Origin of the sequence: Chromohalobacter sp. 48-RD10, from assembly GCF_029889785.1 — a bacterium.
Taxonomy (GTDB): Bacteria; Pseudomonadota; Gammaproteobacteria; order Pseudomonadales; family Halomonadaceae; genus Chromohalobacter.
The window spans coordinates 115,343-228,913 of the sequence record NZ_JARANX010000006.1; the positions used below are offsets into that span (position 1 = coordinate 115,343).

Below are 113,571 nucleotides of genomic sequence, written 5' to 3' on the forward strand. Positions count from 1 at the left end.
CCTTGTAACGCATCTGACCGCCCATTTACCCGGCATGACGCTGCTGCATCGCGAGGAAGACCTTCGCCCCTTCGAGTGCGATGGCCTCTCTGCGTACCGCGTGCTGCCCATGCTCGTGGCGCTTCCCGACACGTTGGAGCAGGTGGAAGCCCTGCTCGGCATTTGCCACGCCCAAGGGGTGCCGGTGGTCACGCGAGGCGCGGGCACCGGCCTCTCTGGAGGCGCCCTCCCCCTCGAGAAGGGAGTGCTGCTGGTGATGTCCCGTTTCAGCCGCATTCTCGACATCGACCCCGAGGCACGTACCGCACGCCTGCAACCCGGCGTGCGCAATCTGGCGATTTCCGAAGCGGCGGCACCTTACGGGCTCTATTACGCGCCCGACCCTTCCTCGCAAATCGCCTGCTCGATCGGCGGCAACGTCGCCGAGAATGCCGGCGGCGTGCACTGCCTGAAATACGGCCTGACCGTGCACAACGTGCTCGCAGTGAACATTCTGACCATCGAAGGGGAGTACATCACGCTCGGCAGCGAGGCCCTGGATGCCCCAGGCTTCGACCTGCTAGCGCTGTTCACCGGGTCCGAAGGCATGCTCGGAGTCATTACCGAGATCACCGTCAAGCTGCTACCCAAGCCCGAGGTTGCCAAGGTGCTGATGGCCAGCTTCGACGACGTCGAGAAGGCCGGCAAGGCAGTGGGTGACATCATTGCTGCGGGGATCATCCCCGGCGGCCTGGAGATGATGGACAAGCTGGCCATCCAGGCTGCCGAGGACTTCGTCAAGGCCGGCTATCCGGTGGACGCCGACGCCATCCTGCTGTGCGAACTGGATGGCGTGGAAGCCGACGTTCACGATGACTGCGAAACGGTGCGCAGTGTCCTCGAAGCGGCTGGTGCTACCGATATCCGCCTCGCGCGAGACGACGCCGAACGCGCCACGTTCTGGGCCGGGCGCAAGGCCGCCTTCCCCGCGGTAGGACGCATGGCACCCGACTACTATTGCATGGACGGCACCCTTCCCCGACGCGAGCTTCCGCGCGTACTCAAGGGCATCGCCGACCTCTCGGCGACCCACGGCCTGCGCGTCGCCAATGTCTTCCATGCCGGCGACGGCAACATGCACCCACTGATCCTTTTCGACGCCAATGCCCCAGGCGAGCTGGCACTGGCCGAGGAAGTCGGCGGCAAGATCCTCGAACTCTGCGTCGAGGTCGGCGGCAGCATTACCGGCGAACACGGCGTGGGCCGTGAGAAGATCAACCAGATGTGCGCCCAGTTCAATCCCGACGAGATCACGGTCTTTCATGCCGTCAAGACCGCCTTCGACCCACATGGGCTGCTCAATCCCGGCAAGAATATTCCGACGCTGGCGCGCTGCGCCGAATTCGGTGCCATGCACGTTCACCAGGGGCAATTGCCACACCCCGAATTGCCGCGCTTCTAACGATGCGGGAAGAAAGGTAAAACCGTATGACTCATCTCCATAATCAACAGCCGGCCCCCGCGCCGGGAAGTCAGCCGGTCGCCGATCACGATCTCAGCGACGCTCTGCTCGAACGCGTGCGGCAAGCGGTGCAAGACAATACGCCCTTACGCCTGGTCGGCGGCGGTAGCAAAGGGTTCTATGGTCGACCGGTGGTCGGAGAAACGTTCTCGCTCGCCGCGCACACGGGGATCGTCCATTACGACCCGGTCGAACTGGTGGTCACGGTACGCGCCGGCACTCGTCTGGCCGATCTTCAGCAGACGCTGGCCGAAGCGGGACAGCAACTGGCCTTCGAGCCGCCGCACTTCGCCGACACCGCCACGGTGGGTGGCATGGTGGCTTGCGGGATTTCCGGCCCGCGCCGCCCTTGGGGGGGAAGCGTGCGCGACTTCGTCCTCGGAACACGCCTTATTACCCACGACGGTAAACGGCTGCATTTTGGTGGCGAGGTCATGAAGAATGTCGCCGGCTACGACCTCTCGCGGCTAATGGTCGGCGCACAGGGCACGCTGGGGGTGATCGACGAGGTCTCGTTCAAGGTCCTGCCGCTTCCCGCCGCCAGCGCTACGCTGCGTCTGGAAATGTCCCGCGACACGGCCATGGCGCGCCTCGCCGAATGGGGGCGCGAGCCACTGCCCATCACCGGCGCTGCCCATGACGGCGAGGCGCTACACATTCGTCTCGAAGGCGGCCCCGGCTCGGTGGCCGATACCCAAGCGCGCCTCGGCGGCGAACCGGATGACGTCGATTTCTGGCAACGACTGCGCGAGCTCGATCTGGCTTTCTTCTCGCGCCGCCACGATAGTCGTCCGCTCTGGCGGCTATCGCTGCCGCATCGCGCCCCCGCAGTGCCGCTCGACGGCGACGAGCTCGTCGATTGGGCGGGCGCGCAACGCTGGTGGCGTAGCGATACGCCGGCCGAGACGGTGCGCCGACATGCCGCCCGTGTCGGCGGACACGCGACGCGTATCGACCTCGACCAATCTCACGGCATCGAGACGCCTTTCACGCCGCTCTCGCCGGTGCTCGCCAAGTATCACCACCGACTCAAGGCCGAGCTCGACCCACACGGTATCTTCAACCCCGGGCGACTCTACGAGGGGCTATAGCCATGCAGACGAATTTCACCGACGAAGCCCTGCGCCAACCGCACATACGTGAGGCCGACCGCGTCCTGCGATCGTGCGTGCATTGTGGCTTCTGCAACGCCACCTGCCCGACCTATCAACTGCTGGGCGACGAACGCGATGGCCCGCGCGGACGCATCTATCTGATGAAGGAGCTGCTGGAAAGCCGCGACGATGACGACCAAGTCACGCAAGAAACGCAGACGCATCTCGACCGCTGCCTGAGCTGCCGCAACTGCGAAACCACCTGCCCCTCGGGCGTCGAATACCACAAGCTACTGGATATCGGGCGCGCCGAGGTCGAACGTCGCGTCGGGCGTTCCTACAAGGAACGCGCCCTGCGTTATGGCCTGCGCAAGGCACTGGTCGAGCCGCGTCGCTTCCAGGCACTGCTGGCGCTGGGGCAAACCTTTCGCCCACTGGCACCGAGACCGCTCAAGGGCAAGATCCCGCCCCGCACGGTCGACAGTGCCCAGCATACAGAGCGCGTCACGCCCGCGCCCCACGCCCGCCATATGCTGGTGCTCGAGGGTTGCGTGCAGCCGGGGCTTTCGCCCAACACCAATGCCGCCGCGACACGCGTTCTCGACCGTCTGGGGATCGCCCTGAGTTCAGCCCCGGAGGCCGGCTGTTGCGGTGCCATCGACTATCACCTCGATGCTCAGGAGGCCGGGCGCGAGCGTATGCGGGCCAATATCGATGCCTGGTGGCCGCACGTCGAAGCAGGCACCGAGGCCATCGTCCAGACCGCCAGCGGCTGTGGTGCCTTCGTCAAGGAATATGGCGAGATGCTCGCCGACGACCCACGCTATGCTGAGAAAGCACGCCATATCAGCGCACTCGCCAAGGACCTGGTGGAGATCCTTCGCGACGAGGACATCGAGACGCTGGTACCTCGCCACGACAAGCGCCTCGCCTTCCATTGCCCTTGCACACTGCAACATGCCCAGAAACTCGGCGGCGCCGTGGAAAGCGCGTTGACGCGTCTCGGATTCACGCTATCCCCGGTGCGCGATCCGCATCTATGCTGTGGGTCGGCCGGGACCTATTCCATCACCCAGCCGGCCTTGGCGACACAATTGCGCGACGACAAGCTCGACGCGCTCGAATCGGGCCACCCCGAGGAAATCGTCACCGCCAACATTGGCTGCCAGACTCACTTGGCAGGCGCAGGCCGCACCCCCGTCCGACACTGGATCGAAATCGTCGACGAGGCCCTGCCCCCGGCTACGGGCGACGCGCCTCGAGCGGCTCGTAGCTCGTAGCTCGTAGCTCACATTTCCCACAGGAGATCTGCATGAAAACTCAAGCCGTACTCGAACTCAGTGACGTCAACCAGTTGCTCGACGCCGCTCAGAAAGAAGCCGACGCTAATGGCTGGTCAGTCACCATCGCGGTTGCCGACGATGGCGGCCATCTGCTTGGACTGCGCCGCCTGGATGGCGCGGCCCCGTTCAGCGCCGGCATTGCCACCGAAAAGGCACGCAATGCCGCCATCGGCCGCAAGGAGACCCAAGCCTTCGAGGACATGATCAATAACGGCCGTACCGCCTTCGTCAGCGCACCGATGCAAGCCTTGCTCGCCGGTGGCGTGCCGCTGATCGTCGAGGGCAACGTCATCGCCAGCGTCGGCGTTTCCGGCGTCAAGCCCGATCAGGATGTCCAGGTCGCCAAGGCCGGCGTCGCCGCGCTGGCCTGATTTTCGCTTGCCTCGAGACACGCCGCTGGCGTGTCTCCTCTTCCCGCCCCTTTTCTCCACTTCTCTCTGCAAGATCGTATTTTCGTTGCCATACTCGCTAGTCCACACCATGAGCACAGCATGCCGAGGAGGCGACATGGCAGGAGGATGGTCGAAGGACGGTGCGGTACAGGATCAAATCGATAGCACCGTCGAAGACGCTGTGCAACGCTCGCGCCAGCAGCTACCCAATGGCGAGAGTCTGAGCCACTGCGAGGAATGCGGTGATTTTATCCCCCAAGCGCGGCGCGATGCCGTCCCCGGGGTACGCCTGTGCATTGTCTGCCAGGACGAGCGTGACCGGCATGAACGCTTTGATGCCAGCGGCTACAATCGTCGAGGCAGCAAGGATAGCCAGCTGCGTTGAGTCGTTCCGCCGTCGATGAATCGCCTTGCGACCGACGGTGGAACGCTCGTTTTCATCGGCACAAGGTATGTTCCTGCCACGCATCGTGTGATTTTTCTAATCTGCCTTTAATTTTATTTTTAAAACAAATTTTCGATTCTTTTCATTAAATTCATGACATACTAAAACCAATATAACCATCATTGACATAAATACCTGAGCACTCTTCAATAAACACATAATTAATACTAGGGAGCAAGGGTGATGCGCAGCCTGAAAAAACAAAAAACAGACAATGTTTTCATATTGCTCGAGAACACCCGTCGCGCGAGCGACCACCGCGCTTCATTGTTGTTCGAAAACCCTGAGTACGAAGTGATCTGTTACCGCAACGATGCATTGCGGGGCGCATTGCGCGAGCTCGATGAGTTGCGTGAGCAAGGCTATTACGTGTCCGGTTACCTTGCCTATGAGGCGGGCTACGCACTTTCCGACAAGCCGGATTTCAAGTTTTGCAAACGCGCCAAGAGCGATGCCCCACTCGTGCATTTCTATGCGTTTCGCGATATGCGCCGTTTGTCGCAGCATCAAGCCGGTCAGTTTCTCGAAGCACATATTCCTGACACGAACCCCACAGCCATTCGCCACTTGGCACTCAACGCGCGACGCGAAGAGTATCTCGCTAATATCGAGAAAATAAAATCCTATATTCGAGAAGGCGACACTTATCAAGTCAACTACACATTAAAATACCGCTTCGAATATCAAGGTGCGCCCGTCGCCCTGTATCGCAAACTCCGCAATCGCCAGAAAGTCGAGTTCGGGGGATTGCTCAACTTTCCGGAGTATGCAGTGCTGTCATTATCGCCAGAACTCTTCCTGCGCAAGCAGGGCACGGCGCTGGAATCCAAGCCCATGAAGGGCACCTTTCCGCGTGGAACGTCAGCCGAGGAGGATGCCGGTATTCTCGACACGATGCGTCACGATACGAAGACACGCTCCGAGAACGTGATGATCGTCGACTTGCTGCGCAACGATGTCAGTCGCGTCGCCTCGCCGGGCTCCGTGGCGGTCAAGAATCTGTTCGAGATACAGACCTTCGAGACGCTGCATCAGATGATTTCCACCGTGATCGGCAAGATCGACACCAACGCCAGGATCGAGCAGGTGTTCCGCGAGCTATTCCCCTGCGGCTCGATCACCGGTGCCCCCAAGATACGCACGATGCAGATCATCGAAGAACTGGAGCGCGAACCGCGCGGCGTCTATACCGGCGCGATCGGCTACCTGACGCCTCACAACGATTTCTGTTTCAACGTCCCTATCCGCACCTGCATCGCGCATGCCGACGGCCATGCGGAGATGGGCATCGGCGGCGGTGTGCTCCATGAATCCGACCCCGAGGCGGAATACGAGGAATGCCTGCTCAAGGCGCGTTTCTTGAGTGGGCTCAATCAGGACCTACAACTCATCGAGACCATGCGTTACCGGGCGGATGGCGCTCACATCGTACATCTCGAGAAACACCTGCAACGGCTGTCACGAGCAGCACGTGACCTGCACTTCTCCTATGAGGTGGCCAGCGTCCGACTGGCCCTCGCCGAGGCCATCGATGGACTCGATTACGACACACGGGTGCGCCTATCCATGGCTCACGACGGCCAGTTCGAGATCACCACCACGTCGCTGGGGGCCGAGGACGAAGCACCATCTGAAGCGCGACTGGGCATCAGTGCCCGCTCCATCGACCAGCACGCCTTCCTGCTGCATTACAAGACCACCGCACGCGATATCTACGATAGCGAATATCGGCAACACCAGGCTCAGGGTGATTACGACGTGGCTTTCCTCAACCATGAAGGCCGCGTGACAGAGGCCAGCCGCCACAACCTCTTCATCAAGAAGGACGGCTTGCTGCTGACACCGCCTCTCGATGAAGGCGTGTTGCCCGGCATCGCCCGTGACACGCTCATCGAAGCGAGTTGCGAGCGCTGTTGCGAACGCCCGATCACGCCGCAGGATCTACTCGACGCCGACGCCATATGGCTAACCAACGCCGTGCGCGGCGCCGTTCCAGTCATGCTCAGCGAGCAGGCCATACAAACGCTTTCCGCCTGGGCGGGTCAGGAGGCTACCTATGCTGTGTCTCATTGATAACTACGATTCGTTCACCTACAACATCGTGTCCTGCCTCAACCAACTCGGCGTCCAGCCGTGGATCGTCAAGAGCGATGCGATGACGCTTGACCAGCTGGCGAGCCACGACATCGAGGGTATCCTGATCTCCCCGGGGCCCTGCACGCCATCGCAGTCCGGCATCACGCTCGAGGTCATCAAGGCCTACGCGGGCAAGGTCCCGATTCTGGGCATCTGCCTGGGCCACGAAGCGATCGCCGAGGCCTTCGGTGGGTATATCGAGCACGCTCGCGAGGTCATGCACGGCAAGGTATCGCACGTTGATCACGATGGACGTGGTGTGTTCACCGGCGTCATTCAGCCGGTGCGCGTGACCCGCTACCACTCACTGACCGTCACCCGACAGCGCATGCCCGCCGATTTCGAGATCAGCGCCTGGACTTGTGACACACAGGGCAATATCGAGGACGTCATGGGCATCCGGCATCGCGACCTGGACATCGAAGGCGTGCAGTTCCATCCCGAGTCCATCCTCACCGAGCATGGTCATCTCATGCTGGCGAACTTTCTCCGCAAACTCGACCAACATCGCCCATTGCCAGGGAAAGTAGCCGGCTTCTAGTAGGTATTTCAGGGAAGGATCCACATGTACACCGGCACCGACAGCCCCACGACGGCGCGTGAAAGCGAGATACTCGCGCGTCTCACCGAGAACTGGAACCAGCGAGTCGCAGTACGCAAGGAGCGACTCGACCTGAATGACTATTACGACACCACGGCGCCGGATTTCCCGCCATCGATGGTGCCCTTCTGGGACGATCCGCGTTGCCAGGCCATCGACGAAGCAGACAAACGCCGCGTCCTCGCCGGCGCCTGGATCAACTACAACGAGAAGACGATCTTCGTCGAAGACAAGGTCATCAATCCCATGTGCTCGCTGCTGCTGCGGGATACTCTGCCCGGCGTCGGCGACACCGTCTCCAAGAAGGCCATCGCGCAGACCCAGGTGGACGAGCAGTTCCATATTCTGATGTGCCTGGAGGTCTGCGAGTGCGCGCGCCGCCAGCATCGGCTCCGGGACTTGCACATTCCCACGCCCCTGCTCGAGCAGCGCATGGAGACAGCGCTTTCCAAGGCAGACAACGAGCGCGAGTTCGCCTTGATTCGGATGGCCTATGCCACCGTGGCCGAGATGACCATCAACGTGTTCTTGAAACGTCTCTCGCAGGACCGCAGCATCCAGCCGCTCAATCGCCTGAACACCGAGCTCCACCGCCAGGACGAAGCCTCGCATGCCGCCATCTTCGGCGAGATCGCCCGCGCCGTTTACGAACGTCTCAGTGCCGGACAGCAAGCCATCTTTCGCGCCCACCTAATGCGCGCCATCGACGACTTCTTCGAACTCGACGTAGGATTCTGGCGCGCCATTCTCGACTATCTGGCGATTCCCGAACGCGAGAGCATACTGCAAGACATGGCCTCGAAGAGCCGCACGAATCGCTCACTTCGCGATTACAGCGCGTTGGTCGAACTGTTGCAGCAGATCGGCATTCACGAGGGATCGAGCTTCGTTTTCCGATAACACGACAGCGCGCGAATAGAGGCAACGCCTTGGCGCCCCTTGTAGGCGCCAAGGTAGTGGTGACAAACGACATAGTGGCGACAAGGTTGGACGCAGGCTCAGCGTGCGTGAAATTCGCGGCCAGCCAGGGTCGGCGCGATCACGCCCGCACGCACCACGAAGTCGCCGAATGCCTCGCCCGCTTCGCGCTCGGCGGCGTAGCGCTGAATCAGCGGCGTGAGCTCCTCGAGAATGGTCGCCTCGTCGATGTTCTCGCGGTAGAGCTTGTTGAGGCGCTCGCCGGCGAAACCGCCCCCCAGGTAAAGGTTGTAACGTCCCAAGGTCTTGCCCACGAAGCCGATTTCCGCCAGATAGGGCCGCGCGCAGCCATTCGGGCAGCCCGTCATGCGCACGATGATGGCGTCATCGTCCAAGCCTGCGTCATGCATGATCGCTTCTAGACGGTCGATGAGTGACGGCAGATAGCGCTCGCTTTCGGCCATCGCCAAGCCACAAGTGGGGAATGCCACGCAGGCCATCGCGTGACGGCGCAGCGGCGTCGTCTCGAACGTCATCGCGTAATCCGCCAGTAGCGTGTCGATGGCCTCGCGGCGCGTCTCGGGCACCTGGGTGATGATCAGATTCTGGTTGGTGGTTAGCACAATATCGCCGTCGTGCGCCTTGGCGATCTCGCGCATGCCCGTCATGAGCTGTGGCCCGTCCTCGACATCCGCCAGGCGGCCATTTTGAACGAACAGGCCGTAGTGCCAGAGGCCATCCTCACCCTGATACCAACCGAGCCGGTCGCCGTTGTGGGTGAGCGGCAGCTCGATTGGCGGCGCCAACGACTCGCCCAGGTACTCCTCGACGCGCTCGCGGAAGCCTTCGACGCCCAGCGCCTCGACGGTGTACTTGAGGCGCGCCTGCTTGCGGTCGTGGCGATTGCCGTTATCGCGCTGCACGAGCATGATCGCTTCCGACACGGCCGCCGCGCGATCCGGCGTACAGTAACCGACGATGTCGGAAAGCCGCGGGAAGGTCGCGGTCTCACCGTGCGTCATGCCCATGCCGCCACCGATGCACACATTGAAGCCCTGCAACTCGCCCGCCTGTACGTCGGCGATGAAGCCGATATCGTGGGCGAACACATCGACATCGTTCTCGGGCGGGATCGCCAGCGCCACCTTGAACTTGCGCGGCAGATAATGCCGTGTGTAGAGCGGCTCGACCTCATCGTCGGTTTCCTGAGGCCCGCCTGCCACGCGCTCCTCGCCGAGGAATATCTCGTGAAAGGCGCGAGTGCTCGGCAACAGACGAGTGCTGATCGCGTGCGCGAGGTCGTAGACCTGACGGTGCACCGGCGAGCGGTACGGATTGGCGGTGCAGATCACGTTGCGGTTGACATCACCACAGGCGGCGATGGTGTCCATCATCGCCTTGTCCAGCGCCTGCAAATGGCCGCGCAGGTTTTCCTTGAACACCCCGTGATACTGAAAGGTCTGACGCGTCGTGATGCGCAGCGTGCCGTTGGCATAGCGCCTGGCGTTGTCATCCAGCGTCAGCCACTGCTCGGGCGATACCCGCCCGCCGGGCAAACGCAGGCGCACCATGAACGAATACAGCGGCTCCAGCTTGCGATGGCGACGGTCGTCACGCACATCGCGGTCATCCTGCTGATAGAAGCCGTGAAACTTGGTCAGCTGGGTATCCGCCTCATTGACCGCGCCGGTGGCCCGGTCGGCCAGGCTCTCTTCAAGGGTGCCATAAAGATAGTGGCTCTCGACCTTGAGCCGTTCATTGGGGTGCAGCTCGTCGAGCGACACGTCACGCATCTTGGCGATGATATCCATGTCGGTCTCCTCAATAGACGTCGCGCTGATAGCGCTTTTGCTGCTGCAGGTCACGCAGGTACTCGGCAGCGGCTTCCTCGTCGTATCTCCCCTGCTCGCGAATCACATCGAGCAAGGCCTGGTGGACGTCCGGCGCCATGCGTTCTGCGTCGCCGCACACGAAGACATAGGCCCCGGCCTGCAGCCAATCATAAAGTGTGGCAGCCTGTTCGCGCAGGCGGTCCTGCACGTAGACCTTGTCCTGTTGATCGCGAGAAAACGCCACGTCGAGCCGCGACAGGAGTCCCGTCTTGCGCCATTGCAGCCATTCGGCCTGATACAGGAAGTCGCTACGCCGCCGCCGGTCGCCGAAAAACAGCCAGTTATCGCCGCTCGCCCCACGCGCTTCGCGCTCCTGGAGAAAGGCCCTGAACGGCGCCACCCCAGTCCCCGGCCCGATCATCACGATGGGCACCGCGTCATCGTCGGGCAGCTTGAAATGCTTGTTGTGATCGATGTAGATCGGCACTTGATCGCCAGGGCTGACGCGGTCGGCGAGGTAGGTCGTCGCCACGCCACCGCGCGCGCGACCGTGGGTTTCATAGCGCACCACGGCAACGGTGAGATGCACTTCATCGGGGGCCGCGGCCTGGCTCGAGGCAATCGAATACAAGCGTGGCGGCAGCTTGCGCAACGCGCGGATGAAAGTGTCCGCCTCCAGCCCCTCGACCGGAAAATGCTCCAGCACGTCGATGATATGCCGCCCCTGTAACCACTCGCGCAGCTCGTCGCGTGACTCTTCGTCGAGCAGGCGACGCAATTCGGCATCGTCGCTGATCTCGGCCCAGTGATTGAGGAAGGGACGCGTCAGGGTGGTGACTTCGAAATCGTTGAGCAAGGCATCACGCAGTTGACGCCCTTCCTCGTACGGCGTCTCGCCATCCAGTCGCAGAGCGGTCAAAAGCTCGTCGACATAGGTGGGATCGTTCTGCGGCACGATCCCCACGGCGTCGCCGGGGCGATATTCCAGACCCGATTCCTCCAACGAGAGCTCGACATGCAGCGTCTGCTTGTCGGAATCCTCGGTATTGAGCGGCTGCATCTCCAGCACTTCCGCCTGGAAAGGATGCGAACGCGAGTAGGTGGCGACCGCGCCGCCGTTCACATCGGACGCCGGTCCCGGCGCAGCATTTCCCGAGAGCGCGGCGAAGGCGTCAAGCGTCGCGTCGACCCATTGCGTGGCGGTCTCTTCGTAGTCGACATCGGCGTCGACCCGCGCACACAGGCGCTGCGCCCCCAAGGCCTCGAGCCGCGAATCGAGCACCTTGCCGGACTCGCAGAAATATTCGTAGCTGGCATCGCCCAGTCCCAGCACGGCGAAGCGATGGTCGTCACTCAAACGTGGCGCTTTACGTCCCGCCAGCAGCTCGTAAAAGCCCAGAGCGCTGTCCGGTGGATCACCGTCGCCCTGGGTGCTGACCACCGCCATCAACCGGGTGGCCTGCTTGAGGTCTTGCTTGCCGAAGGACGCCATGTCCTTCAGTTCGACGTCGAGCCCCCAGGCACGCGCTCGCTCGGCCGCCTGTTCGGCCACGCCCTCGGCATTGCCGGTCTGGCTGCCGAACAGTACGGTCAGCGGCTCACCGGGGGCCGAGGCCGGCGATTCGACGGCCGCCGGCGCATCATGCGCATCCAGACCGGCCAGATAGCCCTGCAGCCAGGCACGTTGCCGGGCGTCCAGATCGGCCAGCGCATCATTTAGCCGCCGTGCCTGATTGGCACTGAGGGGGCTGTTCGATTCGGACAAGCGTCCTTGCGACATTGGACCTCTCATCGTTGCCGTGGTGATCTTGAGACTAGGGTGTCTAGGCTAGGCAAGTCTTAAAAGAATTAAAAATTCTAAAAAGAAATTTTTATATTCACTTAAAGACTATAACACCCAGCTACTCGACTGGGCCATCGTTCGCTTGCAAACTTCCTAGCCTTCATGATGTCAGCTCTCTAGACTAGAGCCATATCTCGAACGCTTCATCCATCGAAGGAGGCACCATGAGCGACTCCGCCGTCACCCCTCAGTGGATCGACATCACGTCCCACGACGATCAGACCTTCAAGGGCTACCTGGCCCTGCCACCCGCTGGCAAGGGCCCCGGCATCGTCTTGATTCAGGAAATTTTCGGCGTCAATGCCCACATGCGAAGCGTCGCCGAGCAATACGCTCAGGACGGCTACGTAGTGCTCGCGCCGGATGTCTTCTGGCGTCAGGAGCCGGGCGTCGAGCTCGCCTATGAAGGTGCCGACATGGACAAGGCCTTCAAGCTCGTCGGCGATATCGACTTCACGGTAGCCGTCAAGGACCTGGCCAGCACCGCCCAGGCCTTGCGTCATCGCAGCGAATGCGATGGCGATGTCACCGCCATCGGTTACTGCATGGGCGGCATCCTTGCCTATCTGGCCGCCATCGAAGCCGGCGTCGACCGTGCCGCGAGTTTCTACCCAGGCGGCATTCACAAGCATCTGGACAAGGCCTCACGGCTCGACGTGCCGGTGCAGTTCCATTTCGCCGGTAACGACGGGCATATCCCCGCCGAGACCGTCGATCAGGTCCGCGAGACCTTTGCCGACCGCGACGACGTCACCATCAATGTCTACGACGGCGCCGATCACGGCTTCAATTGCTGGGCCCGCAGCGCCTACCACCGTCACGCAGCGGCGCTCTCCCACGGCCGCACCCTGGTCTTCATCGAAGACCGCGCCTGACACTCAGCCACGCGCACCTTGCCAGCGAGAGCCTCAGTCAAGATGAGGTTCTCCCCCGCCGATAGCTGTTGCGATCACTCGCGTCCAAAAAGGAGAAGCCCATGCCGTATCAACTGTTTATCGCCAACAAGAACTACTCTTCCTGGTCAATGCGCGCGTGGGTCGCCCTGGAAGCACTCGGAATTCCCTTCGAGGAAGAACTTACGCCTTTCAAGGGCGCCGGTCCGCAAACCGACTTCATGTCGTTCTCACCCTCAGCCAAGGTGCCTTGTCTACATGAGGGTGACAACGTGGTTTGGGACTCATTGGCGATTATCGAGTATGTCGCCGAAGCCTACCCAGACCTCTGGCCTCAGTCACGAGCTGCCCGGGCCTGGGCACGTTGCGCCACCGCCGAAATGCATTCCGGATTCCCGGCCTTGCGTGACGAATGCTCCATGAACTGCGCGTTGCGTATCGCGTTGGGTACGCCGAGCGAGGCATTGCAAGAGGACTTGGCCCGACTGGACGCACTATGGTGTGAAGGCTTGAAACGCTTCGGTGGGCCTTGGTTGGCGGGTGACCGTTTTACCGCCGTCGATGCCTTTTTCGCCCCGGTAGCGGTGCGTATTCATGGCTATGGCTTACCACTCGGTGAGACAGCACTTCTCTATGCTCAACGCCTGCTCAAGCATCCCAGCGTCGCTGACTGGATAACGCAGGGTATCGCCGAGCCGTGGATCGACGAGCCTCACGAACAAGATTGCCTACGCGGTCGGCGCGTCTTGGAAGATCGCCGCGCGTAGCCTTCCTCGTTTGCACCGCTCAACTTCAGCAAGGAACATATCATGCGTGACGGATTTCACTTCTACGAGCCGCACCAAGGCCACGGCTTGCCCCACGACCCCTTCAACGCCATCGTCGGGCCTCGCCCGATCGGCTGGGTTTCCTCTCAGGATCGCGACGGCCACCTGAACCTGGCACCTTACAGCTTCTTCAACGCTTTCAATTACACGCCGCCGATCGTGGGCTTCTCCAGCATCGGCTACAAGGACAGCGTGCGTAACATCGCCGCCACCGGCGAGTTTTGCTGGCACTTGGCGACCCGCCCGCTCGCCGAGCAGATGAATGCCAGCTGTGCCAGCGTGGCACCCGAGGTCGACGAATTCGCGTTGGCCAGCCTCACACCGCGCGCTTCCCAGGTCGTCGGCGTACCGCACGTCGCCGAAGCGCGCGTCGCCTTCGAGTGTCGGCTGAGTCAGCTGATTCAGCTCCACTCCGCCGCTGGTGAGTCTCTCGAGACGTGGTTGGTACTGGGCGAGGTCGTCGGTGTACACATCGACCAGTCACTGCTGCATGACGGCGTCTATCAGACCGCCGAGGCACACCCCATTCTGCGCGGCGGCGGCCCGGCCGATTACTTCGAAGTCAGCGCCGAGCAGAACTTCAAGATGTACCGGCCAGGATAGAGACATCCCCAGCATCATCAGTGCTTTCGAATGTGCAGCCGTCTGTCATTGTCCATACTGTGAGCGCGCCGATGTTCCATGAGCGACAATAACGCAGCGAAGGCTGCAACATTCTTCGAGATGCCCGTTAACCGTGGAGGAAATAGCACATGGCAGGTGGATGGTCGAAAGACGGTGCCGTTCAAGAGCAGATCGACAGCACGATCGAGGACGCCCTGGAACGCGCGCGAAGCGAACTGCCTAGTGGTGAAAGCCTGAATGACTGCGAAGAATGTGGCGAGCCGATTCCACAGGCACGGCGCGAAGCAATAAAGGGCGTGCGCCTGTGCATCGCGTGCCAGAGCGAGCGCGATAAGCAGCGTACCGCCGTCAGCGGCTACAATCGACGCGGCAGCAAGGACAGCCAGCTACGTTAGGAACCATCGGACGAAGCGGCAACTCCCCACTTGTCCGGGACTTCCTGCCAAGCCGTTACGCCATGAGCCATGCACCCTGCGTGATACACTAGTGCTCACTTTCGTATCCGCAAGGCAGGACGCCCGCATGTCTCTCGACGATCTTCACCTCAATCTTCGCAATCTGACACCCGAGGATTATCCGCAGCTCAAGACGCTGATGGACCGGGTTTATCACGATATCGGCGGTTCCTGGCCCAAGCGCACCATCGAGCGCTTGATCAGCGAGTTTCCCGACGGCCAGATCGTCATCGAGGACGACGAGACACTGGTCGGCGTGGCCCTGACCGCCCGCGTCGACTACGAGGAATTTTCCAACCCTCACCGCTACGACGACCTGATGGATCAGCGGGAGATCATCCTCAACGCCCCCGAAGGCGACGCCATGTATGGCCTGGACGTGCTGATCGATCCGGCTTATCGCGGCTACCGGCTCGGCAGACGCCTCTACGAAGCCCGCAAGGATCTGTGTAAATCACTGAATATGCGCGCCATCCTGGCCGGAGGGAGGATTCCCAACTATCACCAGCACGCCAGCGAAATGTCACCGGCCGAGTACCTGGATCAAGTCTCGCGCAAGGAGATCCACGACCCCATCCTGTCGTTCCAGTTGGCCAATGACTTCCAGGTCAAGCGGCTGTTGCGCAAGTATCTGCCGGAAGATGAAAAGTCCCAGGGCTACGCGACTCTGCTGGAGTGGAACAACATCCTCTTCGAGCCCGCCGAGTCGGTGCTCGATACCCGCAAGACGCAGGTGCGAGTGGGCGCGGTACAATGGCAGATGCGCGAGTTCTCCTCGGTGGAGGCGGTACTGCAACAGGCCGAATACTTCATCGATGCACTATCGGACTACCAGAGCGACTTCGCGATCTTTCCGGAGCTTTTCAACGCCCCGCTGATGGGCCTGCAGGATCGCGCCGCCCAGCAGGATCAAATCGCGGCCATCCGCTTCCTGGCCGGCTTCACCGAGCACTTCAAGACCGAGCTGTCACGCATGGCGGTGTCCTACAATATCAACATCATCGCCGGTTCGATGATCGAGGAACACGACGACGGGCATCTCTACAACATCTCCTATCTCTTCCACCGCGACGGCGACATCGAGGCGCAGGCCAAACTGCACATCACACCACAGGAGCGCCGCGACTGGATCATCGAAGGCGGCGACGATCTGCGCGTCTTCGATACCGATGCCGGGCGGATCGGCATCCTGATCTGCTACGACGTCGAGTTCCCGGAGCTCTCGCGCCTGCTCGCGGATCAGGACATGGATATCCTCTTCGTGCCGTTCTGGACCGATACCAAAAACGGTTATCTGCGAGTGCGCCACTGCTCTCAGGCGCGCGCCATCGAAAACGAATGCTACGTGGTACTGTGTGGCAGCGTCGGTAACGTGCCGTCGATCGAGAACATGGAGATTCAGTACGCGCAGTCCTCGGTGTTCTCACCCTCGGACTTCGCCTTTCCCCACGATGCGGTGCTGGCCGAAACCACTCCCAATACCGAGATGATCATGTTCTCGGATCTCGACCTGACCCGTCTCACGGTGGTGCGCAACGAAGGCTCGGTCACCAACTTGAAGGACCGCCGCCAGGATCTTTTCGACCTGCGCTGGCGCGACTGGTCGTGGAAATCCGGATCGCGCCAGGAAGACACCTGAGGCGCTACGCTCACGGAAGAAGGTGGAAAGGAGTTCGACGATGAAATGGTGGAACGCCTGGCGTGGCGGGCGCCATTCCTTCCCCGTCGAGGCTTGGGCCGAGGGCCAGGCTCGGGTACCGCTGTTGATGGCTCTTCCCGAGAGCGATGCCCGACGCCTCGGGGAGCGCGCCTGGGCCTTTCTGCGCCGCAAGCGGCTTTCGCTGTTCGACGACGAGCTGTTCGATCTGCCCGCACGCCTGGCGCTGGTCGCACAGGCCTGTCTGATGACGCTCTACTGGTCGGAGAGCGACGCCCACGAAGCCTTCGCCAATGTCCATGAGATCCTCGTGCTGCCGGAGGCCTTTCGCCGCAAAGTCGAGGAGATGGACGAAGCCGGTGTGGTCCACGAATACGAGGACGATCGTGTCGGCGAGACCTGGCACCAAGGCCCCATCGTCCTCGCCTTGTCGGATATTCAGGAAAGTGGTGGTTGGGGCGGTTTCAATGTCGTCATCCACGAATTCGCACACAAGCTGGACATGGGCAACTCACTGGACGCCGACGGCTTTCCGCCCCTGCCGCGCGATATCGACCCGCGCGATTGGCACCGCGTCTTCACCGACGTATGGAACGATCTACAGGCGCATCTCGAACGCGGCGAGGCCACGCCCATCGACGACTACGCCGCCACGCACCCGGGTGAATGCTTCGCGGTCTGCTGCGAAACATTTTTCACCGCCCCCGATGTCCTCAACAGCGCCTACCCCGAGCTCTACGCACTACTGGGACGCTACTTCCGGCAGGAGCCGTTAACGCGCCTACATGCAGCCTCCGACTCCATGTCATCACAATAAGCGGTCAGCAAGTCTGCCGAGAGCTCTCAATGCCATGTCCGACATCGCCAAAGCTATCGGAGAGCAGGTGATCGTGGTACTTACCTTATGGAACGATAACCTCCAGTGCAGCGGGCCCTGCCAGCGAGCCCACCGAGATGTCACTGATGGGAGTCTCCCATTCGCGCTTTGCGCTTTCTCAGGTACTTGATCAGTGGAACGATGATCGCCAGCGTCACTACGGTGATGGCTATGTACAGCAAGGTTGCGCTGATCGGCCGCGAGAAAAAGATCGACGGATCGCCCTGCGACATGCCCAGTGACCGGCGGAATTCGCTCTCAGCGATAGGCCCCAGCACAACACCAAGAATAATAGCGACCAATGGGAAATTGATTTTCTCAAGCAAGAAACCCATCACCCCGAAGCCCAGCATGAGCCAGACATCGAACATCGAGTTCTGTACCGAATACGTACCCACCACACAGCAGATGATGATGATCGGCCCCAAGGCCGAATAGGGAATATTCAACATCCGTGATAGCACGGCGACGAATGGCTTGGAGAATGCCAGGATAAGCAAGTTGACGATAAGGAGACCAACGAATACAGCATAGATTAGATCGCCGTTGTTGATCATGAAGGACGGACCGGGCTGCAGACCATGCATGATGAAAGCCCCCAGGATGACGGCCGTCGTACCACTGCCGGGGATGCCCAAGGCGAAAAGTGGTACGAGAGCGCCCATTGCTGCGGCGTTGTTGGCCGCTTCAGGGGCCGCGATTCCTTCCGGTACGCCCTTACCGAATTCCTTAGGGTGCCGGGACCAACGCATCGCCTCACTATAGCTCACCATGGCTGCTGTGCTTGCGCCGATGCCCGGCAGAATTCCGATGGCAACTCCGAGAATCGATGACCGGGCCAGGGTCAGCCGAATCCGCCGGATGACAGGCATGTCGAATATTCGGATCTTGACTTTCTTGATCGGCGTGTGCGGAGCGTTGCCCTGGGCACGCTTCAACACTTCGGAGATGGCGAACATTCCCACAATGATCGGGATCAGTTGAATCCCGCCAGCCAAGTTGAGGTTGCCGAAGGTATAGCGCAAGGTGCCGGTCATCGGATCGATACCTATCGAGGCCACGAACAGCCCGATCATGGCGCCGATCAGACCGAGCAGCAAGCTACCGCCCAGCGACGCCACCACGGTCAGACCGAGCACTGCCAGAGCGAAGAATTCCGGTGACGAGAACTTCAACGCTACCGACGCCAACATCGGAGCGAAGACGATAAGCGCAATGGTGCCTACGAGCCCTCCAATCGCTGAGCCCAATATCCCGATACCCAGAGCCTTCCCGGCCTCACCCCGTTGGGTCATGGGATAGCCGTCAAAGGAGGTCATGACGGCTTCCGGTGTTCCGGGCGCCCGGTAGAGGATGGCGGTAATCAGTCCCGAGAAAACTGTAGAAGCATAAATCGCCGTCAACAGCATGAAAGCCGTCGTCGAATCCATGCCATAAGTTACCGGTAGCAGGATAACGACCAGAATAACGCCGCTAATGCCCGGCAAGGCGCCACCAATGAACCCGATGAACACGGCGGATAACAGAATCAGGAAATTCATCGGCTGTAGGACAACCGAAAAGCCGTTCATAAGACCGTCTAGCATTGTCTGTCTTCCTCAGTTACACCTGTGGCGTGTACATCGACCGTCGCGATCACGGCAAGGGAATGTTCAGCAGGGTGTCGAAGACGAGCAGCACCAGAACCACCCCCGCCAGCGTGGTCATGCCAATCGTCATTTTGCGTGTCGCGCCCAGGGTCAGGCTGCAAAGTAGAGAGAAGCCGATCGTCGCCCACAAGAAACCCACGAGGCTCATCGATACTGTATACAGCACCACCAGCACGAGAAGAACCCAGTGGCGATTCCGGGCGAAGATGCCACCGCTTACGGTCTCCTCGGCGGCGGCTTCTTCGGGGCCGTCGTCCTCTTTAGTCGCAAGATTGCTGCTCTTCGACTTGCTCGATTCGACATGGGTCGTAACAGCCAGCATCGTCGCTAGAACGAGCATCGCCACCAGCACCAACAATGGCCAGGTGCGCGGCCCGATAAGCGTGGAGACCTCCTCGGAACTCGGCAATTGCCAGGTCTTCGTCAGGAAGACGAGCCCCCCGACGAAGACACAAGCAATAAAGGCATACAGCTTTCTAGTCATGACTGACACCGAAGATGTAGGGGCGGCGCCGAGTTCTCCGGCGCCGAAGGAAGAAAAAGGGGCAGCATGTTCCTGACGTCACTCACTCCATTGCCTTCCGAGAAATGCTGCCCCTACCTATAGAACTTTCCGAGTCACTCGTTTTTGAGCAGTCGCTTGTACTGCTTGAGATCAGCCTTGAGTTCCTTTCTATAGGCATCACTACCCATCCAGCCTTCGCGGTAATCCAGATGGACTTTGCTGGCGTAATCCTGGTACTTGTCGGACTCGTAGATGTCCTTGAGCGCACTTTCGATAGCGGCCACCGTCTTCTCCGGCGTGTCGGCGTTAACGAACACTCCCCGCTCGTTGCCGTCCGTCAGATCCCATCCCTTTTCGACGGTTGTCGGTATATCTGGGAAGTCCTCGAGACGCTTATCGGCAAAGACCAGAATGGGCTTCATTTTACCGGACTCCATGTAGCCCAGAATTGAGCTTATCTCGCCAAACATGCCGTCGATGTTGCCACTCAGCACATTGGATGAAACGCTGCCTTCCTCGTCGTAGGGAATGAAATTCATCTCCAGACCACTGGCATCCTTGAAGCCAAGAAATGCCATTTTGTCGGGACTTGCAGCAGCGGTCCCACCGATCACGACCTCGCCGGGATTATTCTTGGCATAGTCATAGAATTCCTGGAAATTTTCGTACTTGTCAGGATTCACGATCAGCGTCATGACGTCTGACTGCATGCGCGCCACCGGCGTCAGTTGGTCGAGCCCAGTCGGATTCTGGCCAGCGGCTAGCGAGGTGATGAGGGTCGACGACGCAAAGTCCAGGGTCTGGCCGTCGGGTGCATTGTTGGCAGTGCGCTGATGGGCGATGGCACCGGATGCCGTGGGCAGGTCGATGACAGTCACCGTGGTATCCAGGCGCTTCTCCAGCATTGGCTGGACCTGTCTGGTGAAATTGTCAGTACCGCCACCTGCGCCGGCAGCGACCAGCGCCTTGATGTTGCCAGATGGGTAGTCCGAGGCTTCGGAACTGGCTAGGGTGGTGCCGCTGACGGCGGCTACACTCACGCCCAGAATACCAATCGCCGCGAGTTTGTATTTATCGAGCATTTGACTGGCTCCCTCTCAAATAAAGAAATATTGTCGTTGATAGACGGAGCGGCGCATGCGTCCCGTCCGGTCCATCGGAACCGTGATTTGATGTCCAACGATGCGCGGCTTTGTCAGTCACGCATTTTTCGATAACGTTGCTGCAGGTGTTCACCTCCTTGCCGTTGAGAATTCTTGGGTTCGTGAACGTCTATAGGAATGCCCGCATAACCCCGCGCTAATATCTCGATGACAGACCTCAGACTGCCGTAGACCGTAGTACCGTACCTCCAGGCACGAAGCGGTCTCACGTCTCATGCTTGCTCCTGAAAGAAGTTCCTGTCCTGCTCGCGCCGCAATCTCAGCAACGCGGAATCGGGGACATTATCCAGTGCATCGAAAGGAATCGGCTCATCCGCCGTGACGTCTCGCAACAAACGCGCTCCCGGCAGCAGATAGAATGGAGCCGCGCCCCCTCCATCGATAGGCCGGGCCGGGTGCGCCTCCGGACGCAGTCCATCGATGACACGGTGGTGACCGTTCATCTCGAAACGATGCCCGGCCGGAAGATCGCGGATGGCCCTTGCGACCAGATCAACTCTCGGCTGGGTCGCACCTCCACCGCCCGATGGCAGGCCATGCAGTACGGCATCGAGCAGCGAGATCGGCGCCTCAAGGCCCAGTAGATGACGTGGAAGGTACACCATCGCACTTGCCCCATTACGGCTGACCACGTGTCCCTTGCCGCGCAACAGTTCCCAGGATGCGGGGTCTTCGCAGCGCAGGACGACAAACACTCCGCCAGCGAAGCTGACCTCATCCGGCCTGCGCAGGCAGTTGAAGACCTCCAGCCGACCGCCATGCTTGAGGATGCCGCCCTGCTCGTGGGTATCCAGTACCGTCGGCACTTCGGGGATTCTCAATAACGGTGCGTGGAATTCCGGGCGATCGGGGAATAGCCCCGTTGCATTGGCGACATTGGTCATCTCGCAAAGATCCGGTACCGAGATCAGCTGCATATCGCTGGCGGTTTCGATTCGCGCGCCCGCCATCTCGGCTTCCCGACTATCCGCCAGCGTCCACAGGTCGGCCATGGACGGCAGCGGATAACGTGCATCGTTGCAGTGTATTTCCTGGTTCGCCTCGTCCCAGACGAAATCGTATTCACTGCTCTTGCCAGCGGCGATGATTTCGAAGCCCAACGTCCTGGCCCAAGTCACCATACCGATCAAGAGACTGGGCTGATCACCATCCAGTGGGGTAAAGACCAACCCCTTTTCTAAAGCCTGGTGGGTCAAGTAAGGACCAATCACCGACTCCGTTTCCTTGGTGGCAATGCCAACATGCTTGCCAGCCGCAATAGCGCTCTCGGCGTGCAACGCTCCAGCTTCTGGTATACCAGTTGCTTCAACAAGAATATCGAATGGCAAATCGACGACGGTGCTCAGGTCGCCGCTGGCGATATAGCATCCGGCGTCCCAAGCCGTGCGAGCCTGATCTACCCCATGGCACTCGACGATGGCCGCTATATCGACTCCAGCACGCTCGAGGGCCAGGCGTGCACTCCGGGCATCGACATCGACCGCGATTCTCGCAGAAAACGCATTCATATTAAGAGCTTGACGTAATACACCAGTACCGAAATCGCCGACACCTGCAACGCAAGCCTCGACAATCCGGTCACTTTCGAAATAGTTCAGATAGTTCATTCGAGAATCGCCAATTCCTGAAGCGGGAAAACGACCATGCCCCCACTCACGTTGTCCATATTGTCCGGCATGTCGTCGTACCGAATAGTGAGTGAAGGCTAGTGGTATACCATTTTCACCGTCAAAGGAACGACAGTTAGACTTTAGTGGCTTCTGCGCGCTTTAACCTAGTAACTACCTGATAGGAATGGACAAAAAAATTACCATGTCGACATAGTAAAGTTGATTTATAAAAGGATGGTATGCCATATTTGCTGTAAATTGGCAGGCAGTTTTCCATGACTTCACTCGACGATATCGCCCAGACATCCCAACAGGGCCTAGTCACCAAGGTGGCCAGCTATCTTCGCGAGCATATCGTGATGGATCACTTTCAACCGGGACAGCGACTACCCGAGCGCACTCTGGCCGAAGAGCTACAGGTCTCCCGGACCCCTCTACGAGAGGCATTGAAGATACTCGCCTCTGAAGGGCTGGTAGAGATCCTGCCAAACCGAGGTGCAGTGGTTTCCGATGTCAGTCCCTTGGACGTTAAAGAGAAAGCCTACGTATTGAGCGTACTTGAGCAGGCCGCAGCAGAGCTTGTCTGCGAAAAAGCAACCGACCGCGACATTACCGAGTTACAGGCGCTGCACTACGAGATGAAAGCGGCATTCATCCGCGGCGATCGGCAGAACTATTTCCGCATCAACCAAGAGATTCACGACCGCATTGTCGCCCTCTCGGGTAACAGATCGCTGAGAGAGATGCATGGCTATCTGTGTCGCCAGTTGTATCGCGTACGCTATCTATCTAACGAGAAAAGTGAGAAGTGGACGACCGCCATGGCCGAGCATGAAGCAATCATGGCGGCACTTGAGGCGCGAGACGCAACGAGAATGGGACAAGAACTACGCAATCATCTTGGCAAGACGTGGTTCAAATTTGCCGCCAACGAAAATCCTGATGCACAACCGTCAGACCAGACGGACGCAAAGCCGACCAAGCAAACGAAAGAGTCCCCGCCCGCCGACGAGCAATGATTATCTATGCGGCGATACACCGGCAGGAGCCGCTGCGGCATTGCCCGCCGCACTGAGTTCTCATGCCGCCTCGGCCCCATCACCTAGAAACTCTCGATGCCGCCAATGCAGACCGGCGATGGCGGGACCAGATGAGCCGACACGCTTACTGGCGAGTGTCGGCATGCTCGTAGATCGCTGAGGCGTCCTCGCCATCCTTGTCACCCGTGCCACCCTCGTTGCTCTCGCCATCGGCAGCCAATTCGGCATCGTCCAAGTGATTGGCACCACCGTCACCGACCACCTCGGAGAGAGTGTCGAGTGGCGATGACACCAGATTCTCGAGCGCCTCGCGGATCGCCTGACCGGCAACACTGCCAAAGTCCACCGATCCGAGATCGTCGAGTGGCAAGCGCATGGGGATATCGAGCTCAATGGTGCCGTCGTCACTCTTCAGGACACCGACCAGCGTCTTGAGCGGCAGCTCGGTGGCCGAGGTATCGACCTCCTCGCCTAACTTGAGCCGATGCAGAACGAGATGATTCTGCGCTTGCAGGCGGCCCTGATCGAGCCGGTAGTCGAGATCCAGCGTGGCCTGCCCACGCTCGACGGCATAGCCACCGAACTCGCGCAAGTAGGGCGCCAAGGTCTCGAGATCGAGGCGCTCGAAGTGCAAGTTCAGGTTGCCGTTCATGACGTCACCGAGCGGATCGAAAGCGCCCTCGATACGCAGCGGCGAGCCATCGGCCACCTGCCCTTCGAGCGACAACTGGCCATCTCCCGGCTGGTCGGAGTCGAGTTGCCGCCACTCGCCATTCAGCGCCGAAAAGTCCAGCTCGAACGGTCGCGGCAGGTGACGGTCGTTGAAGGCTACTGCGCCGCGCTCGATGGACAGGGCATCGAGCGCGTAGTGCATGCCTTGGCCCGCGGAACTCTCATCCTCAGAACTACCACTCTCAGAACCATCATCCTCAGAACCGCCGCTCGATGCCGGCGGGCGCCAGGCGGTGAGATTGGTGTCGAGTTGTTCATCGATCGTGACATCGAGCCAGGGTGCCGCGAGCGACACCCGCGCGGCGGTCAATTCAGGCTGCGCACTTGCGAACGTCAGCCCTTCCACGGCGAAGCGTTCGGCGCGGGCAATGGTCTGATCCTTCTTGGGATCACGCATCACGAGTGCTTCGATCACGCCCTGGCCGTTGACCTGTGTACCGGCATCGCTGGCGCGGCCCGCACGCAAACGAATCTGCGCACCAAGCGACCCCGCCGCCGGTTCGGCGCGAACGACATGTGTCAGATAGCCCGACAGCGTAGTCAGCGGCACTTGGTCCGCGTCGAGATCGACATCCACCGTCCACGGCGAAAAGCCCATCTCGCCCTCTCCTTTCAGAGTGCCGCCATTCCAATCCGCCTGACCTTGCAGAGAGAAGGGCCGATCATCGCTATTGTCATAATGACGCGCCTCTAGAGCGAGGTTTGTCAGGCTCAGCGTCAGCGGCTTATCGGGGCGCCGGTTGATCCAGTCCAGTCGGCCATCGCTGACGTTGAGTTGAGCAATACGCAATGGTGCCGATTCACCCCCACCGTCACTGCCGAAGAGCTGGGCCAGGTTCCACGCGCCCCCGGAGCGCCAAATCAGTTGCAGACGCGGCGCTTCTAGATCGATTCGCTCGAAACGCCAACCCGATTCAAACAACGAGTGCCAATCGAGGATCGCCACGACCCGTTGGCTCGAAAAAACCGGCGTGTCGGCCTGACCAGCGATACGTAGCCCGTCGAGCGTCACTTGGTGGCGCCACGGGGGGAGAGTGACGTCTTCGATCGTTACCTGACGGCCGCTGCGCTCGGCCAGCGTCTGGCTGAGGCGCTGGTCGATATACGCCGGCAACGCCCACAGCCAAGTGACCAGCAAAAGCAGCACCAGAGTCGTCAGCACACTCAACCCTATGCCGAGGCGACGCTTGCGCGTCGGCCTCGACATGCTGCGATGGGAATGCGGCATGTCAATTTTCCGTATCGTCAGATCATGGATGAATACTTATCAGCGTGACATCGTCAGCATGGAGCCGCGAGTCGCAGGCCAGGCTAGCCGCAACACCGGCTTACCGTTACAGTCGCTTTCGAGCACCGCGCGGCATGGGTACTGCAAGAAGCCACAAGGTATTGACCATTCTGCGACTCATAGGATGAATCAACCATCCTGTCTCCATGTCGAATGTCTATGTCGATCAGTAGCAATAGCTAACCCATCTCCCAGGAGTGTTTCGTGGTCGATTTTACGCCCTCACCCTTATTCTCCACCGAACGCCTGTCTCGATTGCATAGGGCTTTGGACGATATCAACAACGATGTCGTTCATCTCACCGCGCTTCCGGACACTGGCCTGGCGCATGACCATGTCTGGATCTCTCGCGAGACGGGTCCCGATTGGGTAGCAAGACTTCCCAAGCAGAGCCAGATGCAGCTCGACCCGGAAACCAATCTAGACTATCAGGCGGCCTGTTTTCGACGCGCCGCGCAGAGCGGCCATACGCCAGATCTCCACGGTATCCTGCCGATCAGCGCCGACTTCCCCAGGGGCGGCTTGCTGGTCAGTGCGATAGAGGGGCGGTCGGCGCAATTGCCGGATGATTTGCCGGCGATCGGCGAGGCGCTGGCACATCTTCATGCGATCACTGTGCCCCCGGTCGATGAGCGTCTCCCCTTGGCCAGCCCGCGCTCTCCCTGGACGGCCATGCGCGACGAAGTACTGGAGCAGGCTGGCTATCTCGATAAAGCGCCGATTTCCGATTCAGCAAGACGTCGCATCGACACGGAGCTTTCCCTATTCGACGATGATCATGAACTCGCCAAGCGTGTCGATTCCCAACGCTGCCTGATCAGTTTCGATGCACATCCAGGTAACTTCCTGATCACCTCCGAAGGAAAGGCGGTACTGGTCGACCTGGAGAAGTGCCGTTACGGCCACCCCGGGCTGGATCTTGCCCATGCCTCGCTTTATACCTCCACGACATGGGATCCAGCGAGTCACGCCGTCCTGGATACCGCCACCGTGGTGGACTTTTATCGCCACTGGTGGGCATCCCGGTATACCACCGATGACGTGATGGATGTCGAGGCCTTGGTGGCCACGCGTCGAGCCATGTGGCTATGGTCGACGACCTGGTGCGCCAAGTGGCTGTCACTTCACCACCAGGAACGGGATTCACTGGCACAAGGCGAGGACTGGTCCGCTGCATTGAGCGAGGACCGATTGATTGCCCATGTAGAAGATCGGGCTCGACACTATCTTTCTGCATCCGTCATCAAGCGGGTCGGTGACGACAACCATCGGCTCGCCCACGAGCTGGCACTGACGTAAAAGCTGGCGTAAAAACGATTGCCGGCTCGTGGATGCCCTTGCGATGGCGTGTCATGAACACTCATTCGCAAGAGCACAATGCAAGGAACATCACCGCGTGGCGACAAAGGCACGGGAACGCAAAGGGAAGGGAGTGCACATCGCATGCGAGATATTCGACGCTGGCTGATAGCCGCCATGTTGTTGCCGCCGACGGTGGGTCACGCCTACGAGCTGTCCGACTGGGAATCTGTGACCGAGGCCGCCCGGGGGCAGACCGTGTACTGGAATGCCTGGGGCGGCGACTCACGCACCAATGCCTATGTCGACTGGGTGGCCGACCGGGTCGAACAGCGTTATGGCATCGATCTCGAGCATGTCAAAGTGGGCGATACGGCCGAGGCCGTGACCCGCGTGGTGGCGGAGAAGGCGGCCGGCAATGAGGATCAGGGTGCGGTCGATCTCATCTGGCTCAACGGCGAGAATTTCGCTGCAATGAAAGGCAATGAGTTGCTCTATGGTCCCTGGGCCGAGCAACTGCCCAATTTCTCGCTGACCGCACCCGAGCAGAACCCCGAGGTGCGCGAGGATTTCACGCTGCCGGTCAATGGCTATGAAGCGCCCTGGGGGCGAGCGCAGATCACCTTCTACTATGACAGCGCGCGCCTCGAGAAGCCGCCGCGCAACATGCCCGCACTGCTCGACTGGGCCAAGACGCATCCAGGTCGCTTTACCTATCCCCAACCCCCGGCTTTTCTGGGTACGACTTTTCTCAAGCAGGCGCTGCTGGCCTTGACCGAGCAACCCGAGGCCCTCTACGCCCCGGTCGATCGAGCCGATTTCGAGGCCGTCACTGCGCCGTTGTGGGACTACCTGGATCGCTTGCATCCTCATCTATGGCATGAGGGCGACAACTTTCCCTCCGGCGGCCCCCAAATGCGCCAACTCATGGGCGACGGCGCATTGAGCCTGGCGTTTACCTTCACGCCCTCGGTACCGGCCGCCGCCGTGCTCGACTATCAACTGCCGCCGACCACGCGCAGCTATATTTTCGACAACGGTACTCTGGGCAACGTGCATTTCGTCGCCATTCCCTACAATGCCCAGCACAAGGCCGGCGCGTTGACGGTCGCCAATTTCCTGCTGTCGCCCAAGGCGCAGGCCCGCAAGCAGGACCTCTCGATGTGGGGCGATGCCACGGTGCTGGACATGTCACGCCTGAGTCCAACACAGCGCGAGTCGTTCACGACCGAGAGTCGGGCTGCCGCGAGCCTGCCACCGCAGTCGCTGGGCGAGACGTTGCGCGAACCCCACCCGTCCTGGATTGAACCGCTCGAGCAGGCCTGGCGACAGCGTTACGGCGCCCAATGAGTCGAGCCACGAGTTATCGGTCTATCGTCGGCGTCTTGCCCTGGCTGACCATCGCGTTGCTCAGCCTGCCCGTGGCTAGCGGAGTGCTCGGTGCCATGGCGCCCGCTTTCGGTTACTTGCCGGTCCTGGGCGGCGATAGCCTGACATTGGCGCCCTGGCGACAGCTTCTCGAGATGCCGGGCCTTGCTGACATGACGCGACTCAGCGTCGTCACCGGCTTGGCCAGCGCGGCAATCTCGCTGGGTGTCGTCGTGCTCTTCCTGGGAAGCTTCTTGCATACGCCGCTGTATCGGCGCATCCAACGATGGCTATCGCCGCTGCTGGCCGTGCCCCATGCAGCGGCGGCGATCGGCTTGGCTTTCCTGCTGGCACCGTCGGGATGGGTGGCACGGGGACTCTCCCCGTGGGCAACCGGTTGGCAGTATCCAGCGGATTTTGCATTTCCCGGCGACCCCTGGGGGCTGTCGCTGATTTTGGGCCTGGTCATCAAGGAAGTGCCTTTCTTGTTGCTGATGAGTCTGGCGGCCCTGGTGCAATGCCAGGCTCGTGAGCGGCTGACGGTTGCGCGAAGCCTGGGTTATCGCCCTCTGACGGCGTTTCTCAAAGTCGTCATGCCGGGGCTCTACCCCTTGCTGCGTTTGCCCATCTACGCGGTAATCGCCTTCGCTACCTCGACGGTAGATGTCGCCATGATCCTGGGACCGACGACCCCGAATACACTGGCGGTCTCGGTGGTCAGTTGGCTCAATGATCCTTCGCTATCGATGCGCTTCATGGCCTCGGCAGGGGCAATCTTGCAAATGCTGCTGACGCTGATGGCGCTGGGGATCTGGTATGCTCTGGAGCGGCTGGTGGCATCCCTGAGCCGGCACTGGTGTCAGGATGGGCGCCGCCAATGTGGCGAGCGATGGCTAGGCGGCATGGCGCTGATGGCGATACGTCTAGTGTTGGGCCTGATGCTAGCAGGGCTGGCCGGGCTGACGCTGTGGTCGGTGGCGGCTTACTGGCCGTTTCCGGAGTTTCTGCCATGGCCACCGACCGTGCAAAACTGGCAGGCGGCGGCGGACGACCTGATCGTGCCGGTCGGGCAGTCGCTGCTGGTGGCGACTGCCGCGACCCTGCTGTCACTGGTGCTGGTACTAGGCTCGCTGGAAGCGGAAACCCTGAAGCGGCGACCTCTACGGCCCTGGGCGCAAGTGATTCTGTATCTGCCGCTGCTGGTGCCCTCAGTGGCCTTCCTGTTCGGCCTGGTCATGATGCAGGCGCAAGTGGGTATTCGGCCCGGCCTGGGCGCAGTCATCGTAGGGCATGCGGTGTTCGTGCTGCCGTATGTCTTTCTCTCGCTGGCAGAAAGCTATCGTCGCCTGGACCCGCGCTGGAGCCAGCAGGCGCGTAGCCTCGGTGCCGGGCCATGGCGGGTTTTTCTGCGCGTGCGTATACCGCTGCTGTTGGCGCCAATTTTGACCGCAGCGGCGGTAGGCTTCGCGGTAAGCATCGGCCAGTATTTGCCCACCGTACTGATGGGGGCCGGGCGCGTGGTAACGGTTACCACCGAGGCGGTCAGCCTGGCCAGTGGTGGCGACCGGCGATTGACCGCCATCTTCGCCCTGGCGCAATTGCTGTTGCCAGCGCTGGGATTTCTGCTGGCGATGTTCGTGCCGCGATACCTGTTTCGACGGCGGCAGGGTTTGCTGCCACGTTCCGATTGAAGGAAGGACCAACGCCATGGCGTCATTGATTCTCGACGACATTGTCATTGAACAGGACCAACACCCCTTGCTGAGCCTGGATACCACGATCGCGCCGGGAGAAGTGATCACCGTCATGGGTCCCTCAGGCGTCGGCAAGTCTACCTTGCTGGCCTTCATCGCAGGCTTCTTGAGCCCCGCTTTCACGCCCCGAGGGCGCGTTTTGCTCGACGAGACCCGCATCGATACCTTGCCTGCGGAGCAGCGTCACGTCGGGCTGCTATTTCAAGACCCGCTCCTGTTCCCGCATCTCGACGTCGAGGGCAATCTCGCCTTCGGCATGGTGCGTGAAGGCACGCGACGACAACGCCGCGAGCGAATTCACGAGGCGCTGGCGTCGGTAGGACTCGATGCCTTCGCCAAGCGTGACCCCGCAACGCTCTCCGGCGGCCAAAAAGCACGTATTGCCCTATTGCGGGTACTGCTGTCCCAGCCACGCGCCATTCTGCTCGACGAGCCATTCTCCAAATTGGATGCCGAACGTCGGGACGAGATTCGTCACTGGGTCTTCGAACGTGTGCGTCACTACCATCTACCCACGCTAATGGTGACACACGACGAGGCAGATGCCAGGGCAGCCGGCGGGCGTATCCTGAGGCTGACCGAACGAGGCACCGCCGGGTCCATCGATCAGGAGGCACGCACATGACGACATGGGCCAACGTATTACGACTGAGCTTCTCCGCGCTATCGCGAGGGATGAGCCAATGAGCGTGCATTGGTCAGAACCGCTTGCCAACGCACCGCGGCTGAGCATCATCGTGCCAGTATTGAACGAGGCATCGACGATACAGGAATGCTTGACCGCCCTGCTGCCGCTATGGAGATGTGGCGTCGAGATCGTCATCGTCGATGGCGGCAGCGAGGATGATACCGTCGCTCTGGCGCTTCCCCTGGCGGATCGGGTGCTGGCAAGTGAGCGCGATCGCGCTAGACAGATGAATCATGGCGCACGGGAAAGTCGCGGGGAACATCTAGTCTTTCTGCATGCCGATACGCGCCTGCCGAATCGCGCGGACCTAGCGATCGAAGGAGCCTTGAAAGATACCGGTGGCTGGGGTCGCTTCGATGTGGATATCGAACGAGGGTTCGCGCTGGCCGGTCTGGTCGGCTGGAGCATGAACCGACGCTCGCGCATGACCGGCATTGCCACCGGCGATCAGGCGATGTTCATGACGCGCGAGGCCTTCGAGATCGTCGGCGGCTTTCCCGACCAGCCGCTGATGGAAGACATCGCCATGAGCCGGCATCTGCACCGTCTATCCGCGCCGACTTGCCTTGCCCAGCGGGTGACGACGTCCGCGCGCCGCTGGCAGCAGAACGGCCCTTTGCGCACCATCGCCAAGATGTGGTGGTTGCGCCTGCGTTACGGGTTCGGCGCCTCGCCCGGGACCTTGGCAGGAGACTACACCGATGTCCGCTGAATCGAATGCGGTCGCCCCCAGCACGACACTGCTGATCTTCGCCAAGGCACCGATCCCCGGCAAGGTAAAGACCCGGTTGATGCCGTCGCTCGATGCCGAGCAGGCGCGTGATGTCCATGTAGCACTGCTTGAACGCACGCTAGAGATTGCCTGCCGGGCCTTTCCTGCCACGCACGTGCAGCTATGGGCCGGGCTCGAACCGGCACACCCGACCCTAGAGGCGCTGACGGAAAGACACGGCATCATGCACCATGCTCAGCCGCCGGGCGATCTCGGCCAGCGCATGCACACCGCCCTGGCCGCTCAATCGGGTCCTGCGCTTCTGATCGGCAGCGACTGCCCGGTACTGACGCCGATGCTGCTGGATCGCTGTGCGCAGGCGCTGGATGATCACGATCTGGTGCTACTCCCGGCCGAGGATGGCGGCTATGGCTTGATCGGGGGCCATAGGCTTCCCCAGCGGTTGTTCGCGGATATTCCTTGGGGCGGTAGTGAGGTGGCCGCGCGGACCCTCGCTCGAGCTAAAGGACTAAGGCTGCGCGTGGCGTGTCCCGACACGGTCTGGGATGTCGATACGCCACACGATCTCGAGCGCTGGCGTGCTCTGGACGCTACGACATGATGGCCGGCCTCCTGATCGAGTGGTGGGCGACACGTTTTATTGCCATGATGGACGCGGGTTACCGGCTTGGAGGTGCACCAAGGCGTTACTGTCTTCGTTCGCGCCCACATGAACGATGCCGCCAACGCCATAATGGCCGCATGAAAGCCTGCTGAAGGGGAAAAGGATTGAAACATTACCGCATACTGATTCTGGCGGTTGTACTGGTTGCCATCGTGGCCTTCTTCGTGGGCGGCGTTGACGATTACCTGACTCTGGAATCCATTCAATCGCTACAAACACGGTTCGACCAGTGGTTCACCGAGTCTCCTTGGCTGGTCGCGGGTGGCTTCTTTCTCATCTATGTTCTGATGGCCGCCCTCTCGTTGCCCGGCGCGGCTCTGCTCACGTTGTTGGGGGGTGCGTTATTCGGCCTGGGCTGGGGGCTATTGATCATCTCCTTTGCGAGCACCATTGGCGCTACGCTAGCGTTTCTGGTCTCCCGCACGCTCTTCCGGGAACTGATCGAACGCCGCTTTGCACGGCAAATCGAGACCATCAACCGGGGGATCGAGCGCGATGGCGCGTTGTATCTGTTCAGCCTGCGACTGGTGCCGATCTTCCCGTTCTTCGTCGTCAACCTGGCGATGGGCCTGACCCGGCTGCGCATCTGGGTCTTCTATATCGCCAGCCAGATCGGCATGATTCCCGGCACGCTGGTCTACGTGAACGCCGGCCAGCAGCTCGGCGAGTTACGTTCGGTCAGCGGTGTCGTCTCGCCTTCTTTGCTGTTGTCTTTCGCCCTGCTCGGCGTCTTCCCGCTGATCGCACGTTGGGGCGTCGACTGGCTTCAACGCCGCAAGCGCTATCGTGGATACGACAAACCTCGGCGCTTCGATTACGACATCCTGGTGATCGGCGGCGGCTCGGCGGGTCTGGTCACCAGCTACATCGCCAGTGCGGTGCGGTCGCGGGTCGCGCTCGTCGAGAGTGGCGCCATGGGCGGCGACTGTCTCAATACCGGCTGCGTACCCTCCAAGGCACTGATTCGCGCCGCACGGTCCGCCCAGAATATCCGCGACGCCGGGCATCTGGGCGTTCATGCCGGAGAGCCGCGCGTTGAGTTCAGCGAGGTCATGGGCCATGTGCGTCGCGTCATCGACGAGGTGGCTCCCCACGATAGCGAGGCGCGTTATACCGGGCTAGGCGTCGAGGTCCAGCGTGGCACGGCGCGGCTGACGTCCCCCTGGGCTGTCGAAGTCGACGGCAAGCAACTCACGGCGCGGCACATCGTCATCGCCACCGGCGCCATCCCCAAGGTGCCGCCGATACCGGGTATCGAGCAGATCGACGTGCTGACCTCCGAGAATCTGTGGACGCTGACCGAGCAGCCACACCGCCTGATAGTGCTGGGTGGCGGCGCCATCGGCTGCGAGCTCGGCCAGAGCTTCACCCGTCTAGGGACTCAGGTCACGCTTATCGAGGGAACCAAGCGATTGCTAGGGCGCGAGGATGAAGAGGTCGGCGAACTCGTCGCCGGCCTACTCGACGACGAAGGCCTCGATGTCATGACAAGCACGCGGGCTATCGCGGTAAGCGTCGAGGGCGGCGAACAACATCTCCTCGTCGAGAAGGCCGACGGTCGGCAAATACACCTCCCCTTCGACCGCCTGCTGGTCAGCGTCGGTCGCCAGGCCAACGTCGATGGGCTCGGGCTGGAAGCGCTGGGAATCACCACCCGCGACAACGGAACCCTGGAGGTCAACGAGCAGCTACAGACCAAGTTGCCCAACATCTGGGCCTGCGGCGACGTCGCCGGTCCATACCAGTTGACCCACGCCGCCGCGCACCAGGCCTGGCATGTCGCCGTCAACGCCTTGTTCGGCGAATTCAAGCGCTTCAAGGTCGACTACCGCATCATGCCCGCGGTGACCTATCTACAGCCCGAAGTCGCCCGGGTGGGGCTCAACGAGCGCGAGGCCAAGGCTCAGGGTATCGCTTACGAGATCACCCGCTACGAGATGGCCGAGAGCGACCGGGCGATCGCCGAGCGCGCCACTAACGGTTTCGTCAAGATCCTCACCGTGCCCGGCAAGGATCGTATCCTGGGGGCAACCCTGGTCGGCGAGCACGCAGGCGAGTGGCTAGCAGAACTGACGCTGGCCATGAAGCACAATATCGGGCTCAACAAGTTGCTGGGCACGGTGCATCCTTACCCGACGCTATCGGAAGCCACCAAGGGCACCGCCGGCGCCTGGAAAAACGCCCACAAGCCGGAGCGGGTGCTCCACTGGCTAGCGCGTTACTTCCGCTGGCGACGCGGCGGCTGAGTACCTCTCGTCGAGCTCATCCCACCAGGCGGTCAGCGAGTTCGTCGAGGTCGCTCACCGTCATATCGGGCTCATCGCCCCAGGGATCGAAGGGCGCTTCAGCGCTGCGACGCACCCAGGCCGCGTGCAAGCCGGCATATTTGGCCCCGATGATGTCGAAGGGATTGCTGGAAATCAGCCAGGTGTCCGCAGCGCTCGACTCGGTGCACTGGCGCAGATAGGAATACACAGCGGGGTCGGGCTTGAAGCGCTTGATGTCGTCGACGCTGACGATGGCGTCGAACCGCTCACGAATGCCCGCCTGGGCCAGCAACCCCGTCACCGCTTCCTGGGTGCCGTTGGAAAACGCCACGCAATGCATGCCGGCATCGCTCAAGCGTGCCACCCCCTCGGCGACATCGGAAAATGCCGGCAGACGCCCATAAAGGGACATCAGCCGATCCTTGGCCACTTCGGAGAGTTGGCTGCCCATGGCCCGGTCGGTGAACTCCAGCGCATCGCGCGTACAACCGGCAAAGCTCGAATACGCCCCCATCAGCGAGCGACGGAAGGCAAATTCCAGTTGCTTGTCCCGCCAACGCTGCGAAAAGGCCAACGCCTTTTCAGCATCGCCCAGATCCGTGTGCAATGCTTCCACTACACCGTGGGTGTCGATCAAGGTGCCATAGACATCGAAAGCCAATACACGCTTATTCATATGTCGTCCTTATCACGCTTACCTGAGTTGATGGAGAACCTCCAAGTTCTCTCAGATTGGTCGTTTTTGTGAATCACGACAAGCGGATTCAGGCCCGTAAACATGACAGCGCGGCCGCATCGACGCACAATGGAAGACAATACGCTGACAGGCGCTGTCAGCACGCATGGAACCGGTCAACGAGGCGACGAATTTCCCATGGCATTCAAGGTATACGTAGACGGTCAGGAAGGCACCACTGGGCTGCGGCTGATGGATTATCTCGAGGCACGCAATGATATCGAACTGTTGCGCATCGACAGCGACAAGCGCAAGGAGACCGCCGAACGTGCGCGCCTGCTCAATACCGCCGACGTGGTCTTTCTATGCCTGCCCGATACCGCTTCTCGCGAGGCCGTGGCGTTGCTCGACAATCCCCGGACTTGCCTGATCGACGCCAGCACGGCCTTCCGCACCGATACCGAATGGACCTATGGCTTGCCCGAACTAGTACCGGGACAACGCGACGCCATCCGCACCAGCAAGCGCATCGCCAATCCGGGCTGCCATGCCAGCGCCTTCATCATGCTCACGCGGCCGCTGGTCGACGCCGGCCTGTTGCCCGCCGACACACCGCTGACAGCGCATTCGATCACCGGCTATAGCGGCGGTGGCAAGAAGCTGATCGCCGAGTACGAAGGCGAGCATGACGGTCGTCTGAGCGCGCCACGTCCCTATGCCATGGGATTGACCCACAAGCACATGCCGGAGATGCGCACGCACGGCGGGCTCGCGCGAGCTCCCGTCTTCCAACCGATCGTCGGCCCCTTCCTCAAGGGCCTCTCGGTGACGATTCCCCTGCACGTCGATCAGCTTAGTCCCGGGGCCACGGCCGAAACGCTTCGCGAGGCCTACTCCAACCACTATGAAGGCGAGACCTTCGTTCGCGTCATGCCCCTCGAGGACCCGGCCAACCTGGATGACGGCTTCTTCGAGGTGCAGGGCTGCAACGACACCAATCGAGTCGACCTATTCGTGTTCGGCAACCATGAGCAGGTCTCCCTCGTCGCCCGGCTGGATAACCTCGGCAAAGGCGCGGCAGGTGCCGCCGTGCAGAGCATGAACCTACATCTCGGCGTAGACGAGGCCAGCGGCCTCTCGGCATGAGCGCGGCAGCTCCCGCGATCAGCGCACGCCGAACCGTGCGCTGATCGCGCTGCCTTACATCGCGTGCTTGATGCCTCGGCTGATCAATATCCAATTGGCCGGATAGGACGTAGCGAATCCGATCAGCATGGCGATCTGCATCATGAACCAGAACGTCACCGAGAAGGCGTTCATCTCGCCCATCCAGCCATGGATGGCGATCAGCATCCAGACGTACATGCCGGCCTGAAAGGCTATCAGCGAGAGCGTGTCTGCCTTGATGGCATCGATCAAGGCCTGGCGTGGGCCGCTATCGCTCATGCCGCGAATCGGCAAGTATTGAAACAATATGCCGAAGAGGTACGCCCCGATGAAGGCCAGCACGAAGTGTCCTAATACTGCCGAACCTAGCAGTGCAAACCCGGTCAGGGTCGCCAGCGGCGCGGTGACGACATCGCCTGCGGTGCAACCGCCCCCACAATGCGTGGCGGAGACGAAAACGCCCTGCCACTTGGGCTTATCACCATGATGATGATGCACATGATCGTGCTCATAGCCTTCACTATGTCCATTGCTCTCTTCATTGCCTACCGAGGCCGTGGCGCGGCCCATGCGTGCATACGCCCACCAGCCCAGCACTGGCATATAAAGCCCGGTGATCGGCCAAGTCACGTTCATGATCGCCATGGGTTGCGGGCGCTTGGCCACATCCAGCGCAATGACCAATGCCGTGGCCACGCCCAAGGCGATGAATAGCCAGGAAACGAGCGTCAACATGCGACAACTCCTTGTCCGTGTTGAAATGGAAACGCGTCTCTAGATATAGGGAATGATCGCGCCTGACTCAACCTATGTCCCGACGACAGGTTGGTGAATAGAAAGCTGCCTCACCGCTTCTCATCGTACTACCAGTACGTAAGCGTCCGGGAGCACAGCGACAAACGATACCGCCCGCGAGCCCCACGCAAGCCATGCCCAGCGCAGTAGGCATATCAGGCGTCGCATCGAACAGCCACCAGCTCCACCCCGCCGCGAAGACGAGATAGGCATAGTCGAACACACCGATCAACGCGGCAGGGGCCACTTGATAGGCCTTGGCCACCGTGCTGCTGGCCAGCACGAAGAGTACCGCCAGCCCCGCCAGCAGCCACCAGGTGTCGGCTGGGAGCGAACGCCAGGGCGCCGTCAGGAAGCTCGGTGTGGCGCCACCAGTCGGCGGCTGGTCGTACAAGAATATCCATAGACAGCCCACCGCGCCCAGGCATAGAAAACCCAGATTCAGTGCCCCGGCAAGCACCAGCGGCGCCTCGGCACGGCAATGAACACGCGTCACCACGCAGGCCAGGGCGTAGCACACCGCCGCCAGCAGCGGCAGTAACACCGTAGGCGTGAAATCCACCGTCCCCGGACGCAATATCAGCACCACGCCGACGAAGCCTAGAGCGATCCCCCACCAGCCGCCTGCGGAGAGCCGCTCGCCGGCTAACCAGGCAGCGAACAAGGCAATGAACAACGGCGAGGTGTACAACGCGACCGCCGCCATGGAAAGCGTCAACGTCGGCAGCGCGGCATAGAAGGTCAACCACATGGCCATCAGCAAGCCGGTTCTGACCAGCACCCAGCGACGTCGCAACGCCCACCCCAGGCGTACCACGCCGCGAAGCCCAAGCACCACCCCCAGAAGCGGTAACGCCAACAGTGCACGCAGCGCGTACAACTGCCAAATACCCACGTCATCGCTGATATACTTAACCAACGCGTCAGCCATCGAGAGACAGAAGACCGAGGCAACGATACAAACGATGCCTGGCCATACCGAGGCTCGCGCCCCAATGATTGGCTTCATGGTGGTTCTCCCCGAACAAGAAGCCGCTCAAGGGTGCGCGCCCCAGGCATACACGACAAACGAGTTATACATCACTTTCCATGAGCTGTGATTATGGATCGCATATGAACCGACTAGGCAAAGCCCTGCCCCCGCTCGCCAGCCTGATGCCCTTCGAGGCTGCCGCGCGCCTGGAAAGCTTCTCGCGTGCCGCCGAGGAATTGCATCTCACCCAGGCCGCCGTCAGCCGACAGATTCGCGCTCTGGAGGAAAACCTCGGCGTGGCACTATTCGAGCGGCGCAATCGGGGCGTCTTTCTCACCGCCGCCGGCCGTGAATTCGGGCGCACGGTGAGCTCAGCGCTGGAGGGTGTCGCAACGCATGCCAACACATTGCGGGAGGAAGTGGATGACGGTGTGGTGGTACTGTTCTGCCAGCTCTGCGAGGCCTTCTACTGGGTCATGCCGCGCCTCGCCGCGTTCAACCGGCAACACCCGGAAATCGAGGTACGCCTGGTGACCTCGACGCGCCCGGTGGTCGAGCATCACGACTATTTCGACGTGGCGCTGCAGACCAGCGGGCGCCCCAGCGGCAGCCACGCACTGTCCTTCACCGCATCCGACGAGATCTTTCCAATTTGCAGCCCTGACTATCTCGCCACACAACGTCGCCCCATCACCCTGGCGAACCTCGCCGAGCACCGTTTGCTGCACCACAGGGCTGACGCACCGGACTGGTTCGAGTGGGATAGTTGGCTACGCGCCATGGGAAATTTCGTGCCCACCTTGGGCAACGGCATGATTTTCGATAGCTATCCGCTGGTCCTTCAGGCAGCGCTTGCCGGGCACGGTATCGCCCTGGGCTGGCGACGCACGGCTGAGCGTCTGGTGCAAAACGGCCAGCTCGTGCGGCCAGTCGATGCGTCGCTGCCACTCAGCGACGCACTCTCGGTATATACACGGCAAGGCGCTCAATCGCGTGTGGAGACGCTGGCGCTACTGGACTGGCTGCAGCATGAATTCCACGTCGATCATGGCGGTGAAGCGGACTTTTGAAGTGACGTATCACAACAAGGCGTAAGCTACACCGCTTACCGTCCCTCCGGTGAGGATCAGCGCCAACAGCGCCCAGAGGCCGTCATTGGCCATCAACGACAAGCCGAACATCATCAAGGCCAGCCCCGCGCCATTGGCCGAGAAGGGCACCACCTCCATCAACGGCATCGCCAGGGCAATGAGAAAGCAGAAAAGCGCCACGAGATAGGTGCCGGCGCGCTGGGTCAACCAGGTCAGGCGCGGTTTCAACAAACGGTCGATGGCCCGGGCCGGCTTGCGCATCCAGGTCACCGCCTTGTCCAGCTTGGCGCAGGAGACCGAGCGCTTCAAAAGCCAGCGAGGCAGCCAGAACGTGCGGCGCCCTACCAGCAACTGCCCCGCCACCAGCAGGACCAATATCGCCATCAACGTGGGAACGCCGGGGATATCTCCCACCAACGGCAGCAGCGTGATCACCCCCGGCACCAGCAGCAATGAGCCAAACGACCCCTGCCCCACCGCCATCAGCATGTCGTCAAGCTGGACACGTTCATCGTCGCGACGGGGCGCCTGCCCGATCCGTTCGAGCAAATGATCCAACCCCGCGAGCTCCTGCTGCTGCCTTTCCGCCATGCGTGCTCTCTCCTCCATGAGCCAAGCTTGCAGCGTAGCAAGACATGCACACTCTGCCGAGAAGAAGGAGCGTCTACGTCGTCTCCGGCATCAATTGCTGGCGATGCAGCGTATTGCCGGCGGCGTCCATCAGACTCACGGTCAACGCTTCGCTCTCGCCATCGAGGTCGACCTGGCCAAAGAATTGATAGCCCCGAGACGGCGGCAGGTTCGACTCGCCTTCCGGCGGGGCTTTTTGAAAAACCACCTCGGGACCGAAGGTCGTGTCCAGCTCACCGGGCCCAAAGGTGCCAGCATGCAGTGGACCGCTGACGAATTCCCAGAAAGGGGCGAATTCCTGAAAGCTGGCCCGTTCGGGGGAATAGTGATGCGCCGCCGTGTAGTGGACGTCCGCGGTCAGCCATACCACGTTTTTGATCTTGTCATCGCGGATCGCCCGCAAGAGCCTGGCAATTTCGAGTTCGCGTCCCAATGGCCCGCCCGCGTCGCCATTGGCGATGGCTTCATACGCGTCGCCATCGCTGACCACCAGGCCGATGGGCATGTCCGAGGCGATGATCTTCCATGTCGCCGTGGACGCCTTCAGCGAGCGGTGTAGCCAGTCGAACTGATCCTCCCCCAGAAAGGCCGTCTGGGCGGAGCTCTCGGCCTGTCGATTGCGGCTGTTGGCACCGCGGTAGGTGCGCATATCGAGCATGAAAATTTCCAGCGACGGCCCATACGCAAACCGACGATGAATACGTCCAGGCGATGTCGGCTCCTGGCGCAGCGGCGTGTGCTCGAGAAAGGCCTGGCGGCCACGAGCTGCCAGTAGCGAGGCGTTCTTTTCCGTGTAGCGCTCATCCTCGAGCCACTCGCCGGGATACCAGTTGTTAGTCGTCTCATGATCGTCCCATTGCGCGAGCATGGGCACTTCGGCATTGAAGCGACGCAGGTTGGTATCCAGAAGATTGTAAGTATGTTGGCCGCGATACTCGTCCAGTGTTTCCGCCACCTTGCGCTTGGCCGGGGTAACCAGATTGCACCAAGTCTCACCGTTAGCCAGCGCCACGCTTTCTTCTAGGGGGCCGTCGGCATAGACGGTATCGCCGGAGTGAATGAAGAAATCAGGGTGTTGTCGGCGCATGGTGTCGTAGATCGTCATGCCGCCACGCGATTCATCGATGCCCCAGCCTTGCCCGACCGTATCGCCGGACCACACGAAGCGCACATCGCGCGCCTGGGACGGCGGCAAGCGTAAACGGCCCTCGACCGGCTCGCTCAAGGCACGCGGATCATCCAACGCGGCGAAGCGTACGCGATAATGCAACGTCTCGATGTCACCGAGCCCCGCGACGTCCAACTTGCCGACCAAGCCATCGCTCGGCAGTACCTCGGGGCCCCGCACCTGGCGGGCACCACGAAACGCGGGATTGTCGGCCAGTTCGATGAACATCCGCGCGGGGCGATCACTGCGCGACCAGAGCATAGTCCGATCGCTCAGCATGTCTCCGCTCATTACCCCCGAGGTCACTTGCGGGCGACGTGACTCGGCCAGCACGATCGACGGTGCCACCGCCGTCGTACCTAACGCCACGCCAGCCTTGACGCTCCATCCCAATACATCACGGCGGGAATATCGCATCGCCAACTCTCCACTGAGCCCATGATTCACTCAGCATCTCAAGAACGCATGACGATGACATGGCAACCGCATGACGATTGAGTGGCACGACACCTCAGGTCGCACCAGTGCTGCGATGCTCAGGCTTCCAATCGCTGCAGGGCGTAATCGGCAATCGCCGTATCCTGCACGCCGGTACCGGTAAGATCGCATACGGTGATGCTGGCACCAGAAAGGCGTAGCGTCAGTTTCCGATCGATCACCTGGCCGAGCTCGAAGACTTTGAACGGAACGTTGGCCGCCGTGCCGACGGACTTGACGAAGGCCTTGAGCTCACCGTTGTGCTCGCTTTGCGCGCGGGTATCGCAGACGAAGGCATCGGCACGCGTCATCACGCTATCGTCGAGCTCGCGCTTGTCCGGACTATCGGAGCCCATCGCCGTGACATGCACGCCCTCGGGGAGATCGGCAGCCTCGAGAATCGGCTGTGGTGAAGGTGTCGCGGTGACGATGATATCCGCCGCACGACACGCCGCGTGGACATCATCGTGAACGTTGACCGTCAGGCCGCGCTGGCGCAGCCGTTCGGCATAGGACTCGGCGGCCTCGCGCCGACGCGCCCAGACATCGACGGTATCGATGTCTCGCACCAGACGCAGGGCATCGATCTGCAACTCAGCTTGTTCGCCGGCGCCGAGGACCGTCACGCGACGGCTGTTTTCACGCGCCAGGTACTTGGCGGAAAGCGCTCCCGCGAGTGCCGTGCGCACCGCCGTCAGGTAGCCTTCGTCGAAGAGCACGGCATCCACCAGCCCAGTATGGGCCGAGAACATCATCATTAGCCCGCTGAGGCTGGGCAGTCCCTGCTTGGGATTGTCGAAAAACCCTGAGCTCACCTTGATGGCGAAGCGCTCGAAACCGCGAATGTGCGCGGTTTTGACGTCGACCTCGCCATTGGCTTCCTCGATGGCCATCGACAGAATCGGCGGCTGCACGGCCTCGCCACGCCCCAGGGCCGCGAATCCCGCTTCGATGACGGTCAAGGCATCCATGTCCAGCTGAACGGCGGCTTCGATAGCTTCGCGTTGATGGAGCTGCATGACGTCCTCCAGACGCAAGAGAGAAGAATGAAGAAGGGAAGTAAAAAGTAGGGAGGCGTATCAGGCTCCCGCCAACGCCCGGGCGCGGTCAAACGTTTCCAGCGCCACGCCATTGCCGGAAACGATCAATGCCACGCGCTGCCCTCGAATGTCGAGGTCATGTTCGTCGAGCGCTGCCAACCCCACGGCCGCCGCGCCTTCGACCAGCATTTTCTCGGTGTCGAGCAAGTCGATCATGGCGCGGGCGATAGCGGGTTCCGAGACCTGGTAATGGTCATCCATCACCTCGCGCACCAGCGCGAAGGTGCAGCGATTATCGAGGCCGATGCCGCCGCCCAGCGAATCGCCGAGACTCTCGACCTCCGCCACGTTGACTGGATGCCCGGCCTGGAGGCTTTCCCACATCGCCGCGCCTTGGGAGAGGCTGATGCCGGTCACCTGCGTCGCCGGGCGAATCGCCTTCACCGCTGCGCCAATGCCGCCCAACAAGCCGCCGCCGGAAAGTCCGATGAGGACTCGGTCGAGCGCAGGCTGATCCTCCATCAACTCGAGCCCGATGGTGCCCTGCCCACTCACGATCAACGAGTCGTCGAAAGGCGGGATCGCCGTCATGCCCGAGGTTACCAGACGCTCGACCTCGTCGAAGGCGTCGTCCTGGCTCTCCCCGACTCGCCGCACCTCGGCACCCAGGGCCTCGATGGCTGCGGCCTTGTTGTCGGGCACCAGCCGCGACAGACAGATGACGGCGGGGATCCCCAACTGGTACGCAGCGTGGGCCACGGCCCGGCCATGATTACCCGTCGAGGCCGTGGTCACGCCGTGCGCCAACGCTTCGCGTCCGTCGCGTTCGATCAACGCGGCGATCATGTTGGTCGCACCGCGCAACTTGAACGCCCCCGTGGGCTGGCTGGTTTCCAGCTTGAGGAACACGTCGGCTTCGAAGCGCCGCGACAACGCCTGCGAACGCACCAATGGCGTACGCGCGACCTGCCCTTGCAGGCGGGCGCGCGCGGCATAGATCGAGGCGAGATTAATGGCGGACTGGGCATCGGACATACGACCTCCCATCGAGGTATCGGACGCTCTCGGGATGTCAGGCGAGGTAAACGACAACGCCGTGGAAGCGAACGCCTCCACAGCGAGGATGGCGGGATCCATTCAGGCCTTCAAGTCTCCCGAACGAGACAACTCGTCGGTCACCTTATCGACGGCATGCTTGGCACGCGAGACGATGTCGTCGACTTCATCGCGAGTCGTCACCAACGGCGGTGCGAAACCGAGAATGTCACCTTGCGGCATGGCACGTGCGATCAGGTTTTCGCTCAACGCGGCGGCACTCACGCGCGGGCCGATCTTGAGGGCGGGATCGAAAAACGCTCGACGAGCCGGATCCGGCGAAAATTCCAGCGCCGCCAGCATGCCCACACCACGTACGTTCCCCACCAGTGGATGCCCGCCGAATGTCTGCTGCATTTGCTGCTGCAGATAAGCGCCGGTCTCGGCGGCGTTGGCGGTCAATCCTTCGCGCTCGATGATAGCCAGATTGGCAAGCCCTGCCGCACAACCCAGCGCATGGCCCGAATAGGTCCAGCCGTGGCCGATGGGGCCGTATTCACCGGCGCCCTGCTCCAGCACCTGCCACACGCGATCGCCGACGATGACCCCAGACAATGGCTGATAGGCACTGGTGAGGCCCTTGGCGATGGTGATCAGATCAGGCTTGATGGCATAGTGATGGCTGCCGAAATCGGTGCCGATGCGTCCGAAACCGCACACCACTTCATCGGCGATCAGCAGCACATCATACTTGTTCAGGACCGCCTGAATCGCCTCCCAATAGCCCTCGGGCGGCGGCACGATACCACCGGTGCCCAGCACAGGCTCGCCGATGAAGGCCGCCACGGTGTCCGGGCCTTCGGCGAGGATCATCTCCTCTAGCTTGGCCGCGCAATGCTGGGAAAACTCGCGCTCGCTCATGCCCTCCTGTTCGGCAGCTCGATGGTGATAGTACGGCGCCTCGGTATGCAGAATACCGTCGATGGGCAGGTCGAAATGATCGTGAAACGCCTTGAGCCCGGTCAACGAGCCCGAAGCGATGCCCGAGCCATGGTACCCGCGCTGCCGCGAGATCACTTTCTTCTTCTGCGGCAGGCCACGCACGTTGTTGTAATAGCGCACGATCTTGAGCTGCGTCTCATTGGCATCAGAGCCGGACATGCCGTAGTAAACCTTGGACATGCCCGGCCCGGCCAGCTCGAGGATCTTCTCGGAAAGCTGTATCTGCGGCTCGTTCGAATGGCCGACATAGGTGTGATAGTACGCCAGCTCCAGCGCCTGGTGATGGATCGCCTCGGCGACTTCAGTGCGGCCATAACCGATATTGACGCAATAAAGGCCGGCGAAACCGTCGATGAACTCGCGGCCGTCCTTGTCGACGATATTGATGCCCTGACCACCGGTGATAACCCGCCCCGGCACATCACCCTGCGCGAAATCGCGCAAATGCGTGGACGCATGGAAAGTAACCTGGCGATCGCGATCGATCAGGTCCTGATGCTGACTCATATCATTCTCCCGTCACTGTTTCGGCTCACGCCGATAAAACCTAACGTCAAACACGACTTATTAAGCCACGAGCACTTTTTTCGCTCGTGGCTCGTGGCTCGTGGCTCGTGGCTCGTGGCTCGTGGCTCGTGGCTCGTGGGCAGGAGCCTAGCTCCCGGAGACAGAGCCCATGGCCCCCAGACAATAAAACTTGGTCTCCAGATACTCTTCGATGCCGGCGGTGCCGCCTTCGCGGCCGAGGCCGGATTGCTTGACGCCACCGAAGGGTACTGGCGGACCGGTCATCTTCACCGAGTTGATCGCCACCATGCCGTACTCCAGGGCACGCAGGAGCTTCCAGATACGGCGAATGTCGTGGGTGTAGACATAGGCCGCCAGGCCGTACTCGGTGTCGTTGGCCAATTTGATGACCTCATCGTCATCCTTGTAGGCGGTCACTCCCGCCACCGGCGAGAAGCTCTCCTCGCGCCAGGCCTTCATGTAGGGCGTCACGCCAGTGAGCAACGTGGGCATGAAGAAATTAGGCCCCGGCGCCATGGACTGATCGCCATGCACCAGCGTCGCGCCGCGCGACATGGCGTCATCGACGATGCTCGACGCTTTCTCCACCGCCTGCTGATGAATCAGTGGCCCGATATCGATATTGGTCACCAGGCCGTTGCCGACCTTGAGCGTTTCCATGCAAGCGACGAACTGCTCGACGAACTCGTCATGGATCGACTCGTGTACCAGGATCCGGTTGGCGGCCAAGCAATCTTGCCCGCCAGTCTGAAACTTGGCGGCGACTGCAGCACGCGCGGCCTCGGCGGGGTCCATGTCGGGGCCGACGATGAACGGCGCGTTGCCACCCAATTCCAGCGAGACACGCTTGACGCTATTGGCAGACTGCTCCAGCAACAGCCGCCCGACGCGCGTGGAGCCGGTGAACGACAACGCCTTGACGCGTTCTTCTTCGCACAACAGCTTGGACACCTCGGCGGGTTCGCCCAGCACCACATTGAAAACCCCGGCAGGAATCTCGGCGCGTTCGGCGAGTTCCGCCAGCGCCAGGGCCGAGAACGGCGTCTCGCCGGCCGGCTTGACAATGACCGTGCAGCCGGCGGCCAGCGCGGCACCGGCCTTGCGCGTAATCATCGCTAGCGGAAAGTTCCAGGGCGTGATCAATGCCGCCACCCCCACCGGCTCCTTGAGCGAACCCAGGGCGGCGTTGGGGATGTGACTGGGAATGGTCTGTCCGAAGGTGCGCTTGCCCTCCTCGGCGAACCACTTGATGAAGCTGGCACCGTATTCGATCTCGCCGCGTGAATCGGGTAGCGGCTTGCCTTGCTCGCGCGTCATGATGACCGCCAGATCTTCACGGTGCTCGATCAGCAGGTTATACCACGCCTGAAGACGCTCGGCACGCTCATCGGCACGCAACGCTCGCCACTGGGCGAAGGCAGTATCTGCGGCATCCACTGCCTCCCGTAATTGCGGAGCCTCGAGCCAGGGAATGTGGCCCAGCACCTCGCCCGTGGCGGGATCGACGACCGCTTCTTCGCGACCGGCGTCGCCGTGTGTCCATTTACCCTCGATATAAGCGTACTGGCGCAATAGACGCGGGTCGTTGAGTTTCATGCGCTACTTCTCCCGAAAACGAACCGGGCCTGGGTCGACTAACATCTGGCCCGGATAGGTCGTGGCGGATGACGTTCATCCAATGCCTACAGGATAAAGCAGCGCAAGGCGGAAGAGTTTTTGTCTGGAGGGGGGATCGACACCGGTTTTTTTCGAGTCACGCGCTGGTAAGGGCTTTTTTTTCTGCGCGCCCTTTTCCTACGTCCCACCGCCGCAAGCAAGGGCAGCGGCGGGCGTGAAGCGCTTAGATATCGTGACGCGGCAGTAAATGCAGCTTGCGCAGGCGCGCATGGGCGTCCAGATATTCCTCGGCGGGTACCGCACGGTAAACGTTTTCACGGGCGACATGCTTCACCAGTACGCGGCGCTCACCGGCGGAACAACTCGCCCCTTTGCCATGCAGAGTCACGACCACGTCCGAGTCGTTTTCCAGCGCCGCCTGGCAGCGCCCTTCATTGTCGCTGGCCTCGCGCACGATGACGGTTTCTCCCAGAAGCCAGCGCGGAGAAGCCCGACGTGAATGGTGGAAACGCCGAGCCAGGGCATGACACGCGGCGACACTCGGCGATGACGCCAGCGCGAACGCTGCCCAGATAGCCAGAAAGCCCAGCGGCAAACGCACCAACCCTAGCGGCAGCCATTGCAGTACCAAACTCAATGCGAATGCGATGGGCGTGGCGGTGACGATCAAGGCACTCAGCGCGAATGACGCCGGCACACCTGCAAAGCCCAGGGAAATCAAGGTACTGGCGAGATGGTCGTCACGCAGGCTGTCATGGTCGAAACATGAGACGCGTATGACGCGCAGCCCGACCAGCAACCAGTAGACTGCCACCAGTACCAGCAAACCGAGGAAAAAGACGAAAGGAAACCCCAATGCAGTCTGGATGAAGAGTTCCATGACGGCACCTCCCGGGCGATCCCGTTGAGTTGAGCGGCGTGCCCCCTAGATGTAGGAGGGGCGTTAAAGGCGTCGTCCGAATGTTTTATGTAATACCAGCTTATGTGGCGACGCTTATGTAGTATTTAACAGTATAGCGCCGCGACACCGACCATGCGTCTCAACTTTGGTCGTACGGCACGTATTGCCAGCGCATCAGACAATCCGCTGACTCAGCTCCAGGCGTACCGCGACCGCCTTGGAAGTGGGTGTATCGGTACCCACACCGACGCTTTCCAAGGGTACCAACGCATTGGTTTCAGGATAGTAAGCGGCGGCGCAGCCTTCGGGGGTCTCGTAGGCGACGATCCTGAATGCCGGGGCGCGACGAGGCGCACCCTCGTGATCGAGCCCTACCAGATCGACCCACTGGTCGCTTGCGAGCCCCAGTCGTGTGAGGTCTGCGGGATTGACGAACACCACCCGCCGCTGGCCCTTGACGCCTCGGTAACGGTCGTCGTAACCGTAAACGGTGGTGTTGTACTGATCGTGGCTGCGCAGCGTCTGCAGTGTCAGCCAGCCGTCATCGCGGCGTGCGTACAGGCGTTGGTGCATCACCGCCTCGGGCAGCGGCGAGGCACAGAACGTGGCCCGACCGGATGACGTATTGAAGCGGCGTTGACTGGCGACGTTTTCCAGCCAGAAGCCTCCTGCCTGCTGCAGACGCGCATTGAAGTTCCCGAAACCGGGAATGACTGCCTCGATCTCGTCGCGAATGCGGTCGTAATCGGCCACCATCGCGGCCCAATCGACCACGTCCGTGTCGACCCCTCGATGCGGCAGTACCCGCGCCAACGTGGCCTCGGCGATCCCTGCAATGATCGCCGGCTCTGAGCGTAGCCACTCGGAAGCCGGTGCATGAATACCGGCACTGCCGTGGACCATCGACATCGAGTCTTCGACGCTGACCTGCTGAGATGCGCCCGCCTCGCCTTGACGATCGATCTCGGTGCGGCCCAGGCACGGCAGGATCAACGCATCACCACCGGTGATCAGGTGGCTACGGTTGAGCTTGGTGCTGATCTGAACATTGAGTCCCAAGCGTCGGAAGGCGCGCTCGGTGCGTTGGCTATCCGGCGTGGCCCGGGTGAAGTTGCCTCCCAGGCCGATGAAGACATCGGCCTCGCCCAGTTCCAGCGCGCGAATGGCACCCACGGTGTTGAGACCCGGCGTGCGCGGCATGGTTACGCCGCTTGTTTCACCATAACGAGCCTCCAGAGCATCGATCAGCCGCGTGGGCGCCTTCTCGTCGATGCCCATGGTGCGGTCACCCTGCACGTTGGAGTGACCGCGTACCGGACACGGCCCCGCGCCGGGGCGCCCGATGTGGCCCCCCAACAACAGCAGGTTGACCAACTCGCGAACGGTGTCCACCGAATGCTCATGCTGGGTGATGCCCATCGCCCAGGTGATGATCATGCGCTCGGCACGGGCAACGATGTCGGCCACCTCCTCGATCTGAGTGCGCGGCAGGCCGGCCTGATCCTCGATATCCACCCACGGCGTGGCCTCGACCTGAGCCCGCCATTGCTCATAGCCGGCGGTGTGCGACTCGATGAAGGCACGATCCGGCGTGAAGTGCCCTCCGGCCTCGAGCGCGAACAAGGCCTTGGCAATCCCGCGTGCCGCCGCCATGTCGCCGCCCATCTTGGGTTGATAATAATGCGAGGAAATACGATGGCTACCTTGGGTCAGCATCTCGCGTTTGTTCTGAGGATCGGCGAAACGCTCCAGACCACGCTCCTTGAGCGGATTGAAACTGACGATACGCGCCCCTCGCTCCGCCGCACGCCGCAAGTCACCGAGCATCCGGGGATGATTGGTGCCGGGATTCTGACCGAAGACAAGGATGGTATCAGCGTGCTCGAAATCCTCCAGTTGAACGGTGCCCTTCCCCACACCGAGACTAGCCTGCATGCCCACACCACTCGCCTCATGGCACATGTTCGAGCAATCGGGGAAATTGTTGGTGCCGTAGAGGCGCACGAATAACTGATACAGATACGCCGCTTCGTTGCTGGCGCGTCCCGAGGTATAGAACAGCGCCCGGTCGGGATCGGGTAACGCCGCCAAGTGTTCGGCGATCAGCGCGAAGGCAGACTCCCAGTCGATGGGAACATAGCGGTCACTGGCCGCATCGTAACGCATGGGTTCGGTGAGCCGGCCCTGGTCCTCGAGGCGAAAATCATCCCAACCACGCAGCTCGCTCAGCGTGTGGCGCTCGAAGAAACGCCGCGTGACGCGCTTCTTGGTACTTTCCCAGGCCACCGCCTTGACGCCATTTTCGCAGAACTCGAACGACGAACCGTGCAATGGATCGCCCCACGCGCAGCCCGGGCAATCGAAGCCATGCGGCTGGTTGGTGGACAGCAATGCCCGCGCGCCTTTGAGCGGCGCCTGGCTACGCTTGAGGTGACGCCCCACGCTTTGCATCGCGCCCCAGCCACCGGCCGGACCGGTGTAAGATTCGACGCTCGGGGCTTGGGTCAGGGTCGTGTCCGCCTCGGGGAGACGCTCCCCGGCCTCGTTTGCCGGATTCGACTCGCGGTCGTCGGGTAACGGAGTCTGTTGATGGGAAGCCATGGCACCCTCGATGACGTAGTGGGTGAAAAATAGAGGAAAAATGACGCAATGAACGTGGTGAATACCCGGGAAACGGAGCGTGCAGAACTCGCAGGCTATGCCGCGCCACTCAGGCGTTCGAGATGCCGACCGCGATGACAACAGATCAAGTTGAGGTCGCAGGCACGTGCAATTTCCACTGCCAGGGCCGAGGGCAACGACAAAGTGGCCAGGGTGGCGATATCGGCACGCACGGTCTTCTGCACCAGCTCCATGCTACAGCGACTGGAAAGCAACACCGCCGCCGGCATTTCGCCCTGTCCCAATCCCTCGCCGATGACTCGGTCCAAGGCGTTGTGGCGTCCGATATCCACGCCGCGTGACAATACCTCGCCATCGCTATCGAGGGCCAGCGCCATATGCAATCCGGCACGTGCGTGGCGCTGTAGACTCTCCACACCGCGCATCAAGGCCTCGGGTGCCAGGGGCGTGCACGCCGGCAAACGCCTCAGCCCCTGCATCAACTGCGACTCCTCGGCCACCCCGCAGGCACCGCAGCTCGACACCGAGGCCCCGGCGCGTTGCAGACCAGCGGCGCGCGCTTCAGTCTGCGACGAAACCGCCAGCCGCACCAGCAGGCCGTGACGCAGCCGCGATAGCTGAATGTCCTCGACCTGCTCGGCGCGCTCGATCCAGCCCGCTGTGAAAGCATGTCCCAGCGCCAGGGATTCGAGAACCTCTGGCGTCGCCAGCAAGGTCACCATGGCGGTATCGTTGAGCGACAGGGTCAGCGGCTGTTCCTGCGGGCCATCGAGCGTCCGCAAGGGCCGGTCGCGCTGGTCGTCATAGTGAGCGGCAGCGGAAAATGAATGCGGTGTCACCACTTCTGACGGCATGTAAATATCCCATTGCGAAAATGAGGCCACAGAGTATTACTACCCTAGCACCCAGACGACATCAATCAATGGCCATAGACGACGCCTGACGTGCTACGAAGCGTCGTCGTTCAATTCCAACGGTGGCGCTGTGCGTTTCACGGTCTTGGTGACGATATAGGTGAAGTAGCGTTCGATCCCCAGGCCATCCATCAGCCAGGCATCGATCGTGCGCTGATAGGCATCGATAGAGTCGGTTTCGAACTTGACCAGGTAGTCGACACCGCCACCCACCGCGACGCACTCGGTCACCTCCGGCGTCTCGGCGACGGCTTTCTCGAAACGCGCGAAACTCGCCGCCTGATGATTCGCAAGCTCGATCTGCACCCAAACCGGCGTACGCTTGACCACCAGAGACGGATTGAGGCGGGCGCCATAGCCTTCGATGACGCCGGCTTTTTCCAGGCGTCGCACGCGCTCCCAGCAGGGACTGACCGAAAGGTTGATCGCCTCGGCCAGTTTCGACTTGGTGATGCGCCCGTCGCGCGCCAGGATATCGAGAATCTTGAGGTCGTAACGGTCGAGTTTCATGTGATGTGGCGACCCATCTTCAACGCTCGAGACTATCGACGACTTCTGCGATCACCGCAATCGTATCGCCCATGTTCACCTGCGCCGGGAAGCGCCGCGCCACCAGCACGCCATCGCGCTGGGAATGGTAGACGACCGGCTCGCTACCGGTGCGCGTCATATCATAGATCCGTGCGATCACATCACCGCGCCGCACGCTCTCGCCCAAGGAAAATACCAGCTCCAGCAGACCATTATGCTCGCTCTGTACGTAGCAGGACGCATCGGGCATATCCACGTACACCTGTGGCTCGGCGGGCGTTTCCAGTGTGCCGTCGATTAGCCCGTAGTGAATCAGGAAGTTGCGTACGCCGCGTTCGGCGATGGCCATGCGCTCCGGTGTCGTCGTGCCGCCGCCGCCCAACTCGGTGGTCACGAAGGTCTTGCCCTGAGATTCCACGGCGGTGTCGTAGAGCTTGGTGGCGTCGAGTTCGAACATCATCATCGCCACCGGCGCACCAAAGGAAACCGCGCCAGCAAGGCTTTGCGCTTCCTGGGTACGATCATCGAGGCGGTGCGCCGCAGCGAAGGGCAGGATATCCAGCGTGCGGCCGCCGGAATGCAGATCCAGCGCCACGTCGCACATCGGCACCAGTTCACGCGTGAAGTAATCGGCGATCTGCTCGGTGACACCGCCATCCGGGTCGCCAGGAAAACTACGATTGAGATTGCCGCCATCCAGCCCCGAGGTGCGCTTGCCAGCAGTGGCGGCGGGCACGTTCATGATCGGCACGATGATGACGCGGCCGCGTACGTCTTCGGCGCGCAGCGTATTGCTGAGTTTGAGAAGCGCCGTGATGCCTTCGTATTCATCACCGTGGTTGCCAGCAGTGAGCAGCGCCGTGGGTCCCGCGCCGTTGTTGATCACGGTCACCGGAATCATCACCGCGCCCCAGGCCGACTCATCGGTGGAGATCGGCAGTTTGAAAAAGCCGTGCTGAATGCCGTCGGCCTCGAAATCGACCGTAGGTGACACCGGGCTGGGTCGCTTGCTCATGTCATTTTCTCCTCGTCTCGCATCCCACGGCTCAGCACACGAACAACTGGCGTGGAAAGTTGGCCAGTGTCTCGCAACCAGTTTCGGTAATCAGAATGCTTTCGGTGATCTCCAGGCCCCAGTCGTCTTCCCAGAGGCCCGGCATGAAATGAAACGTCATCCCCGGCTCGAGAATGGTGTCATCGGAGGGACGCAGACTCACATTGCGCTCGCCCCAATCCGGCGGGTAACTGATGCCGATGGAATAGCCGCAGCGCGCCCCGCCACGGTCGAAGCCATACTTGTCCATCGCCGTGCCCAGCGCCATGGCGATATCGGCGGCACGATTACCTGGCTTGGCCACCGCCAGACCGTTGTCGATACCCTCGAGCAATGCCGACTCGGCGCGCAGGAACTGGCGCGGCGGCGTGCCCAGGAACACAGTACGCGACAACGGCGCGTGATAGCGACGATACACACCGGCGATTTCGAAGAAGGTACCCTCGCCCTTGCGAAACGGGGTGTCATCCCAGGTCAGGTGCGGCGCAGCGGCATCCGCACCGGTCGGCAACATGGGCACGATGGCCGGATAGTCGCCACCGAAGACACGCCCTTGCGGATCGGCCCAGCCCTCGATGCCCACGCGGTAGATCTCGGACACCACCTTGCTCTTGGGCACCCCCGGCTGAATGACCTCGAGGATACGCGAATGCATGCCCTCGACAATCCGCGCCGCAATGCGCATGTACTCGATTTCCTGCGGCGACTTGATTATCCGGCACCAGTTGACCAGCGAATTGGCATCCGCGAAACGTGCATGCGGTAACTGGTGTATGAGACTCACATACGCCTTGGCGGAAAAGTAGTAGTTATCCATCTCCATGCCGATGGTCCCCTCGTGCCAGCCACGATCCGGGAGGATCGACTGCGCCAGGTACTCCATGGGATGCATATCGGGATTTTGAACGTAATAATCCGGGTAATAGGTAATGTTCTCCGGATGGATCCAGCAGGTACGTAGCGCCCCGTTGGCATCCATGCGGCGCCCATACCAGACCGGCTCGCCTTCCAAGCCGAGTAACACGCACTGATGCACATAAAAGGACCAACCATCGTACCCCGTCAACCACGCCATGTTGGATGGATCGCTGACGATCAGAACGTCGATCCCTCGATGGGCCATGGCCGAACGCACTTTGTGCAGACGGCTGGCGTATTCCTCACGAGTGAAAGGCAGGGAAACCTCAGACATGGCACCACTCGCCCGATAGAATTGCTCATCCCTGATCTCCCGGACGGGAGGCAGGACCCTGCATTCGATGAAATAAATCGTACTGACACAAGGAAGGAAGAAATCAGTACAATTGTCGATCAATGCGTTGTCAGCGATACTAGCATTCACGCGCTGCTTGCCGTCAAAGGCTTTATTGTGTCATGACAATTGACCTGAAACCCTATCTACCGGCCCATGGGCCCAAGTATCTAGCCATCGCCCGAGCACTCGCCGAGGCCATTCACCAGGGCGAGCTCACGCCCGGTACGCGCCTGCCGCCACACCGCTGTCTTGCCGAGACATTGGCGGTGAGCGTGCAAACCGTCTCGCGTGCCTACGCCCAGGCGGAAAAGATGGGCCTGGTGCAAGCCCGCGTGGGTAGCGGCACCTGGATCAACAGTCTCGACGACGGCCAGGAGGCCGAGTACCTACGCAGCGCCAACATGGCCATGGACGTCTCCCCAGTGGATCTTTCCATTGCCCACCCGATCTGCCCACCCGGGCATCATCTACGCTTTCGCGAAACGCTTCGCGACGTAGCGGACAGCGCACATCCCGATGTCATCGATGCCTGCCGCCCCATCGCGGGACTGCACCACCAGCGCGAGCGCGCCAGCCAATGGCTACACGACACGCTCGGCGTGCCCGGCACGCCCGACGACCGAGTGCTGTGCAATGGCGCCGTCCACGGTGTGATGTTGGCCATCGCCACGCTGGTTCAGCATGGCGACGTGGTGTTGACCGAGGCACTCACTGACCACGGCTTGATCGCTTTGTCACGCACGCTGGGCTTGCAACTGCGCGGTGTAGCCATCGACGAACAAGGAGTGATTCCCGACGCCCTCGACGCCGCATGCCAGCGTTACAGACCGCGTGCCGTGTGCCTGACGCCCACGCAGCTCAACCCCACCGGCGCGACCATGGACAACACACGGCGCGATGCCGTGGCCGAGGTGCTGGCACGACACGGTACCTGGTTGATCGAGGACGACGTGCACGCCCTGCTCGAGCCACCCGGATTGAGCCCGCTGACCGCGCGTCTACCGCGCCAGAGCTTTCATATCACCAGCCTGACCAGGGCCACCGTTTCGGGCCTGCGCGCCGGTTATCTCAGCGTGCCGCGCGGACAGCTGCACCACACCCTGCCCCGACTGCGCGCCACCAGTTGGATGGCTACGCCGCTGGTCTTCGAGATCGCCGACCGTTGGCTGGCCGATGGTACCGTCGATGCCCTGGCCTGCGAGCAGCGGCGCCTGCTTGCCGAGCGTCAGCAACTGACCCGCACACGCCTCGCGGGCCACGCCATGGCCTCGCGTCCCACGGGCATGCATATCTGGCTGGCCCTGCCCGGGGCATGGCGCGCAGAGGAACTGCAGCAACAGGCACTGCAGGAGGGCTTGGCGATTTCTACGGCGCAGTCGTTCATGGTCGATCAGGGCCCTGCACCTCGGCGTATTCGCTTGAGCCTGGGTGGCGAAAACGATCTCGAACGCTTCGATCAGGGATTGACGATTCTCGGGCGTTTGCTCGGCGAGGCACCGCCACCGATGCTACAAATCGTATAGCGCGATAGGCGCGCATCAACGACGCCTCTCTTTCATCATCCACGACTACCCCATGAGGACTTCATGCGCATTTTGATCCATGCCGACGACGCCGCGCTCTGGAAAGATAGGCTCGCTTCGCGTTTACCCTCGGCGGAGTTCGCCATCAGTGACGAAACGAGCGATTTCCAGGCTGACTATCTCGCGGCATGGAAACCACCGGCATCGCTCTTCGAGGCCCAGCCAGCGCTGAAGGGCATCGTCAATCTCGGCGCTGGCGTGGATGCGTTGCTCAACAACCCCGCACTTCCCCGGGACATCCCCATCGTCAAGCTGCGCGATGCCGGAATGGGCGAGCTGATTGCCGACTACGTACGCTATGGCGTGCTGCATTTTCAGCGCGACTTCGACCGCTACCGTCGCCAGCAGCATCACACCACCTGGCGCGAACACGCGCTCACGCCCAAGCGCGAATGGAGCATCGGCATTCTCGGGCTGGGTGCCATCGGCCGCCATGTGGCCCGCCAGCTCGCCGCCGACGGCTACCCAGTGCACGGCTGGAGTCGCTCGCCCAAGGCCTTCAAGGGCATCACTTGCCATCACGGCGATGATGGCCTCCAGACCCTGCTCGGCAAGGTCCACAGCCTGGTCACGCTGCTCCCGGATACGCCTTCCACACGCGGCATCATCGACCGCGACGCCCTGGCCGCGTTACCCGACGGCGCCAGCCTCATCAACCCCGGACGCGGTACGCTGATAGACGAGGCCGCATTACTCGAAGCGCTGGGTACCGGCGAGGACGAAAACGGCCGACTGCGTGGCGCCTTGCTCGATGCCTTTCCCACGGAGCCACTGCCCGACGATAGTCCGCTGTGGCAGCATCCACGCCTATGGATTACCCCGCACATGGCCGGCCCGACCCCCATCGACGAAGCCGCCGACCAGGTCGCCAAGGCCCTCACCGCCATGCAGGCCGGGGAAGCCATCGACACGGTGGACCCCAATGCCGGCTATTGAACCGCCCGCGCCTTGGCATCGGCTGCCTCGGTCATGGAAACGCGCATCCCGTCGGCGTCGAAGACATGGCAATACGCCGGTGAAAACGTGAGTGACAAACGCTGCCCCTCGCGGGCGGCGTGCGCGCCGTCCAGACGCACCACCAACCATTCCTCGAGCCCAGGCAAACGCGTGTAGGCCAACATATCCGCCCCCAGCGGTTCGAGCATCTCGATCATCACCTCCAGGACCACGCCTGCATTCTGCGTAGATGTCGCCTCGAGAAGATGTTCCGGGCGAATGCCAAGGGTCGCCGCCCGCCCTTCGGGTATGTCCACAGGCAGCGCCAACGGTGTGCCATTGGGCAGCACCACCCCTCCCTGGTGGATCGTCACGGGCAGGAAATTCATCGCCGGCGAACCGAGAAAACTGGCCACGAAGCGTGTCGCCGGCTCCGCGTAGAGCGCCATCGGCGTTCCACATTGCTCGACATGCCCGCCGTTCATCACGACCAGACGGTCCGCCAGGGTCATCGCCTCGACCTGATCGTGCGTGACGTAGACCGAGGTGATTCCAAGTCGCTTTTGAAGATGCCGGATTTCCAGACGCATCTGCACGCGCAGCTTGGCATCGAGGTTGGAAAGCGGCTCGTCAAAGAGAAAGACTTGCGGCTCACGCACGATCGCCCGCCCCATCGCGACACGCTGACGCTGTCCGCCGGATAGCTGCCTCGGACGCCGCTCGAGTAACTCGCCGAGACCCAGCAGCTCGGCGGTCGCCGCCACGCGACGACGGATCTCGTACTTGGGAACGCCACGATTTTTCAGGGCATAGCCCATGTTCCCGGCCACGCTCATGTGCGGGTAGAGCGCATAGTTCTGGAAGACCATGGCGATATCGCGTTCGGCAGGCTCCAGCTCGTTGACGCGCCGACCGTTGATCGTAAGCTCGCCATCACTGATCGACTCCAACCCCGCCAACGTCCTCAGCAAGGTCGACTTGCCACATCCCGAAGGCCCGACGATGACGATCAACTCCCCCTCGGTCACCGACAGATCGATCCCATGCAGGGCGATAAAACCATTGGGGTAGCGCTTCTTGAGGCGCGTCAAATGCAGGATAGCCATAGGTCTTTATCTCATTGATTCTGTTCGAATTCACGCTAGTCGCTAATTCACGTTAGTCGCTATAGTGCCGCCTTACTTTTCGGCGTCGACCAGCCCTTTGACGAAGTAGCGCTGTAGAAGCAGGATCACCAGGACAGGAGGGCCCATGGCGAGTATTGCCGTCGCCGTGACATCCTGCCAAGGGACCAAAGCGTCCCCCGTAGTCAGCATGCGCTTGAGACTAACCACCACGGTCATGTAATTGGCATCGGTAGTGATCAGCAGCGGCCATAGATACTGATTCCAGCCATAAATGAACATGATCACGAACAGTGCCGCGAGATTGGTCTTCGACAGTGGCAACAAAATGTCCTTCAAGAAACGCCAGGGGCCCGCGCCATCGATACGCGCAGCTTCAACCAGCTCGGGGGGAATCGTCAGATAGAATTGACGCAGGAGAAACGTTGCCGTCGCGCTGGCGATCAACGGCAGGATCAACCCCGAATAGCTATCGAGCATATGAAGGTTCGCGACCACTTCGTAGGTCGGCAGAATACGCACCTCTACCGGTAACATCAGCGTGATGAAAATCAGCCAGAAACATAAGCGACGAAAAGGAAAGCGAAAGAATACGATGGCATAAGCCGCCAACACCGAAATCACGATCTTGCCCACGGCAATGCCGGTCGCCATTACCAATGAGTTGAATAGAAGTCGGAGCATTCCGGTCTTCAAACCATTGACCGGCTCGCTTAACAATTGCGCATAATTGTCCAGGCCAACATCGCCCACCCATAGAGGCGCAATATGCGTGTAAAGATCGCTCATCGAGTGCGTACTTGCCGTAAAGGCCAGCCACACCGGCAGGAAGAACAGGCCACACCCTGCCGCCAGCAATAGATGGCTGACCAGATCCAGCCCTAGGCGTTGATAGCGCATCAGTACTGTACTCGACGTTCGACGAAACGAAATTGAATGAATGTCAGCCCTCCCACCAGCATCATCAACAACACTGATTGAGCTGCGCTAGTACCGAGATTCTGACCCACGAAACCATCCTGATAGATCTTGTAGACTAGCGTCGTCGTCGCACTCCCCGGTCCACCCGAGGTCACGGTATCGATGGTTCCGAACGTCTCGAAGAAGGCATAAATGCTGTTCATGACCAGCAAGAAGAAACTCGTTGGTGACAACAGCGGAAAGACAATGGTCCAAAAACGACGCATGGGATTGGCACCGTCAATGGCCGCTGCTTCCAACAAACTCTTGGGAATCGCTTGCAACCCGGCCAAGAAGAATACGAAGTTGTAACTCATCTGCTTCCATACGGATGCCAGGATAACCAACAACAACGCTTGACCACCGTCGAGGTTGTGATTCCACTCGATACCCAGGCGTTCCAACAGGGCAGTTACCAACCCTAGCGAGGGATCGAATAGAAAAAGCCATAACACTCCCGCCACCGCCGGTGCCACTGCATAAGGCCAGATCAGAAACGTCTTGTAGGTACTCGCACCCTTGATAACGCGATCGGCAAGCACCGCCAAAAATAGAGCAATGCTCATAGCACCTAGCGCCACCGACAACGAGAACACGACCGTGGTCCATATGACGCTGTAGTAATCCGGATTACTGAGCACAGCAATAAAGTTGGACAGGCCAGCAAATTGCTGCGACAGACCGAAAGCATCCTCGATATAGAACGCCTGCTGTACCGCCTGCCATGCCGGCCAGAAAAAGAACACACTCACGATGATCAACTGTGGTGCCAGCAGCAACCAGGGCGTGAGAGGAGAGCGTTGAAAGTAGGCCATGCGACATCTCCATGACACACCCGCCCGCTACCGGCACTACCGGTGACGGACGGGGGTGACCAGCGAATCAGCTATTGGCGTCCTGGAATTCATCCAGTAGGGCATTACCCTCTTCGACTGCTCGGTCGAGACCTGCCTGCACACCGACTTCGCCAGCGAAGATCTTCTCCAACGCACCATTAATGACGTCCCGGATCTGCACCATGTTGCCCAGTCGCAGCCCCTTGGAATTCTCGGTAGGTGCAGAGCCGGTCATCTGCTGGATCGCCACCTCGGTACCTGGATTATTGGCATAGAAGCCTTGCTCACGGGTCAGCTCGGCGGCCGCCTCGGTGATCGGCAGATACCCGGTGAACTGGTGCCAGTCGGCCTGCACCTCGGGCGTGGAAAGGTACTCGAAGAATGCGGCGATGCCCTTCTTCTGGGCCGCTGTGGCGCCGTTGAGTACCCACAGCGAGGCCCCGCCGATGATGGTATTGTTGGGCGTGTCGATCACGTCGGCGTCATAAGGCAGTGGTGCGACACCGAAATCAAAGCTGGCATTCTCACTTACCCCGGCGTAGGAGGCAGAAGAAGCCATCATCATGGCGCACTCGCCAGAATAAAACTTGGGAGCAGCCTCATCCTTGCGACCACCGAACTCGAAGCGCTCGTCTTGCTGCCATTTCCTGAGACGCTGAACATGGTCGACCACGGCGGTTTGGTTGAATTTCAGCCGCGCATCCACCCCTTCGAAACCGTTCGCTTGGCTAGCAAAGGGAATGTCGTTGCGTGCCGAGTAATTCTCGAGCATCACCCAGGATGGCCAAGTGGTGGTCAGACCGCATTCTGCTGCACCGGAATCGACCACCTTTTCGAGCACCTTGCCTAGCCCCTGCCATGTATCGGGCAACTCATCGATCCCGGCCTTTTCCAGAATATCCCGATTGACATAAGTAACCGGCGTAGAGGAGTTGAAAGGCATGGACAGCATGCGTCCTTCGGGATCGGTATAGTATCCCGTCACTGCTGGTAAATAGGCGTTCGGGTCAAAATCGACATTGGCATTCGCCATCAACTGGTAAACCGGCACGATGGCGCCTTTGGCACTCATCATGGTCGCAGTACCCACCTCGTAGATCTGCACGATCTCCGGCGCCTTGCCCGCTCGGAAGGCGGCGATCGCCGAGGTCATGGTTTCGGTATAGTTACCCTTGAAGACTGGACTGACGACATATTCATCCTGGCTGGCATTGAAACTGGCCGCGATCTGGTCGACCTTATCGCCCAGTGCGCCCCCCATGGCATGCCACCAGGTAATCTCGGTATTGGCCTGAGCGCTACTCGCGCAGGCTCCCAAGGCCAGCGTGATGCCAAGAGAAGAAAGCAAGAAAGCACGTTGCATGAAAAGCTCCTTGTCCAGTACAGGGGATCGACGCCACTTGCGCCAGACTAGGCCAGGAATCTTTCAATTAAATGACGTCAGATCATCGACGCCATCCCGCTAACGTGCGTGAAGCAAAAAAAAGACCCGCCAAACGGCGGGTCGGAAGAACAGCATCAGCTGTCGAGAGAGAAACGGTTGCCTGCTTGATAGCAAGTCGTCCTGATAAAGCGTTAGTGATGAAAGCGTTCGGCGGCCTTGCGCGCCAGTTCGCGAATGCTGTCCCAGTCTTCGTTCTCGACCAGATCGCTGGGCGTCAGCCATGAGCCGCCCACGCACATCACGTTGGGGAGACTGAGATAATCGTCGGCGTTTTCCACGGTGATGCCGCCGGTGGGGCAGAAACGCGCCTCCGGGATCGGGCCGCCAATGGACTTGATCGCCTTGGCACCGCCACTGGCTTCCGCCGGGAAAAACTTGAAGCGTCGATAACCGTACTGCCAGCCGGTCATCAACTCGGATACCGTGGCCACACCCGGCAGCATCGGCACGGAACTTTCCACGCCATAGCGATACAGCGCCTCGGTGGTACCGGGCGTAACCACGAAGTCCACGCCGGCCTCTTCGGCCAGCCGATACTGGGCGGGTGTCAGCACGGTGCCAGCGCCGATGCTCACACCTGGCAACGCGGCACGCATGCGCCGGATGGCATCCAACGCGCAGTCGGTGCGCAGGGTAATCTCGAGTACGTTGAGCCCGCCTTCGACCAGAGCACGCGCCATGGGCACGGCATCCTCGAGGCGATCGATCACCAGCACCGGAATCACCTCCACCTTCTGGCAGATGCTGTCGAGTTCCGTCGTGCGAGTGGAAGGAAGCTGTTTGTCGATAGTCATGGAGAGGCTCCGGGGGTTCGTAAACGCAGGGCTCAGGGCGCCCAATACGTCGCGATCGGCTGGGAGAGGAAGGCACGAATCGGCAATTGCCGAGCATCATCGCCCCCCAACGCGTTGGCCAAGACGCGACGCTTTTCCTCGCCGGTCATGTGCAGGACATGCAGATGGGCATCGGCCAGGCGCGCGGCACTCAACGTAATCCGCGCCTGCGGTACGCTGGGCGCATGCACCGCCACTGTCGCTTCGGATGTTTCAAGCGCCGTGGCCAGCTGGTCGCTGTCGGGAAACAGCGAGGCCGTGTGCCCATCGCCACCCATGCCTAAGACGACCACGCTGGCCGGCCACGGCAACGATGCGACGCGCGCCGACACCGCCTCGACGCCGGCCTCGGGGGTGTCGTCGTCGGTGGTCAGAGAATGAAAACGCGCTTCGGCAGCCGGCCCGACGAGCAACGTTTCGCGAATCAGGCGCGCATTGCTGTCGGCATCATCACTGGCTACCCAGCGCTCGTCGGCTAACGTCACGTCGATACGCGACCAAGGCAGCGCCTTGGTAGCCAGGGCGCTGAAGAATGGCTTCGGCGTGGAGCCGCCGGAAACCACCAGCAGCACCCGTTCGCGACTGGCCAAGTCAGCTTCGAGCGCCTTGGCCACGGTGTCCGCGAGGCGCTCGGCAAGATAACGACGGCCTTCATCGATGCTTGTCATAATCGGCTGCCCATCAAATCAATAGTCTTCATACCAGGAGCGACCGTCCTGAGTAATCATGGCGATCGATGCCACGGGCCCCCAGGAACCCGCCGGATAACGGCGCGGCGGCATATCCCTCGCCTCCCAGCCAGCGATCAGTTGATCTACCCACTTCCAGGCGTATTCCACCTCGTCGCGACGCACGAACAGGTATTGCTGACCTTTCATCACCTCGAGCAGCAAGCGCTCGTAGGCATCGGGAATCCGTGTCTTCGGGAAGGCGTGATTGAAATCCAGATGTAGCGGCCCAGGCCGCAGGCGCATGCCCTTGTCGAGCCCGCTGTCCTTGGTCAGTACCTGCAGCGCTATACCTTCCTCCGGCTGCAGACGTATAACCAGCTTGTTGGCTGCCAGTCCGCGCTGGTCGGGATCGAAGATATAGTGCGGCTGCTGGCGAAAGTGGATCACGATTTGCGACATCTTTTCCGGCATACGCTTGCCGGTACGCAAATAGAACGGCACCCCCGCCCAACGCCAGTTGGCAACCTCGAGCTTCATGGCCACGAAGGTCTCGGTGTGGCTCGAGGTGTTGGCGCCTTCCTCGTCGAGATAGCCCGGCACACTCTCGCCATCCACGGAGCCGCCGATATACTGGCCACGGACCACGTTGCGCGATAGCTCTTCACCTACCAAGGGCTTGAGCGCCTTGAGCACTTTGACCTTCTCGTCACGAATGGCGTCGGCGTCAAGATTCGACGGCGGATCCATGGCGATCAGGCACAGCAGCTGCAACAAGTGGTTCTGGACCATGTCACGCAACTGCCCCGCCTCGTCGAAGTACCCCCAGCGGCCTTCGATGCCCACCTTCTCGGCGACGGTGATTTCCACATGCGAAATCTGGTTCTGATTCCACTGATTGCCGAATAACGGATTGGCGAAGCGCAGCGCGATCAAGTTCTGGACCGTCTCCTTGCCCAGGTAGTGATCCATGCGATAAATGCGCGACTCGGGGAAGACATCGCCGATGGCATCGTTGATCTGAACGGAGGATTCGAGGTCGTAGCCGATGGGCTTCTCGACCACCACACGGGTCTCGTCATCGAGGCTGCCACTGGCGTGGAGATTGGCGCAGATATCGCCGTAGATGCTGGCCGGCACCGCGAGGTACACGACCATGGGGCGTTCGGTAGCGTCATGCCAATCGCGAATGGCGTCATATCCCGCGACGGTGGCAAAGTCGAGTTGCTGGTAATCGAGACGCGCCAGGAACCGCTCAAGACAGGCCTTTTCCAGCTCGTCGGACGTGAGCCGCTTGTTAAGGGCTTCCTTGACGTTAGTGCGGAAACTATCGACATCGTGTTCCTGGCGCGCCAGCCCCAGGATACGCGTGGTATCGCCAAGCAACCCTTCGCGATCGAGATGGTACAATGCCGGATACAATTTGCGCAGCGCCAAATCGCCAAGCGCCCCGAAAAGGGCCAGATCGACATCGGGCGTGATATCTCGACTCATGACGCGGCCCTCAAAAATCTGGTTAACTTACTTATAAAATAAGCCATATCAGGGCTCTTCGGCAAATTTATTATGTAAATTTACTACCATAGCAGTACACGCTTACCTCATATTCGTGAACGACTTGGCTTGGCGACCCTGCGCCACCACGCTAGGATGCCTGTCTAACACAACGTAGTTAATTGACTACCTCTCGACACTTTTGGCACACAGAGACTCTCATTACGCATGCCAGCCTTCGATCTGATCGACCGTATCCGTTCCCGTTTGGAGGAACTCAATCGTTCCGAACGCAAAGTGGCCGACGTGATTCTTCACGACCCGGCCGCCGCCACTGGCATGAGCATCGCAACGCTGGCGCAGGCGGCAGCGGTCAGCGAACCAACGGTCAATCGTTTCTGTCGCAATTTCGACGCCAAGGGCTATCCCGACTTCAAGATCAAACTGGCCCAGAGCCTAGCCGGCGGCACGCCCTATGTCAGCCGCAGCGTGGAGCGTGACGATGGTGCCGCAAGTTACGGTGACAAGATCTTCGGCGCCACCATTGCCGCTCTCGATGATGCCCGCCGCGCGCTCGACGCACAGCGCGTCGAGCGCGCCGTCGATTATCTGATCCAGGCCAAGCAGATCAGCTTCTTCGGCCTCGGCGCCTCGGGACCCGTGGCCCAGGACGCGCAACACAAGTTCTTTCGCTTCAACCTGCCCGTCACCGCCTATGAAGACGTGCTGATGCAACGCATGGTCGCCGCCGCCACGCATACCGGCGATGTCATCGTCATCGTCTCCTACACCGGCCGTACCCGCGAGCTGGTAGAGATCGCCCGTGTAGCGCGTGACAATGGCGCCATCGTACTCGGCATCACCGCGCCCGACTCGCCACTCGCCCACGAGTGCACCGAAACCCTCGAGGTCATTACCCCGGAAGACACCGATGTCTACATGCCGATGACCTCGCGCATGATTCATCTGGCCTTGATCGACGTGCTGGCGACGGGCGTCACGCTGCGTCGCGGCGAAGACTTCCTGCCGCACCTCAAGAAGATAAAGGACAGTCTGCAAGCCACTCGATTTCCGCTCCACGACGAGTGAACGTCGTGGAGCGCGCTTGCCGCCACACCGTACACAGTCACGACAATGAGCGTTTCACCACGCTCATTGAGGCGTTTTTAGTAACACCGCCTTTCTCCCAAGGAGTATGCCCATGCGCTGGCTCGTCGCCTGCCTATTGATTCTCGTCAGTACCGCCGCCACGGCGGAAACGTTTCGTTTCACGGCCATCCCCGACGAAGACCAGTCACGGCTCGAGGAGCGCTTCGACAAGGTCGCTCGTTACCTCGAGGACCAACTGGGCGTGGCGGTCGAGTACGTGCCAGTCAAATCCTATAGCGCCGCCGTCTCGGCCTTCCGCAACGACCAGGTGCAACTGGCCTGGTTCGGCGGCCTGACAGGTGTTCAGGCACGCCGCTTGGTACCCGACTCCCGCGCCATCGCCCAGGGCAAGGAGGACGCCGAATTCCGTACCTACTTCATCGCCAACCATGACAGCGATGTCGACACTCAGGGCGATGATCTGCCCAAAAACGTGCAAGGCAAGGCGTTCACCTTCGGCGCCAAGACCTCCACCTCCGGTCGCCTGATGCCGGAATATTACATTCGCAAACAGTTCGGGGCCCCACCCAAGTCGCTGTTCTCGCGTGTCGGATTTTCCGGCGACCATACGCGTACCATCGCCCTGATCGAAGCTGGCACCTACGACATCGGCGCCGTCAACTTCAAGGTCTGGGACGCCGCCGTCGCCGATGGACGCGTGGATACCGACAAGGTCGACGTGATCTGGAAGACGCCGACCTACCCCGACTATCAATGGACCGTGCGTGGCGATGTCGATGACCGCTATGGTGACGGCTTTACCGATAAGGTGCGTCAGGCACTGCTCGATATGCACGACCCCGAGCTGCTCAAGAGCTTCCCTCGTCAGGGCTTCATCCCCGCCGATAACGACGACTATCAACCTATCGAAGACGTCGGCGAGAAACTGGGCCTGCTGCGTTGAGTGTGGAGGAACTCGTTCGCTTCGATGGCGAGGCGCTGGGTCATGCACGCCATACCGTCCTCGCCGATCTCACGTTGAGGCTTAGGGCCGGCCAGCGCGTGGCCCTGCTCGGCCCAAGCGGGGTGGGCAAATCGACCCTGCTGGCCGGCTTGCGCCAGCGCCTCGGGCATCGTGCGGCCTGGTGTCCGCAAGAGCACGGTCTGGTACCGCCGTTGTCGGTCTATCACAACGTCTACATGGGCCGCCTGGAGCGCCACTCCGCATTCGCCAACCTCATGAACCTGATCCGCCCGCGACGCGACGCCTGGCACGACATCCAGGCACTATGCGCAGAGCTGGGCCTCGAAAAACTGCTCAAACGTCCCGTGGCGCAACTCTCCGGGGGTCAGCGCCAGCGTGTGGCCATCGCCAGGGCGCTCTATCAGGCGCGTGAGGTATTTCTCGGCGACGAGCCGGTCGCCAGCATCGACCCGCACCAGGCACGTCGTCTGCTGCAGATGGTTCAGCACCGGCACGCGACCTGCGTGATCGCACTGCATCAGCGCGAACTCGCGTTGACGCATTTCGATCGCGTATGGGGCCTGCGCGACGGCCAACTGATACTCGATGCGCCGGCGCGCGAGTTGACGCTCGACGATCTCGACACGCTCTATCCTGACGCCCACTCGTCTGATGTCCCACCGGAGCCGGCATGAGTGCCGAACGTGCACCAGGACTACTCGCCGGGGACTCCCTCAATCTACGCCTCGCCCGGCGCTCGTTAGGGCTGATTGCGCTGTGTCTGGTATTGCTGCCTTTCGCCGATCTCGCGATCACCACCCACGATCCTTGGGCCGAGCTGGGACGCATGCTATCGGGCCTACTGCATCCCGACATCCTGGCGACCGAGTCACTGCCCCATGCCATCGCCCTGACCATCGGCTTTGCGCTGTGGGGGACGTTGCTCGGCGTGATACTGGGCTTCCCGTTGGCCTTGCTCTTCCCGCGCTCGCGCCTGCTACGTGGTAGTTGCGCATTCGTGCGCGCCATCCACGAGCTGTTCTGGGCGCTACTCCTGCTGCAGGTCTTCGGTCTGTCGGCCGTCACCGCCATCGCCGCCTTGACGATTCCCTACGCCGGCATCTTCGCCAAGGTCTACGCCGAGATCCTCGAACTCACGCCGCGTGCGCCGGTCAACGCTCTCCCCGAAGGCGTGGGCCGTCTTTCGCGCTTCGTGTATGCCGAGCTGCCCATGGTCTGGGCGAGACTCTCGGGCTATACCCGCTACCGCTTCGAATGCGCCATGCGCTCGAGCGTGCTGCTGGGATTCGTAGGCCTGCCGACACTAGGTTTTCATCTGGAAAGCGCCTTCCGCGAAGGGCGCTATTCCGAAGCCGGTGCCCTGCTGTGGGTGTTCTATCTCATGATCGCCTCGCTGCATCTGTGGGGGCACCGCCGCTTGCTGCCCTGGATCGCGCTGGGGAGTCTGTTTCTACTCGGCCCCTGGCCGGATATCGACGGCGCACTGCTGTGGCGATTCGTAAGTGTCGATCTATGGCCGAAACCTCTACTCGAAGGGAACTGGAACGAACTCTGGCAGTGGTTCGGCGACATCCCCGACCTCTTGCCCGCCATCGGCAATACCTTGCTACTGGGACTGATGGGCACCGTCGGCAGTCTGATGGTGGCCTTGCTGCTATGGCCATTGGCCAGCCGCCATTTCGGCAATCGCCCGACCCGCATGGCAGGCAAAGGCGTCTTGATCTTGATGCGCTCCACGCCGGAATTGATGCTAGCTTTCATCTTCCTGTTGATGCTCGGCCCCTCGATGCTGCCCGCCTGGCTGGCGTTGTCGTTACACAACGGTGCACTGATCGCCTTTTTAGTGGCGCGGCATGCCGATGCCATCGTGCCGGGTAATCACGCACTGCCGGCATCTGCACGTTATGCCTACGAATTGCTGCCGCGCCTCTATAGCGGCTTGCTGGCGCTATTGTTCTACCGCGCCGAGACGATCATTCGCGAAACCGCGCTGCTGGGCATGCTCGGCATCGCCACGTTGGGCTTTCACATCGACTCCAGCTTTGCCTATATGATGTTCGATCAGGCATTCTTCCTGCTGCTGATCACCGCCGGCCTGAACATCGCCGTCGACGCCCTGGCACGCCGCTACCGCCCGCGCGAAATCGCCAACACCCCAGGCCATCGCGACCATCCCACGGGAGAAGCCGCATGCTGATCACGACACTGCTGTTCGTCATCACCGCCGTGGCGGAAATCGTCGGCTGCTACCTGCCCTGGCTGTGGCTTCGCCAACAAGGCTCACCCTGGCTACTGATCCCGGCGGCCGCCAGCCTGGCGCTATTTGCCTGGCTCTTGACGCTGCACCCCGCCGCCAGCGGCCGTATCTATGCCGCTTATGGCGGCGTTTACGTCGTCTGCGCCCTAGGCTGGCTGTGGGCAGTCGATGGCGAACCGCTGCGACTCACCGATTGGATCGGCGCCGGTCTCGCGCTTGCCGGGATGGGCGTGATCGCCAGCGGATGGCGATAAGAAGACACCATCGCTGCCGAACGCAAGGGTGGGCGCCAACGCTCCCCCCATGCCTCGTAACGATCACCCAGTATATAGCCAGTCGCTTGCGCCACCCCGCAAGCATTGCCTACGCCTTTCGCCGCCATGGCTGACAGCCAGTTACACAGCACTGACATAGTCTGATACCTGACAGCACATACGTTCACGCGCGTTGCACATCAGCGCCAAGCGACGTTTCCCTGCGCCCGCACATGCGGGTTTGGCCTCTGGCCGGACCGCCCTCCGGGCGGTCATTTTTTGTGATCTCCCATCGCCCCCAAGTTCCCATGTCGGCGCCCCGAGACAGTAGCCATCATGCCACGACTCGGGTAGGGTAAACGTCCGTATACGTTGTCACTCACTCCACGGATCGAGCCCGCGGCATTCGCCGACGAAAGGGAAGATGTCTGCATGACGACACCGGCCATGATGTACGTGCATGACTGGCGCGCCTGGCAGCCCGGACGCCGCGATACGTCGCAGTCCCGCCTCAGCGTCGCGGAAAAACCCGCTGGCGGCCATGTGCCCGCCATGTTGCGACGCCGCTTGACCGGCATCGGTCGCGCACTCTGCGACATGCTGGCCGAGCTCGATGTCGACGCCGACTGCCCCCTACTGTATGCCTCTCGCCACGGCGATGGCGAACGCACCCTGGAAATGCTCAATACCCTGGCCGAGGAAGCGCCATTGTCGCCGGCACGCTTCGGTCTCTCGGTGCATAACGCCATCCCCGGCGTGTATTCGATCGGGCGCGGCAACCGCCGCACCCAGCAAGCGATCGCCGCCTCGGGCGACGAATTCGCCGCGCTGCTCGTCGAAGCCCGGGGGTACCTGGCCCAGGGCGAGCCGGCAGTGATCGTCGCCTTCGCCGAGCAAGCGATCCCCGCGCGCTTCGCCGCGCACTTCACGACCCCGGTCGACACCGCCGCCGTGGCACTACGCGTGTCGTTGACGCCCACGGATGACGCCTGGGCGCTCATCCCACGCTCACTGGCGAGCGACGACACCACCGAGGGCAGCCCACAGCCCAGCGATCTCATCGACTGGCTATGCGGTACACGCGACGAACTCCATTGTCACCGGCCGCGCCAGGCATGGTCGTTGGTTCGCGCCGACTAAGCGTAACGCATGGACGAGATCGTCCCATGCCCATCGACGCCCTGCCCTATACCCGCTTACACCCTGTATCATAGGCCAGCCGGTAAAGTGCGCCCCGCCGTCGGCAACGTTTACGCACACGACATACGCCTTATGCTGCATCGACGAGAATGGAGTCGCCCATGACGAGCGAATTGGAACAAGAGCTCAAGCATCTCATCATCGATACCCTCGAGCTCGAGGACGTCACACCGGAAGATATCGATCCCGACGAGCCGCTGTTCGTCGAAGGCCTCGGCCTGGACTCCATCGACGCCCTGGAACTGGGGCTCGCCTTGCAGAAGCGCTACGGCATCAAGCTGGAAGCCGATAGTGATGAAACACGCCACCACTTCCGCAACCTGCGCACGCTCGCCGCGCTGGTTGAGGAGCGTCGCACCGCGTAGGGCCCAGCATGAATTCCCGGACCTCGTCGTCGGCCGCACCACGCTCGGCCCTGTGCAACCTATTACTAGGCATTCTGGCATTGGGATGGCCGCTGGCCGTGCATGCCTTGCTGCCACGCCTGGGCGCCTGGCCACTTCTGATCGCCCTCGTCGCGCTGGCTTGGTGGCGGCTGCCGACCGCGCGCCGAAGCTGGGGCTGGGGATTGCTTATCGTCGGCGGGGCCATACTCGCTGCCGGCCACGCCGAACTCGGCGTGCGCGCCTGGCCGGTGCTTCTCAATACCGCCATGCTGGCCGCCTTCGCTTACAGCCTGATACGCCCGCCTAGCGCAATCGAACGCCTCGCACGTCGCCGCGAACCCAACCTCGGACCACGCGGCGTTCGCTATACGCGTCGCGTCACACAGGCCTGGTGCGTATTCTTCGCCATCAATGGCAGCATTGCGCTATGGACCGCACTCTACGCTGACCTGGCCACGTGGACGCTCTACAACGGGGGCATCGTCTATGCCCTATTGGCCACGATGTTCGGTGGCGAATGGTTGATCCGCCGCCAGGTGAGGAAAACGCCCGATGACGAATGACGCGGCGCACGGCCCGCTGCTGGCCGCCCCGTGGCGCGAACGCGACCCTGCACGCGCCGTGGCCTGGCAAACCGACGCTCACGCCGAGACGCTCTGGCAAACGCTGGAGACATTCCAGTCCGACGTCGGCGCCTGGCAGGCGGCGCTGGACGCGCATGCGGAATCTCCCTGTCGCTGGATGCTGAGTATACACGACCCTTACCGATTCGGTTGTGCGTTGATCGCCGCCTGGGAACGTGGCGATCATGTCATCCTGCCGGCCGACACGCGCCCCGCCACACTCGAGGCCCTCGATGCCCTGGGTGCCGCACGCCTGGGAGACATGCCCGGCGGCCTAACACCGAGCACTCCACAAACGCCGCGCTGGGGTACGCTCGAGGCAGAACGTGTCGCCGTCACGCTTTATACCTCCGGCTCCACCGGCGAACCCCAGCGCCTCGACAAGAACTTCGCCCAGCTCGATGCGGAGCTTGGCATGCATGCCGCGCTATGGCCGCTCGATGCACGCCTGACCCTGAGCCAGGTGAGTCATCAGCATATCTACGGCCTGTTGTTCAGCGTGCTGCGCCCACTATGTGAGCGTGCGCCGTTCGCTGCCGAGATGTGCCGCTACCCGGAAACCTTACATCTGTGGTTGGCGCGCTGGCAGGCGCAAACTCGGCGCGAGGCGGTGCTGATCAGCGCCCCGCCGACTCTCGAGCGGCTCCCGGAGACACTCGACTGGCCGGCAGTCGACGGCGTCCTCGCCCGCGTTTACTCCTCCGGTGCCCCCTTGCCGCGCGACGCCGCCGCGCATGCCCAACGCCTTTTCGGTACCGAGGTCCGCGAAGTCTATGGCAGCTCCGAAACCGGCGGCATCGCCTGGCGCGTTCAATCCCGGGATACCGGATGGACCGCCTTCCCCGGCGTCGAGGTACACAACGATGTCGAGCATCAACTATGGCTGCGCGCGCCCTGGTTGAGCACACCCGCCACCTGGACGCCTCAGGCCGACCGCGTGGTCGTCGAAGGCACCCGCTTTCGGCTACTCGGCCGAAGCGACCGTATCGCCAAGGTCGGTAGCAAGCGTGTCTCGCTCACCGCTTTTGACCGCGCCCTCGGTGATTTGCCGGACGTGCGCCGTGCCCATTGCGTTCCCTTGCCGAAACGCGATGGCCGCCTGGGCGCCATCGTCGAACTCGTCCCCGAGGCCGTGCCGCACGATCACAACGCACGACGCCGACTTATCCAGACGCTGCGCGCCGCTTTAACGCCACGCTTCGAAAACGCCGTGCTGCCACGCTACTGGCGATTCGTCGAGGCCTGGCCCCGCGACGCCCAGGGCAAGCTCGGCGCGACGTGCTTGTCACGCCTTTTCGCGGATCTCGACGATCCCCGAGTGCCTCGCTGGCTGGGCGAAACGCTGGATGGCCCGCAAAGCGCGCGCCTGACCCTCGAAGTGCCTGAACGTCTCGCCTATGTCGAGGGCCATTTCGCGACGCAGCCGGTGGTGCCGGGTATCGTCATGGTCCGTTGGGCACTCCAAGCCGCACGCGAAAGCCTCGGCCTGCACGGCGTATGCCGCGATATGGTACGTATCAAGTTTCCCCTGCTGCTTCTACCGGGGGAACGCGTCACCCTGATGCTCGACGCCACGCATGACAGATCGCATGCAACGGCTCACGACAATGCTCATCACCACGCTCATAACGACATCCACAACAACGCTCATAACAACGACATGACGACCCGACTACGCTTCACGTTCACCAGCCAGCGCGGTACTCACGGGACCGGCACGCTGACACTGACGCGACCGGAGGACGCGTGCCATGCGTGACGATGCCCGCGTCTGTATCATCATTCCGGTCTATAACCACGCCGACGCAGTGGGACGCACCTGTCAGGCGCTACGCCGTCTGGAGGTTCCCCTTTTATTGATCGACGACGGTTGCGAGCTTGCCTGTGCCGCCGTTCTCGAGCGCCTCGCCGGCGCGCCCCAAACACATCTGCTCAAGCTGCCGCAGAACCAAGGCAAGGGCGCAGCAGTCAAGGCCGGCTTGCGCGAGGCACAGCGGCTGGGCTTCACGCATGCCCTGCAAGTCGACGCCGACGGCCAGCACGACGCCGACGACCTGCCACCGTTTCTCGCCGACCTCGATGCCGACGACATGACGCTGCGCATCGGCTACCCGCGTTTCGACGCCAGCGTGCCTCGTCATCGCTACTACGCCCGTTACCTCACTCATTCGCTAGTGTGGTTGAACACTCTTTCCTTCGCGCTGCGCGACACCATGTGCGGCGTCAAGCTGTATCCGGTAGCGGCGACCAATCACCTGGTCGAACGGCATTCCTGCGGAGACCGCATGCAGTTCGACACCGAACTGCCCGTGCGCTGGATATGGGACGCGCGCCCGGTCGAGAATCTGCCCGTGCGGGTGAGTTACCCCCTCGATGGCGTCTCGCATTTCGCCATGTGGCGCGATAATCGCCAACTCACCGCCATGCATTTACGCTTGCTCGCCGGTATGCTGCGGCGGCTGCCACGCCTGCTAGGCCGCCATGCTCGAATGACAAGGAGTACCGGATGACCCCCAGCGACGACGACACGCAGCGCGATGCACGACACTGGTCGCGCGTTCAGGAGTCCGGCACGTTGGCCGGCATGCGCCTGATGATCTGGATTCGCCGCCACCTGGGACGCTGGCCGTTTCGGCTCATGCTGGTACCGGTCATTCTTTACTACTATGCGATACGCCACATTCCCCGCCAGGCGTCGCAGGACTATCTCAAGCGCATCTGGCCGCTGTATGCCGGGCGTAAGCCGCGCTGCGTGCACTGGCTGAGCCTGCGTCATTTTCTGGTCTTCGGCGGCATGCTGATGGACAAGATCGATGCCTGGAGCGGGCGTACCCTGGAAGCGCGCGTCGATGGCGCGGATCGTGCCCGCCTCGACGCCGCCATCCGCAGCGGACGCGGCGGCCTGGTGCTGGTCTCGCACGTCGGCAACCTGGAAATCTGCAGCGCCATGCAGGAACGTCGCGACGACTTCCACGTCGTGCAGATCATGCACACCCGCAACGCCAGCAAGTTCAACGAGCTGCTGGCCCGCAGCGACCTGCGCCGCGCACCGGAGATCATCGAAGTCAGCGAGATCACCCCGGCCACCGCCATGCTGCTCGCCGAGCGCATCCAACAAGGGCGCTTTGTGATGATTGCCGCCGACCGTGTGCCGATCAACGACGACGGCCGCACCCAGACGCTCGACTTCCTGGGCGCGCCAGCGGCCTTTCCCGAAGGCCCGTTCCATCTGGCCACCCTGTTGCGCTGTCCGCTCTACACGGTGGCCTGCCTGCGTGACGCCGAAGGCTACCGGGTGGAATTCAGCGACTTCGACGACACCACCCACGTCAAACGCGTCGAACGCGATGCTTGGCGCGAACAAGCCATGCGCCGTTACGTACAATGGCTGACCGATCAATGCCAGCGCCAACCTCTGCAATGGTTCAACTTCTTCCCCTTCTGGGGTTCTTCGACAACGCACACACGCGACGACGGCTGAGTCTCGCCGTCGCGTGCCATATCGACACGGGAGAAAGCACATGATGCGCCGCTTGATCGCCTACGCATGCCTGGGGCTCGTCGGGCTACCGCTCGCCGCACACGCTTTTGACCGCCAGGCGCTCCAGGCGCGGCTCGAGCAAACCCCGGCGCTGGAAGGCCACTTCACGCAGACGCGTTGGCTCGCCGATGTCGATACCGAACTCGAAAGCCAGGGACGCTTCGCCTATGTCCGCGACGAGAAGGTCGTCTGGCAGTTGGAAACGCCCGTGGAAGACACGCTGGTGCTCACGCCGGCCGATGCCGATGACGCCGCGCAATCGGAAAGCGCCCGTCAGGCCGGTCGCGAGCAGATCGCCGCGCTATTGTTACGCCTGCTCGGCGGCGACTGGTCGGCGCTGGATTCACGCTTTACCCAGGTACTCGAGGGCAACGCCGACGACTGGCGGATCAGGCTCACCCCGCGCGACTCGGCCCTGGCCAAGCGCATCGGCGAGATTCGTCTGGCCGGCGGCCGCTACGTCGAGCACCTGGAGATGCACATCGCCGATGGCGACCGCCTGAGCGTCGACTTCAGCGACCAGACGCCGCTGACGCCCGAAGCGATCGACGCCCTTCCCGACGCCGATACCCGCTGACCGGATCGCCAGGACTTCCCATGTCGCCTCTGCCCACCGCCACGCGCGCGCCCCGTTATCTCGCCTGGGCCTGGCTAGCCGCCCATCTACTATGTCTGGTGGCACTCGGCTGGCTGCTGCGCGACGGCCTGCCTGCAGACACCCGGCTGACCGCCATGCTGCCGGAGGACCGTCAAGCCCCTCTGGTGGAGCGTGCCAGTGACAAGCTGGGCACGAGTTTCGAGGACCGCTTCGTACTCCTGGTGCATGCCGACGATCTATCGAGCGTCACGCCCGCGCTGGCCGAGGTGCTCGCCGAGCCCACCGAGGACGATGGCGCTGCGCCGGTGATCGACACCCTGACCTGGCGCGACACCGATCTACTCGACGACGATCCTCAGGCGGCACTCGATACCTATCGCTATCGCCTACTGAGCCCCGAGATACGCCAGGCCATCGATGCCGACGGCGGTGACTCACTGGTCGAACCCGCACTGAAGACGCTGTTCTCACCCGACGCGCGCCCGGATCCGCTACGCGACCCGTTCGGACTGCTCGATGCCTGGCTCGAGGAGCGCACCACGAGTCGCGTCACCCCGCGCGACGGCCGTCTGAGCATCGATATCGACGGCCAGCGTTTCGATCTGCTGATCGGCGAGCTCGCCGCCTCACCCTACGCGCCGGACGCTCAGCAGCGCCTGACGACGGCATTGGCGGATTTTCAGGCCAATCACCCCGAAGCGACACTGCTACGCTCGGGACTGATCTTTCATGCCGCTGCCGGCGCCGAGCAAGCCAAGCACGAGATCTCGACCATCGGCCTGGGCGCATTGCTCGGCCTGATTGCGGTGCTGCTGATCGTCTTTCGCTCGCCGCGCGTTCTGCTTGCGCTACTGTTGCCGCTAGGCAGCGGCCTGCTGATGGCGCTGACCCTGACGTTGGCATTGTTCGGCAGCCTGCACTTGCTGACGCTGGCCTTCGGCGCCAGCCTTATCGGCATCGCCATCGATTACGCCCTGCACCTGCAGAGTCATCGGGCCATCGCTGGCCGCGCCTTTCGCCTCCGCGTCCTACTCCCCGGACTCGCACTGGGCTTGGCATCGAGCCTGGTCGCGTACCTCGCCCAGACCCTCACACCGCTGCCGGGCCTGCGCCAGATGGCGGTTTTCGCCGCACTGGGGCTACTGGGCGCCTGGCTCTCGGTAGTGCTATGGCTGCCTCGCTTGCGTCTACCCGTCTCGCCGGCCACCGCGCGCCTGGCGACACGCTGGGAGCACCTCACTCGCTCGCCGTGGCACCTCAAGCCCGGCATCGTCGGCGTGGCGGCAGTCATACTGGTGACGGTCTGTGTCTGGCGCCTGCATAGCGATGACAGCCTGCGACTGCTCAGTTCATCGCCCGATGCCTTGCTCGAGCAGGAGCGCATCGTGCAACAGCATTTAGGCAACGATACCGGCACGCACTATTTACTGGTGCGCGGCGACGACGAGGCCGCACTACTCGGACGACTGGACGCCCTGCACGCGCCGCTGGACAAGCTGCAACGCCAGGGCGTGATCAGCGGACACGTCGATCTTGCCGACAGCGTGCCGCCACCCGAGCGGCAAAACGCCGACCTGGCCCGTGTCGAACGGCTTTATCAGGCCCCACTCGCGAACCTGTTTGAACGCGCGAACCTGCCGGATACACTGGCCGAGCGGGCACGCGCGCGCCTCGAGGAGAGCCCGGTGCTGGATGTCGCCACCTGGCTCGACTCGCCGCTCGGGGAGACGCAACGCCGCCTGTGGCTGGGCAAAACCAACGACGGTGACATCGCCGCCAGCGTGGCGCTTCAGGGCGTCGCGGACGGCGACGGCGAGGCGCCCTTGCGGCAACTCGCCGCCGACACGCCCGGCGTCACCTATGTCGATCGCATCGAGCGCCTGTCCGGGCTGCTCGGCGAGCTGCGCACGCATATCGCCGAATGGCTGGCCTTGGGTCTCATCTTGCTGGGCGCGGGGCTGACCCTGCGCTATCGTCGTCGTACCTGGCGAGCGCTGTTGCCCCCGCTGGGCGCTACGCTGATCGTATTGACGAGCTTCGCGGTGGCCGGCATCCCACTCAACGTCTTCAGTCAGTTGGGGCTGTTGCTGGTCTTGGGCATCGGCCTCGACGCAGGTATCTTCAATGCCGAGCATCCCCGCCAGGCCGCCGCCTGGTTGGCCATCAGCCTGTCCACGCTGACCAGTCTGCTGGCCTTCGGGCTGCTCGCTTTCAGTGCCACCCCGGCACTTCACTATCTCGGCCTGACCTGCCTGATCGGTCTGGCCGCGGTGTGGGGGCTGGTCTACTTGCTCAGGCCCGGGCCACGAGGAGACGCAGGATGAACATGCACACCGACGCATCCCCGCAAGCCACCGACTGCGACGTCGCCATCATCGGTGCCGGGCCCTCCGGAGCGGCGGCCGCCGCGCGCCTGAGCCGTCTCGGATGGCGTGTGCATGTCATCGAACGCAGCCATTTCCCGCGCTTTGCCATCGGCGAAAGTCTGCTGCCACAGAGCATGGCCTATCTCGAGGCAGCCGGCTTGCTGGAAACGGTCCAGGCCGCCGGTTATCAGCCCAAGAACGGCGCCGCCTTCACGCGCCACTCGCGGACCACCGCTATCGACTTCCGCGACAAATCCACCCCCGGCTGGGGCACCACCTATCAGGTCCCGCGTGCCGACTTCGACCAGCGCCTGATCCACGCCGCCGAGGCCCAGGGCGCGACGCTCGAGTTTGGTACCACGGTCACTGCCTTCGACGCCGACGCCTCACGTCCCACACTGCAACTCGAGGACGAACAGGGTACGACGCGCCACTTGAGCGCGCGTTTCGTGCTCGATGCCAGCGGCTATGGCCGGGTACTAGCACGTCTGGAAGCACTCGAACGCGATCCGCGCGCTGAGCCGCGCATGGCGATCTTCAGCCATGTCGAAGATGGTATCGAGGACGCCGATTACGACCGCGAGAAGATCCTGATCGGCGTGCATCCAGAGGACGCCGGCATCTGGTACTGGCTGATCCCCTTCGCCGATGGACGCGCCTCGGTGGGCGTCGTCGGTGATATCGAGACCCTCGCCGCGCATGGCGACAACCCCGAGGCGCGCTGGCAAGCCTTGATCGACCGTGAGCCCCGCTTTCGCCAACTCCTGCATCAGGCGCGGCGCGTGCGCGAGGTCAACGAGATACGCGGCTACGCGGCCAGCGTCACGCGCCTGCACGGCCCCGGTTACGTACTGCTCGGCAACGCCGGAGAATTTCTCGACCCGGTGTTTTCCTCCGGCGTCACCATTGCCCTGCACTCGGCGCACCTGGCCGCGCCCCTGGTCGACCGCCAGCTACGCGGCGAGGCAATCGACTGGCACGCCGACTTCGAGGCGCCGCTGCGCGCCGGTGTGGAAACCTTCCGCGCCTTCGTCGAGGCGTGGTACGCCGGTACGCTACAGACCATCGTCTTTCACGAAGCGCCCCCGCCGCGCTTCAAACGCTGGATCAGCGGCGTGCTCGCCGGTTACGCCTGGGACCGCGACAATCCTTTCGTCACCGCTTCACGACGCCGCCTGGCGACGCTTGCCGAGGTCTGCGCACAACGCGACGAGGTACGCTCATGAGCCTGCCACGACTCCCCCTGGCGCTCGCGCTGTGTGGTCTGATGCTGCTCGGTGGCTGTTCGCTGACACCACCCATCGCGCCCCATCCCGCACTGGATCAGACCGAACGCTCGGAGACACTCACCCGGCGCCTGACCTTCATCCCGGACGACAAGGACGACAGCACACAGACGCTGATCGCCGTGCTGCGCTTGGCCTCGGATGAATTGCGCGTGGTGCTGACCACGCCCTACGGACAGCGCCTGACGACACTGGTGCGCGACGCGTCGGGCAGCCGCTTCGAGCAGGGCGACGCGCCGCGCGAGGAGGCCCTGCCGTTTTCGCCGGACTGGCTGGCGACGCGACTGGAATGGTCACTGTGGCCCCGTGCGGCGCTCGAGGAAGCCTTCTCCGATAGCCAATGGACGCTCGACGAGGATCGCCAACAGCGCCTGATCGTCTATCGTGGCGAGCGGGTCGCGCGCATCACGCCCCCCCCGTCGCAACGCGATATCAACAGTGACAGCGACGTAGTGCTGGAAGATTTTCAAGGCGACTATCGACTGCGCATCGCGCCGCTCGATTCGTCCACCGACCACGAGGCCTCGCGATGAGCCTATCCGCCAACCGCCAACCCTGTCGTCTATCGCGTCCCGGCGTGGTGTGTAGCCTCGGCGACGACCTGGAGACCATCGCCTCTGCCTTGTTCAACGGGCAACGCGGGCTGACATCCAGCGCTGCCTTCACTCCCGAGCGCGAGCTATCGTTGGGCATGATCACCTGCGCGCTTCCCGACTGGGACGACTGGCCACCCGAGCAGCGCAGCCGCAACAACCGCTTGTTGGCACTCGCCATGCAACGCTTGCATGACACGCTCGACACCTTGCGTGAGTCGGTGGCGCCCGAACGCATCGGTGTGGTCATCGGCACCAGTACCTCGGGCATCGGCGAGACCGAACGCGCCGTGGCCGAGGCAGGCCGCGAGGGGCCGTTACCCGAGACGTTCCGCTATGCCAATCAGGAACTCGGTGCGCCGGCACACTTCGTCGCCCAGCGCATTGGCGCCCAGGGGCCGGTATATGCGCTTTCCACGGCGTGCAGCTCCAGCGCACGGGCCCTGGCCAGTGCGCGACGCCTGCTGGCCAGCGGGACGTGTGATGCGGTCATCGCGGGAGGCGCGGATAGCCTCTGCCGTTTGACCGTCAACGGCTTCGCCAGCCTGGAAGCGATCAGCGAGCAGCCTTGTCTGCCGTTCTCCGCGCAGCGCGACGGCATCAATATCGGCGAGGCGGCGGCGCTATTCGTGGTCACCCCGGAAGCCGGCGGCATTCAGCTCAGCGGCACGGGGGAGTCCAGCGACGCCTATCACGTCTCCGCGCCACGTCCGGATGGTAGCGGCGCGCACGAGGCGATGCGCCAAGCCCTGGCAATGGGCGGCTACGCGCCCGAGGCAGTGGACTACCTCAACCTGCACGGCACCGGCACGCCCCACAACGACAGCATGGAAGCCAAGGCGGTCGCGGCGCTCTTTGCCACCTCGCCGCCGTGCAGCTCGACCAAGGCCCTGACCGGCCATACCCTGGGCGCCGCCGGGGCGCTGGAAGCCGCGTTCTGCTGGTTGGCGCTCGACCGCGGACGCCTGCCGGTGCATGTCTTCGACGCCATGCCCGATCCCGAGTTGCCGCCACTCGACTATGTCATGCCTGCGGTCACGCCCGAGCACACACCGCGTCCGATCAAGCATGCGCTGAGCAACTCCTTCGCCTTCGGCGGTAATAACGCCGTGCTGCTGATGACACGTGAGGAGGCATGACATGCACCTTCAGCTTCCCTGTGAGGTAAGGCCGTTCGTCCCTCATGACGGCGCGATGTGTCTGCTCGACACGCTGCTGGATTACGATGCCGAAGGCGCCACCATCGAGATCACGCCCGGGGACAGCGATCTTTTCGTCGAGGACGGCGCGATTCCCGCATGGGTCGGCCTCGAATGGATGGCCCAGGGCGTCGCCGCCTGGGCCGGGGTCTGGGCGCATATCGATGGCGCACCGCCACCGCCCGGTTTCTTGATTGCCAGCCGGCGCTATCATGCCCATGTGGATAACTTTTCCCTCGGCGAGCCGGTGCATGTCCAGGTGACACGGGAATTCGTCGCCGACAACGGCGTGCGTGCCTTCGCCGGCACTCTCTCGACGGCAGGGGGCCAGCGCCTGGCCGAGGGACGCCTGAGCATCTTCCAGCCGACGCCGGACACTTCTTCTTCCCCTGCAGAAAGGCAAAACGCTCGATGACCGACACCATCCTGGTGACCGGTGCCAGCCGTGGCATCGGTCGCGCCACCGCCCTGCGCCTCGCGCACGACGGCTTCGATATCGTCCTTCATTACCGCTCGCGCGAGCAGGACGCCGAGCGCGTCGCCGAGGAAATTCGCGCGCTGGGCCGCGAGGCGCGCCTCGTGTGTTTCGACGTGGCCGACCGCGATCAGGCACGCGCTCTCCTCGAAGCGGACATCGAGGCCCACGGCACGTATTTCGGCGTGGTCTGCAACGCCGGCATCACCGCCGACAACCCGTTCCCTGCACTTACCGGAGACGATTGGGACAGTGTGGTACATACCAATCTCGACGGTTTCTACAACGTGCTGCATCCGCTGGTCATGCCGATGATCCAGCGCCGCAAGCCGGGACGCATCGTTACCATCGCCTCGATGTCGGGACTCATCGGCAATCGCGGCCAAGTCAATTATAGCGCCGCCAAGGCGGGGATCATTGGCGCCACCAAGGCACTGGCCATCGAACTGGCCAAGCGACATATCACCGTCAACTGCGTCGCCCCTGGGTGGATCGACACCGATATGACACATCACCTATCCCAGGAAGAAGTGCTCAAGCTGATCCCCATGCGACGCACCGGCCAGGTCGAAGACATTGCCGGCGCGGTGAGCTTTCTATGCTCAAAGGATGCGGCTTATATGACGCGTCAGGTGTTGCCGGTGAATGGCGGCATGTGCTGAGAGGCTATTTTGTAAACACCCTCTGGGGAGGAGGTCACTTGCCACCATCAAGCTTGGCGCGACGAAGCCGATAATGAGGCATACGCTTGAGGCAATGGATACGAATCGATGAAACGCTTGACTCTGATGATTGCCATACTCCTCGCCATCGCCCTGCTGGGGGGTGTGCTGCTGTCGGCTACCGACCTCGCCTGGCCGCTTCCGCCCTCGGCGCTGATTCCCCTGGGTGCGTTCGTGCTTGCGCTGGGTGCGCTGGCGATTTTGGCCCTGCTGGGCATGGCGCTGTGGCAGCAGCTTTCCCAGCAGCAGCGTGCCCTGCACGATAGCCTCGAAGCCTTGTCTCACCATGGGCGTACGCAGACCACGGCATTACTGGCCGAGCATTTCATGCAACATGCCGAACGCTTGCTGGAAAAAGAGGGACTGGATCCCAACAAGCGCAACGTGCTGCGCTGCCTGTCCATCGATGCCCTGCGCGGCAATAGCGGGCGCGGCGATCCCAACTATGCGCGTCTGGCACGACTCTTCGAGTGGTTCAACGGCGAGGCACACGCTACCGGCGACAATGCCGAGCGGCAGCGTCTGCTGGTACCGGTGCTGATGCAGTATGCAGAGATCGCCGTTCAGCTATGCCGTGTCGGCGAAAGCGAGCCGGAACGCGTGGGAGAGTTTCTTAGTCACCAGCCGCCGGCGGCAACCCAGCACGAGGAAGAAGAGGCGTCGTCGACGTGACCGACGCCTTATATCCTGTGGCTCATTGGCCCTTGTATGGCGGCGCTTAGCGCAACAGCAGCAACGGTACCTGGGCGCGGCGAATCATCGCCGTGGTGGTGCTGCCCACCAGGAACTGGCGAATGCGCGAGTGCCCGTAGGCGCCCATGACCAGCAAATCGATATCATGCTCCTGCCGATAGTCGCATAGCACCTTCTCGACCTCGCCGGCGATAATGTGCGTATGCACGGCGCTACTGGTCGGCGCTAGCTGTTTCTCCGCCCAGGCGAGTTGCTCGCGATGCTCGTCGGTATCCGCCCCCACCAGCACCAGATGGCATTCCAGGTCGCGCAGCAACGGGCGTTCCGAAAGCAATTCAACCATCTTGCGCGTCGTTGGACCGCCATCGAAGGCAATCAGATAGCGTGTCGGCGTCGCGAAAGACTCCGGAATCACCAGAATCGGGCGATGCAGCCCACGAACCACGCGCTCGAGGTTGCTACCCATGTGCTCCGGCGAGGCGTCCGCCGATTCACCGCGCTTGCCCAACACGATCAACCGCGCTTCTTCTTCGATCTCAGTCAAGGCCTCGACCAGCTCGCCATTACGCTGACGTGTTTCGACCTCGGCAATGCCAGCCCCCTCGGCGCGCTCACGCGAGGCGCTCAACATCAAGCGACCGTGCTCTTGTGCGACCTTGCCACGCTGCTCATCCAGGCTGGCCAGCTCTTCGAGAAGATGCTCGCGCGAGCCGAGCCCGATGTTGCCGCGCGGATCGAACTGACTCGGTGCCTGATTGCGATCCAGCACATGCACGAAGGACAGTGGTACATCCATGCGCTGGCTCGCCCAGACCGCGGCATCGCTCACGGCTTCCGAATAGTTCGAGCCATCGATACACGCCATGACGTGAGGTGCTTTCATGTGGCGAGCTCCTTGTGATGATCTTATTCAGGTCCCATCGCAATGGGAGTGATTGCATGATACTCAGCCTCGGGAAGACTTGTCGTCTCACCTTAAGGCGTAGACCGCGACTCACTCAGTGGCCCATGAGCTTTTCCACGGCGTCGGGCTTGTCGTGCACCGCGAATCGATCCACCAGGGTGGCGCTGGCCTCGTTGAGCCCCACGATCTCCACCTCGGTGCCCTCGCGGCGGAACTTGATGACCACCTTGTCGAGCGCGCCCACGGCGGTGATGTCCCAGAAGTGCGCACGGGTCAGGTCGATATGGACACGTTCCACGGTCTCCTTGAAGTCGAAAGACTCCACGAAACGATCCGCCGAGGTGAAGAATACCTGGCCGACGACACGATAGACACGCGTCTGACTCTCCTCGTTCATCTCGCTACCTACATAGAGGATCTGTCCGACCTTGTTGGCAAAGAATAACGACGCCAGCAGCACGCCCACCAGTACGCCGATCGCCAGGTTATGGGTCGCGACCACGACGATAACCGTCGCCAGCATGACGATATTGGTCGACATCGGGTGCTTGCGCAGATCGCGCAGCGACTCCCAACTGAAGGTCCCGATGGAAACCATGATCATCACCGCCACCAGTGCCGCCATGGGAATCTGCGCGACGAGATCGCCAAGGAAGACCACCAGAATCAGCAGAATGACCCCGGCACACAGCGTGGAAAGCCGGGTACGCCCCCCGGATTTAATGTTGATAACCGACTGTCCGATCATCGCGCAACTCGCCATGCCGCCCAGGAAGCCAGTGGCGATGTTGGCAACGCCCTGGCCCTTGCACTCGCGGTTCTTGTCGCTAGGCGTATCGGTAAGTTCGTCGACGATGGTTGCCGTCATCATCGACTCGAGCAGGCCCACCACGGCCAGTGCCGCGGAATACGGGAAGATGATCGCCAGTGTTTCGAAATTGAGCGGCACGTCCGGCCACAGGAAGACCGGCAGCGTATCCGGCAGCTCGCCCATATCGCCCACGGTGCGCACCATGGAGAAATCGCCCAGCATGTAGATTGCCGTGAGCACGATGATGCACACCAGCGGTGACGGCAACGCACGTCCGATAACCGGAACGTAGGGAAACAGGTAGATGATCCCCAGACCGGCGGCGGTCATGGCATAGACGTGCCAGGTCACATCGGTCAACTCAGGCAATTGCGCCATGAAGATCAAAATCGCCAGAGCGTTGACGAAGCCCGTGACCACAGAGCGCGAAACGAAACGCATCAACGCTCCCAGGCGCAGATAGCCGGCCACGATCTGCAACACCCCTGTCAGCAAGGTCGCGGCAAGTAGATATTCGAGCCCATGTTCCTTGACCAGGGTCACCATGAGCAGCGCCATGGCACCGGTCGCGGCGGAGATCATCCCCGGTCGGCCACCGGTAAAGGAAATCACCACCGCCATGGAAAAGGACGCGAAGAGCCCCACCTTGGGGTCGACCCCGGCAATGATCGAGAAGGCGATCGCCTCCGGGATCAGGGCCAGCGCCACCACGGCGCCGGCCAAGACGTCCGATCGGACGTTCGAGAACCAGCGTTGTTTGATCGATGCGTACATGCGTGTGTCCAGTCGATGAGAAAGGTCAGAAGTTTTACTCGGCACGCCGGCTCATTCGGGACACGAGCATCGTGTGATATGCCGATGTCGGGAATGCAACGGGAACCGAAAAGACGGCCGTAAACGGCCCGGACGGATGCATGGTGCGTCCATCGGGGCCGCGGAGAGCGTGGGAAACGCTCCGGGGAAAGGGGAAACGCTAGGGCGGCGTTGCGCTCATGAAATCAAATCGGCCTTGAACGGTCGGTTTTGGACACATGGCGTCATGTGCCCAGAAAAGGACAGGATTCTACCAACTCGACGCTGCATTTGCACCTTTGGTTGTAGACGGACTTACCTCGCGCCAGTCGAATCGAAGCCAGCCACGCAACTCGGCGATACGCGCCAGGCGATCCACAGGCCGGTGCAGTCACCGTCGAGCAGGGTGCCGTCGAGATCGAAAATCGCCAGATGGCGGCTGTCAGCGAGCATGGCGCCGGGCTCCTGGTGAAAAAACAGGCGCCACTCTAACCGCTCGATTTGACAGGCGCCTGTCACGCTTCGTTGTCTGGCGTCTCGAATCCAGAGGGGGAGCGGCTCGACGACGTGTCCGACGAGTCATGGTCCGACGAGTCATGGTCCGACGAGTCATGGTCCGAGGTATCGTTGCCTGTCGGCGCGGCACCCGCCTTGTTCAGTTGACTTTTGAAGGCGTCCATGATGTCCATCGGCAACGGGAAGACGATGGTCGAGGCGTTCTTGTTGCTCATGTCACTGAGCGTCTGCAGATAGCGCAACTGCAGCGCCGCGGAATTGCTGGCCATGACATCGGCGGCATCGACCAGCTTGTGCGAGGCCTGCAGCTCACCCTCGGCATGGATCACCTTGGCGCGCCGTTCACGCTCGGCCTCGGCCTGGCGGGCGATGGCGCGAATCATGCTCTCGTCGAGGTCGACATGCTTGATCTCGACATTGGCGACCTTGATGCCCCAGGCCTCTGTCTGAGTGTCGAGAATCTCCTGGATATCGTTATTGAGACGATCGCGTTCGGAGAGCATCTCGTCGAGGTCGTGCTTACCGAGCACCGAGCGCAAGGTGGTCTGCGCCAGTTGGCTGGTCGCGACACCGAAATTTTCGACCTGGATGATGGCCTTCTCGGGATCGACCACGCGGAAGTAGAGGACTGCGTTGACGCGCACGGTAACGTTATCCTGCGAGATGACGTCCTGCTCAGGCACGTCCAGCGTCACGGTGCGCAGATCGACGACCTGCATTTTCTGGATGGCTGGAATCAACAGCAACAGCCCCGGTCCCTTCACTGACTGGAAGCGGCCCAGGAAGAAAACCACACCACGCTTGTACTCCGGCAAGATGCGTATCGCCGCGAACAGCAACAGCACGACCAGAACAATCGGCACTAGATAGGCATAACTCGCGTACATGGCGTTACTCCTTCTCGATAAACGATGTTTCTCGATAAATGATGGCGTGCCCCAGGCACCGCATGGCGACTAAGGGGTTGCCGTCATTGGCTCGACTACCAGCGTCAAGCCCTCGCTGGATACGACTCGCACCCGCTGACCGCGTGCCACGGGCGATGCACAGCGCGCCTGCCAGCGCTCGCCGTGTACCATCACCTTGCCTTGTCCCTGGAAGTCCCCCAGCACCGTGGCCTCTTGGCCGATCATTTCCTCCTGACCGCCCTGCGGACGGCGCTGACGCATCCCCACGAAGCGCATAACCACCCACAACAGGAAGCCGACAGCCACTAGCGCCACGCCGCCTACCAGAGGCCATGCCAGCGCCTGATGCGTGTCATCCATCAGCATCACCGAGCCGGCGACGAAGGCTGCGAGTCCGCCGAATCCCAGCACGCCGACGCTGGGTACGAACGCTTCGGCCACGACCAGCGCCATGCCCAGGAAAACCAGTACCAGGCCCGCATACCCCACCGAGAGCATCTGGAAGGCGTACATGGCCAATACCAAGCTGATGGCGCCGATCACGCCGGGAAATAGCGTGCCCGGACTCAGCAATTCGAAGATCAGCCCGTAAAAGCCGATGATCATCAGGAAATAGGCGACGTTGGGATTGGTGATGAACGCCAGCACCTGGGCGCGCCAATCCGGCGGCTGGCGATCGAGCGTCATGCCCTGTGTAGATAGAGTACGCTCACCGCTCTCCATGACCACGCTTCGCCCGTCTATCTGGGTAAGCAAGGCGTCGAGATCGCTCGCTACGACATCGACGACGTTGGCCTCCAGGGCCTCGCTGGCCGTGAGGTTGGCCGCCTCGCGCACGGCGCGTTCAGCCCACTCGGCGTTGCGTCCGTGACGCTCGGCCAACGAACGAATCGTGGCCACCGCATCCTCGAGAACCTTGCGTTCCATCGCTGATGACGATGCTTCTTGAGTATCTTCTTCCCCTGACGCGCCTTCCGTCGGTTCACCGCCGCCACCGCCGAGCTGCACCGGCGTCGCCGAACCGAGGTGTGTCGATGGCGTCATGGCGGCGATATGACTGGCATAGAGCAGATAGGTACCGGCGCTGGCGGCACGCGCCCCGGCGGGCGTCACATAGCTCACCACCGGTACCGGCGAGGCCAGCATCGCGCGGATCATGTCTCGCATGGAGGCCTCCAGGCCGCCCGGTGTATCGAGCTCGAGAATCACCAGCGAGGCGCCGGCCTCGTCGGCACGCTCGAGACCACGCTGAAAGTAATCGCTGGTGGCGGGGCCGATGCTGCCGTCGATGCTCAGGACCACGCCGTGGGGCGCTTCACCCCCGTCGGATTGCGCACTCGCCAGCCACGACAATCCCAAACCCGCGAGTACCAGGCAGGCCCACATCAGGCAGCGGCGCATCGCGACTCCGTCATTACGGCGTAGCATCGCGACTCTCCGAGGCCGAGGCACAGGGCGTGGAGCGCGTGGACCAGGTAGTGGTGCCATCATCCCGACGACATACGCGGCTACCTTCGGACGTGGCAGAGCGCACCTCGACGTCCGGCGACGATGACGCGTTGGGCTGCACGATGATCGACGGGTGCACACTGACGCGATCAAGCCCTTCTCGCCACCCGTGTTCACGCCATCCCTGCCAGGCGTGACGCTCACGGTCGTAGCGTCTACCTTCATGTCCGACCTGGTGCGACTCGAGCGGCAACAAGCGCCCGCTATCGGGATCGTAGACCTTGACGCCTTCCGCGCTGGCCGTCGTGATCCCCGCAACCGCCAGCAGCAAGACAATGCCCATTGCAGCAGGCATTGCGTCACCCGCGTGCCGATACCTCGTCATGTTCGTCTCCTCGAGCTCGCCAGCCTCAGTCAGGGGGCCGTTTACGTCAGTCTAGTTCACGTGCACCACGCAACCATTCCCATAATGCCTCGCATGCCGGCCGCAATACCCGCGCCTGTGGGCGTACCAACCAGAAGGCCTCGTCGGTGGGCATGCACAATTCAAAGGGCGCCACCAGATCGTCACGACCATCGAAGAGGCGCCGGTGGGTCAAGGCGATGCCCGCCCCACGTGCGGCCAACGACAGTGTGGCGACCTGGGTATCGCAAATGAACGAAGCACAACGCGCTTCCAGCCCTTCGGACCCGGCCAGCGCCAGCCAACTCGGCCAGCCCAGCGCAAAGCCGGCGGCATGCAAGAGGGTATGCCCGGCCAAGTCTTCGGACGTTCGCAACTCACGGGCCAGGGCTGGCGAACACACCGGTAGCATGACTTCTTCGTTGAGCAGCACCGACTCCATGTCGGCCCAGCCACCCTGGCCGTAGCGGATCTCCATGTCCACGCCCTCGGCGCCGAAGTCACCGGGCCATACGGCACTTACCAAGCGGACCGTGACATCGCGATGCCAATGATGGAACCGCATCAGCTCGTTGGCCAACCAACCGTTCTGTACTGCAGGCGTGGCACGCAACGTGACCGGCGCGTCGGGATGCGGCCCGAAGACCTCGGCGGTACCTTCAGCAATGCGTGTGAAGGCTTCCTGAATGCTCGGCAGCCAAGCCTGTCCGGCCGGCGTCAGCGACAGGCTCCGCGGGTGCCGCACGAACAGCGCCTGGCCGAGACGATCCTCGAGCAGGCGGATTCGCTGGCTGACGGCCGACTGCGTCACGCCAAGCTCACGACCGGCCTGGGTGAAACTCAGCGTGCGCGCGGCCGCCTCGAAGGCTTGCATCCACAGAATCGGTGGCAGAGACATGATGAACTCAACGGCGATGGATTTCCGCCCATGATCGTTAATAAGCCACCCATTAGCAAAGCTTGGCCTTAGGTCCAATATTCATCGTTTGTCTAATGTCGCCATGAGGCGACATGCTAGAGGCCGATTCGCACGACCCAACACCAAGAGGCCGACATGCAGTCCCAGAGCCAATCTCCCGCCGTCGAAATGAGTGAACTCACGCCTTATGCGCAAGGCCCCGCGCTACGTGCCTGTCATCCCGGCGACAAGGCACTGGAGGTGGCCTGGGAAAACGCCGATAGCGCGCGTTTCAGCTACCGCTGGCTGCGTGATCACTGCGCCTGCACTGCGTGCCGCCATCCCATGACGCGCGAGCGTCTTTACATGCCGCTCGAGGATGAAAACTTCCTGAATGCCAACCCCGAGGCCAGCGTCGAAGACGGGATCCTGGTGCTGCGCTGGTCCGACGATCACGAATCGCGCTTTGATGGCGGGTGGCTGCATCAACGTCGTCCCGAAACGCGGGCCGATGATGGCGTCCCGCGTGCCGAGGCATGGCAAGAAGGCTTTGCACCCGTCCATGTGGCGCATGCCGACATGATGGCCGGCAGCGACGGTCGCCGCAAATGGCTGACCGCGCTGCTGCGCGATGGACTGGTCCTGCTCGATGACGGCCCGCGCGAGCTCGAAGAAGTCGTACGCATCACCGAACTGTTCGGGCCGATGCGCGCCACCAACTTTGGGGGCCGTTTCGACGTTCAGTCCAAGCCAAACCCCAACAATGCGGCGTATACCGCCATCGGTCTCGAGCTGCATAACGACCTTCCCAACTGGCGCCATCCGCCGGACATTCAACTACTGTATTGCCTGGAAAACGAAGCCGAGGGCGGTGCATCACTGTTCGCCGATGGCTTCGCCGTGGCCGAGGCGATGCGTCATGAAGCTCCGGAGGCATTCCTGCGTCTACGCGATACGCCCATCGATTTCCGCTTCCAGGACGAGGATAGCGACATCGCGGTACGCGCCCCGATCATCGACGTCGATGACACCGGCCGCATCCGCGAAGTGCGCTTCAACAACTGGATTCGCGACACCCTACGCTTACCGCCGGAAGAGGCCGACGCCTGGTACGAGGCGTACCTGATCTTCTGGCAACGCCTTCGCGAGCCGCGCTTCCGCGTCGACTTCGCGCTCGAGTCCGGACAGATGGTGGCCTTCGACAACCGTCGCGTGCTGCACGGTCGTGGCGCCTTCGACCCCAATACCGGACCCCGTCACCTGCAAGGCACCTATCTGGATATCGACCACCTCGAATCGCATCTACGCGTGTTGGCGCGCCACGCTGCTACCGCCGCGCCCGCTACTCCGACAACATCCACCAATGAAACGGGAGTTTCCTGATGTCTCATTCGCTTCGTCCCTTACTCGTCGGACTACCGCTAGCCGCCGGTGTCGGCCTGGCACTGCCGGCCCAAGCGGCCGATACAGTGCGCTTCGGCGTGCCCTCATGGCCTGGGATCACCGTCAAGACCGAGATCGCCAGCCAACTGCTGGCCCCCCTCGGTTATGAATCAAAAACCGATGACGTTGGCCTGCAGGTCATCTATCAGGGCATGGAAAGCGGCGATCTGGATGTCTTCCTCGGCGGCTGGTTACCGGCACAAGAGCCGATGCTCACGCCCATGGAAGATAAAGGAAGCGTGACGCGCATCGTCAACAACGTCGATGGCGCGCAAATGACGCTGGCAGTGCCCGACTACGTGTACGAGCAAGGCGTGACCTCGTTCGCGGACCTCGACGAGCACCGCGACATGTTCGACGGCAAGATCCATGGCTTCGGCGCCGGTTCCGCTGCCAGCGAAATTCTCAACAAGGCGATCGACAACGACACCTGGGGGCTCGGCGACTGGCAACTAGTGGATACCAGCACCGTCGGTATGCTCAGCGCCGCGCGCGACTCCATCTCACGCGAGGAACCCATCGTGTGGGTCGGCTGGACGCCGCACTGGATGAACCTCGAGCTGCCGATGCGCTACCTGGAAGACAGCAAGAACCTGTTCGGCGAGGGCAATGGCGCCAGTCAGGTACTCACCCTGATGAGTTCGGACTTCGCCGACGGCCACCCCAACTTGAAGACGTTCTTCGAGAACTTCACCTTCACCGCCGAGCAGCAAAGCTGGATGATCAAGGCCTTCGGTCTTGACGAGAAAGAGTTCGGCAGCGTGGCCACGACCTGGATCGAGGATCATCCGGATCGCGTCAAGGAAATGCTCGACGGCGTGACCACCACCGATGGCGATGCTGCCTGGCCGGTGGTGAAAGAAGCGCTTTCACTGGAAGACTGATCCGCGTTCGACACGGCATGCGAAGTGCCGTGTTCCCCCCGTGCGGGCTCTCACGTATGCTGAGCGCAGTTCACGCTTAGAGGGCCCGCATGTCTCGTTCTCTCGGAATTCTCTTCACCTTGCTCGGTGTCATGCTCGGCTGTGGCCTGCTCTGGCAATGGCTCGCCATGCACGACATCCTGACCCCGCAAGCGCTGCGTCATCTGCTGCAAAATGCCGCGTCATGGCGCGATGCCGCCTGGGCGCCACTGGCCGTCATGGGCATATATGCCCTCACTTCCCTGGTCGTTTTTCCATTAAGCGTACTGGTCGCCGCCACCGGCTTGGTCTTCGGTCCCGCCTGGGGCTTCGTCTATGCCATGCTGGGGACGCTGTCGGCGTCGATCGCCACTTACTGGGTGGGGCGGGCTCTAGGGCGTGACGCCCTGCTACGTCACGGCGGCAAGAAGCTCAACGGCCTCGCCCGACTGCTTGCCGGACGCGGCATACGCACCATGGTGCTGTTCAACCTGCTGCCCTTGGCCCCCTTCACCCTGACCAACATGCTGGCCGGGGCGTGCCACCTGCGTTTTCGCGATTACATGCTCGGCTCCACCTTGGGGATCGCCCCGGGACTGCTCGGCATCACCTTACTGGGGAGTCAGTTGGGGTCGCTAGTCACCGCAGAAAGCCGCGAGGGATTGCTGATCGCCGCCGGTGGCATCGTCGTCGCAGTGGGTATCTTGTGGGGGCTCAAGCGTTATGCCGAGCGGCGTAGAAAGCGCGTGTAACGCCCCGTGAGCGCTCACTTACTGATCCGAAGCGGTAGCACCGTGACGCGACACGATCAATCACATTACGCTTTTTCCTGTAATTTTAGTTCGTGTCAGGTATTACTAGCCAGTCATAATTCCTCGATCTCGGCAAGGAACCGCTCTATTGCGTCCTTGGCGTTATTTGGATCTGATTCCTGAAAGCGGCCTTCGACATAACCGTCGCCAGTTACCAGCTTAATTTTGACCAAATCGGCTTTAACTATACGCTCAACCAGTGAAATTTTTACCGGGAAAGTCTTGGCGGACTCCCTAAAAACCATCCCACCGGCATATTCGCCATCCAAGTCCGTAATCGCCTGATCTGAACTCAGCTTTACAATATCGCCATCGATATTGAATTGCAGGCCTTCGTCAGAAATTATCCGCTCATAATCACCCGGCACAACGGCAGTCAGCATAACCCTATCGGGTGATTTACTCGACCAGTCAGCGCCGATGAGAACAACTGATAGTGCTCCCGTCTTAACCTTTGCCGGTTCCATACTTACCTGAGTCGAACCGTCAAAGTCGGATTGATGGGAGCTGACGTGTCCAGCCATACCGGGCATTGCCGTGCAACCAGTCAATCCTAACAACCCTAGCAATAGAAAAAATATCATGAGTCTCATGATTTACCCTCTGTATTAAATTTCATCCAACTGGCGACTTCTGCACGTTTTGGGGCCTATGTTCATATCCAATCTCCCTATCCCTGCCATTTGTTGATTTCTACCACTTAAAATAACTTCCATCGGAAAGCGGGTGCAATGAACAGCAGAGGACCTACGCTAGTTTTTGCAGCTTATTTACGTTCCTGAATTCAACTAATAAGTGCAGCACCTGCGGTATTCAGGGCCCCTGAGTATTCCCCCAGGAAAACCTGCGCCGGTGTCCGATAACCGAGCCGCTTTCGGGGGCGATCATTCAGCTTATTGACGGTCCTTCTCAGCTCGGCATCCGCCACTTGTCGGAAGTCGGTCTCCTTGGGATAGTACTGCCGGATCAGGCCATTCGTATTTTCATTGGTCCCGCGTTGGCCAGAGCAATAGGGATCGCAAAAGTAGACCGCCGCTGTCACTGCCTTGGCCACTGTCTCATGATTGGCAAACTCCGAGCCGTTGTCCAGCGTCACGGTCTAAACAGCGCCACGCCGGGGCTTCAGCAGCTGAATCATGGCCTTCTGCGTCAGTTCGGCGGTGATGGTGGGGAGCCGAGCTGCCAGCAGATAGCCACTGCGACGCTCAACCAGCGTGACCAAACCGGACTGCTTGTGTCCCTTGAGCACTGTATCGCCTTCCCAGTGGCCAATCGTGCGTCGATCCTCCACTTCAGCGGCGCGGTGCTCGATACCGATTCGGTTCGGAGTCTTGCCGAGTCCGGCGCTCTTGGCTTGTGTACGGTACTTGCTCCGCCACTTGGGCTGCCGTAGACGTCGCCACAGGTCGCCACCCCGTGCCTTGTCATCCCAGATCAACGAATAGACCCACTGATGGCTCACGTAAGCGCCATTGGCGTTGGCCATGAAGCCACTGATTGGCTGAGGGCTCCATTCGTTAGTCAGTTGATCCGTCACCCAGCGCAAGAGGCTGGGGAGTCGCTTTGTCACTTTCCAGGCAGTGCGTCGCCGCCGATCACTGAGGGCCTGAGCCTGGCGGGGGTCGTAGCCCTCGGGAGAGACATTACGGCGTAATTCGCGACTGACGGTGCTGCTGTGAATGCCAAGCGCTCTGGCGATCTGTCGCTGACTCATATGGAGACCCTGTTGGGCGTGAATCTGGTATCGTTGGGTTTGGGTCAGCTGTCGGTATCCCATTCTCTGCTTCACTTTGGTCGGTAAAGTCGAGAGGGTATCGGCGCTGGTCCTCCTTCCTCTACCTGGCGGTCCAAAGTGCTGCGGTTATTCTATGAATCCAGGGTTTAACGCTCACCCGTGAGCGCTCACTTACTGGGGATTTCTTCCTTAGTCTGAACCGTGTCGCGTTCCGGTACGGTTTGAAACACCGAACGCAATACTCGGCCGCGATGCCGCAGCAAGCGCCACTCGCCTTCGAGACGCCCGCGCACCTTTTCCCAGGCACCATCGTCACGCTCCGCCGCGCTCGCCTCGGCCTCGAGCACCTGACGATAGATGCCCAAGCAGTGCTCAGCACAGCGTCGATCATCGAGCTTATGCGCGCTGTCGAATGCTCCCTGGCGTAACCTGGCATGCAGGGTAGGTTCTTGAAGCGTTTCCAGCGCTTTCGCGAACGTCTCGACATCATCGCTGGGGAGCATGATGCCGTTTAAGCCGTCGCTCAGGACTTCGCGCACGCCACTGGCATCGACCGCCACCACCGGCAGGCCCGCCGCCATGGCTTCGGCGACGACCATGCCCTGGGTTTCACTGTGCGAGGCGAAGGCAAAGGTATCCATCGCATGGTAGGCATCGATCAAGGCCTGGTCGTGCAACTTGCCGGTGTAATGAAAACGATCCGCTACGCCCTCGCGGGCGGCATGATCATGCATCACCGTGCGTGCTTCGCCCTCGCCAACGACCAATACCCGAGCCTTGGGATGACGCGCCAGGAAACGCGACAACGCCGCGGCCAGAAAACCGAGGTTCTTCTCCATCGCCAGACGCCCCACGTGCCCTATCACCATCGCATCTTCGGGGATGCCAAAGCGCTGACGCCAGCGCGCGCCTTCGCCTTGGGCAAAGGCGCGCGTATCCACGCCGCTGGGAATCACGCGCACTTTGTCGGGTAAAACGCCCCGCTGGGCCAATAGCGCGGCGATACTCTCGCTGGGTGCGATCACTGAATCGCATAATCGCGTGTATTCACTGGATAACGCGATAGCGAAACGCTGCATGCGCGGCGAGTCGCCGGGCACGTAGTGCGTGTAGTGCTCGTATAGCGTGTGATGGGTAAAGACCAACGGCAGGCCATAAGTTTGCGCCACGCGTGCTGCGGTATCGCCGAGCAGGAAGGGATGGTGGGAATGCACCAGATCGGGCTCGAATTCCTCGATGGCCTCGTAGAGTTGACCGGGCACCGGCACGGGAAGAGAAAAATCACTGCCGTTAAAGCGTTGCATGGCCACCACACGCACCACATCGCGCTCGAAACGTGGCTGACCGTCCAGTTTGGGCGCTACGACCAACACGCTGTGCCCCGCATGCTGCAGGCACCGCTTGAGACGCTGAACAGATTCACTCACTCCACCCACAGTCGGACAGTAGGTGTTGGTGAACATCAGGATATTCAATCCCTCGACTCCCTATGACCTCGAAAGCGCGACGCCGACCTGGCCCGCCGCAAGGCGGCACATCATAGCAGATAGCATGGCACCAAAGGCCAGCGATGGGGACATTAACGTGATGCATCGGGCAATTCGGGAACGCGGCCCCGCATGCCTTGCGTCAGATGTTCGACAAATGTCCTCAAGCGAGCGCCGGCATGGCGACGCGGCTCATGCACGGCATAGAAATCCGCCCGTAAGCCCTGCCATTCAGGCAACAGGGGCACGAGTTCACCCTGCGACAGGGCAGCGTGCACATCCCACCACGACCGCAGCAGAATTCCCGCGCCCTCCCGCGCCAGGCACGTAACCACCTCGCCATCATTGCTGGCCAGGTGCCCACCGACACGCACGGTGCGTACCTCACCCTGGCGTTCGAAGCGCCACAACGCAAAGTCGCTGTCGTTTTCGCGTACGACCAGGCAAGTATGCCGCGCCAGATCCTCCGGACTTTGTAATGGCGGCGCACGCCGCAAGTAGTCGGGCGAGGCGCAGAGGATACGACGATTGGCGAGGACCGGATGCGCGACCAGGTGCGCATCGGGCGGCTCGCCGACGCGAATGCCGAGATCGAAGCCATGATCGGCGAGGCTCAAGGGGAAATTGGTCAACTCCAGCCAGATATCCACCCCCGGATGACGCTCGGTGAAGGTCGCGATCAGTGGCGCCACATGGCGACGCCCGAAGCCAAAGGTGGCATTGATGCGCAGACGCCCCGACAAATCGCCGCGCCGATCACGCAGCTCGCTTTCGAGCTCGCCAAGGTCGGAGAGAATCGTCGACCCACGCGCCAGATAGCGCTCCCCTTCGGCGGTCAGAGTCAACCGCCGCGTAGTGCGCGTCGCAAGTGACACATCGAGTCGCGCCTCCAACTGCATGAGGCGCTTGCTCACCGCCGACAGCGACAGGCCGAGCTCACGCGAGGCACCGGTCAAGCTGCCCGAACGCGCCACCTGTTGAAAGAAGGCCAGATCGTCGAGAGGCGTCACGTCATTCTCCACTTTTATTCAAGAGTGACTTGCATTATAGCCTGATTATCATCGCGATTTCGCACGCTAGACTCAAGGGATGCACCCAAGACGTCACGTCTTACCTTATTTCGCGTCTCACCTTATTATTGAAGGAGCCTTTCATGAACGCACACAACATCGCCGTCATTGCCGGTGACGGCATCGGTACCGAAGTCACCCCGGAAGGCGTCCGTGCGCTGCAAGCCGCCGCTCAGCGTTTCAACATCGACCTCAGTTTCGAAGAGTTCGAGTTCGGTAGCTGCGACTACTATCTCGAACACGGTCAGATGCTTCCGGACGACTGGAAAAGCACGCTGTCGCGCTTCGATGCTCTCTTCTACGGTGCGGTGGGCTGGCCGGAAAAGGTCCCGGATCACATCTCGCTGTGGGGATCGCTGCTGCAGTTTCGCCGTGAGTTCGACCAGTACATCAACCTGCGCCCTTGTAAACTGATGCCCGGCATCAAGAGCCCGTTGGCTGACCGCCAGCCCGGCGACATCGACTTCTACGTGGTGCGCGAGAACACCGAAGGCGAGTACTCGAGCATCGGCGGCAAGATCTTCGAGGGCACCGAGCGCGAGACGGTGATGCAGGAAACCGTGATGACCCGCATCGGGGTCGACCGGGTGCTCAAGTACGCCTTCGAGCTGGCCAAAAAGCGCCCGCGCGGCAAGCTCACCTCGGCCACCAAATCCAACGGCATCTCGATCACCATGCCCTACTGGGACGAACGCGTGAAAGCCATGCACGCGTCCTACCCGGAGATCGACGTGGATCAATTCCACATCGATATTCTCACTGCCAATTTCGTGCTTCACCCCGACTGGTTCGACGTGGTCGTCGCCAGCAACCTGTTCGGCGATATCCTCTCCGACCTGGGCCCGGCATGCACCGGCACCATCGGCGTGGCTCCCTCGGCCAACATCAACCCCGAAGGCGACTTTCCCAGCCTCTTCGAACCCGTCCATGGCAGCGCGCCGGATATCGCCGGCCGGGGCATCGCCAATCCCATCGGCCAGATCTGGTGTGGCGCCATGATGCTCGATCACCTGGGTCACGAAGAGGCCGGCAAAGCAATGCTCGACGCCATCGAGGCAGTGCTCGCCAAAGCCGACCCCAACGTGCTGACGCCCGACCTCAAGGGCCAGGGCACGACGCGAGACCTGGCACAGGCCATCATCGAGGCGATCTGAAAGGGCGCTGGATTACAGCTCACCGAGCTGGCTAGCGACGGCGCGCCAGCTTCAGGAGATGGTCATGCATCATCTCGACGAGGAAGAGCAGGAAGTCTTCCAGTTGGCCGGTCGCGTCTTCGACGACGCGACCAAGCAGTCGCTGGCCATCACCTATCAAGAAGAGATGCAACGCCTGGCGTCTTGAGTAGGAGACCGGAAGTAAGAACCCAGACACCACGCCATAACGCGAACGCCCAGCGAGATATTCTCGCTGGGCGTTCGCGTCTTTCGCCATCGCAGGTCACGAGGCGAACGTTACAGGACCGGCATCAGTGGTCCGAGGCTACGCGAAAACGCACCACGGCCTGATAAAGATCGCCAGCTTGCGTTTCGAGCGAACCGGCAGCGCCCGCCGCCTGCTGTACCAGGGCCGCGTTCTGCTGTGTCACCTGATCCATCTGCGTCACGGCCTGATTGACCTGCTCGATTCCCGAGGACTGTTCCTGAGAAGCAGCGGAAATTTCAGCCATCAAGTCGTTGACACGCTGAGCACCGTCGCGAATCTCGCTCATAGCGCTGTCGGCCTGGTCGACGAGTTCGGCGCCAGCATTGACGTGGCCCACCGACCCTTCGATCAGTGACTTGATATCACGCGCGGCATCCGCACTGCGACTCGCCAGATTGCGCACTTCGCTGGCAACCACCGCGAAACCACGGCCCTGCTCGCCGGCACGTGCCGCTTCCACCGAGGCGTTGAGCGCCAGCAGATTGGTCTGGAAGGCGATGTCATCGATCAGCGAAATGATATCGGCCACCTTGCGGGAACTGCTGCGAATCTCGCCCATGGTGCTTACCACCTGGGAAATCACTTCCTGGCCATGCGCCACCGACGCCGTCGTGGCATCCGAAACCTTGTTGGCCTGATCGGCATTTTCCGCGTTCTGCCGCACGGTTGCGGTCAACTCTTCCATGCTCGACGCGGTTTGAGCCAGCGACGCCGCCTGCTCCTCGGTCCGCGCGGAAAGATCGTTGTTGCCCGTGGCAATCTCCCGCGAGCCCTGATCGATAGCCTCCCCGGCGTCACGGATACGTGCAATCGTCTTGCTCAGCTCGAGACGCATGCGTTCGATGGCATACATCAGGCTCTGAGTATCGCCCTCGCGCAACTCGGTGGGCGTGGTCAGATCGCCTTCGGCGATACGCCCCACGACACGGGCGGCTTCATCCGGCTCGCCGCCCAGACTGCGATACACGTTGCGAATCACCAGCAGGAAGGCTGCGGTCAGAAGGCCCCCCGCCACCAGCAAGACCAGCGCGTACTGCCACAGCTTGTCGATGAAGGCCGACTGAATGTCGTTAGTGTAGACACCCGCCGCCATGTTCCAGCCCCAGGGCTCGAAGCGCTCGACGTAGCTGAGCTTGGGAAAGAGTGCGTCGCTGCTGGCGTCGCGCGAGGAGTACGGCAGATAACCGCCGCCCTCTTCGCCGAGCGAAGCCAGATCACGATACACCGCCACCCCGTTGGGATCTTCGTAGTCCGACATATCCGATCCGGCGTCACGACGCGGGTGATAGACGAGTTGCGCGTCGGCATCGAAGACGAAGATATAATTATCGCGATCACTGCCGAAACGCATTGCGTCGAGATCCTCGGTGGCCCGCGTCTTGGCCTCCTCTTCACTCAAGTCGCCCGACGCGACTCGCTCGGCATAACCATTCAGCAGGGTATGCACCATGCCGATGGTGTTGGAAAGCGCTGCCTTGCGCTCATCGAACATCGTGTTTCTGCTCTGCCACGCCATGCTGACGACGATCGCGATCATTACCAGCCACATCAGTGCCAGCGTCAGCCACAATTTCCTTTTGAGCGTCCACTGCGTACGTGTCGTCTCCGCATGAGAACCGTGCGATACCACCGGCGCCGTCGGTTCACCCGCGTGAGCGACCACGTTCGAATTAGTCATTAACCCCCCTTGCCCCTTAGTACGTCTTCACAATCGATGACAAAGGGGTTATCGGCCATTCGCGGCGATTCTTGATAGGCGCGGCGCAAGATGAGCGTCCACTTTTTACCGAAGGACTCGCCGGCCACATCTCGCCCATTAGTCGAATAAGTTCAACATACGCACACATTAGTTCTACATTCAAAAGGACAGGAACCCGTCACACATTACACTCAACGAATGCAAAGGACCTTCACACCATGCAGATGGGACGTCGCCAGTTTCTCGCCACTTCCAGTGCCCTGGCCGCCACGGCCAGCTTTGCGCCGACGCTAATGGCGCAATCAAACGGTACCGGCACGCCACAGCGTTATCCGGACAATACCTGGGAAGTGCTCGACGACCGCTTCAAGCCCTATTACGTCTTCAACACGCCGCTCGAACGGCAATGGACCGGCGGCCTTTGGCTCGAAGGCCCGGCCTGGAACGCCGTGGGCCGCTACGCCGTGTTCAGCGACATCCCCCGTGCCCGACAAATGCGCTGGGATGAAGCGACGGGTGAAGTCAGTGTGCTGCGCGAAGGCGTCGGCCACTCCAACGGCAATACCTTCGACCGCTGGGGACGATTAGTCGCGTGTGAGCACTCACCCGCACGCGTGGTGCGCTACGAGTGGGACGGCAGCGTCACGACACTGGCCGACCAGTTCCAGGGCAAGCGCCTCAATGCACCCAACGACCTCGTCGCCCTCGACAATGGCGGCATCTTGTTCACCGACCCCGGCTACGGCGCGCATGTGGATTACGAAGGCCACAAGCGCGAGCTCGAGCTCGACCCCGCGATCTACTACATCGACGACGACCTCGACGCGCCACGCTTATTTTCCGATGAGCTCTATAAGCCCAACGGCATTGCGCTGAGTGCCGATAAGCGCACGCTCTATGCCAGTGATAGCGCGCCGTCCCACTATCCCGACCAGCCGGCCACGATCTCGCGCTGGCGACTGGCAGAGGATGGTACCGCGCAAGGCGAGCGCGAGACGGTGATCTCGAGCAAGGACGAAGGCTACGACGGCATCACGCTGGATCAGGACGGCAATATCTGGGCCGGCGTGTCGGGCGGGGAAGGCAAGGACGGTGTCTCGGTCTTCACCGCCGACGGCGAGCGCCTGGCGCGCATTCTGCTGCCGGAAGTCTGCGCCAACCTCTGCTTCGTAGGCGAGGATCGCAACCGCTTGCTGATGACCGCCAGCCAGTCAATCTACACCCTCTACACCGGTGCACGCGGGGCCTAGTACCGTTTTCCAAGCAGCCGACATTCGCCCGGTTTCCATCATGAAACCGGGCATTTCTTGCTGTTCCGATAAAGCACGATGAACTCAAAGAGGGTCTCAGAAACTCGCCTGGATCGTGGTACCGGCGACCCAAGCGTTGTCGACCGAGTCCACCGCCGACGGATTGACCACGTACTGCAGGTTGGGACGCAGCGCCAAGTAGTCGGTCAGGTTGAAGCTGTAGTAAATCTCGGCGTCGTACTCGTGGCCCTGGCGTGGCAGCGGCGAGGATAAACCAGCCGGTGTGGCGTTGTAGTAGTCGACGTAATCGTTGACGTCGTCATTGACGTGCAGATACGCCAGGCCGATGCCGGCGTCGTCCTGCGGGCGGGCATCGAATGGCCCTTCGTAGGTCGCACCAATCGACACGTAGCGATCGATACCCGCCGTATCGCCGTGATTGGCATTGCCCATGCTGAATAGCGTCAACCCGCGATCGGGATTGCCGCCGCGCGTCGTCACCTGCTGCTGAATCACGTAGTAGAGCCCGGTATTGGTGTCACTGGTCTCCGTGGCCGGGCCATCACCATAGGCACGATTCTCGACATTCTGGGTATAGAATCCGAGCTTATAGGCGCCGTCCATGCCATTTATCGTCGGTGTATACCCGAGCTCTACGGGGAAGAGCGTCCCATCGGCGCCACTGGTGCGTAATTCGAAGCCGTTGTCGTTATCCAGGTTGCTTTTATCGATACTGAAAATACCCAACTGGGCATACCAATCGGACGCATAATTCGTACGGATCACCGCCGCCCACTGCGAGATCGGCCAGTTGTAGAGATTGTTGCCCCAATTGCCCGGCTGCGCCCCGCCGAACGCCAGGTTCTGGAAGTTGCTGTCGATGGTAGCGAAGTCATCGCCGAAGGGAATCCGCCCCAGTTTGATAGCCAAGGCGTCGTCGAAGAACCGCTGGCGATACCAGAACTGCGTCAGTCGCGTGACCGGCCCACGCCCTTGCACTTCCTGCACGTTGGAGCCACCGACCGTCGCATCCGGGTCGCTGAGCCGATCGTTGGCCGTATGACCATTGCGGTTGACCATCGTTATCTGGAACTCGGCATCCGGAATCCCGGTCAGCTTGTCGAGGTCAAAATTAGCCCCGACGGCGAACTGATCGGCGTACTTGGTCACGTGGCTGTCGCGGTAACCGCCGTCGAGGATAGTGGCGGCCTCACCGACGTAGTCAAAACTGAAGGTAACACCGGCGTCTTCCAGCGCCGTGCGTTCTCCTCCCCAATCACCGAACATATAGGGGGAATCCGGCGCGAAGGCCGAGTAGGCATTGGCTGTACCGGCCACCAGGAAGCTGCCGATGATGACGAGTGGCGCGCTACCTGCGCGAAGCCTGCCGAACGTGCGCGATGTCATGATGTTTTCATCCTCTTTTATTTTGCGTGTTATCAATAGCACGTTAATAATATTCTCGAATACGGCATCATGAAAGTCTTGCTTGTTCGAGCAGCCTCTCCCGCTCGCGGACATCGTCGATGATGCTTGGCGATAGGGTTTTCATCTTGAGACCGGGCATTTTCATTACGCCGACCTCCCCTCTTGTGATGGTGCGCCCGGTTCGTACTGTAGAGGCATCGATATTGCTAATGGCGTATTAGCGATGCTTGAGCCAATAACACAATAGGCGCACGACATGACCAACCAAGAATTCTTCGTTCCCTACGAATCCACCGATGTGCGCGGTGAGCGCCCTGCGGGGCATTGAACATGCTCGACGAGTGGCTCGCCTCGAGTCTCGACGCTGACTCCGTCGAACCGCGCGAAGGGCTTGAGGGAAAGTTGCCCGGCGGGCGTTATCGCCTGCACGCGCCCGGCGTGCTCGAACTGCTCCCCGATGAACTCACCCCCGAGGCGCAAGCATGCGTCGTCTCGGCGGGCATCCACGGCAACGAAACCGCGCCCATCGAGCTCGTCGGAACGTGGTTGGCGCGTCTCGAGGCCGGCCAGCTCAGACTCGGCGCGCCGGTGCTGGTGATCCTCGGCAACCTTGAGGCGATTCGACAAGGCGTGCGCTTTTGCACCACCAACCTCAATCGCCTGTTCCAGCAAGGCCTTGAACTGGAAGGCGATGAACCCGACCGCGCCCGCGAGTTGATGGCCGTCGTCGATGCCTTCTTCGCGCGCCATGCCCTGCCGCGCGTGCATTACGATATGCACACCGCGATTCGCGACAGCCGCTACCCGCGCTTTGTCGTCGAGCCCTTCGCCGAGTCCGCGACCGATCTTGGGCAATGGCAGGGGCTGGCCGCCGCCGGGATGCAGGCAGCTTTGCATCAGCATCGCCATAGCTGGACCTTCTCGCATTATTCCAAGCATTATCACGCCGCGCAGGCGTTCACGCTGGAGCTCGGCAAGGTGCGTCCCTTCGGGGAAAACGACCTCGAGGCGCTATCCGGGATGCGCACGCTGCTCGAAGCATTGCTCGAGGGTCGCCCGGCACCGTCGGGGAATCTCGAAGAGGTGCGTTTCTTCCGCGTCGTCAGCGAGCTGATGCGCCAATCGCAGGACTTCGCGCTGTGCTTCTCCGAGGAAACGCCCAACTTCACCGAGTTCGGCGTGGGCACCCGGCTCGCGCACGATGGCCAAGCCGGCGATACCCTCGTTGAAGAAGCGCCGGTGGCAGTGGTGTTCCCCAATGCCCAGGTGGAACTCGGCGCCCGCGCCGCACTGCTGGTGCGTGCGTGCCTACCGCCGACATGACGCTCTCGCCTTTTCGCACGACACTCAATGACAACAACGACAGGACGGCTTTCATGCACAAGACAACGCATCCATACGACAGACGTCGTATCATCGGCCGCAAAATCGAGTCTTCTCGGTCGCCCGCGGCCTGCTAGAATCGCTCCCTTTTTCGCGCTAGCCGCCCCAAAGGTCGCCGCACCACACTCATTGGCCTCTTCACCGTCGCCCGGTGTGCCGACCGAGACTTACCGCCACGTTTGGAGCTTTTCATGGCTGATACACCCATTCCCCTCGAAGTGCGAGACATCACCAAGCGCTTCGGTGACACCGAAGTCCTCAAGGGGCTCTCTCTCAAGGCCCACAAGGGTGACGTGATCACACTGATCGGCGCCTCCGGCTCCGGCAAGAGTACCTTCCTGCGCTGCATGAACCTGCTCGAACAACCCAATGAAGGCGAGTTGATCGTGCATGGCGAAAATATCACCTTCAAAACCACGCGTCGTGGCCGCGAACCGGTCGACTGGAAGCAGGTCGAGCGCATTCGCGCCAAGCTTTCGATGGTATTCCAGAGCTTCAACCTCTGGGCCCACATGACGCTTCTGGAAAATGTCATCGAAGCGCCGACCCATGTGCTCGGCAAGCCGAAACGTGAAGCCATCGCACACGCCCGCGATCTGCTTGACCGTGTAGGGCTACTCGATCACGCCGATTACTATCCAGCGCAGATGTCAGGCGGCCAGCAACAGCGCGGTGCCATCGCCCGTGCCCTGGCCATGGACCCTGAAGTGATGCTGTTCGACGAGCCAACCTCGGCCCTCGACCCTGAGCTGGTCGGCGATGTACTCAAGGTCATGCGCGACCTCGCCGAAGAGGGCCGCACCATGATCGTGGTGACTCACGAGATGAGCTTCGCGCGCGACGTCTCCTCGCAAGTGATCTACCTGCATCAGGGCATGGTCGAGGAAGTCGGTCCGCCGAAGGAGGTCCTCGACAATCCACAGTCGGACCGCCTCAAGCAGTTCCTAGCTCCGAAGCACTGACGCCCGACGGGAGAAAATCGCATGATCGATCTACAGGGCTATGGCCCCCGTCTTCTCGAAGGCGCCCTGGTCACCTTGGAAGTCGCTGTGCTGTCGTTGTTGCTGGCCTTGATCCTCGGCCTGCTCACCGCCAGCGCCAAGCTCTCGCGCCACTGGCTGTTCCATCGCATTGCCACACTCTACACCACGCTCATTCGCGGGGTGCCTGATCTCGTCTTGATGCTGCTGCTGTTCTTCGGCGGTCAGATAGGCGTCAATATGTTCACCGATTGGCTCTACTACGAGTTCGATGTGGATATCTTCATCAACATCAACGAGTTCGTCGCCGGCGTCGTGACCATCGGCTTCATCTTCGGTGCCTATATGGGCGAGACCTTTCGCGGCGCCTTTCTTGCCGTCGAGAGTGGCCAGATCGAAGCAGGACGTGCCTACGGGATGTCCAACCGGCTCATTTTCCGACGCATTCAGTTTCCGCAGATGATGCGCCACGCCCTTCCCGGGCTGGGCAATAACTGGATGGTACTGCTCAAGACCACCGCGCTGGTCTCGGTGATCGGCCTTTCCGACATGGTGCGTATCGCCGCCGAAGCGACCAAAGCCACGCATGAGCCGTTCCTGTTCATGATCCCGGTGGCCGTGGTGTACCTATTGATCGCCAGTGTGTCGGAATGGATCGTCGCGCGGCTGCAAAAACACTATAACGCTGGTTTCGGGGAGGCGGACGAATGGAACAACTAAACGCCTGGTTCACCGAACTTCTCTCGGACAATGCCATCTTCACGGCCAATACGCTCGGCTACTACCTCGATGGGCTGGGCAGCACCGTGCGTCTGGTGTTTCTGTCGCTGATCATCGGTTTGCTGCTGGCAGTACCGCTCGCCATCGCACGGGGCTCGCGCCGCAAGTGGATCAAGTGGCCCGTGTTCCTCTATACCTATGTGTTTCGTGGCACGCCGTTGTTGATCCAGCTATACCTGATCTACTATGGCGTGGTGTTCATCGAAGGCATTCAGGACACCTTCTTATGGGCGATCCTCAAGGACGCGTTCTACCCAGCACTGATCGCCTTTACGCTCAACACCGCCGCCTATACCACCGAGATTTTCCACGGCGCGATCAAGGCGACGCCGCGGGGCGAGATCGAAGCGGCACGCGCCTACGGCATGTCACGTGCGCTGATGATGCGGCGGATCATCCTGCCCAGCGCTTTCCGGCGCGCCCTGCCGGCCTACGGCAATGAGGTAATCTTCATGCTCCACGCCAGCGCCATCGCCAGCGTGGTCACGATCATGGACCTCACCGGTGCCGCGCGCTTCGTGTACGCCCGCTTCTACGCACCCTTCGACGCCTTTCTCTTCGTGGCGGCAATTTACCTGTGCCTGACCTTCGCCATCCTGTTTCTCTTCCGCTATCTGGAAAAGAAACTCCTGGCGCATCTCAAACCGATCAACGGATGATATCCGGCCTGCCGCGGCCCGTGTCACGGCGCGCGGCAGGTCTTACCCACCGAACGACATTCCAATGAGGCTTACCATGAAAAAGCTCCTGGCGCTGACCCTACTGGGCGTGGTCATGACGACCGCTACCGCTCAGGCACGCGATACCGACCACGTACGTCTGGCCATCGACGTGCCCTACGAACCTTTCGTCTACCGCACGCCTGAAGGCGAACTGGAAGGTTTCGAGATCGATCTCGGCAACGAACTGTGCAAGCGAGCCGGCCTGGAATGCACCTGGGTCGAGCAATCTTGGGACGGCATCATCCCCGGCCTGCTCTCGCGCAAGTACGATGCCATCCTCTCCTCGATGGCCATTACCCCCGAGCGTGAAAACCAGGTACTGTTTTCGATCCCCTACTACAACACCCCCAGCGTCTGGATCACGCGCCGCGATCGCGACATCGACATCAACGACAAGGACGCACTCGAAGGGCTCAGCGTCGGCGTGCAGCGCGGCACCATCCGCGACAGCTATGTCACGCAGATGTACGGCGACACCCTCGATATCCACCGCTATTCATCGTCGCAAGACGTCGCCAACGATCTGGTATCGGGTCGCCTGGATTTGTCCTTCGAGGACTACCCCCTCGCCGTGGATACCTTCCACTTCAAAGATGACGACAGCGAGTTCAAGAAGATCGGCGAGAACATCAAGAAGCCCGTCTCGATCTTCGGCAAGGGCGCGGCCATGGCGTTTCGCAAACGCGATAAAGAACTCGCCGAGGAATTCAATCAAGCCATTCGCGACGTCTATGCCGACGGCACCTACGACAAGTTGATGAAGCAGTACTTCGACTACGACATCTCCCTGCCCGTCGGTAAACAATGACCGATTGCCGGCGGTAAAACGTACCGCCGGCCTTTACGAGGACACTTCATGCAGCATCGCACGCATCCCTTGTTGAGCCCGGTTCCCGGTACGCAGCGCAGCCTGGAGAGTTTTCACTTCGGCCCCGCCGAGGCGGAAAAGCGTGTCTACATCCAAGGCTCGCTGCATGCCGACGAGCTCCCCGGCATGCTGGTCGCCTGGACACTCAAGCAGCGCCTGAAAGCGCTGGAAGAGACCGGACAGCTCAAGGCGCACATCATCGTGGTACCGGTCGCCAACCCCATCGGGCTCGACCAGCAACTAATGGACATTCCGCTGGGGCGCTACGATTTCGAAAGCGTGAGCAACTTCAACCGAGGCTATCGCGACGTCACCGAGCGCATCGCCGAAGGGCTGGAAAGCGCGCTAACGCAGGATGCCGAGCACAACCAGGCCGAGATACGTCGGCGCTTCATCGCCGCCCTCGATGAACAGCCGGCCACCACGGCCTTCGAGTCGCTGCAGCTGACGCAGCAACGCCTGGCCTGCGACGCGGACTTCATCCTCGATTTGCACTGCGACTTCAACGCCGTCGAGCACCTCTACACCACCCCGGCGGCATGGCCCGATTTCGAGCCCCTGGCGCGTTATTTCGGCGCCAAGGCCAGCATGCTCGCCATCGACTCCGGCGGCGGCTCGTTCGACGAGTGCTTCACCCTGGTATGGGAGCAACTGCGCGAACGCTTTGGCAATCGCTATCCCATTCCCTACGGCAGCCAATCGATCACCCTCGAACTACGCGGCCAGCAGGACGTCGCCCGCGACATCGCCGAACGCGACGCCGACGCGATTCTCGACTGGATGCGCTATCACGACCTGGTCGACGGCGAAGCGCCACCCCTGCCCGCGTTGGCGTATCCCGCCACCGAGCTCGCCGCCATGGACTTCCTGCGCGCCCCGGCGGGCGGCGTCGTGGTCTTCCAACGCACGCCAGGAGAAGAAGTCAAAAGCGGCGACCTAATCGCCGAGATCATCGACCCCATCAGCGACGCCGTGCACCCCGTGCGTGCCGAGCAAGACGGCATGTTCTACGCCCGCACCCAGCGCAGAATGGCCACCGCCGGCATGATAGTCGCCGACGTCGCCGGCCACCACGCCCATCGCAGTGGCTACCTACTCGCACCGTGAAGTAGCACTAAAGGTGGAAATAACCGCGCCCTCACGTTCTTGTTTCATCGACGCAATCGCCATCGACAACGGGCAGCCCACACTGCCCGTTGTTTTACGAGTAAGCTAATACTCACAAACTTACTCCTCAATAGTCGACATATTCACCAAACCACAAAATACGTTTGTAAGTGACGCCTTATCCGCTTTGCTGACAGACCTCATCCCACCTAATATGAAACCCTAAGGCCGCTTAGATGGCTCAAAAAGAACCGATACGCATGGGACTACCGCATCAAAACGATATGCAGTGGCCGTGGCGGTAGCATGCCTGCTGACGGGTACGTACCTCACCACAAAGCAAGAAGAGTGACGGAAACCATCAAAAGCAGCAGGCACGCGAATTCTACATAACGCGCTGAATCATTCTGAGCATGCATTAAAATCAATGGGTTAGGTGCGTAAGGACAAGCTAGATAAGATTTATTGAACGCACGCGCTCGTTCAAGTAGCAAAACGAGCGCGCTAGCTAATACGCTGTTAAAGATCAAGGAAAATCATGCTCAGTACCGTCATCGCAATAATTGGCGCACTCACAGGCTTAGGGAGCCTTTGGTTCACCGAGCGTCAGTGGCGAAAGATCAATCGCAAGATTGCAATGCTCAATGATGCGGGTGCTGCAATAGAAATATTGCCAGCATGGTACACGGGCCGAATGATGATGGATCAGTGGTCGTTTGGCCTCAAAACCATTGATGGAAGCCTCATCGCAATTAGCACAATTCACGCTATATCCGACGACGGGAAATGGATGGATGTGGAGCTTCTTACCGAAGATGAAGTGCCTGACCTAAATCATTCAAATATTGTTTGCGCTGTCGCCGAGGACCGTCGTCCAGCTTCAGTCCAGATAGACAAAGTTGTTGCGGCATATGACATTATTACCAGCTAGGCCGCAGCAAATTTTTAACAAGGCCAGGCACGGCGACGGCTTTTTCGTTGCGGCTTCGCCTCCACTACAAAGCCGCGCGTGCTGGCGGCGTTACACGTATCCATGTACTTCTCTGGCATTAGGTTGAATTTTAAGGATGAAGAGAGATAAATGATTAATCATAAGCCAAAGGAGACCGCGCCATCAGTCTGGGTCGAAGTCTTTATATTTGTATCATCTTATTACCCTTTATTTTTAATACTTCTTATACGTGACATAAGCGAAAAAACAAATGGTATAAAATTTGGCTTTGATTCTTGGGAGTTAAAAGTCAGCTTGTGGGCTCTTGCACTATTTTTTTTGTCATCTGTAGCAAGCCTTATCGTTGGCCCATTAATGAGACGTCTTTTAATTCATCAACAAGGCGGAACACCGATTAAAATACAAGAAGTGAGTCAGATTAGGGGGGATATGCTCAATTACACGCTACCTTTTTTGATTGGATTATTTGCATTTGATTATAAAAGCATTCAATCAATATTGTCCTTACTTATATTCTTGGTTTTTATATTCGCATTCGTGCACAAAGAAAAAATATCCCTGCTTAACCCTATGTTTCTATTGATGGGGATTCGACTTTATAACATTAAATATAAAGAGGTAGGTAGGTCACCTATTCATATTGAAAATGCACTTTGCTTAGGTAAAGTCGAAGTATCTAACCAGACAGTGGAAATAAAAGAAACAACAGGTATTCATTTTATTTTCCCTTGTAAATAAATATCGGAGTAAAAATGGCTATGGAAAATATTTCAGCGAGCAGGCTTGCAGAAGAAACTCAAACGCAATTGGATCAGGCTGCATTAGATAACAAACTTAGCAACCTGAAAAGCCAAGATCTTGCGAATGCGGTTGTTAACGTATACGTAACAAAGATAAGCACATCAAATAAAGATAAGCGCTTTATTAGTGTAAAGCGGCTGAAAGTGCACAACAGTGCCAAGGAAAGTTTTAAGAAGTATGTGACTGAGTGTATCGAAGGAAACGAGCATATATGTGAATTGCGGACAATTAATACAAACCAAGATAATAGGTTTTTTATGTTGAAAAAGCTGCAACAGATTTTTCCCTTATGGAAGAGTTTGTAACTTCTGGTGAATTAGAATATGTGCAAGAGCAAAGCGAATTAAATAATTTTAATTCGTATGTAATTCAACTGACATTTGGTGATTCAGAAAAAAGTATTTTTGCATTTAGGTATATTAGTGGAGCTTGGTCAGTAAAAAAATCCTGTGGTAAATTTTTAGGATTTGAGACTATACAAAATGAGCTAATCATTAACATAGATACTGATCCTCGGTTTCAAATTACGTCTTACATAGATTTCTTGCAGTTTAAAGACGACGTATTTATTGCTGACATTCAGCAGTTTGAAACTGCAATGAACTTCCATGAAAGGTTAAAGGAAAAGAAAGAGGAAGCTATTACAGCACTTTGCTCAAGTTCTGCTATCCTTGCTACTGCGAAAGATCCCATCACAAGAGTAATTGGAAGCGACAAGCATTTGATGAGGCAGTTGGCATCCGTGCATGAAAAAGGTTACTACAATAATGATATTTGGCTTGCAAAATTAAAAAGCGCAGCTGAGGAAGCTGGAACTTGGAAAGTTAGATTTGACGAACACGGGAAAATAGTAATAGAGGAAAGCAAAGAATATATAAAAGAGCTACTAACTCTACTGCAAAATAAACGTGTAAAAACTATTGTTGATGGGATTGTGTTTGACGTAGATGGTGAACTAATTGCTCTTGATGCTTAAATCGAGAAATACGTGTAACAAGCCACTGCACTCGGAAATTTCAGTCGCTTCGCTCCCAAAATTCCGGTGAGTGGGGCGTTGGGCGGCAAATCCGGCCTGACATACAAATAAAGAACTTTTAGCGGATAGGACGCAAAAAATGCCGAACTCGTACGAAGGCATGCGCTGGATGAAGTGCGACCTGCAGATGCAAACACCCGCGGATGTGCGGCATTGGGGCGGAGCGCCTCTCGAAGACGGACAAGAGGCTGACGCAGCAAAGGAATTTGCCGAGGCCTGTTATCAACAGCGTCTGGAAGTTGTGGGCATTACGGATCACAACTTTCTGAGCAAGGACTTCCTTCCATACCTGCAAGACGCTTTCGATGAGATTGAGCGTAGGTACGGGCACAAGATTACCTTGTTCCCAGGGTTCGAGTTTGAAGCGGATGTCGGCAAAGGGATGCATGTTCTCTGCCTCTTTGAACCGGGAACCAGCCTGGATGACATAGACCACCGTTTAACTCAATGCGGAGTTGGTCGGCCTCGAATAGAAGATGGACGGCCAGCCAAATCAACAAAACGCTTGCCCGACATTCTGGACGTCATCCAGAAACCGAATTCAGACGGAGTATGGCGGGGAATTGTTATTGTTCCTCACATTTTTCAAGATAGTCTTTTTGATAACGACAGGATTAGTGAATGGCTTCAGCAGGAAGAGTATCGAAACCCTGATCTTTTAGCTGTTGAAGTACCCAAGCCAGTCAGTCGAATGAGCAGTGCATTCCAGAAGTTGTTTCGGTCAGGTGACGATTGCTATGACGAATGGAAGCGAATCCGTCCCATCGCCACAGTCATGTCTTCTGACAACAAGAAGTTGGTCGACGTCGATGTTCATCAGAGGCCGAAGCCTAACAGTATTGGGTACCGGTACTCATGGATCAAGATGTCGAATCCCTCCATCGAGTCGGTCCGTCAGGCATTCCTGGATCACGAATCCCGCATCGTTTTGCCCGACGATGTAGCGACCGATACGCATCCAGCGCAGCGAGTTCGCCAAGCGACCATCAAATCGATCTCGATCAATGGCGTTGCGTTCCTCGCTGATCAGGAAGTGCATTTTTCTCCCAACATGAACTGCGTCATTGGTGGGCGCGGTAGTGGGAAATCCACTCTGCTTGAATATCTGAGGATTCTCTTTGGAAAGGACAAAGCGGCGGATCTTGATCACGGGACCAAAGAGCGGGTTGCACGGGTACGGGATACACTGAAAGAAATCTGCGCCGAAGTGGAAGTATGCTGGGTCAGCGCGGACGGCGTGGAAGATCGTATTGCCTGGCATCGTGACCATCCCGCCGTGCAGGGTCGTGAACTGGCCGATCCCGAAACATTCTTCAATACCTTGCCTATCCGATTCTACAGTCAGCAGCAGCTTAATCGTCTAACTGAGGCCGAAACGGACGACGGAAGCGTTCGGCAAGCTCAGCGGCTAATGGAGTTGGTGGACGGATTTACAAAGGACGAACTAGATAATCTCGCGGAGAGGGAGCACAAGCTTAAGCTCAAGATCGAGGAAGCGTTCTCCAGTCTCCACAGAGCCAATACACTCGAAAAAGACTACAAGCGGCTCCAGCAAGAGCATCAAGAATTGGATCGCCAGTGGAAGGCCCGGAGCGAGATTCAAGAAGATGCCAAGCGGCATCAACTACTAAAAGACGAGGCGCGCTATCTCGGCGGGGTTAAAGGAGACCCCGGCAAGCAATTCGCGGACGTTGCCAACATGGCTGAGACGATCGCTTCGGCGCATGTGCCATTTCAGGTTAGCGACTCACCTCATGCCGCGTGGTTTAAGCAATTCGACGGCAAGGTAAAGGCGGCCAAAGATTCGCTTGCCCGAACTATCCGTGATGCCGTCGATCAGTTTGAGGCCGAAATCGAGGGCCTTAAAAGTAGCGATCCGAATTGGGATGCTATCCGTGAGGAGCTGGAGCAGGCCGATTCTAGATTCAATGAGGCATGCGAGGCTAAAGGCTTAACAACGGATGACGTTGGCCATCTTCAGGAAATCAGCCAAGAACGCGCAAGGAAACAGCGGGAGATTGAGGAGACCGGGGGCGAAATTCAACGACTCAAGGAAGCTGCGGGAGACACGGACTGGCTCATGCAGCAGTTGCACGAAATCTGGAGGAGCCAATTCCAGAAACGCGTCGAAGCTGCGGAGCGAGCCAATCGACTCGCTGTGCTGAGCGAAGATAGGCAGCCGTTCATCGAGGTCTCCGCAAGGTACCAGCAGGATCATAAGAAGTTCCGTGAACTCTGGCAGAGCTTTGCGCCGTCTGATGGGCGGACACGGTTAGGCAAGAACTGGGAAAGCTGTGGAGAAAAGCTCTACAAACTGTTTTCCGAGAACGAAGAGGCGAAATCACCGTGGCAGGAGCTTGAAGATCGTTTGTCCGTGGAGGAAGGCTCGGCCGGTGCGGAATTCGACACAAGTAGCCAAGAACTATTCCAGTACATTCAGAATAATCGTGAGCGCTGGGAAGAGTTGCGCTGCTCCCGAGTCCAAGACACCGTCGACATGAAACTGTTTCGTGCAGATGGATCCACTGCAGGTAGTATCGCCGAAGGGACACTGTCTGATGGTCAACGGAACACCGCCGCCCTTGCTCTGTTGTTGGCGCAGGAAGGCGGCCCCTTGGTTATCGATCAGCCCGAGGATGAGTTGGATTCTAACTTTCTGTTCCGAGAGCTTATACCGATGTTGAGGAACGTAAAAACGAAACGCCAGCTCATCATAGCTACACACAACGCGAATTTGCCAGTAAATGGGGACGCAGAGCTGGTCTACGCCTTCGAAGCGCAAGATGGCAAAGGTGAGCCACTTTCGTGCGGTGGTTTGGACCAAAGGCCCGTGACGAAGGCGGTTCTCGATATTATGGAAGGAACGGAGGAGGCGTTTCGCAGGCGGCGAGAGAAGTATCACTTTTGAGAGCGAAGGGTGAAGCGCGCCCAACAAAGCCATGCAGCCGACGCTCGTTCCTCGCGCCGCTTATTGCGAGCGTTATGCAACAATTTAGAGACTAGAAGGAGTTTTATGGAAGGTGCGAAAACACAAGTCAGCGTGATCGGTCTTGGTGCCATGGGACGCGAAATCGCGCGCAATTTGTTGGCGGCGGACTATGACGTAACGGTGTGGAACCGTTCGCCGGAACCAGTGAACGAACTGATCGAGGAAGGGGCAACCGCTGCACAAAGTCCGGAACAGGCGTTTTCTT

105 protein-coding genes and 1 pseudogene (1 of these 106 running past the window's edge) are annotated in these 113,571 nt (G+C 60.8%); 64 read left to right on the plus strand and 42 right to left on the minus strand.

Going from position 1 to position 113,571, the window contains the following annotated elements:
- From glcD to OP496_RS08990, 8 genes are all read left to right on the plus strand, one after another.
- Positions 1-1,441: the 3' portion of a glycolate oxidase subunit GlcD gene (gene glcD / locus OP496_RS08955; protein WP_280563252.1), read on the plus strand. 59 nt of this gene lie to the left of the window's left edge; 1,441 of the gene's 1,500 nt are visible here — the last part of the coding sequence; its start codon lies off the left edge, out of view; the stop codon is at positions 1,439-1,441.
- A 26-nt stretch (positions 1,442-1,467) separates the two neighbouring features.
- Positions 1,468-2,592: a glycolate oxidase subunit GlcE gene (gene glcE / locus OP496_RS08960; RefSeq protein ID WP_280563253.1), complete on the plus strand. Its 1,125-nt coding sequence runs from the start codon at positions 1,468-1,470 to the stop codon at positions 2,590-2,592.
- 2 nt (positions 2,593-2,594) lie between these two features.
- Positions 2,595-3,875 (plus strand): glycolate oxidase subunit GlcF, encoded by a 1,281-nt coding sequence (glcF, locus tag OP496_RS08965; protein WP_280563254.1) that lies wholly within the window; start codon positions 2,595-2,597, stop codon positions 3,873-3,875.
- Between the two features lie 32 nt (positions 3,876-3,907).
- Complete coding sequence (locus tag OP496_RS08970) at positions 3,908-4,309, plus strand: heme-binding protein (RefSeq protein WP_280563255.1); 402 nt, start codon at positions 3,908-3,910, stop codon at positions 4,307-4,309.
- 136 nt (positions 4,310-4,445) lie between these two features.
- Positions 4,446-4,715, plus strand: a complete 270-nt coding sequence (locus OP496_RS08975; RefSeq protein ID WP_280563256.1) for a DksA/TraR family C4-type zinc finger protein — start codon at positions 4,446-4,448, stop codon at positions 4,713-4,715.
- Between the two features lie 243 nt (positions 4,716-4,958).
- Entirely contained in the window at positions 4,959-6,848 is a 1,890-nt protein-coding gene (gene pabB / locus OP496_RS08980) for an aminodeoxychorismate synthase component I (RefSeq protein ID WP_280563258.1), read from the plus strand.
- Positions 6,832-7,452 (plus strand): aminodeoxychorismate/anthranilate synthase component II, encoded by a 621-nt coding sequence (locus tag OP496_RS08985; RefSeq protein WP_280563259.1) that lies wholly within the window; start codon positions 6,832-6,834, stop codon positions 7,450-7,452. Before pabB ends, OP496_RS08985 begins: the two co-directional genes overlap by 17 nt.
- Positions 7,453-7,476: 24 nt before the next feature.
- Positions 7,477-8,412: a diiron oxygenase gene (locus OP496_RS08990; protein WP_280563260.1), complete on the plus strand. Its 936-nt coding sequence runs from the start codon at positions 7,477-7,479 to the stop codon at positions 8,410-8,412.
- Positions 8,413-8,510: 98 nt separating this feature from the next.
- Here the strand turns inward: OP496_RS08990 and OP496_RS08995 are convergent, their stop codons facing one another.
- Together OP496_RS08995 and OP496_RS09000 are read right to left on the minus strand one after the other, a co-directional pair.
- Positions 8,511-10,241 (minus strand): NADPH-dependent assimilatory sulfite reductase hemoprotein subunit, encoded by a 1,731-nt coding sequence (locus OP496_RS08995; RefSeq protein WP_280563261.1) that lies wholly within the window; start codon positions 10,239-10,241, stop codon positions 8,511-8,513.
- Positions 10,242-10,251: 10 nt separating this feature from the next.
- A complete protein-coding gene (locus OP496_RS09000; protein WP_280563263.1) occupies positions 10,252-12,042 on the minus strand; it encodes an assimilatory sulfite reductase (NADPH) flavoprotein subunit in 1,791 nt (596 codons plus the stop codon).
- Positions 12,043-12,269: 227 nt separating this feature from the next.
- On the opposite strand from OP496_RS09000, the gene OP496_RS09005 reads away from it, so the two are divergent.
- The 6 genes from OP496_RS09005 (at position 12,270) to OP496_RS09030 (ending at position 17,378) form a co-directional block, all read left to right on the plus strand.
- The gene (locus OP496_RS09005; RefSeq protein ID WP_280563264.1) at positions 12,270-12,980 is read left to right on the plus strand and encodes a dienelactone hydrolase family protein; all 711 of its coding nucleotides are present in this window, start codon (positions 12,270-12,272) and stop codon (positions 12,978-12,980) included.
- 101 nt (positions 12,981-13,081) lie between these two features.
- A complete protein-coding gene (locus OP496_RS09010; RefSeq protein WP_280563265.1) occupies positions 13,082-13,765 on the plus strand; it encodes a glutathione S-transferase family protein in 684 nt (227 codons plus the stop codon).
- A 42-nt stretch (positions 13,766-13,807) separates the two neighbouring features.
- The gene (locus OP496_RS09015; RefSeq protein WP_280563266.1) at positions 13,808-14,428 is read left to right on the plus strand and encodes a flavin reductase family protein; all 621 of its coding nucleotides are present in this window, start codon (positions 13,808-13,810) and stop codon (positions 14,426-14,428) included.
- A 149-nt stretch (positions 14,429-14,577) separates the two neighbouring features.
- Positions 14,578-14,844, plus strand: a complete 267-nt coding sequence (locus OP496_RS09020; RefSeq protein WP_280563268.1) for a DksA/TraR family C4-type zinc finger protein — start codon at positions 14,578-14,580, stop codon at positions 14,842-14,844.
- Positions 14,845-14,971: 127 nt separating this feature from the next.
- Entirely contained in the window at positions 14,972-16,543 is a 1,572-nt protein-coding gene (locus tag OP496_RS09025; protein WP_280563269.1) for a carbon-nitrogen hydrolase family protein, read from the plus strand.
- A gap of 40 nt (positions 16,544-16,583) precedes the next feature.
- Complete coding sequence (locus OP496_RS09030) at positions 16,584-17,378, plus strand: zinc-dependent peptidase (RefSeq protein ID WP_280563270.1); 795 nt, start codon at positions 16,584-16,586, stop codon at positions 17,376-17,378.
- 140 nt (positions 17,379-17,518) lie between these two features.
- Here the strand turns inward: OP496_RS09030 and OP496_RS09035 are convergent, their stop codons facing one another.
- The 4 genes from OP496_RS09035 to OP496_RS09050 form a co-directional block, all read right to left on the minus strand.
- Entirely contained in the window at positions 17,519-19,024 is a 1,506-nt protein-coding gene (locus OP496_RS09035; protein WP_280563271.1) for a tripartite tricarboxylate transporter permease, read from the minus strand.
- Between the two features lie 49 nt (positions 19,025-19,073).
- Positions 19,074-19,571 (minus strand): tripartite tricarboxylate transporter TctB family protein, encoded by a 498-nt coding sequence (locus tag OP496_RS09040; RefSeq protein WP_280563272.1) that lies wholly within the window; start codon positions 19,569-19,571, stop codon positions 19,074-19,076.
- A 134-nt stretch (positions 19,572-19,705) separates the two neighbouring features.
- Positions 19,706-20,674, minus strand: coding sequence for a tripartite tricarboxylate transporter substrate binding protein (locus OP496_RS09045; protein WP_280563273.1), 969 nt, complete (start codon positions 20,672-20,674; stop codon positions 19,706-19,708).
- Positions 20,675-20,967: 293 nt separating this feature from the next.
- Positions 20,968-21,966, minus strand: a complete 999-nt coding sequence (locus OP496_RS09050) for a flagellar biosynthesis protein FlgA (protein ID WP_280563275.1) — start codon at positions 21,964-21,966, stop codon at positions 20,968-20,970.
- Between the two features lie 30 nt (positions 21,967-21,996).
- Between OP496_RS09050 and OP496_RS09055 the strand changes: the two genes are divergently transcribed.
- The gene (locus tag OP496_RS09055; RefSeq protein WP_280563276.1) at positions 21,997-22,281 is read left to right on the plus strand and encodes a hypothetical protein; all 285 of its coding nucleotides are present in this window, start codon (positions 21,997-21,999) and stop codon (positions 22,279-22,281) included.
- Positions 22,282-22,640: 359 nt separating this feature from the next.
- A complete protein-coding gene (locus OP496_RS09060) occupies positions 22,641-23,384 on the plus strand; it encodes a GntR family transcriptional regulator (RefSeq protein ID WP_280563277.1) in 744 nt (247 codons plus the stop codon).
- 145 nt (positions 23,385-23,529) lie between these two features.
- Here OP496_RS09060 and OP496_RS09065 read toward each other — a convergent pair whose 3' ends face one another.
- Positions 23,530-25,365 (minus strand): DUF748 domain-containing protein, encoded by a 1,836-nt coding sequence (locus OP496_RS09065; protein WP_280563278.1) that lies wholly within the window; start codon positions 25,363-25,365, stop codon positions 23,530-23,532.
- 264 nt (positions 25,366-25,629) lie between these two features.
- On the opposite strand from OP496_RS09065, the gene OP496_RS09070 reads away from it, so the two are divergent.
- The 7 genes from OP496_RS09070 (at position 25,630) to OP496_RS09100 (ending at position 34,177) form a co-directional block, all read left to right on the plus strand.
- The gene (locus tag OP496_RS09070) at positions 25,630-26,724 is read left to right on the plus strand and encodes an aminoglycoside phosphotransferase family protein (RefSeq protein WP_280563279.1); all 1,095 of its coding nucleotides are present in this window, start codon (positions 25,630-25,632) and stop codon (positions 26,722-26,724) included.
- A 144-nt stretch (positions 26,725-26,868) separates the two neighbouring features.
- Positions 26,869-28,074 carry an ABC transporter substrate-binding protein gene (locus tag OP496_RS09075; RefSeq protein ID WP_280563280.1) on the plus strand — a complete coding sequence of 402 codons (1,206 nt, stop codon included), beginning with the start codon at positions 26,869-26,871 and terminating at the stop codon, positions 28,072-28,074.
- On the plus strand, positions 28,071-29,783 hold the full coding sequence (locus tag OP496_RS09080) for an ABC transporter permease subunit (RefSeq protein WP_280563282.1): 1,713 nt from the start codon (positions 28,071-28,073) through the stop codon (positions 29,781-29,783). The genes OP496_RS09075 and OP496_RS09080 overlap by 4 nt, the downstream gene beginning before the upstream one ends.
- A 16-nt stretch (positions 29,784-29,799) precedes the next feature.
- Positions 29,800-30,471, plus strand: a complete 672-nt coding sequence (locus OP496_RS09085; RefSeq protein ID WP_280563284.1) for an ATP-binding cassette domain-containing protein — start codon at positions 29,800-29,802, stop codon at positions 30,469-30,471.
- 58 nt (positions 30,472-30,529) lie between these two features.
- Positions 30,530-31,246 (plus strand): TIGR04283 family arsenosugar biosynthesis glycosyltransferase, encoded by a 717-nt coding sequence (locus OP496_RS09090; RefSeq protein ID WP_280563285.1) that lies wholly within the window; start codon positions 30,530-30,532, stop codon positions 31,244-31,246.
- Positions 31,236-31,868: a TIGR04282 family arsenosugar biosynthesis glycosyltransferase gene (locus OP496_RS09095; protein WP_280563286.1), complete on the plus strand. Its 633-nt coding sequence runs from the start codon at positions 31,236-31,238 to the stop codon at positions 31,866-31,868. The genes OP496_RS09090 and OP496_RS09095 overlap by 11 nt, the downstream gene beginning before the upstream one ends.
- A 167-nt stretch (positions 31,869-32,035) precedes the next feature.
- On the plus strand, positions 32,036-34,177 hold the full coding sequence (locus tag OP496_RS09100) for an FAD-dependent oxidoreductase (RefSeq protein ID WP_280563287.1): 2,142 nt from the start codon (positions 32,036-32,038) through the stop codon (positions 34,175-34,177).
- 16 nt (positions 34,178-34,193) lie between these two features.
- Here OP496_RS09100 and OP496_RS09105 read toward each other — a convergent pair whose 3' ends face one another.
- Complete coding sequence (locus OP496_RS09105) at positions 34,194-34,874, minus strand: haloacid dehalogenase type II (RefSeq protein ID WP_280563288.1); 681 nt, start codon at positions 34,872-34,874, stop codon at positions 34,194-34,196.
- Between the two features lie 198 nt (positions 34,875-35,072).
- On the opposite strand from OP496_RS09105, the gene argC reads away from it, so the two are divergent.
- Positions 35,073-36,020, plus strand: coding sequence for an N-acetyl-gamma-glutamyl-phosphate reductase (gene argC, locus OP496_RS09110; RefSeq protein ID WP_280563289.1), 948 nt, complete (start codon positions 35,073-35,075; stop codon positions 36,018-36,020).
- A 54-nt stretch (positions 36,021-36,074) separates the two neighbouring features.
- Here the strand turns inward: argC and OP496_RS09115 are convergent, their stop codons facing one another.
- Both OP496_RS09115 and OP496_RS09120 read right to left on the minus strand, forming a co-directional pair.
- Positions 36,075-36,776: a DUF4396 domain-containing protein gene (locus OP496_RS09115; protein WP_280563290.1), complete on the minus strand. Its 702-nt coding sequence runs from the start codon at positions 36,774-36,776 to the stop codon at positions 36,075-36,077.
- 67 nt (positions 36,777-36,843) lie between these two features.
- Positions 36,844-37,845: a DMT family transporter gene (locus OP496_RS09120; RefSeq protein WP_280563292.1), complete on the minus strand. Its 1,002-nt coding sequence runs from the start codon at positions 37,843-37,845 to the stop codon at positions 36,844-36,846.
- A gap of 104 nt (positions 37,846-37,949) precedes the next feature.
- Here OP496_RS09120 and OP496_RS09125 point away from each other — a divergent pair, with 104 nt between their 5' ends.
- Positions 37,950-38,879, plus strand: coding sequence for a LysR substrate-binding domain-containing protein (locus OP496_RS09125; protein WP_280563294.1), 930 nt, complete (start codon positions 37,950-37,952; stop codon positions 38,877-38,879).
- Positions 38,880-38,888: 9 nt separating this feature from the next.
- Here OP496_RS09125 and OP496_RS09130 read toward each other — a convergent pair whose 3' ends face one another.
- The 12 genes from OP496_RS09130 to doeA all read right to left on the minus strand — a co-directional run bounded on the left by OP496_RS09130 (position 38,889) and on the right by doeA (position 53,611).
- Entirely contained in the window at positions 38,889-39,491 is a 603-nt protein-coding gene (locus OP496_RS09130) for an exopolysaccharide biosynthesis protein (protein ID WP_280563295.1), read from the minus strand.
- A 73-nt stretch (positions 39,492-39,564) separates the two neighbouring features.
- Positions 39,565-41,115, minus strand: a complete 1,551-nt coding sequence (locus OP496_RS09135; protein WP_280563296.1) for an alkaline phosphatase D family protein — start codon at positions 41,113-41,115, stop codon at positions 39,565-39,567.
- A gap of 119 nt (positions 41,116-41,234) precedes the next feature.
- Complete coding sequence (locus OP496_RS09140; RefSeq protein WP_280563297.1) at positions 41,235-42,194, minus strand: cyclodeaminase; 960 nt, start codon at positions 42,192-42,194, stop codon at positions 41,235-41,237.
- A 60-nt stretch (positions 42,195-42,254) separates the two neighbouring features.
- The gene (gene eutB / locus OP496_RS09145) at positions 42,255-43,250 is read right to left on the minus strand and encodes a hydroxyectoine utilization dehydratase EutB (RefSeq protein ID WP_280563298.1); all 996 of its coding nucleotides are present in this window, start codon (positions 43,248-43,250) and stop codon (positions 42,255-42,257) included.
- A 102-nt stretch (positions 43,251-43,352) separates the two neighbouring features.
- Complete coding sequence (locus tag OP496_RS09150) at positions 43,353-44,759, minus strand: aspartate aminotransferase family protein (protein WP_280563300.1); 1,407 nt, start codon at positions 44,757-44,759, stop codon at positions 43,353-43,355.
- 147 nt (positions 44,760-44,906) lie between these two features.
- The gene (locus OP496_RS09155; RefSeq protein WP_280563304.1) at positions 44,907-46,376 is read right to left on the minus strand and encodes an NAD-dependent succinate-semialdehyde dehydrogenase; all 1,470 of its coding nucleotides are present in this window, start codon (positions 46,374-46,376) and stop codon (positions 44,907-44,909) included.
- Between the two features lie 244 nt (positions 46,377-46,620).
- Positions 46,621-47,277, minus strand: a complete 657-nt coding sequence (locus tag OP496_RS09160) for a hypothetical protein (RefSeq protein ID WP_280563305.1) — start codon at positions 47,275-47,277, stop codon at positions 46,621-46,623.
- Between the two features lie 195 nt (positions 47,278-47,472).
- Positions 47,473-49,899, minus strand: coding sequence for an FdhF/YdeP family oxidoreductase (locus OP496_RS09165; RefSeq protein ID WP_280563306.1), 2,427 nt, complete (start codon positions 49,897-49,899; stop codon positions 47,473-47,475).
- A 95-nt stretch (positions 49,900-49,994) separates the two neighbouring features.
- Complete coding sequence (locus OP496_RS09170; protein WP_280563307.1) at positions 49,995-50,774, minus strand: formate dehydrogenase accessory sulfurtransferase FdhD; 780 nt, start codon at positions 50,772-50,774, stop codon at positions 49,995-49,997.
- A 93-nt stretch (positions 50,775-50,867) separates the two neighbouring features.
- Positions 50,868-51,344 (minus strand): Lrp/AsnC family transcriptional regulator, encoded by a 477-nt coding sequence (locus tag OP496_RS09175; protein ID WP_280563308.1) that lies wholly within the window; start codon positions 51,342-51,344, stop codon positions 50,868-50,870.
- A 19-nt stretch (positions 51,345-51,363) separates the two neighbouring features.
- Complete coding sequence (doeB, locus tag OP496_RS09180; RefSeq protein ID WP_280563309.1) at positions 51,364-52,380, minus strand: N(2)-acetyl-L-2,4-diaminobutanoate deacetylase DoeB; 1,017 nt, start codon at positions 52,378-52,380, stop codon at positions 51,364-51,366.
- Between the two features lie 31 nt (positions 52,381-52,411).
- Entirely contained in the window at positions 52,412-53,611 is a 1,200-nt protein-coding gene (gene doeA / locus OP496_RS09185; RefSeq protein WP_280563310.1) for an ectoine hydrolase DoeA, read from the minus strand.
- 182 nt (positions 53,612-53,793) lie between these two features.
- On the opposite strand from doeA, the gene OP496_RS09190 reads away from it, so the two are divergent.
- Positions 53,794-55,197, plus strand: coding sequence for a PLP-dependent aminotransferase family protein (locus OP496_RS09190; protein WP_280563311.1), 1,404 nt, complete (start codon positions 53,794-53,796; stop codon positions 55,195-55,197).
- Positions 55,198-55,260: 63 nt separating this feature from the next.
- Positions 55,261-56,193 carry a glyoxylate/hydroxypyruvate reductase A gene (locus OP496_RS09195; RefSeq protein ID WP_280563312.1) on the plus strand — a complete coding sequence of 311 codons (933 nt, stop codon included), beginning with the start codon at positions 55,261-55,263 and terminating at the stop codon, positions 56,191-56,193.
- On the opposite strand, the gene ugpC is transcribed toward OP496_RS09195, so the two are convergent.
- The 7 genes from ugpC to zwf form a co-directional block, all read right to left on the minus strand.
- Complete coding sequence (gene ugpC, locus OP496_RS09200; protein ID WP_280563314.1) at positions 56,187-57,299, minus strand: sn-glycerol-3-phosphate ABC transporter ATP-binding protein UgpC; 1,113 nt, start codon at positions 57,297-57,299, stop codon at positions 56,187-56,189. The two genes, OP496_RS09195 and ugpC, sit on opposite strands and share 7 nt — an antisense overlap.
- A 72-nt stretch (positions 57,300-57,371) precedes the next feature.
- Positions 57,372-58,217 (minus strand): sn-glycerol-3-phosphate ABC transporter permease UgpE, encoded by an 846-nt coding sequence (ugpE, locus tag OP496_RS09205; protein WP_280563315.1) that lies wholly within the window; start codon positions 58,215-58,217, stop codon positions 57,372-57,374.
- Positions 58,217-59,092 carry a sn-glycerol-3-phosphate ABC transporter permease UgpA gene (ugpA, locus tag OP496_RS09210; protein ID WP_280563316.1) on the minus strand — a complete coding sequence of 292 codons (876 nt, stop codon included), beginning with the start codon at positions 59,090-59,092 and terminating at the stop codon, positions 58,217-58,219. The genes ugpE and ugpA overlap by 1 nt, the downstream gene beginning before the upstream one ends.
- A gap of 67 nt (positions 59,093-59,159) precedes the next feature.
- Positions 59,160-60,476, minus strand: coding sequence for a sn-glycerol-3-phosphate ABC transporter substrate-binding protein UgpB (gene ugpB, locus OP496_RS09215; protein ID WP_280563317.1), 1,317 nt, complete (start codon positions 60,474-60,476; stop codon positions 59,160-59,162).
- Positions 60,477-60,688: 212 nt separating this feature from the next.
- Entirely contained in the window at positions 60,689-61,351 is a 663-nt protein-coding gene (locus OP496_RS09220; protein ID WP_280563318.1) for a bifunctional 4-hydroxy-2-oxoglutarate aldolase/2-dehydro-3-deoxy-phosphogluconate aldolase, read from the minus strand.
- A gap of 32 nt (positions 61,352-61,383) precedes the next feature.
- Entirely contained in the window at positions 61,384-62,058 is a 675-nt protein-coding gene (pgl, locus tag OP496_RS09225; protein ID WP_280563319.1) for a 6-phosphogluconolactonase, read from the minus strand.
- 18 nt (positions 62,059-62,076) lie between these two features.
- Entirely contained in the window at positions 62,077-63,552 is a 1,476-nt protein-coding gene (gene zwf / locus OP496_RS09230) for a glucose-6-phosphate dehydrogenase (RefSeq protein WP_280563320.1), read from the minus strand.
- A 228-nt stretch (positions 63,553-63,780) separates the two neighbouring features.
- Here zwf and OP496_RS09235 point away from each other — a divergent pair, with 228 nt between their 5' ends.
- From OP496_RS09235 to OP496_RS09325, 19 genes are all read left to right on the plus strand, one after another.
- A complete protein-coding gene (locus OP496_RS09235; protein ID WP_246894930.1) occupies positions 63,781-64,641 on the plus strand; it encodes a MurR/RpiR family transcriptional regulator in 861 nt (286 codons plus the stop codon).
- A gap of 112 nt (positions 64,642-64,753) precedes the next feature.
- Positions 64,754-65,605, plus strand: coding sequence for a putative selenate ABC transporter substrate-binding protein (locus OP496_RS09240; protein ID WP_280563321.1), 852 nt, complete (start codon positions 64,754-64,756; stop codon positions 65,603-65,605).
- Positions 65,602-66,300 carry an ATP-binding cassette domain-containing protein gene (locus tag OP496_RS09245; protein WP_280563322.1) on the plus strand — a complete coding sequence of 233 codons (699 nt, stop codon included), beginning with the start codon at positions 65,602-65,604 and terminating at the stop codon, positions 66,298-66,300. The genes OP496_RS09240 and OP496_RS09245 overlap by 4 nt, the downstream gene beginning before the upstream one ends.
- On the plus strand, positions 66,297-67,823 hold the full coding sequence (locus OP496_RS09250) for an ABC transporter permease (protein WP_280563323.1): 1,527 nt from the start codon (positions 66,297-66,299) through the stop codon (positions 67,821-67,823). The genes OP496_RS09245 and OP496_RS09250 overlap by 4 nt, the downstream gene beginning before the upstream one ends.
- Positions 67,817-68,137: a YnfA family protein gene (locus tag OP496_RS09255; RefSeq protein WP_280563324.1), complete on the plus strand. Its 321-nt coding sequence runs from the start codon at positions 67,817-67,819 to the stop codon at positions 68,135-68,137. The genes OP496_RS09250 and OP496_RS09255 overlap by 7 nt, the downstream gene beginning before the upstream one ends.
- A gap of 432 nt (positions 68,138-68,569) precedes the next feature.
- Positions 68,570-69,277: a beta-ketoacyl synthase chain length factor gene (locus OP496_RS09260; protein WP_280563325.1), complete on the plus strand. Its 708-nt coding sequence runs from the start codon at positions 68,570-68,572 to the stop codon at positions 69,275-69,277.
- Between the two features lie 161 nt (positions 69,278-69,438).
- Positions 69,439-69,702, plus strand: coding sequence for a phosphopantetheine-binding protein (locus OP496_RS09265; protein WP_246899936.1), 264 nt, complete (start codon positions 69,439-69,441; stop codon positions 69,700-69,702).
- 8 nt (positions 69,703-69,710) lie between these two features.
- A complete protein-coding gene (locus OP496_RS09270; protein ID WP_280563326.1) occupies positions 69,711-70,286 on the plus strand; it encodes a hypothetical protein in 576 nt (191 codons plus the stop codon).
- The gene (locus tag OP496_RS09275; RefSeq protein WP_280563327.1) at positions 70,276-72,105 is read left to right on the plus strand and encodes an AMP-binding protein; all 1,830 of its coding nucleotides are present in this window, start codon (positions 70,276-70,278) and stop codon (positions 72,103-72,105) included. The genes OP496_RS09270 and OP496_RS09275 overlap by 11 nt, the downstream gene beginning before the upstream one ends.
- Positions 72,098-72,856 carry a glycosyltransferase family 2 protein gene (locus OP496_RS09280; protein ID WP_280563328.1) on the plus strand — a complete coding sequence of 253 codons (759 nt, stop codon included), beginning with the start codon at positions 72,098-72,100 and terminating at the stop codon, positions 72,854-72,856. The genes OP496_RS09275 and OP496_RS09280 overlap by 8 nt, the downstream gene beginning before the upstream one ends.
- Positions 72,853-73,827 (plus strand): glycosyl transferase, encoded by a 975-nt coding sequence (locus OP496_RS09285; RefSeq protein WP_280563329.1) that lies wholly within the window; start codon positions 72,853-72,855, stop codon positions 73,825-73,827. Before OP496_RS09280 ends, OP496_RS09285 begins: the two co-directional genes overlap by 4 nt.
- Positions 73,828-73,867: 40 nt before the next feature.
- Positions 73,868-74,464, plus strand: a complete 597-nt coding sequence (locus OP496_RS09290) for an outer membrane lipoprotein carrier protein LolA (protein ID WP_280563330.1) — start codon at positions 73,868-73,870, stop codon at positions 74,462-74,464.
- A 20-nt stretch (positions 74,465-74,484) separates the two neighbouring features.
- Positions 74,485-76,809, plus strand: coding sequence for a hypothetical protein (locus OP496_RS09295; RefSeq protein ID WP_280563331.1), 2,325 nt, complete (start codon positions 74,485-74,487; stop codon positions 76,807-76,809).
- Complete coding sequence (locus OP496_RS09300; RefSeq protein WP_280563332.1) at positions 76,806-78,077, plus strand: NAD(P)/FAD-dependent oxidoreductase; 1,272 nt, start codon at positions 76,806-76,808, stop codon at positions 78,075-78,077. The genes OP496_RS09295 and OP496_RS09300 overlap by 4 nt, the downstream gene beginning before the upstream one ends.
- On the plus strand, positions 78,074-78,670 hold the full coding sequence (locus tag OP496_RS09305) for a DUF3261 domain-containing protein (protein WP_280563334.1): 597 nt from the start codon (positions 78,074-78,076) through the stop codon (positions 78,668-78,670). Before OP496_RS09300 ends, OP496_RS09305 begins: the two co-directional genes overlap by 4 nt.
- A complete protein-coding gene (locus OP496_RS09310; RefSeq protein WP_280563335.1) occupies positions 78,667-79,869 on the plus strand; it encodes a beta-ketoacyl-ACP synthase in 1,203 nt (400 codons plus the stop codon). Before OP496_RS09305 ends, OP496_RS09310 begins: the two co-directional genes overlap by 4 nt.
- A gap of 1 nt (position 79,870) precedes the next feature.
- The gene (locus OP496_RS09315) at positions 79,871-80,344 is read left to right on the plus strand and encodes a hypothetical protein (protein ID WP_280563336.1); all 474 of its coding nucleotides are present in this window, start codon (positions 79,871-79,873) and stop codon (positions 80,342-80,344) included.
- On the plus strand, positions 80,341-81,066 hold the full coding sequence (gene fabG / locus OP496_RS09320) for a 3-oxoacyl-ACP reductase FabG (protein ID WP_280563337.1): 726 nt from the start codon (positions 80,341-80,343) through the stop codon (positions 81,064-81,066). The genes OP496_RS09315 and fabG overlap by 4 nt, the downstream gene beginning before the upstream one ends.
- Positions 81,067-81,174: 108 nt before the next feature.
- The gene (locus tag OP496_RS09325; RefSeq protein WP_280563338.1) at positions 81,175-81,798 is read left to right on the plus strand and encodes a hypothetical protein; all 624 of its coding nucleotides are present in this window, start codon (positions 81,175-81,177) and stop codon (positions 81,796-81,798) included.
- Positions 81,799-81,844: 46 nt separating this feature from the next.
- Here the strand turns inward: OP496_RS09325 and OP496_RS09330 are convergent, their stop codons facing one another.
- The 7 genes from OP496_RS09330 to OP496_RS09360 all read right to left on the minus strand — a co-directional run bounded on the left by OP496_RS09330 (position 81,845) and on the right by OP496_RS09360 (position 88,500).
- On the minus strand, positions 81,845-82,702 hold the full coding sequence (locus tag OP496_RS09330) for a universal stress protein (protein ID WP_280563339.1): 858 nt from the start codon (positions 82,700-82,702) through the stop codon (positions 81,845-81,847).
- Positions 82,703-82,817: 115 nt separating this feature from the next.
- Positions 82,818-84,308, minus strand: coding sequence for a SulP family inorganic anion transporter (locus OP496_RS09335; protein WP_280563340.1), 1,491 nt, complete (start codon positions 84,306-84,308; stop codon positions 82,818-82,820).
- 333 nt (positions 84,309-84,641) lie between these two features.
- Positions 84,642-84,779, minus strand: coding sequence for a hypothetical protein (locus OP496_RS09340; RefSeq protein WP_280563341.1), 138 nt, complete (start codon positions 84,777-84,779; stop codon positions 84,642-84,644).
- A 62-nt stretch (positions 84,780-84,841) separates the two neighbouring features.
- Entirely contained in the window at positions 84,842-85,729 is an 888-nt protein-coding gene (locus tag OP496_RS09345) for a slipin family protein (protein ID WP_280563343.1), read from the minus strand.
- Positions 85,730-85,798: 69 nt separating this feature from the next.
- Entirely contained in the window at positions 85,799-87,178 is a 1,380-nt protein-coding gene (locus OP496_RS09350; RefSeq protein WP_280563344.1) for a nodulation protein NfeD, read from the minus strand.
- Positions 87,165-87,584, minus strand: coding sequence for a hypothetical protein (locus OP496_RS09355; RefSeq protein ID WP_280563345.1), 420 nt, complete (start codon positions 87,582-87,584; stop codon positions 87,165-87,167). Before OP496_RS09355 ends, OP496_RS09350 begins: the two co-directional genes overlap by 14 nt.
- 46 nt (positions 87,585-87,630) lie before the next feature.
- Complete coding sequence (locus OP496_RS09360; RefSeq protein ID WP_280563346.1) at positions 87,631-88,500, minus strand: LysR family transcriptional regulator; 870 nt, start codon at positions 88,498-88,500, stop codon at positions 87,631-87,633.
- Positions 88,501-88,656: 156 nt separating this feature from the next.
- On the opposite strand from OP496_RS09360, the gene OP496_RS09365 reads away from it, so the two are divergent.
- From OP496_RS09365 to OP496_RS09375, 3 genes are all read left to right on the plus strand, one after another.
- Positions 88,657-89,883 carry a TauD/TfdA family dioxygenase gene (locus OP496_RS09365; RefSeq protein ID WP_280563348.1) on the plus strand — a complete coding sequence of 409 codons (1,227 nt, stop codon included), beginning with the start codon at positions 88,657-88,659 and terminating at the stop codon, positions 89,881-89,883.
- Complete coding sequence (locus OP496_RS09370) at positions 89,883-90,827, plus strand: ABC transporter substrate-binding protein (protein ID WP_280563349.1); 945 nt, start codon at positions 89,883-89,885, stop codon at positions 90,825-90,827. The genes OP496_RS09365 and OP496_RS09370 overlap by 1 nt, the downstream gene beginning before the upstream one ends.
- A gap of 89 nt (positions 90,828-90,916) precedes the next feature.
- Positions 90,917-91,597, plus strand: a complete 681-nt coding sequence (locus OP496_RS09375; RefSeq protein WP_280563350.1) for a TVP38/TMEM64 family protein — start codon at positions 90,917-90,919, stop codon at positions 91,595-91,597.
- 113 nt (positions 91,598-91,710) lie between these two features.
- Here OP496_RS09375 and OP496_RS09380 read toward each other — a convergent pair whose 3' ends face one another.
- From OP496_RS09380 to OP496_RS09395, 4 genes and pseudogenes are all read right to left on the minus strand, one after another.
- Positions 91,711-92,241, minus strand: coding sequence for a hypothetical protein (locus OP496_RS09380; RefSeq protein WP_280563351.1), 531 nt, complete (start codon positions 92,239-92,241; stop codon positions 91,711-91,713).
- 200 nt (positions 92,242-92,441) lie between these two features.
- Positions 92,442-93,434: pseudogene (locus tag OP496_RS09385) on the minus strand (IS30 family transposase).
- A gap of 125 nt (positions 93,435-93,559) precedes the next feature.
- Positions 93,560-94,867 (minus strand): glycosyltransferase, encoded by a 1,308-nt coding sequence (locus OP496_RS09390; RefSeq protein ID WP_280563352.1) that lies wholly within the window; start codon positions 94,865-94,867, stop codon positions 93,560-93,562.
- 104 nt (positions 94,868-94,971) lie between these two features.
- Entirely contained in the window at positions 94,972-95,889 is a 918-nt protein-coding gene (locus tag OP496_RS09395; RefSeq protein WP_280563353.1) for a LysR substrate-binding domain-containing protein, read from the minus strand.
- A 143-nt stretch (positions 95,890-96,032) separates the two neighbouring features.
- On the opposite strand from OP496_RS09395, the gene OP496_RS09400 reads away from it, so the two are divergent.
- Both OP496_RS09400 and OP496_RS09405 read left to right on the plus strand, forming a co-directional pair.
- On the plus strand, positions 96,033-97,103 hold the full coding sequence (locus tag OP496_RS09400; RefSeq protein ID WP_280563354.1) for a tartrate dehydrogenase: 1,071 nt from the start codon (positions 96,033-96,035) through the stop codon (positions 97,101-97,103).
- A 64-nt stretch (positions 97,104-97,167) separates the two neighbouring features.
- Positions 97,168-97,290 carry a hypothetical protein gene (locus OP496_RS09405; protein WP_280563355.1) on the plus strand — a complete coding sequence of 41 codons (123 nt, stop codon included), beginning with the start codon at positions 97,168-97,170 and terminating at the stop codon, positions 97,288-97,290.
- Between the two features lie 124 nt (positions 97,291-97,414).
- Here OP496_RS09405 and OP496_RS09410 read toward each other — a convergent pair whose 3' ends face one another.
- The gene (locus tag OP496_RS09410; protein ID WP_280563356.1) at positions 97,415-99,049 is read right to left on the minus strand and encodes a methyl-accepting chemotaxis protein; all 1,635 of its coding nucleotides are present in this window, start codon (positions 99,047-99,049) and stop codon (positions 97,415-97,417) included.
- A gap of 239 nt (positions 99,050-99,288) precedes the next feature.
- Between OP496_RS09410 and OP496_RS09415 the strand changes: the two genes are divergently transcribed.
- Positions 99,289-100,320, plus strand: a complete 1,032-nt coding sequence (locus OP496_RS09415) for an SMP-30/gluconolactonase/LRE family protein (RefSeq protein WP_280563357.1) — start codon at positions 99,289-99,291, stop codon at positions 100,318-100,320.
- Between the two features lie 96 nt (positions 100,321-100,416).
- Here OP496_RS09415 and OP496_RS09420 read toward each other — a convergent pair whose 3' ends face one another.
- On the minus strand, positions 100,417-101,727 hold the full coding sequence (locus OP496_RS09420) for a carbohydrate porin (protein ID WP_280563358.1): 1,311 nt from the start codon (positions 101,725-101,727) through the stop codon (positions 100,417-100,419).
- A 351-nt stretch (positions 101,728-102,078) separates the two neighbouring features.
- On the opposite strand from OP496_RS09420, the gene OP496_RS09425 reads away from it, so the two are divergent.
- The 12 genes from OP496_RS09425 to OP496_RS09480 form a co-directional block, all read left to right on the plus strand.
- On the plus strand, positions 102,079-103,071 hold the full coding sequence (locus OP496_RS09425) for a succinylglutamate desuccinylase (RefSeq protein ID WP_280563359.1): 993 nt from the start codon (positions 102,079-102,081) through the stop codon (positions 103,069-103,071).
- Positions 103,072-103,322: 251 nt separating this feature from the next.
- Positions 103,323-104,093 (plus strand): ATP-binding cassette domain-containing protein, encoded by a 771-nt coding sequence (locus OP496_RS09430; protein WP_280563361.1) that lies wholly within the window; start codon positions 103,323-103,325, stop codon positions 104,091-104,093.
- 21 nt (positions 104,094-104,114) lie between these two features.
- Positions 104,115-104,831 (plus strand): ABC transporter permease, encoded by a 717-nt coding sequence (locus OP496_RS09435; protein WP_280563362.1) that lies wholly within the window; start codon positions 104,115-104,117, stop codon positions 104,829-104,831.
- Complete coding sequence (locus tag OP496_RS09440) at positions 104,819-105,550, plus strand: ABC transporter permease (RefSeq protein ID WP_280563363.1); 732 nt, start codon at positions 104,819-104,821, stop codon at positions 105,548-105,550. Before OP496_RS09435 ends, OP496_RS09440 begins: the two co-directional genes overlap by 13 nt.
- Before the next feature lie 76 nt (positions 105,551-105,626).
- Positions 105,627-106,421 (plus strand): transporter substrate-binding domain-containing protein, encoded by a 795-nt coding sequence (locus tag OP496_RS09445; RefSeq protein WP_280563365.1) that lies wholly within the window; start codon positions 105,627-105,629, stop codon positions 106,419-106,421.
- Between the two features lie 48 nt (positions 106,422-106,469).
- Positions 106,470-107,588: a M14 family metallopeptidase gene (locus OP496_RS09450; protein WP_280563367.1), complete on the plus strand. Its 1,119-nt coding sequence runs from the start codon at positions 106,470-106,472 to the stop codon at positions 107,586-107,588.
- Positions 107,589-108,126: 538 nt separating this feature from the next.
- A complete protein-coding gene (locus OP496_RS09455; RefSeq protein ID WP_280563368.1) occupies positions 108,127-108,519 on the plus strand; it encodes a hypothetical protein in 393 nt (130 codons plus the stop codon).
- Between the two features lie 150 nt (positions 108,520-108,669).
- On the plus strand, positions 108,670-109,278 hold the full coding sequence (locus OP496_RS09460; protein ID WP_280563370.1) for a hypothetical protein: 609 nt from the start codon (positions 108,670-108,672) through the stop codon (positions 109,276-109,278).
- Between the two features lie 14 nt (positions 109,279-109,292).
- Entirely contained in the window at positions 109,293-109,646 is a 354-nt protein-coding gene (locus OP496_RS09465; RefSeq protein ID WP_280563371.1) for a hypothetical protein, read from the plus strand.
- Positions 109,631-110,317 (plus strand): Kiwa anti-phage protein KwaB-like domain-containing protein, encoded by a 687-nt coding sequence (locus tag OP496_RS09470; protein WP_280563372.1) that lies wholly within the window; start codon positions 109,631-109,633, stop codon positions 110,315-110,317. The genes OP496_RS09465 and OP496_RS09470 overlap by 16 nt, the downstream gene beginning before the upstream one ends.
- Before the next feature lie 139 nt (positions 110,318-110,456).
- Entirely contained in the window at positions 110,457-113,285 is a 2,829-nt protein-coding gene (locus OP496_RS09475; protein WP_280563373.1) for a TrlF family AAA-like ATPase, read from the plus strand.
- Positions 113,286-113,390: 105 nt separating this feature from the next.
- A partial coding sequence (locus OP496_RS09480) for an NAD(P)-binding domain-containing protein (RefSeq protein WP_280563374.1) occupies positions 113,391-113,571 on the plus strand: 181 nt, incomplete at its 3' end.

Coding starts and splice junctions, on each gene's coding strand:
- OP496_RS09470 (WP_280563372.1), top strand. CDS start 109,631: ATGGAAGAGTTTGTAACTTCTGGTGAATTAGAATATGTGCAAGAGCAA.
- doeA (WP_280563310.1), bottom strand. CDS start 53,611: ATGTCTGAGGTTTCCCTGCCTTTCACTCGTGAGGAATACGCCAGCCGT.
- OP496_RS09085 (WP_280563284.1), top strand. CDS start 29,800: ATGGCGTCATTGATTCTCGACGACATTGTCATTGAACAGGACCAACAC.
- OP496_RS09380 (WP_280563351.1), bottom strand. CDS start 92,241: ATGATATTTTTTCTATTGCTAGGGTTGTTAGGATTGACTGGTTGCACG.
- OP496_RS09250 (WP_280563323.1), top strand. CDS start 66,297: ATGAGTGCCGAACGTGCACCAGGACTACTCGCCGGGGACTCCCTCAAT.
- OP496_RS09255 (WP_280563324.1), top strand. CDS start 67,817: ATGCTGATCACGACACTGCTGTTCGTCATCACCGCCGTGGCGGAAATC.
- OP496_RS09040 (WP_280563272.1), bottom strand. CDS start 19,571: ATGACTAGAAAGCTGTATGCCTTTATTGCTTGTGTCTTCGTCGGGGGG.
- OP496_RS09165 (WP_280563306.1), bottom strand. CDS start 49,899: ATGGCTTCCCATCAACAGACTCCGTTACCCGACGACCGCGAGTCGAAT.
- OP496_RS09275 (WP_280563327.1), top strand. CDS start 70,276: ATGACGAATGACGCGGCGCACGGCCCGCTGCTGGCCGCCCCGTGGCGC.
- pabB (WP_280563258.1), top strand. CDS start 4,959: ATGCGCAGCCTGAAAAAACAAAAAACAGACAATGTTTTCATATTGCTC.
- OP496_RS09460 (WP_280563370.1), top strand. CDS start 108,670: ATGATTAATCATAAGCCAAAGGAGACCGCGCCATCAGTCTGGGTCGAA.
- OP496_RS09455 (WP_280563368.1), top strand. CDS start 108,127: ATGCTCAGTACCGTCATCGCAATAATTGGCGCACTCACAGGCTTAGGG.
- OP496_RS09265 (WP_246899936.1), top strand. CDS start 69,439: ATGACGAGCGAATTGGAACAAGAGCTCAAGCATCTCATCATCGATACC.
- OP496_RS09445 (WP_280563365.1), top strand. CDS start 105,627: ATGAAAAAGCTCCTGGCGCTGACCCTACTGGGCGTGGTCATGACGACC.
- ugpB (WP_280563317.1), bottom strand. CDS start 60,476: ATGCAACGTGCTTTCTTGCTTTCTTCTCTTGGCATCACGCTGGCCTTG.
- OP496_RS09030 (WP_280563270.1), top strand. CDS start 16,584: ATGAAATGGTGGAACGCCTGGCGTGGCGGGCGCCATTCCTTCCCCGTC.
- ugpC (WP_280563314.1), bottom strand. CDS start 57,299: ATGGCTATCCTGCATTTGACGCGCCTCAAGAAGCGCTACCCCAATGGT.
- OP496_RS09375 (WP_280563350.1), top strand. CDS start 90,917: ATGTCTCGTTCTCTCGGAATTCTCTTCACCTTGCTCGGTGTCATGCTC.
- OP496_RS09220 (WP_280563318.1), bottom strand. CDS start 61,351: ATGACTATCGACAAACAGCTTCCTTCCACTCGCACGACGGAACTCGAC.
- OP496_RS09475 (WP_280563373.1), top strand. CDS start 110,457: ATGCCGAACTCGTACGAAGGCATGCGCTGGATGAAGTGCGACCTGCAG.
- OP496_RS09370 (WP_280563349.1), top strand. CDS start 89,883: ATGTCTCATTCGCTTCGTCCCTTACTCGTCGGACTACCGCTAGCCGCC.
- OP496_RS09285 (WP_280563329.1), top strand. CDS start 72,853: ATGACCCCCAGCGACGACGACACGCAGCGCGATGCACGACACTGGTCG.
- doeB (WP_280563309.1), bottom strand. CDS start 52,380: ATGAGCAAGCGACCCAGCCCGGTGTCACCTACGGTCGATTTCGAGGCC.
- OP496_RS09435 (WP_280563362.1), top strand. CDS start 104,115: ATGATCGATCTACAGGGCTATGGCCCCCGTCTTCTCGAAGGCGCCCTG.
- OP496_RS08970 (WP_280563255.1), top strand. CDS start 3,908: ATGAAAACTCAAGCCGTACTCGAACTCAGTGACGTCAACCAGTTGCTC.
- OP496_RS08985 (WP_280563259.1), top strand. CDS start 6,832: ATGCTGTGTCTCATTGATAACTACGATTCGTTCACCTACAACATCGTG.
- OP496_RS09010 (WP_280563265.1), top strand. CDS start 13,082: ATGCCGTATCAACTGTTTATCGCCAACAAGAACTACTCTTCCTGGTCA.
- OP496_RS09310 (WP_280563335.1), top strand. CDS start 78,667: ATGAGCCTATCCGCCAACCGCCAACCCTGTCGTCTATCGCGTCCCGGC.
- OP496_RS09315 (WP_280563336.1), top strand. CDS start 79,871: ATGCACCTTCAGCTTCCCTGTGAGGTAAGGCCGTTCGTCCCTCATGAC.
- OP496_RS09025 (WP_280563269.1), top strand. CDS start 14,972: ATGTCTCTCGACGATCTTCACCTCAATCTTCGCAATCTGACACCCGAG.
- OP496_RS09415 (WP_280563357.1), top strand. CDS start 99,289: ATGCAGATGGGACGTCGCCAGTTTCTCGCCACTTCCAGTGCCCTGGCC.
- OP496_RS09355 (WP_280563345.1), bottom strand. CDS start 87,584: ATGACGAGGTATCGGCACGCGGGTGACGCAATGCCTGCTGCAATGGGC.
- ugpA (WP_280563316.1), bottom strand. CDS start 59,092: ATGGCCTACTTTCAACGCTCTCCTCTCACGCCCTGGTTGCTGCTGGCA.
- OP496_RS09450 (WP_280563367.1), top strand. CDS start 106,470: ATGCAGCATCGCACGCATCCCTTGTTGAGCCCGGTTCCCGGTACGCAG.
- OP496_RS09330 (WP_280563339.1), bottom strand. CDS start 82,702: ATGAAAGCACCTCACGTCATGGCGTGTATCGATGGCTCGAACTATTCG.
- OP496_RS09280 (WP_280563328.1), top strand. CDS start 72,098: ATGCGTGACGATGCCCGCGTCTGTATCATCATTCCGGTCTATAACCAC.
- argC (WP_280563289.1), top strand. CDS start 35,073: ATGGCATTCAAGGTATACGTAGACGGTCAGGAAGGCACCACTGGGCTG.
- OP496_RS09120 (WP_280563292.1), bottom strand. CDS start 37,845: ATGAAGCCAATCATTGGGGCGCGAGCCTCGGTATGGCCAGGCATCGTT.
- OP496_RS09000 (WP_280563263.1), bottom strand. CDS start 12,042: ATGTCGCAAGGACGCTTGTCCGAATCGAACAGCCCCCTCAGTGCCAAT.
- OP496_RS09235 (WP_246894930.1), top strand. CDS start 63,781: ATGCCAGCCTTCGATCTGATCGACCGTATCCGTTCCCGTTTGGAGGAA.
- OP496_RS09345 (WP_280563343.1), bottom strand. CDS start 85,729: ATGTACGCGAGTTATGCCTATCTAGTGCCGATTGTTCTGGTCGTGCTG.
- OP496_RS09005 (WP_280563264.1), top strand. CDS start 12,270: ATGAGCGACTCCGCCGTCACCCCTCAGTGGATCGACATCACGTCCCAC.
- OP496_RS09105 (WP_280563288.1), bottom strand. CDS start 34,874: ATGAATAAGCGTGTATTGGCTTTCGATGTCTATGGCACCTTGATCGAC.
- OP496_RS09015 (WP_280563266.1), top strand. CDS start 13,808: ATGCGTGACGGATTTCACTTCTACGAGCCGCACCAAGGCCACGGCTTG.
- glcF (WP_280563254.1), top strand. CDS start 2,595: ATGCAGACGAATTTCACCGACGAAGCCCTGCGCCAACCGCACATACGT.
- OP496_RS09400 (WP_280563354.1), top strand. CDS start 96,033: ATGAACGCACACAACATCGCCGTCATTGCCGGTGACGGCATCGGTACC.
- OP496_RS09300 (WP_280563332.1), top strand. CDS start 76,806: ATGAACATGCACACCGACGCATCCCCGCAAGCCACCGACTGCGACGTC.
- OP496_RS09075 (WP_280563280.1), top strand. CDS start 26,869: ATGCGAGATATTCGACGCTGGCTGATAGCCGCCATGTTGTTGCCGCCG.
- OP496_RS09430 (WP_280563361.1), top strand. CDS start 103,323: ATGGCTGATACACCCATTCCCCTCGAAGTGCGAGACATCACCAAGCGC.
- zwf (WP_280563320.1), bottom strand. CDS start 63,552: ATGAGTCGAGATATCACGCCCGATGTCGATCTGGCCCTTTTCGGGGCG.
- OP496_RS09140 (WP_280563297.1), bottom strand. CDS start 42,194: ATGCAGCTCCATCAACGCGAAGCTATCGAAGCCGCCGTTCAGCTGGAC.
- OP496_RS09195 (WP_280563312.1), top strand. CDS start 55,261: ATGCGCATTTTGATCCATGCCGACGACGCCGCGCTCTGGAAAGATAGG.
- OP496_RS09130 (WP_280563295.1), bottom strand. CDS start 39,491: ATGGCGGAAAGGCAGCAGCAGGAGCTCGCGGGGTTGGATCATTTGCTC.
- OP496_RS09240 (WP_280563321.1), top strand. CDS start 64,754: ATGCGCTGGCTCGTCGCCTGCCTATTGATTCTCGTCAGTACCGCCGCC.
- OP496_RS09045 (WP_280563273.1), bottom strand. CDS start 20,674: ATGCTCGATAAATACAAACTCGCGGCGATTGGTATTCTGGGCGTGAGT.
- OP496_RS09020 (WP_280563268.1), top strand. CDS start 14,578: ATGGCAGGTGGATGGTCGAAAGACGGTGCCGTTCAAGAGCAGATCGAC.
- OP496_RS09190 (WP_280563311.1), top strand. CDS start 53,794: ATGACAATTGACCTGAAACCCTATCTACCGGCCCATGGGCCCAAGTAT.
- OP496_RS09295 (WP_280563331.1), top strand. CDS start 74,485: ATGTCGCCTCTGCCCACCGCCACGCGCGCGCCCCGTTATCTCGCCTGG.
- OP496_RS08990 (WP_280563260.1), top strand. CDS start 7,477: ATGTACACCGGCACCGACAGCCCCACGACGGCGCGTGAAAGCGAGATA.
- OP496_RS09060 (WP_280563277.1), top strand. CDS start 22,641: ATGACTTCACTCGACGATATCGCCCAGACATCCCAACAGGGCCTAGTC.
- OP496_RS09035 (WP_280563271.1), bottom strand. CDS start 19,024: ATGCTAGACGGTCTTATGAACGGCTTTTCGGTTGTCCTACAGCCGATG.
- OP496_RS08995 (WP_280563261.1), bottom strand. CDS start 10,241: ATGGATATCATCGCCAAGATGCGTGACGTGTCGCTCGACGAGCTGCAC.
- OP496_RS09425 (WP_280563359.1), top strand. CDS start 102,079: ATGCTCGACGAGTGGCTCGCCTCGAGTCTCGACGCTGACTCCGTCGAA.
- OP496_RS09405 (WP_280563355.1), top strand. CDS start 97,168: ATGCATCATCTCGACGAGGAAGAGCAGGAAGTCTTCCAGTTGGCCGGT.
- OP496_RS09410 (WP_280563356.1), bottom strand. CDS start 99,049: ATGACTAATTCGAACGTGGTCGCTCACGCGGGTGAACCGACGGCGCCG.
- OP496_RS09440 (WP_280563363.1), top strand. CDS start 104,819: ATGGAACAACTAAACGCCTGGTTCACCGAACTTCTCTCGGACAATGCC.
- OP496_RS09125 (WP_280563294.1), top strand. CDS start 37,950: ATGAACCGACTAGGCAAAGCCCTGCCCCCGCTCGCCAGCCTGATGCCC.
- OP496_RS09115 (WP_280563290.1), bottom strand. CDS start 36,776: ATGTTGACGCTCGTTTCCTGGCTATTCATCGCCTTGGGCGTGGCCACG.
- OP496_RS09150 (WP_280563300.1), bottom strand. CDS start 44,759: ATGAGTCAGCATCAGGACCTGATCGATCGCGATCGCCAGGTTACTTTC.
- OP496_RS09065 (WP_280563278.1), bottom strand. CDS start 25,365: ATGCCGCATTCCCATCGCAGCATGTCGAGGCCGACGCGCAAGCGTCGC.
- fabG (WP_280563337.1), top strand. CDS start 80,341: ATGACCGACACCATCCTGGTGACCGGTGCCAGCCGTGGCATCGGTCGC.
- OP496_RS09325 (WP_280563338.1), top strand. CDS start 81,175: ATGAAACGCTTGACTCTGATGATTGCCATACTCCTCGCCATCGCCCTG.
- ugpE (WP_280563315.1), bottom strand. CDS start 58,217: ATGCGCTATCAACGCCTAGGGCTGGATCTGGTCAGCCATCTATTGCTG.
- OP496_RS09335 (WP_280563340.1), bottom strand. CDS start 84,308: ATGTACGCATCGATCAAACAACGCTGGTTCTCGAACGTCCGATCGGAC.
- OP496_RS09170 (WP_280563307.1), bottom strand. CDS start 50,774: ATGCCGTCAGAAGTGGTGACACCGCATTCATTTTCCGCTGCCGCTCAC.
- OP496_RS09365 (WP_280563348.1), top strand. CDS start 88,657: ATGCAGTCCCAGAGCCAATCTCCCGCCGTCGAAATGAGTGAACTCACG.
- OP496_RS09270 (WP_280563326.1), top strand. CDS start 69,711: ATGAATTCCCGGACCTCGTCGTCGGCCGCACCACGCTCGGCCCTGTGC.
- OP496_RS09305 (WP_280563334.1), top strand. CDS start 78,074: ATGAGCCTGCCACGACTCCCCCTGGCGCTCGCGCTGTGTGGTCTGATG.
- OP496_RS09090 (WP_280563285.1), top strand. CDS start 30,530: ATGAGCGTGCATTGGTCAGAACCGCTTGCCAACGCACCGCGGCTGAGC.
- OP496_RS09290 (WP_280563330.1), top strand. CDS start 73,868: ATGATGCGCCGCTTGATCGCCTACGCATGCCTGGGGCTCGTCGGGCTA.
- OP496_RS09360 (WP_280563346.1), bottom strand. CDS start 88,500: ATGTCTCTGCCACCGATTCTGTGGATGCAAGCCTTCGAGGCGGCCGCG.
- glcE (WP_280563253.1), top strand. CDS start 1,468: ATGACTCATCTCCATAATCAACAGCCGGCCCCCGCGCCGGGAAGTCAG.
- OP496_RS09420 (WP_280563358.1), bottom strand. CDS start 101,727: ATGACATCGCGCACGTTCGGCAGGCTTCGCGCAGGTAGCGCGCCACTC.
- OP496_RS09465 (WP_280563371.1), top strand. CDS start 109,293: ATGGCTATGGAAAATATTTCAGCGAGCAGGCTTGCAGAAGAAACTCAA.
- OP496_RS09175 (WP_280563308.1), bottom strand. CDS start 51,344: ATGAAACTCGACCGTTACGACCTCAAGATTCTCGATATCCTGGCGCGC.
- OP496_RS09340 (WP_280563341.1), bottom strand. CDS start 84,779: ATGCTCGCTGACAGCCGCCATCTGGCGATTTTCGATCTCGACGGCACC.
- OP496_RS09055 (WP_280563276.1), top strand. CDS start 21,997: ATGCTTGCCAGCCGCAATAGCGCTCTCGGCGTGCAACGCTCCAGCTTC.
- OP496_RS09135 (WP_280563296.1), bottom strand. CDS start 41,115: ATGCGATATTCCCGCCGTGATGTATTGGGATGGAGCGTCAAGGCTGGC.
- OP496_RS09350 (WP_280563344.1), bottom strand. CDS start 87,178: ATGCTACGCCGTAATGACGGAGTCGCGATGCGCCGCTGCCTGATGTGG.
- OP496_RS09260 (WP_280563325.1), top strand. CDS start 68,570: ATGACGACACCGGCCATGATGTACGTGCATGACTGGCGCGCCTGGCAG.
- OP496_RS09095 (WP_280563286.1), top strand. CDS start 31,236: ATGTCCGCTGAATCGAATGCGGTCGCCCCCAGCACGACACTGCTGATC.
- eutB (WP_280563298.1), bottom strand. CDS start 43,250: ATGTCCGATGCCCAGTCCGCCATTAATCTCGCCTCGATCTATGCCGCG.
- OP496_RS09155 (WP_280563304.1), bottom strand. CDS start 46,376: ATGAAACTCAACGACCCGCGTCTATTGCGCCAGTACGCTTATATCGAG.
- OP496_RS08975 (WP_280563256.1), top strand. CDS start 4,446: ATGGCAGGAGGATGGTCGAAGGACGGTGCGGTACAGGATCAAATCGAT.
- OP496_RS09080 (WP_280563282.1), top strand. CDS start 28,071: ATGAGTCGAGCCACGAGTTATCGGTCTATCGTCGGCGTCTTGCCCTGG.
- pgl (WP_280563319.1), bottom strand. CDS start 62,058: ATGACAAGCATCGATGAAGGCCGTCGTTATCTTGCCGAGCGCCTCGCG.
- OP496_RS09160 (WP_280563305.1), bottom strand. CDS start 47,277: ATGGAACTCTTCATCCAGACTGCATTGGGGTTTCCTTTCGTCTTTTTC.